Annotated in this window: 107 protein-coding genes and 1 pseudogene (2 of these 108 only partly in view); 53 read left to right on the forward strand and 55 right to left on the reverse strand. The window is 61.5% G+C overall.

Features of this window, described 5'->3' with window-relative positions; all coding sequences use genetic code 11:
• Together cydB and I5961_RS24420 are read right to left on the reverse strand one after the other, a co-directional pair.
• A protein-coding gene (cydB, locus tag I5961_RS24415; protein WP_085697554.1) for a cytochrome d ubiquinol oxidase subunit II crosses the window boundary here: on the reverse strand, positions 1-259 show its beginning. Its footprint begins 749 nt before the window's first position; the window shows 259 of its 1,008 coding nt (coding positions 1-259); the start codon lies at positions 257-259; the stop codon falls past the left edge of the window.
• Between the two features lie 3 nt (positions 260-262).
• Positions 263-1,699: a cytochrome ubiquinol oxidase subunit I gene (locus I5961_RS24420; protein WP_085697555.1), complete on the reverse strand. Its 1,437-nt coding sequence runs from the start codon at positions 1,697-1,699 to the stop codon at positions 263-265.
• Positions 1,700-2,088: 389 nt separating this feature from the next.
• On the opposite strand from I5961_RS24420, the gene I5961_RS24425 reads away from it, so the two are divergent.
• From I5961_RS24425 to I5961_RS24435, 3 genes are all read left to right on the forward strand, one after another.
• Positions 2,089-3,327 carry an MFS transporter gene (locus I5961_RS24425; RefSeq protein ID WP_085697556.1) on the forward strand — a complete coding sequence of 413 codons (1,239 nt, stop codon included), beginning with the start codon at positions 2,089-2,091 and terminating at the stop codon, positions 3,325-3,327.
• A 107-nt stretch (positions 3,328-3,434) separates the two neighbouring features.
• The gene (locus tag I5961_RS24430; RefSeq protein ID WP_085697557.1) at positions 3,435-3,713 is read left to right on the forward strand and encodes a type II toxin-antitoxin system RelE/ParE family toxin; all 279 of its coding nucleotides are present in this window, start codon (positions 3,435-3,437) and stop codon (positions 3,711-3,713) included.
• Between the two features lie 14 nt (positions 3,714-3,727).
• On the forward strand, positions 3,728-4,015 hold the full coding sequence (locus tag I5961_RS24435) for a HigA family addiction module antitoxin (protein WP_045121630.1): 288 nt from the start codon (positions 3,728-3,730) through the stop codon (positions 4,013-4,015).
• A gap of 5 nt (positions 4,016-4,020) precedes the next feature.
• Here the strand turns inward: I5961_RS24435 and I5961_RS24440 are convergent, their stop codons facing one another.
• Positions 4,021-4,572, reverse strand: a complete 552-nt coding sequence (locus tag I5961_RS24440; protein ID WP_227233597.1) for a DJ-1 family glyoxalase III — start codon at positions 4,570-4,572, stop codon at positions 4,021-4,023.
• A gap of 67 nt (positions 4,573-4,639) precedes the next feature.
• Positions 4,640-5,089: a DUF4879 domain-containing protein gene (locus I5961_RS24445; RefSeq protein ID WP_085732881.1), complete on the reverse strand. Its 450-nt coding sequence runs from the start codon at positions 5,087-5,089 to the stop codon at positions 4,640-4,642.
• A 220-nt stretch (positions 5,090-5,309) separates the two neighbouring features.
• Here I5961_RS24445 and I5961_RS24450 point away from each other — a divergent pair, with 220 nt between their 5' ends.
• Together I5961_RS24450 and trmA are read left to right on the forward strand one after the other, a co-directional pair.
• Positions 5,310-6,605 carry an NCS2 family permease gene (locus tag I5961_RS24450; RefSeq protein WP_085697559.1) on the forward strand — a complete coding sequence of 432 codons (1,296 nt, stop codon included), beginning with the start codon at positions 5,310-5,312 and terminating at the stop codon, positions 6,603-6,605.
• Positions 6,602-7,681, forward strand: a complete 1,080-nt coding sequence (gene trmA, locus I5961_RS24455) for a tRNA (uridine(54)-C5)-methyltransferase TrmA (RefSeq protein WP_227233599.1) — start codon at positions 6,602-6,604, stop codon at positions 7,679-7,681. The genes I5961_RS24450 and trmA overlap by 4 nt, the downstream gene beginning before the upstream one ends.
• Before the next feature lie 55 nt (positions 7,682-7,736).
• Here the strand turns inward: trmA and I5961_RS24460 are convergent, their stop codons facing one another.
• Together I5961_RS24460 and I5961_RS24465 are read right to left on the reverse strand one after the other, a co-directional pair.
• Entirely contained in the window at positions 7,737-8,183 is a 447-nt protein-coding gene (locus I5961_RS24460) for a hypothetical protein (protein WP_085697561.1), read from the reverse strand.
• On the reverse strand, positions 8,180-8,608 hold the full coding sequence (locus tag I5961_RS24465; RefSeq protein ID WP_227233601.1) for a DUF4160 domain-containing protein: 429 nt from the start codon (positions 8,606-8,608) through the stop codon (positions 8,180-8,182). The genes I5961_RS24460 and I5961_RS24465 overlap by 4 nt, the downstream gene beginning before the upstream one ends.
• Before the next feature lie 202 nt (positions 8,609-8,810).
• Here I5961_RS24465 and I5961_RS24470 point away from each other — a divergent pair, with 202 nt between their 5' ends.
• The 3 genes from I5961_RS24470 to I5961_RS24480 all read left to right on the forward strand — a co-directional run bounded on the left by I5961_RS24470 (position 8,811) and on the right by I5961_RS24480 (position 11,162).
• The gene (locus I5961_RS24470; protein WP_085703142.1) at positions 8,811-9,722 is read left to right on the forward strand and encodes a LysR family transcriptional regulator; all 912 of its coding nucleotides are present in this window, start codon (positions 8,811-8,813) and stop codon (positions 9,720-9,722) included.
• 139 nt (positions 9,723-9,861) lie between these two features.
• Positions 9,862-10,311 (forward strand): type II 3-dehydroquinate dehydratase, encoded by a 450-nt coding sequence (gene aroQ, locus I5961_RS24475; protein ID WP_064382130.1) that lies wholly within the window; start codon positions 9,862-9,864, stop codon positions 10,309-10,311.
• A complete protein-coding gene (locus I5961_RS24480; RefSeq protein WP_227233602.1) occupies positions 10,308-11,162 on the forward strand; it encodes a shikimate dehydrogenase in 855 nt (284 codons plus the stop codon). Before aroQ ends, I5961_RS24480 begins: the two co-directional genes overlap by 4 nt.
• Before the next feature lie 117 nt (positions 11,163-11,279).
• Here the strand turns inward: I5961_RS24480 and I5961_RS24485 are convergent, their stop codons facing one another.
• Together I5961_RS24485 and quiC are read right to left on the reverse strand one after the other, a co-directional pair.
• Positions 11,280-11,957, reverse strand: a complete 678-nt coding sequence (locus I5961_RS24485) for a TetR family transcriptional regulator (RefSeq protein WP_085703140.1) — start codon at positions 11,955-11,957, stop codon at positions 11,280-11,282.
• A 102-nt stretch (positions 11,958-12,059) separates the two neighbouring features.
• Positions 12,060-13,961 (reverse strand): 3-dehydroshikimate dehydratase QuiC, encoded by a 1,902-nt coding sequence (quiC, locus tag I5961_RS24490; RefSeq protein ID WP_227233603.1) that lies wholly within the window; start codon positions 13,959-13,961, stop codon positions 12,060-12,062.
• A gap of 273 nt (positions 13,962-14,234) precedes the next feature.
• On the opposite strand from quiC, the gene I5961_RS24495 reads away from it, so the two are divergent.
• Positions 14,235-15,572 (forward strand): MFS transporter, encoded by a 1,338-nt coding sequence (locus I5961_RS24495; protein ID WP_227233604.1) that lies wholly within the window; start codon positions 14,235-14,237, stop codon positions 15,570-15,572.
• 109 nt (positions 15,573-15,681) lie between these two features.
• Here the strand turns inward: I5961_RS24495 and I5961_RS24500 are convergent, their stop codons facing one another.
• The 3 genes from I5961_RS24500 to I5961_RS24510 form a co-directional block, all read right to left on the reverse strand.
• Complete coding sequence (locus tag I5961_RS24500; RefSeq protein ID WP_085703138.1) at positions 15,682-16,560, reverse strand: DMT family transporter; 879 nt, start codon at positions 16,558-16,560, stop codon at positions 15,682-15,684.
• Positions 16,561-16,626: 66 nt separating this feature from the next.
• Positions 16,627-17,442, reverse strand: a complete 816-nt coding sequence (locus I5961_RS24505; RefSeq protein WP_085703137.1) for a sugar phosphate isomerase/epimerase family protein — start codon at positions 17,440-17,442, stop codon at positions 16,627-16,629.
• Positions 17,443-17,623: 181 nt separating this feature from the next.
• The gene (locus I5961_RS24510; RefSeq protein ID WP_085697569.1) at positions 17,624-18,400 is read right to left on the reverse strand and encodes an IclR family transcriptional regulator; all 777 of its coding nucleotides are present in this window, start codon (positions 18,398-18,400) and stop codon (positions 17,624-17,626) included.
• 177 nt (positions 18,401-18,577) lie between these two features.
• On the opposite strand from I5961_RS24510, the gene I5961_RS24515 reads away from it, so the two are divergent.
• From I5961_RS24515 to I5961_RS24525, 3 genes are all read left to right on the forward strand, one after another.
• Complete coding sequence (locus tag I5961_RS24515) at positions 18,578-20,275, forward strand: FAD-dependent oxidoreductase (RefSeq protein WP_227233605.1); 1,698 nt, start codon at positions 18,578-18,580, stop codon at positions 20,273-20,275.
• Positions 20,276-20,458: 183 nt separating this feature from the next.
• Positions 20,459-21,346: a neutral zinc metallopeptidase gene (locus tag I5961_RS24520; RefSeq protein WP_085697571.1), complete on the forward strand. Its 888-nt coding sequence runs from the start codon at positions 20,459-20,461 to the stop codon at positions 21,344-21,346.
• A complete protein-coding gene (locus tag I5961_RS24525; protein ID WP_227233606.1) occupies positions 21,347-22,300 on the forward strand; it encodes an alpha/beta hydrolase in 954 nt (317 codons plus the stop codon). It abuts the gene before it with no gap.
• 70 nt (positions 22,301-22,370) lie between these two features.
• Here the strand turns inward: I5961_RS24525 and I5961_RS24530 are convergent, their stop codons facing one another.
• The 3 genes from I5961_RS24530 to I5961_RS24540 all read right to left on the reverse strand — a co-directional run bounded on the left by I5961_RS24530 (position 22,371) and on the right by I5961_RS24540 (position 24,509).
• Positions 22,371-22,964: an HAD family hydrolase gene (locus I5961_RS24530; RefSeq protein ID WP_085697573.1), complete on the reverse strand. Its 594-nt coding sequence runs from the start codon at positions 22,962-22,964 to the stop codon at positions 22,371-22,373.
• Positions 22,961-23,830 (reverse strand): acyl-CoA thioesterase II, encoded by an 870-nt coding sequence (gene tesB, locus I5961_RS24535; RefSeq protein ID WP_039771793.1) that lies wholly within the window; start codon positions 23,828-23,830, stop codon positions 22,961-22,963. The genes I5961_RS24530 and tesB overlap by 4 nt, the downstream gene beginning before the upstream one ends.
• Before the next feature lie 109 nt (positions 23,831-23,939).
• Positions 23,940-24,509 (reverse strand): GNAT family N-acetyltransferase, encoded by a 570-nt coding sequence (locus I5961_RS24540; protein WP_227233607.1) that lies wholly within the window; start codon positions 24,507-24,509, stop codon positions 23,940-23,942.
• Between the two features lie 82 nt (positions 24,510-24,591).
• Between I5961_RS24540 and I5961_RS24545 the strand changes: the two genes are divergently transcribed.
• Both I5961_RS24545 and I5961_RS24550 read left to right on the forward strand, forming a co-directional pair.
• Positions 24,592-25,512, forward strand: coding sequence for a histone deacetylase (locus I5961_RS24545; protein WP_227233608.1), 921 nt, complete (start codon positions 24,592-24,594; stop codon positions 25,510-25,512).
• 280 nt (positions 25,513-25,792) lie between these two features.
• The gene (locus tag I5961_RS24550; protein WP_227233609.1) at positions 25,793-27,034 is read left to right on the forward strand and encodes a TIGR03862 family flavoprotein; all 1,242 of its coding nucleotides are present in this window, start codon (positions 25,793-25,795) and stop codon (positions 27,032-27,034) included.
• A 38-nt stretch (positions 27,035-27,072) separates the two neighbouring features.
• Here the strand turns inward: I5961_RS24550 and I5961_RS24555 are convergent, their stop codons facing one another.
• Positions 27,073-28,413: a DEAD/DEAH box helicase gene (locus I5961_RS24555; RefSeq protein ID WP_227233610.1), complete on the reverse strand. Its 1,341-nt coding sequence runs from the start codon at positions 28,411-28,413 to the stop codon at positions 27,073-27,075.
• A 65-nt stretch (positions 28,414-28,478) separates the two neighbouring features.
• Positions 28,479-29,429 carry a drug/metabolite exporter YedA gene (gene yedA, locus I5961_RS24560; protein WP_227233612.1) on the reverse strand — a complete coding sequence of 317 codons (951 nt, stop codon included), beginning with the start codon at positions 29,427-29,429 and terminating at the stop codon, positions 28,479-28,481.
• A 163-nt stretch (positions 29,430-29,592) separates the two neighbouring features.
• Between yedA and I5961_RS24565 the strand changes: the two genes are divergently transcribed.
• Positions 29,593-30,045, forward strand: a complete 453-nt coding sequence (locus I5961_RS24565; protein WP_085697579.1) for an Lrp/AsnC family transcriptional regulator — start codon at positions 29,593-29,595, stop codon at positions 30,043-30,045.
• 178 nt (positions 30,046-30,223) lie between these two features.
• On the opposite strand, the gene I5961_RS24570 is transcribed toward I5961_RS24565, so the two are convergent.
• The 3 genes from I5961_RS24570 to I5961_RS24580 all read right to left on the reverse strand — a co-directional run bounded on the left by I5961_RS24570 (position 30,224) and on the right by I5961_RS24580 (position 32,245).
• Positions 30,224-30,829: a PolC-type DNA polymerase III gene (locus I5961_RS24570; protein WP_227233614.1), complete on the reverse strand. Its 606-nt coding sequence runs from the start codon at positions 30,827-30,829 to the stop codon at positions 30,224-30,226.
• Positions 30,830-30,869: 40 nt separating this feature from the next.
• A complete protein-coding gene (locus I5961_RS24575) occupies positions 30,870-31,349 on the reverse strand; it encodes an NYN domain-containing protein (protein WP_007958730.1) in 480 nt (159 codons plus the stop codon).
• 137 nt (positions 31,350-31,486) lie between these two features.
• Complete coding sequence (locus tag I5961_RS24580; RefSeq protein WP_129972479.1) at positions 31,487-32,245, reverse strand: DUF2076 domain-containing protein; 759 nt, start codon at positions 32,243-32,245, stop codon at positions 31,487-31,489.
• A gap of 178 nt (positions 32,246-32,423) precedes the next feature.
• Here I5961_RS24580 and I5961_RS24585 point away from each other — a divergent pair, with 178 nt between their 5' ends.
• A complete protein-coding gene (locus I5961_RS24585; RefSeq protein ID WP_085697582.1) occupies positions 32,424-33,098 on the forward strand; it encodes a YciC family protein in 675 nt (224 codons plus the stop codon).
• Positions 33,099-33,172: 74 nt separating this feature from the next.
• On the forward strand, positions 33,173-34,249 hold the full coding sequence (locus I5961_RS24590) for an endonuclease/exonuclease/phosphatase family protein (RefSeq protein WP_227233616.1): 1,077 nt from the start codon (positions 33,173-33,175) through the stop codon (positions 34,247-34,249).
• Between the two features lie 2 nt (positions 34,250-34,251).
• Here the strand turns inward: I5961_RS24590 and I5961_RS24595 are convergent, their stop codons facing one another.
• From I5961_RS24595 to I5961_RS24615, 5 genes are all read right to left on the reverse strand, one after another.
• A complete protein-coding gene (locus I5961_RS24595; RefSeq protein ID WP_085697584.1) occupies positions 34,252-35,088 on the reverse strand; it encodes an ABC transporter ATP-binding protein in 837 nt (278 codons plus the stop codon).
• Positions 35,076-35,879, reverse strand: a complete 804-nt coding sequence (locus tag I5961_RS24600) for an ABC transporter permease (RefSeq protein WP_227233617.1) — start codon at positions 35,877-35,879, stop codon at positions 35,076-35,078. The genes I5961_RS24595 and I5961_RS24600 overlap by 13 nt, the downstream gene beginning before the upstream one ends.
• Before the next feature lie 10 nt (positions 35,880-35,889).
• Positions 35,890-36,867: an ABC transporter substrate-binding protein gene (locus tag I5961_RS24605; RefSeq protein WP_085703124.1), complete on the reverse strand. Its 978-nt coding sequence runs from the start codon at positions 36,865-36,867 to the stop codon at positions 35,890-35,892.
• 401 nt (positions 36,868-37,268) lie between these two features.
• Entirely contained in the window at positions 37,269-38,639 is a 1,371-nt protein-coding gene (locus tag I5961_RS24610; protein WP_085703122.1) for an aspartate aminotransferase family protein, read from the reverse strand.
• A gap of 32 nt (positions 38,640-38,671) precedes the next feature.
• Positions 38,672-40,165: an aldehyde dehydrogenase gene (locus I5961_RS24615; RefSeq protein ID WP_227233619.1), complete on the reverse strand. Its 1,494-nt coding sequence runs from the start codon at positions 40,163-40,165 to the stop codon at positions 38,672-38,674.
• 240 nt (positions 40,166-40,405) lie between these two features.
• Here I5961_RS24615 and I5961_RS24620 point away from each other — a divergent pair, with 240 nt between their 5' ends.
• Entirely contained in the window at positions 40,406-41,320 is a 915-nt protein-coding gene (locus tag I5961_RS24620) for a LysR family transcriptional regulator (protein ID WP_085697589.1), read from the forward strand.
• 3 nt (positions 41,321-41,323) lie between these two features.
• On the opposite strand, the gene hrpB is transcribed toward I5961_RS24620, so the two are convergent.
• Entirely contained in the window at positions 41,324-43,843 is a 2,520-nt protein-coding gene (hrpB, locus tag I5961_RS24625) for an ATP-dependent helicase HrpB (protein ID WP_227233620.1), read from the reverse strand.
• A 108-nt stretch (positions 43,844-43,951) separates the two neighbouring features.
• Here hrpB and I5961_RS24630 point away from each other — a divergent pair, with 108 nt between their 5' ends.
• Together I5961_RS24630 and I5961_RS24635 are read left to right on the forward strand one after the other, a co-directional pair.
• A complete protein-coding gene (locus tag I5961_RS24630; protein ID WP_227233622.1) occupies positions 43,952-44,371 on the forward strand; it encodes a polyribonucleotide nucleotidyltransferase in 420 nt (139 codons plus the stop codon).
• Positions 44,372-44,386: 15 nt separating this feature from the next.
• Positions 44,387-45,283, forward strand: coding sequence for a cation diffusion facilitator family transporter (locus tag I5961_RS24635; RefSeq protein WP_085697592.1), 897 nt, complete (start codon positions 44,387-44,389; stop codon positions 45,281-45,283).
• Here I5961_RS24635 and I5961_RS24640 read toward each other — a convergent pair.
• A complete protein-coding gene (locus tag I5961_RS24640; RefSeq protein ID WP_227233624.1) occupies positions 45,277-46,323 on the reverse strand; it encodes a DUF6515 family protein in 1,047 nt (348 codons plus the stop codon). The two genes, I5961_RS24635 and I5961_RS24640, sit on opposite strands and share 7 nt — an antisense overlap.
• Before the next feature lie 454 nt (positions 46,324-46,777).
• On the opposite strand from I5961_RS24640, the gene I5961_RS24645 reads away from it, so the two are divergent.
• Together I5961_RS24645 and I5961_RS24650 are read left to right on the forward strand one after the other, a co-directional pair.
• Positions 46,778-47,257, forward strand: coding sequence for an Lrp/AsnC family transcriptional regulator (locus tag I5961_RS24645; protein WP_007909658.1), 480 nt, complete (start codon positions 46,778-46,780; stop codon positions 47,255-47,257).
• 190 nt (positions 47,258-47,447) lie between these two features.
• On the forward strand, positions 47,448-47,657 hold the full coding sequence (locus I5961_RS24650; RefSeq protein WP_003228500.1) for a DUF2788 domain-containing protein: 210 nt from the start codon (positions 47,448-47,450) through the stop codon (positions 47,655-47,657).
• Here the strand turns inward: I5961_RS24650 and I5961_RS24655 are convergent.
• The 4 genes from I5961_RS24655 to I5961_RS24670 form a co-directional block, all read right to left on the reverse strand.
• Complete coding sequence (locus I5961_RS24655; RefSeq protein ID WP_170929720.1) at positions 47,652-48,218, reverse strand: pseudouridine synthase; 567 nt, start codon at positions 48,216-48,218, stop codon at positions 47,652-47,654. The genes I5961_RS24650 and I5961_RS24655 overlap by 6 nt on opposite strands.
• 141 nt (positions 48,219-48,359) lie before the next feature.
• Positions 48,360-49,859, reverse strand: coding sequence for an AMP nucleosidase (amn, locus tag I5961_RS24660; RefSeq protein ID WP_162130486.1), 1,500 nt, complete (start codon positions 49,857-49,859; stop codon positions 48,360-48,362).
• A gap of 189 nt (positions 49,860-50,048) precedes the next feature.
• On the reverse strand, positions 50,049-51,698 hold the full coding sequence (locus tag I5961_RS24665; protein ID WP_085697595.1) for an acyl-CoA dehydrogenase family protein: 1,650 nt from the start codon (positions 51,696-51,698) through the stop codon (positions 50,049-50,051).
• A 95-nt stretch (positions 51,699-51,793) separates the two neighbouring features.
• On the reverse strand, positions 51,794-54,142 hold the full coding sequence (locus I5961_RS24670) for a hybrid sensor histidine kinase/response regulator (RefSeq protein ID WP_085697596.1): 2,349 nt from the start codon (positions 54,140-54,142) through the stop codon (positions 51,794-51,796).
• 304 nt (positions 54,143-54,446) lie between these two features.
• Here I5961_RS24670 and I5961_RS24675 point away from each other — a divergent pair, with 304 nt between their 5' ends.
• The 4 genes from I5961_RS24675 to I5961_RS24690 all read left to right on the forward strand — a co-directional run bounded on the left by I5961_RS24675 (position 54,447) and on the right by I5961_RS24690 (position 57,967).
• Positions 54,447-55,244 carry a hydroxymethylpyrimidine/phosphomethylpyrimidine kinase gene (locus tag I5961_RS24675; protein ID WP_085697597.1) on the forward strand — a complete coding sequence of 266 codons (798 nt, stop codon included), beginning with the start codon at positions 54,447-54,449 and terminating at the stop codon, positions 55,242-55,244.
• A gap of 24 nt (positions 55,245-55,268) precedes the next feature.
• Complete coding sequence (gene thiE / locus I5961_RS24680) at positions 55,269-55,892, forward strand: thiamine phosphate synthase (RefSeq protein WP_085697598.1); 624 nt, start codon at positions 55,269-55,271, stop codon at positions 55,890-55,892.
• Between the two features lie 10 nt (positions 55,893-55,902).
• Positions 55,903-57,186: a glutamate-1-semialdehyde 2,1-aminomutase gene (gene hemL, locus I5961_RS24685; protein WP_085697599.1), complete on the forward strand. Its 1,284-nt coding sequence runs from the start codon at positions 55,903-55,905 to the stop codon at positions 57,184-57,186.
• Between the two features lie 226 nt (positions 57,187-57,412).
• Complete coding sequence (locus I5961_RS24690) at positions 57,413-57,967, forward strand: tetratricopeptide repeat protein (protein WP_085703115.1); 555 nt, start codon at positions 57,413-57,415, stop codon at positions 57,965-57,967.
• A gap of 111 nt (positions 57,968-58,078) precedes the next feature.
• On the opposite strand, the gene I5961_RS24695 is transcribed toward I5961_RS24690, so the two are convergent.
• Positions 58,079-58,408, reverse strand: a complete 330-nt coding sequence (locus tag I5961_RS24695) for a DUF1820 family protein (RefSeq protein ID WP_085697601.1) — start codon at positions 58,406-58,408, stop codon at positions 58,079-58,081.
• A gap of 132 nt (positions 58,409-58,540) precedes the next feature.
• Between I5961_RS24695 and miaB the strand changes: the two genes are divergently transcribed.
• The 5 genes from miaB to lnt all read left to right on the forward strand — a co-directional run bounded on the left by miaB (position 58,541) and on the right by lnt (position 63,867).
• The gene (gene miaB, locus I5961_RS24700) at positions 58,541-59,869 is read left to right on the forward strand and encodes a tRNA (N6-isopentenyl adenosine(37)-C2)-methylthiotransferase MiaB (protein WP_085697602.1); all 1,329 of its coding nucleotides are present in this window, start codon (positions 58,541-58,543) and stop codon (positions 59,867-59,869) included.
• Positions 59,870-59,992: 123 nt separating this feature from the next.
• Positions 59,993-60,997, forward strand: a complete 1,005-nt coding sequence (locus I5961_RS24705; protein WP_085703114.1) for a PhoH family protein — start codon at positions 59,993-59,995, stop codon at positions 60,995-60,997.
• Positions 60,990-61,484: an rRNA maturation RNase YbeY gene (gene ybeY / locus I5961_RS24710; protein ID WP_085697604.1), complete on the forward strand. Its 495-nt coding sequence runs from the start codon at positions 60,990-60,992 to the stop codon at positions 61,482-61,484. The genes I5961_RS24705 and ybeY overlap by 8 nt, the downstream gene beginning before the upstream one ends.
• 5 nt (positions 61,485-61,489) lie before the next feature.
• Positions 61,490-62,329, forward strand: coding sequence for an HlyC/CorC family transporter (locus I5961_RS24715; RefSeq protein ID WP_007909641.1), 840 nt, complete (start codon positions 61,490-61,492; stop codon positions 62,327-62,329).
• A 14-nt stretch (positions 62,330-62,343) separates the two neighbouring features.
• On the forward strand, positions 62,344-63,867 hold the full coding sequence (lnt, locus tag I5961_RS24720) for an apolipoprotein N-acyltransferase (RefSeq protein WP_227233625.1): 1,524 nt from the start codon (positions 62,344-62,346) through the stop codon (positions 63,865-63,867).
• Between the two features lie 74 nt (positions 63,868-63,941).
• On the opposite strand, the gene I5961_RS24725 is transcribed toward lnt, so the two are convergent.
• Together I5961_RS24725 and I5961_RS24730 are read right to left on the reverse strand one after the other, a co-directional pair.
• Positions 63,942-64,721, reverse strand: coding sequence for a YdcF family protein (locus I5961_RS24725; RefSeq protein WP_085697606.1), 780 nt, complete (start codon positions 64,719-64,721; stop codon positions 63,942-63,944).
• Between the two features lie 105 nt (positions 64,722-64,826).
• Complete coding sequence (locus I5961_RS24730) at positions 64,827-65,150, reverse strand: hypothetical protein (RefSeq protein ID WP_011336088.1); 324 nt, start codon at positions 65,148-65,150, stop codon at positions 64,827-64,829.
• Positions 65,151-65,404: 254 nt separating this feature from the next.
• On the opposite strand from I5961_RS24730, the gene leuS reads away from it, so the two are divergent.
• From leuS to I5961_RS24755, 5 genes are all read left to right on the forward strand, one after another.
• Positions 65,405-68,011, forward strand: coding sequence for a leucine--tRNA ligase (leuS, locus tag I5961_RS24735; protein WP_085697607.1), 2,607 nt, complete (start codon positions 65,405-65,407; stop codon positions 68,009-68,011).
• Between the two features lie 87 nt (positions 68,012-68,098).
• A complete protein-coding gene (gene lptE / locus I5961_RS24740) occupies positions 68,099-68,704 on the forward strand; it encodes an LPS assembly lipoprotein LptE (RefSeq protein WP_085697608.1) in 606 nt (201 codons plus the stop codon).
• A 39-nt stretch (positions 68,705-68,743) separates the two neighbouring features.
• Complete coding sequence (gene holA / locus I5961_RS24745) at positions 68,744-69,781, forward strand: DNA polymerase III subunit delta (protein WP_227233627.1); 1,038 nt, start codon at positions 68,744-68,746, stop codon at positions 69,779-69,781.
• 138 nt (positions 69,782-69,919) lie between these two features.
• The gene (arfA, locus tag I5961_RS24750; RefSeq protein ID WP_007958672.1) at positions 69,920-70,084 is read left to right on the forward strand and encodes an alternative ribosome rescue factor ArfA; all 165 of its coding nucleotides are present in this window, start codon (positions 69,920-69,922) and stop codon (positions 70,082-70,084) included.
• 61 nt (positions 70,085-70,145) lie between these two features.
• The gene (locus I5961_RS24755) at positions 70,146-71,468 is read left to right on the forward strand and encodes a lytic murein transglycosylase (protein WP_085697609.1); all 1,323 of its coding nucleotides are present in this window, start codon (positions 70,146-70,148) and stop codon (positions 71,466-71,468) included.
• 117 nt (positions 71,469-71,585) lie between these two features.
• Here the strand turns inward: I5961_RS24755 and I5961_RS24760 are convergent, their stop codons facing one another.
• The 13 genes from I5961_RS24760 to I5961_RS24820 all read right to left on the reverse strand — a co-directional run bounded on the left by I5961_RS24760 (position 71,586) and on the right by I5961_RS24820 (position 84,304).
• Positions 71,586-72,536: a S66 peptidase family protein gene (locus tag I5961_RS24760; RefSeq protein WP_227233628.1), complete on the reverse strand. Its 951-nt coding sequence runs from the start codon at positions 72,534-72,536 to the stop codon at positions 71,586-71,588.
• Positions 72,537-72,710: 174 nt separating this feature from the next.
• Complete coding sequence (lipA, locus tag I5961_RS24765) at positions 72,711-73,709, reverse strand: lipoyl synthase (protein ID WP_162130488.1); 999 nt, start codon at positions 73,707-73,709, stop codon at positions 72,711-72,713.
• Positions 73,710-73,734: 25 nt separating this feature from the next.
• Positions 73,735-74,382, reverse strand: a complete 648-nt coding sequence (gene lipB / locus I5961_RS24770) for a lipoyl(octanoyl) transferase LipB (RefSeq protein WP_227233630.1) — start codon at positions 74,380-74,382, stop codon at positions 73,735-73,737.
• Positions 74,382-74,657, reverse strand: coding sequence for a DUF493 domain-containing protein (locus tag I5961_RS24775; RefSeq protein WP_064382178.1), 276 nt, complete (start codon positions 74,655-74,657; stop codon positions 74,382-74,384). The genes lipB and I5961_RS24775 overlap by 1 nt, the downstream gene beginning before the upstream one ends.
• 84 nt (positions 74,658-74,741) lie before the next feature.
• Positions 74,742-75,899 carry a D-alanyl-D-alanine carboxypeptidase family protein gene (locus I5961_RS24780; protein WP_085697611.1) on the reverse strand — a complete coding sequence of 386 codons (1,158 nt, stop codon included), beginning with the start codon at positions 75,897-75,899 and terminating at the stop codon, positions 74,742-74,744.
• Positions 75,900-76,222: 323 nt separating this feature from the next.
• Complete coding sequence (locus tag I5961_RS24785; RefSeq protein WP_064382179.1) at positions 76,223-77,230, reverse strand: septal ring lytic transglycosylase RlpA family protein; 1,008 nt, start codon at positions 77,228-77,230, stop codon at positions 76,223-76,225.
• Positions 77,230-78,240, reverse strand: a complete 1,011-nt coding sequence (mltB, locus tag I5961_RS24790) for a lytic murein transglycosylase B (protein WP_085687944.1) — start codon at positions 78,238-78,240, stop codon at positions 77,230-77,232. The genes I5961_RS24785 and mltB overlap by 1 nt, the downstream gene beginning before the upstream one ends.
• Before the next feature lie 17 nt (positions 78,241-78,257).
• On the reverse strand, positions 78,258-79,361 hold the full coding sequence (gene rodA / locus I5961_RS24795) for a rod shape-determining protein RodA (protein WP_085688090.1): 1,104 nt from the start codon (positions 79,359-79,361) through the stop codon (positions 78,258-78,260).
• 31 nt (positions 79,362-79,392) lie between these two features.
• Positions 79,393-81,288 carry a penicillin-binding protein 2 gene (gene mrdA, locus I5961_RS24800; RefSeq protein ID WP_085687946.1) on the reverse strand — a complete coding sequence of 632 codons (1,896 nt, stop codon included), beginning with the start codon at positions 81,286-81,288 and terminating at the stop codon, positions 79,393-79,395.
• A 9-nt stretch (positions 81,289-81,297) separates the two neighbouring features.
• Positions 81,298-81,765 carry a 23S rRNA (pseudouridine(1915)-N(3))-methyltransferase RlmH gene (rlmH, locus tag I5961_RS24805; RefSeq protein WP_003185785.1) on the reverse strand — a complete coding sequence of 156 codons (468 nt, stop codon included), beginning with the start codon at positions 81,763-81,765 and terminating at the stop codon, positions 81,298-81,300.
• Positions 81,766-81,774: 9 nt separating this feature from the next.
• Positions 81,775-82,269 (reverse strand): ribosome silencing factor, encoded by a 495-nt coding sequence (gene rsfS / locus I5961_RS24810; protein WP_064382180.1) that lies wholly within the window; start codon positions 82,267-82,269, stop codon positions 81,775-81,777.
• Positions 82,270-82,341: 72 nt separating this feature from the next.
• On the reverse strand, positions 82,342-83,064 hold the full coding sequence (gene nadD, locus I5961_RS24815) for a nicotinate-nucleotide adenylyltransferase (protein WP_227233632.1): 723 nt from the start codon (positions 83,062-83,064) through the stop codon (positions 82,342-82,344).
• Positions 83,033-84,304 carry a glutamate-5-semialdehyde dehydrogenase gene (locus I5961_RS24820; RefSeq protein WP_227233634.1) on the reverse strand — a complete coding sequence of 424 codons (1,272 nt, stop codon included), beginning with the start codon at positions 84,302-84,304 and terminating at the stop codon, positions 83,033-83,035. Before I5961_RS24820 ends, nadD begins: the two co-directional genes overlap by 32 nt.
• A 177-nt stretch (positions 84,305-84,481) precedes the next feature.
• Between I5961_RS24820 and I5961_RS24825 the strand changes: the two are divergent.
• Both I5961_RS24825 and I5961_RS24830 read left to right on the forward strand, forming a co-directional pair.
• A pseudogene (locus I5961_RS24825) lies at positions 84,482-85,176 on the forward strand (DNA-3-methyladenine glycosylase).
• Positions 85,177-85,231: 55 nt separating this feature from the next.
• Positions 85,232-86,548: a bifunctional DedA family/phosphatase PAP2 family protein gene (locus I5961_RS24830; RefSeq protein WP_085703107.1), complete on the forward strand. Its 1,317-nt coding sequence runs from the start codon at positions 85,232-85,234 to the stop codon at positions 86,546-86,548.
• Here I5961_RS24830 and I5961_RS24835 read toward each other — a convergent pair.
• Both I5961_RS24835 and I5961_RS24840 read right to left on the reverse strand, forming a co-directional pair.
• Entirely contained in the window at positions 86,545-87,123 is a 579-nt protein-coding gene (locus I5961_RS24835; RefSeq protein WP_139834844.1) for a hypothetical protein, read from the reverse strand. The two genes, I5961_RS24830 and I5961_RS24835, sit on opposite strands and share 4 nt — an antisense overlap.
• A gap of 47 nt (positions 87,124-87,170) precedes the next feature.
• Positions 87,171-87,371 carry a hypothetical protein gene (locus I5961_RS24840; protein WP_085697617.1) on the reverse strand — a complete coding sequence of 67 codons (201 nt, stop codon included), beginning with the start codon at positions 87,369-87,371 and terminating at the stop codon, positions 87,171-87,173.
• Positions 87,372-87,563: 192 nt separating this feature from the next.
• Here I5961_RS24840 and I5961_RS24845 point away from each other — a divergent pair, with 192 nt between their 5' ends.
• Together I5961_RS24845 and I5961_RS24850 are read left to right on the forward strand one after the other, a co-directional pair.
• The gene (locus tag I5961_RS24845) at positions 87,564-91,013 is read left to right on the forward strand and encodes a calcium-binding protein (RefSeq protein WP_227233636.1); all 3,450 of its coding nucleotides are present in this window, start codon (positions 87,564-87,566) and stop codon (positions 91,011-91,013) included.
• Positions 91,014-91,287: 274 nt separating this feature from the next.
• Entirely contained in the window at positions 91,288-92,691 is a 1,404-nt protein-coding gene (locus I5961_RS24850) for a hypothetical protein (protein WP_227233638.1), read from the forward strand.
• Positions 92,692-92,703: 12 nt separating this feature from the next.
• Here the strand turns inward: I5961_RS24850 and I5961_RS24855 are convergent, their stop codons facing one another.
• From I5961_RS24855 to I5961_RS24865, 3 genes are read right to left on the reverse strand one after another with little or no spacing between them, the layout of a single operon-like run.
• Positions 92,704-93,294, reverse strand: a complete 591-nt coding sequence (locus tag I5961_RS24855) for an LON peptidase substrate-binding domain-containing protein (protein WP_227233640.1) — start codon at positions 93,292-93,294, stop codon at positions 92,704-92,706.
• A 10-nt stretch (positions 93,295-93,304) separates the two neighbouring features.
• The gene (locus I5961_RS24860; protein WP_007958637.1) at positions 93,305-94,021 is read right to left on the reverse strand and encodes an LrgB family protein; all 717 of its coding nucleotides are present in this window, start codon (positions 94,019-94,021) and stop codon (positions 93,305-93,307) included.
• On the reverse strand, positions 94,021-94,383 hold the full coding sequence (locus tag I5961_RS24865) for a CidA/LrgA family protein (protein ID WP_085697620.1): 363 nt from the start codon (positions 94,381-94,383) through the stop codon (positions 94,021-94,023). The genes I5961_RS24860 and I5961_RS24865 overlap by 1 nt, the downstream gene beginning before the upstream one ends.
• A gap of 193 nt (positions 94,384-94,576) precedes the next feature.
• Here I5961_RS24865 and I5961_RS24870 point away from each other — a divergent pair, with 193 nt between their 5' ends.
• From I5961_RS24870 to I5961_RS24885, 4 genes are all read left to right on the forward strand, one after another.
• Entirely contained in the window at positions 94,577-95,032 is a 456-nt protein-coding gene (locus I5961_RS24870) for a MaoC family dehydratase (RefSeq protein ID WP_034153755.1), read from the forward strand.
• A 110-nt stretch (positions 95,033-95,142) separates the two neighbouring features.
• On the forward strand, positions 95,143-96,870 hold the full coding sequence (locus I5961_RS24875; RefSeq protein WP_085703104.1) for a C13 family peptidase: 1,728 nt from the start codon (positions 95,143-95,145) through the stop codon (positions 96,868-96,870).
• A 27-nt stretch (positions 96,871-96,897) separates the two neighbouring features.
• Entirely contained in the window at positions 96,898-97,539 is a 642-nt protein-coding gene (locus I5961_RS24880) for an oxidoreductase (protein ID WP_085697622.1), read from the forward strand.
• 218 nt (positions 97,540-97,757) lie between these two features.
• Positions 97,758-100,355 (forward strand): hypothetical protein, encoded by a 2,598-nt coding sequence (locus tag I5961_RS24885; protein ID WP_227233642.1) that lies wholly within the window; start codon positions 97,758-97,760, stop codon positions 100,353-100,355.
• A gap of 43 nt (positions 100,356-100,398) precedes the next feature.
• On the opposite strand, the gene I5961_RS24890 is transcribed toward I5961_RS24885, so the two are convergent.
• The 4 genes from I5961_RS24890 to I5961_RS24905 all read right to left on the reverse strand — a co-directional run bounded on the left by I5961_RS24890 (position 100,399) and on the right by I5961_RS24905 (position 104,779).
• Positions 100,399-100,683, reverse strand: coding sequence for a YceK/YidQ family lipoprotein (locus I5961_RS24890; protein ID WP_085703102.1), 285 nt, complete (start codon positions 100,681-100,683; stop codon positions 100,399-100,401).
• On the reverse strand, positions 100,676-101,323 hold the full coding sequence (ubiX, locus tag I5961_RS24895; protein ID WP_227233643.1) for a flavin prenyltransferase UbiX: 648 nt from the start codon (positions 101,321-101,323) through the stop codon (positions 100,676-100,678). Before ubiX ends, I5961_RS24890 begins: the two co-directional genes overlap by 8 nt.
• On the reverse strand, positions 101,320-102,669 hold the full coding sequence (gene mpl, locus I5961_RS24900) for a UDP-N-acetylmuramate:L-alanyl-gamma-D-glutamyl-meso-diaminopimelate ligase (RefSeq protein ID WP_227233645.1): 1,350 nt from the start codon (positions 102,667-102,669) through the stop codon (positions 101,320-101,322). Before mpl ends, ubiX begins: the two co-directional genes overlap by 4 nt.
• Before the next feature lie 193 nt (positions 102,670-102,862).
• Positions 102,863-104,779 carry a sigma-54-dependent Fis family transcriptional regulator gene (locus I5961_RS24905; protein WP_227233647.1) on the reverse strand — a complete coding sequence of 639 codons (1,917 nt, stop codon included), beginning with the start codon at positions 104,777-104,779 and terminating at the stop codon, positions 102,863-102,865.
• Between the two features lie 299 nt (positions 104,780-105,078).
• Between I5961_RS24905 and I5961_RS24910 the strand changes: the two genes are divergently transcribed.
• From I5961_RS24910 to I5961_RS24950, 9 genes are all read left to right on the forward strand, one after another.
• On the forward strand, positions 105,079-106,599 hold the full coding sequence (locus tag I5961_RS24910; protein WP_085703098.1) for an aldehyde dehydrogenase family protein: 1,521 nt from the start codon (positions 105,079-105,081) through the stop codon (positions 106,597-106,599).
• Between the two features lie 297 nt (positions 106,600-106,896).
• On the forward strand, positions 106,897-108,267 hold the full coding sequence (eat, locus tag I5961_RS24915) for an ethanolamine permease (protein ID WP_227233648.1): 1,371 nt from the start codon (positions 106,897-106,899) through the stop codon (positions 108,265-108,267).
• A gap of 80 nt (positions 108,268-108,347) precedes the next feature.
• The gene (locus I5961_RS24920) at positions 108,348-109,742 is read left to right on the forward strand and encodes an ethanolamine ammonia-lyase subunit EutB (RefSeq protein WP_227233650.1); all 1,395 of its coding nucleotides are present in this window, start codon (positions 108,348-108,350) and stop codon (positions 109,740-109,742) included.
• Entirely contained in the window at positions 109,739-110,572 is an 834-nt protein-coding gene (eutC, locus tag I5961_RS24925; protein WP_413541584.1) for an ethanolamine ammonia-lyase subunit EutC, read from the forward strand. Before I5961_RS24920 ends, eutC begins: the two co-directional genes overlap by 4 nt.
• Positions 110,573-110,688: 116 nt before the next feature.
• The gene (locus I5961_RS24930) at positions 110,689-111,150 is read left to right on the forward strand and encodes a GNAT family N-acetyltransferase (RefSeq protein ID WP_007958617.1); all 462 of its coding nucleotides are present in this window, start codon (positions 110,689-110,691) and stop codon (positions 111,148-111,150) included.
• Positions 111,151-111,377: 227 nt separating this feature from the next.
• Positions 111,378-112,028, forward strand: a complete 651-nt coding sequence (locus I5961_RS24935) for a DedA family protein (RefSeq protein WP_085697631.1) — start codon at positions 111,378-111,380, stop codon at positions 112,026-112,028.
• A 4-nt stretch (positions 112,029-112,032) separates the two neighbouring features.
• Complete coding sequence (locus I5961_RS24940; RefSeq protein WP_227233654.1) at positions 112,033-112,845, forward strand: zinc-dependent peptidase; 813 nt, start codon at positions 112,033-112,035, stop codon at positions 112,843-112,845.
• 114 nt (positions 112,846-112,959) lie between these two features.
• Positions 112,960-113,487 (forward strand): inorganic diphosphatase, encoded by a 528-nt coding sequence (ppa, locus tag I5961_RS24945; protein ID WP_007933577.1) that lies wholly within the window; start codon positions 112,960-112,962, stop codon positions 113,485-113,487.
• Between the two features lie 221 nt (positions 113,488-113,708).
• Positions 113,709-114,212, forward strand: the 5' portion of a protein-coding gene (locus I5961_RS24950; protein ID WP_085697633.1) for a helix-turn-helix transcriptional regulator. Its footprint extends 237 nt past the window's final position; 504 of the gene's 741 nt are visible here — the first part of the coding sequence; it begins with the start codon at positions 113,709-113,711; the stop codon falls past the right edge of the window.

A 114,212-nucleotide genomic window follows, 5' to 3' on the forward strand; every position in this document is an offset into this window, starting at 1 on the left:
GCGGCAGGTACAGCGCCGACAGCACCACCGAATAGGCCAGCGGGAACGCGCCGAACAACGCCGCGCCGCCCAGTACCAGCCAGGTTTCATTGCCGTCCCATACCGGGGCGACGGTGTTCATCATTACGTCCCGGTCGGTCTTGCCGGGGATGAACGGGAAGAGAATCCCGATCCCCAGGTCGAAACCGTCCATCACCACGTACATCATGATCCCGAAGATGATGATCACGGCCCAGATCAGCGGAAGATCAATACCCATGACTCAAATCTCCTTGGTCAGGCTGCGGTCGTGTTCGGCGCCATCGTCGTCGGCAGCGGACAACGGACGGGCCGGCGTGCGTTTCTGGCCAGGGCCACCTTCGTTGGTTTCCTTGCCTTCGTCGGTTTTCGGTCCTTTGCGCACGAGGCGCATCATGTAGCCCAGCCCCGCACCGAACAGCGCGAAATACACCACCACGAACATGATCAGCGTGATGCTCATCTGCATGAAGCTGTGGTTGGAGGACGCATCCGCCGTGCGCATCAGCCCGTAGACCACCCACGGCTGACGACCGATTTCAGTGGTGAACCAGCCCGCCAGGATCGCGATCAGGCCGGACGGCCCCATCCACAACGCCAGGTACAGGAACGGCCGCGACGTGTAGAGCGTGTCGCGCTTGCGCAGCCACAGGCTCCAGAGGCCGGTGAAGATCATCAGGAAACCGAGGCCGACCATGATCCGGAACGACCAGAACACGATGGTCGAATTCGGCCGGTCTTCAGGCGGGAATTCCTTGAGCGCCGGCACCTGCTTGTCCAGCGAGTGGGTCAGAATCAGGCTGCCGAGGTACGGGATCTCGACCGCGTATTTGGTTTTCTCTTCCTTCATGTCCGGCCAGCCGAACAGGATCAGCGGCGTCGCCTCGTTGCCGACGTTTTCCCAGTGGCCTTCGATCGCAGCGATTTTCGCCGGCTGGTGCTTAAGGGTGTTGAGGCCGTGGAAGTCACCGATGACCGCCTGGATCGGCGCAACGATCAACGCCATCCACATCGCCATCGACAACATGGTGCGAATCGCCGGGTTGTCCTTGCCGCGCAACAGGTGCCAGGCCGCCGAGGAACCGACGAAGAACGCCGTGGCGACGAACGCGGCAGTCGCCATGTGCATCAGGCGATACGGGAACGAAGGGTTGAAAACGATTGCCAGCCAGTCGGTTGGAATGACCTGCCCGTTGACGATCTCGAAGCCCTGCGGGGTCTGCATCCAGCTGTTGGAAGCGAGAATCCAGAAGGTCGAAATCAACGTGCCGATGGCCACCATCACCGTGGAGAAAAAGTGCAGGCCGCGCCCGACCTTGTTCCAGCCGAACAGCATCACGCCGAGGAAACCGGCCTCGAGGAAGAACGCCGTGAGCACTTCATACGTCAGCAACGGCCCGGTAACGGAACCTGCGAAGTCCGAGAAGCGGCTCCAGTTGGTGCCGAACTGGTAGGCCATGACCAGGCCCGAGACCACGCCCATGCCGAAGTTGACGGCAAAGATCTTCGACCAGAAATGGTAGAGGTCACGGTAGGTGTCGTTGCGGGTTTTCAGCCACAGGCCTTCCAGCACCGCGAGATAGCTCGCAAGACCGATGGTGATCGCCGGGAACAGGATGTGGAACGAGATGGTGAACGCGAACTGAATTCGGGCGAGATCCAGGGCCTCTAAACCGAACATAAGCTTTCCTCTATCAGATAACGGTTCCAGGACTGGCGGCCTTGAACCACTGCCCCCACGGGTATGGAGTGCGGCGAACTCGGATTCGTTCTTCTTTTTACAGGCATCGCGACGCAGGGAGTCTGCCGACGGGTCCGTGATCATCTCCACGAAGGGTCTTGATCTGGATCAATCAACGTTGAAAGAGTAGTCCCATTTCCGACGGAGAACCGCGTGGTCTTTTGCCGCGTGACAAGTTGCCTCACAGCCCTGGCAACGCCGCGAAACATCCTTGGCCACGTACTCTCGGAAAAATCGATGTCTGGCTAACTAAATTTTCTGTCATAGCAACTTCCTGTTACAGACTGGTGATAATCTCGCGATTCCCCTCGATCAAGACCGGCCCGCAAATGCCCAGCCAAGAGCCCTTGCTGTTACGTCACCACCGTCCCTTTCTTGCTTTCTGGTTTGCCCGGATCTTCACCGCCAGCGGTTTTCAAATGCTCACCGTGGCGATCGGCTGGAACCTCTATCAACTGACCGGCAACGTGCTCGACCTTGGCTTGGTCGGTTTGGTGGAGTTCGCCCCACGGGTGTTGTTCATGCTGCACACCGGCCACGTTGCCGATCGCTACGACCGACGCAAGGTCGCGGCGATCTGTCAGTCGTTGCAAGCCTTGATCGCTCTGGCACTGGCCATCGGCAGCGCCACCGACCATGTCACCCGGGAAATGATCTTTATCCTGGCGTTCCTGCTGGGCGCCGCGCGCTCCTTCGAAATGCCGACCACCCAGGCGCTGCTGCCGAGCATCGTGCCCGGCACGCTGTTCCCACGGGCCGTCGCTGCCGCGCAGTCGGCGCAGCAATCGGCCACCATCGTCGCCCCGGCGCTTGGCGGTCTGCTTTATGCCTTCGGCAGCGTTTGGGTCTATGGCCCCACCGTCGTTCTGTACGTCATCGCGTGTACCTTGATGCTCAACCTGCCCGCGCGGCAAACACCGCTGAACAAAGGCAAGGCGACACTGGATTCGTTGCTGGCGGGGATTCGCTTCATTCGCAGCCGCCCGGACATTCTCGGGGCGATTTCCCTGGACCTGTTCGCGGTGCTGCTCGGCGGTGCAACGGCCCTGTTGCCAGTGTTCGCCAAGGACATTCTGCTGACCGGGCCGTGGGGATTGGGATTGCTGCGCTCGGCGCCGGCGGTCGGGGCGTTGATGATGTCGTTGTTTCTGGCGCGGTTTGCCGTTGAACGCAACGTCGGTCGGGTGATGTTCACTGCCGTCGGCGTATTCGGTGTCGCCACCATCGCGTTCGGTCTGTCGACTTCGTTCTGGTTCTCATTGGCGGTGCTGGTGGTGCTCGGCGCGGCGGACATGATCAGCATGGTGATCCGCGCCTCGTTCGTGCAACTGGAAACCCCGGATGAAATGCGCGGCCGGGTCAGCGCCGTGAACGGCCTGTTCATCGGTGCCTCGAACCAACTGGGCGAATTCGAATCCGGCCTCACCGCCCACTGGTTCGGCACCGTACCGGCAGTGGTGATGGGCGGGATCGGTACGCTGGTGGTAACCGGGACCTGGATCAAACTGTTCCCGACCCTGGCCAACCGCGACCGGATGCATGTGCCGGTGGAAGAGGTGAAGGCTTAGCTGCACCGCTGCCACCTGCGGAATAAACCCGCCAAGCATAATCAGCTCGAAAAGATGCGGTACATAGATACCGCATTGAGTGTAATGTATCGCCTTACACTCGCTTCATGATCAAATCCTTTCAGCACAAAGGCCTTCGCGGCTTCTATGAAACCGGTTCGACTCGCGGGATTCGTGCCGATCACGCTAAACGGCTGTCGCGCATGCTGCAGTTCATGGATCGGGCCGCCGTTCCGGGGGATCTGGATCTTCCCGGTTGGCGTCTGCATCCACTGAAAGGGGAGCTTTGCGAATACTGGTCACTCAGTGTGTCCGGGAACTGGCGGGTTATCTTTCGATTTGCAGGGTCGGATATCGAACTGGTTGATTATCTGGATTACCACTGACAGGAGGCAGGCTCATGCCCATGCACAACCCGCCACACCCCGGTGAAACGCTGCTGATGGATGTATTGCCGGAGCTTGGTATCAGCGTCACCGAATTGGCTCGGCATCTTGGATTCGCTCGTCCCCACCTTTCTCGTGTCCTGCACGGGCATGCGCCGATCAGCCCGGATCTGGCCGTCCGTCTGGAACGCGCGGGGATTGGCAAGGCTCGTATGTGGCTAGGCGTTCAAACCGATTACGACCTTTGGCAAGCCGAGCACCGTGAGCAGCCAGCCATTCAACCAATCGCTGCTCACGCCTGACGCTCTCAGGCCAATAACTCCCCCGCCACCTTCGCTCTGACGGCCTTGCCCGCCAGTTGCTCGACCAGTGTCAGGGCGAACGCCAGTGCTGCGCCGGAACCCTGGGCGGTGATGCAATTGCCGTCGACCACCACCGGTTGATCGACAAACGTGCAACCGGAGAGGTTATGGCTGGTGGCGGGCAGGCAGGTCATGCGGCGTTGACGCAATACACCGAAGCTTTGCAGCGCGATCGCCGGAGCTTCGGCGATCGCGGCGAACAGGCGTCCGGCGCTGGCCTGATCCTTGAGCAATTGTTGCAAGGGCTGGTGGGCGGCAAGGTGTTGTGCGCCGACCGCGCCACCGGGCAGGACGATCAGGTCGAAGGTCTGGGCCAGCACATCAATGAGCATGCCGTCGGCAGTCAGGCGCGTGCCTCGGGCACAGGTCAGCATGCGCCGGCCCTCGATGCTGGCCGCCATCACTTCGATATCGGCCCGGCGCAGCACGTCGATCAGGGTTACGCATTGCAGATCATCGATGCCCTCGGCGAGGGTAATCAGGGCTCTAAAGGTCATGGGCGCCATCCGCTGGGAGATCTTTAAAGCGTAGTCAGCTTTGCCCTGCCTTGGTCGGCGACAGCCGTTACTTGATGTAAAGCTGGGTCGACATCGTGTTGCGCGGGGCGTTGATCGACGTGTTGCTGAAGGTAAAGGTGCCTTCCTGACGGGCTGCCAGATCGAAGGTGTACAGCGAACCGACGGTTTTCGCACCTGGCGTACATTCGGTCAGGTTGCCGTTATCAAAAGCACAGACCGGGCTCCGGGTGCCGTTCACTTCGAAACCGTCCAGCGCTGCCTGAGGCTGGCTCTGGCCGTAGCCGATTTCCAGCACATAGACCTTGATGCCCGGCGCGCTGTGATCGCAACGGGTCTGCACCTGGCCATCGGTAATGTCTTCGAGCCCGCAGGACGACGACTGAACCTTGATGACTTTCACCTCGCTCAATGGCGGCGCCGATGCCGCAAGTGCCGCCGATGCACCGGCCAGCAGCAAGGCCATCAATCCAGCGCTCTTCATCCAACCCTTGGTCATGCGATCCATCCCCGAAAAAACAGCGCGCAGTATGGCGTACTTGGCCGTGGTGCAAAACTTCGCCGACGATCGACACCAACATCCGCCATCTTCCTCACGCTGCTGGTATGATGCGCGGCTTTTTCCGGCCCACCACAATTTTCCAGGCGCTTGCGACGGTCTGTGCTTTGCTGTTGAGGTCGATACATTCACGGCGCCACGCGCGCCACGGGGAGCAGACATGCTGGAAAGGCTGTTTCAACTCAAGGCACACAACACCAACGTGCGGACCGAGATTCTGGCGGGCGTCACGACCTTCCTGGCCATGGCCTACATTCTGTTCGTCAACCCGAGCATCCTCGGCGAGACCGGCATGGACAAAGGCGCGGTGTTCGTCGCCACGTGTCTGGCAGCCGCCATCGGCTCCACGGTCATGGGCCTGATCGCCAACTACCCGATCGCCCTTGCGCCAGGCATGGGTCTGAACGCCTTCTTTACCTACACCGTCGTGCTGCACATGGGCCATACCTGGCAAGTGGCGCTGGGCGCGGTGTTCATTTCGGCCGTGTGCTTCTTCCTGCTGTCGATCTTCCGCATCCGTGAATGGATCATCAACAGCATTCCGCTGCCGCTACGTTCGGCGATTGCCGCCGGTATCGGCCTGTTCCTGGCGCTGATCGCCCTGCACAACGCCGGCATCGTGGTCGGCAACCCGGCGACCATGGTCGGCCTCGGTGACCTGAAACAACCGGCCCCGATCCTCGCCACCCTCGGTTTTGCCCTGATCGTTGCCCTTGAAGCGCTGAAAGTGCGCGGCGCGGTGCTGATCGGCATTCTGGTGGTGACCATCGTCTCGATCGTAATGGGCTTCACCCCGTTCGGCGGCGTGACTTCGATGCCACCTTCGCTGGCCCCGACGTTCCTGCAACTGGACATCAAGGGTGCGCTGGACATCGGTCTGGTCAGCGTGATTTTCGCCTTCCTGTTTGTCGACCTGTTCGACAACTCCGGCACCCTGATCGGTGTCGCCAAGCGTGCCGGCCTGATGGGCAAGGACGGCCACATGCCGAAAATGGGCCGTGCGCTGATCGCCGACAGTACCGCTGCGATGGCCGGCTCGCTGCTGGGCACCTCGACCACCACCAGCTACATCGAATCCGCTGCGGGCGTGAGTGCCGGCGGCCGCACCGGCCTGACCGCCATCGTCGTCGCGATACTGTTCCTGCTGGCGCTGTTCTTCTCGCCACTGGCCGCCAGCGTACCGGCGTTTGCCACCGCGCCGGCGCTGCTGTTCGTCGCCGTGCTGATGACTTCGGGCCTGGCGGAAATAGACTGGGAAGACATCACCGTCGCCGCGCCAGTCGTGGTCACCGCCCTGGCGATGCCTTTCACCTATTCCATCGCCAACGGCATCGCCTTCGGCTTCATCGCCTGGACTGCGATCAAACTGCTGTCCGGCCGCGCCCGTGAGCTGAACCCGGCGCTGGTGATCCTGTCGATTCTGTTCGTGATCAAGCTGGGTTGGTTCAACGCATGACTTTTGATTCCCAGGCCTACGCCGCACAACTCGAAGACAAGGTCACGCGCCTGCGTGACCTGCTGGCCCCGTTCGATGCGCCGGAGCCAACGGTGTTCGATTCGCCGCTGCAGAACTTCCGCCTGCGCGCCGAATTCCGCCTGTGGCGCGAGGGCGGTGAGCGGCATTACGCGATGTTTTCCCAGGACGACAAACGCACGCCGATCCTCATCGAAGAGTTCCCGATCGCCAGCCTGCGCATCAACCAGTTGATGCCGCAATTGAAAGCGGCCTGGCAGGCCAGTGCAGCGCTGAGCCACAAGCTGTTTCAGGTGGAGTTTCTGACCACCCTGGCCGGCGACGCGATGATCACCCTGTGCTACCACCGTCCACTGGACGAACACTGGCACGCGGCGGCCACCAAGCTCTCGGCGGACCTGGGCGTCAGCATCATCGGTCGCTCCAAGGGCAAGCGCGAAGTGCTCGGCCTCGATTACGTGGTCGAGAAACTCGACGTCGGCGGTCGCACCTTCAGCTATCGCCAGCCGGAAGGTGCGTTCACCCAGCCCAACGGCACCGTGAATCAGAAAATGCTCAACTGGGCATATGAAGCACTGGGCGATCGCAGCGACGATCTGCTGGAGCTGTATTGCGGCAACGGCAACTTCACACTGCCGCTGGCAACACGCGTGCGCAAAGTGCTGGCCACCGAAATCAGCAAGACCTCGGTCAACGCTGCGTTGAGCAACCTGGCTGAAAACGCTGTGGACAACGTTACGCTGGTGCGCCTGTCCGCCGAAGAGCTGACCGAAGCCCTGAACGAAGTTCGTCCGTTCCGTCGCCTGCACGGCATCGACCTGAAAAGCTACGAGTTCGGCAGCGTGTTCGTCGACCCGCCACGGGCCGGCATGGATCCGGACACCTGCGAGCTGACCCGTCGCTTCGACAACATCCTGTACATTTCCTGCAACCCGGAGACCCTGGCGGCCAACATCGCCCAGTTGCACGACACGCACCGCATCACTCGCTGCGCGCTGTTCGACCAGTTCCCGTGGACTCACCACATGGAATCCGGTGTGCTGCTGACCCGGCGTTGATCGCAGGTGCCAGATACGAGAAAGCCGTCCTCATCGACGGCTTTTTTGTACCTGCTCACGGCACCGGATCGATCTTGCGCGGGCGCCCGCCCTTCCTGCCGTTGGCCCGTGCGGCTTCAGCTTTCGCGGTGCTGCTCTGGCGGCCATTACGGGAGGCGATCACCGAAGCGGCCATGGCCATCAATGGCTGACTGGCGGAGATCATGCCGGCGATGGAAACCTGCAGGTCCTTGCCGTCGTGGCAAAGGGCGGTGCCGGCGAAGCCTACGTTCAACCCGCTGAAGTCTTCGGGTTCGAAATCATCGAACTCACGGTAGAGATTCACTGGCAGCAGCACGCCACTGTCGTCCTCGAAGCGAATCACCAGACACGGTTTCTCAAAGGCCACCGACACGGCTTGCAGGCTGCTGCGTCGGCGCACGCCACCACGGTCGACCGCTTCGTCCAGACGTTTTTCGGTGACGGGCCGATCCGCGTGCAGCGTGGCTTTGACTGTTTTCATAATTCTATTTCCACTCCTTCGTTGGCGCCGACCAGGGCCAACAGGGTTTTGTTGACCTCAGCCTCGTAATGCGCCGATCCGATCCTGAAACTCGTGCTGGTGACCTCCCGCAGCACCGCCACCTGATTCGACTGCCCGTCCCACCACTGATTGTCGAGGCAGGCGGTGCGCAATCGAGTCCACCAGATCCAGCGCGCCCGCCGCAGATGATCGGTTTCACGCAGCGACTGGCGCAGCCCTTCAAGCAGGCTGACCGGCGGTCGATGCGACAACGGCACCACATCCCACAGTTCAACGCCGTTGTGCCAGAAACTGAATTTGAAGCGGGCGCTCCAGGCGCCCGCATCCACATGTGCGTGGGGCGGACAATGTTCGTCATGCAACATGATCACCACTGACAGTCCTTTGTAACTGCATACCTTCATGCTACCCATCCGTTAGGTTTAAAAGTTTCAACACTTGCCATTCCCTGGCAAATCCGACCACCGGCGCCCAGGCCTGCGGCAGCCGCTACCTTTCGAGCCTAGTGCGGGAGCCGCAAAAGCCCCGCGCAAAATGGTAAGCAGTTCTTTCGCAGCGACCGCGTATTTGCTACATACGAAGACTCATTCCCCGGTGTAATCAATCATGCAGCGACACTTCGACGATCTTCAGCTGGGCAGCATCGAGTTGTTTTGCCTGGCCGCCGAGTGCGGCAGTTTCACCGGTGCGGCGCAGGCGGCTTCGGTGACGCCGGCAGCGGTGAGCCGCTCGGTATCACGCATGGAAGAACGCCTGGGCGTGCGGTTGTTCGCGCGCACCACCCGCAGCGTAAAACTGACCGACAGCGGCCGGCGCTATTACGAAGAATGCCGTCAGGCGCTGGCGCAACTGGTGGAGGCGCAACGGGAAGTCATGGGCCGACAGCAGGAACCGTCCGGCACCCTGCGTATCAGTATTCCTACGACCTACGCCCATCACCGGATCCTGCCGCTGCTGCCTGCCTTTCGTGCGCGATTCCCGCAGGTGAAAGTCGACATGCACATCAGCAATCGCAACATCGACTTCGTCGGCGAGGGTTACGACATGGCGATCCGTGTGCGAGCGATTCCGGACTCAGGCCTGATCGCCCGCCATCTGGAAGACGCGGCGCTGGTGATGGTCGCCAGCCCCGACTACCTGAAACGTGCCGGCACGCCGCAGACCCTCGAAGACCTTGAACAGCACGAATGCATCCAGTACGAACTGCCCAGTAGCGGGCGGCGGATCACCTGGCTGTTTTACGACGAAGACGCGCCACGGGAAATCCTCGCCGAGGGCAATTTCTGCTGCTCGGACGATGTGCTCGGTGGCGTGACCCTGGCCAGGCACGGTGCCGGGTTGTTCCAGACCTATCGCTTTATCGTCGAAAAGGAACTGGCCGACGGCTCGCTGATTGAAGTGCTCAAACCCTACAGCGGACGCTCGCGACCATTCACCTTGCTGTACCCGCAGAATCGCCACATGCCGCTGCGTGTCAGGGCTTTCATCGATTTTCTGGTCGAGCAGTTGCCGAACTGAATCTCGCCTGTGTGCGATCACCGCACACAAAACCGGGCTGTCGATGCAGAGCAATTGATTAAAGTAACCATCTAGTACAATTTAACTCCACAGGTCGAAAACTCGGCCCAAGCCAAAAACAATAAGTGGAGTTTGCCTCATGCCCCCTATCGTTCTGGTGCTCAACGGCCCGAACCTGAACCTGCTCGGCACCCGTGAACCGGCGACCTACGGTCACGAAACCCTGGCCGATATCTCAGCCCTGTGCGGGCGCGCCGCTGAAGAGTTCGGCCTGGCCGTGGAGTTTCGCCAGACCAACCACGAAGGCGAACTGCTCGACTGGATTCACGGCGCCCGCCAGCGCTGCGCCGGCATCGTCATCAACCCGGCCGCCTGGACACACACTTCGGTCGCGATCCGCGACGCCCTGGTTGCCAGCGAATTGCCGGTGATCGAAGTGCACCTGTCCAACGTCCACGCCCGCGAGCCGTTCCGTCATCACTCGTTCGTCTCGGCCATCGCCACGGCGGTGATGTGCGGCTTCGGCAGCCACGGCTATCGCCTGGCCCTGGAACATTTCAGCCAGCGGCTGAAGGGGCGATCCGCATGAATCGCAACAACGTGATACTCGCCGGACTGATCGGCGCCGGCATCCAGGCCTCCCGCACCCCGGCCCTGCATGAGCATGAGGGCGACGAACAGGGCCTGCGTTACCTGTACCGGCTGATCGATCTCGATCAACTGCAACTGGACAGCAACGCCCTGCCCGACCTGCTGCTGGCCGCCGAGCGGATGAACTACACCGGGCTGAACATCACCTTCCCTTGCAAGCAGGCAATCATCCCGCTGCTCGATGAATTGTCCCCGGAAGCCCGAGGCATCGGTGCCGTGAACACGGTGGTGCTGAAGGACGGCAAGCGCGTCGGCCACAACACCGATTGCCTGGGTTTCGCCGAAGGTTTTCGTCGCGGCCTGCCAGACGTCGCCCGCGAACGTGTAGTCCAGATGGGCGCTGGTGGCGCAGGCGCGGCAGTGGCCCACGCCTTGTTGAGCGAAGGCGTACAGCAACTGAGCATTTTTGATGTGGACATGGAGCGCGCCGAATGTCTGGCCGACAACCTCAACCAGCATTTGGGTGCCGGTCGAGCCGTGGCCGGACATGATCTGGCGAGCACGTTGAGTCGGGCCGACGGCCTGGTAAACACCACGCCGATGGGCATGGCCAAATTACCCGGCATGCCCGTGCCGGCGGCATTGTTGCGACCCGAGTTGTGGGTAGCGGAGATCGTGTATTTCCCGCTGGAAACCGAACTGCTGCGCAACGCCCGCGCCCTGGGTTGCCGAACCCTGGATGGCGGCAACATGGCGGTGTTTCAGGCAGTGAAGGCGTTTGAGTTGTTCAGCGGCAGGGTGCCGGATGCGCAACGGATGCTCGCGCATTTTCAAAGCATGAAAGGTTGAATCGCACCTCTGCTCCCTGTGGGAGCGAGCTTGCTCGCGAACGCTTACCGTCAGCCAATAAATGTGCTGTCTGACACACCGCTTTCGCGAGCAAGCTCGCTCCCACAAAGGGCGCCGTCACGCCTGCAAGTAGCGCAGTACCGATTCGCAAATCATCTCGCGATGACGCTGCTTGATGCTTTCGTCCGGCAGGTCGATCTGAAAGATCTCACCGAACGTGTGACGGTTCGACACGCGATAGAAGCAGAACGAACTGATCAACAGATGCACGTCCAGCGCGTCGAGCCCGGCGCGGAAAACCCCTTCTTCAGCACCACGGCGCAGAATCTCGCCCAGGGAATCGAGGATGGTGTTGTTCATCGCCTTGATTGCGTCGGAACGCTTCACGTACTCGGCGTTGTGGATGTTTTCGATGCTGACGATCCGCACGAAATCGACGTTGCGATCGTGGTGATCGAAGGTGAATTCCACCAGGCGCCGGATCGCCTCCACCGGCTGCAGCTCGGCCAGGTGCAGGCGGTTTTCGGTGTTGCGGATATCGCCGTAGAGCTTCTCCAGCACCTCGACATACAACTGCTCCTTGCTGCCGAAGTAGTAATAGATCATGCGTTTGGAGGTGTGGATGCGCTCGGCGATCGCGTCCACGCGAGCACCGGACAGCCCCTGCTGGACGAACTCGACGATCGCCTCCTGGAGGATGTTCTCGCGGGTTTTTTCCGGGTTGTTCTTGCGACTCTTGCGCGGCTCTACCGCTGATGAAACGGGGGCTGCGGAAAGTTCTGAAGTCATTGTCATTGCGGGCTCACGGCCATCACTGCACAGGCTGGCGATTATGGGCCGCGCGGCACAGTGAAGGAAGCCGCGCGACCCGGGTTTAATCCCGCGTTTACGAATTTCCTACAACTTCGCCTGGCGAACTGCGCCACTGCGTGATTTGGCCATCGCCGCCAACCGCACCGCAACGTTGGCCGCGCCGTAACCGGCATAACCGTTCTTGCGCTGGATGATCTCGAAGAAGAAGCGCCCTTCGAACGGCTCGGTATAGACGTGAAACAACTCGCCACCCTGAGCGTCGCGGTCATACAGCACGTTGTAGTACGCCAGCTCGCTGAGGAATTCGTCATCGAAATCGAAACGCGCCGCGAGGTCGTCGTAATAGTTCAGCGGGATGTCCAGCAGCGGCACCCCCGCCTCTTTCGCCCGGCTGACTTCGGCGAAGATATCGTCGCAATCGAAGGCGATGTGATGCACCCCGGAGCCGCGATAACTCGACAGCGCGTGTGAGATCGCCGTGTTGCGGTTCTCGGAAATGTTCAGCGGCAGACGGATCGAACTGTCGCGGCTGCGCAGCGCGCGACTCTTCACCAGCCCGTACGGATCCGGCAGCACCACTTCGTCATCGGCCTCGAAATCCAGCAGGCTCTTGTAGAACAGCACCCAACTGTCGAGGCTGTCTGCAGGCAGCGCCATGGCCATGTGATCGATGCGCTTGAGGCCGCCACGCGCCACTGCATCCGGCAGCAGATTGAAGTCGGTGCCATAGACATCCGCCTCCTGATCCACCAGATAAATCAGGCTGCCGTCCGGCGCACGCACCGCCGCCAGTTCCAGCTCGTTGGGGCCGACCAGTCCGCGATATGGCTGACCTTTATAGGCGACAGCGCGGGCCAGCGCGCTGGCGCTGTCCTTGACCCGCACGGCAGTGGCGCACAGCGACGGGCCGTGAGCCTCGAAAAAACTGTGGCCGAACGAATAGGGTTCGGAGTTGAGGATCAGGTTGATATCGCCCTGACGCAACAGGCTGACGCTCTTGGAGCGATGCTGGCCGGCCTTGACGAAACCCAGCCGTTCCAGCCAGTTCGACAGCTTGGCGCCGAGGGCTTCGTCGACGGCGAACTCCAGAAACTCGATGCCGTTGTATTCGCTGGCCTTCGGCGTTTCGAAGAGGATGTCGCGGTTATCCACAGGACGGATTTCCTGCTCCAGACGCTGGCGGGTTTTCTCCTCCAGGTACAGCAGCGAACGCAGACCGTCGGCCGCGTTGGCCCGAGGCGGCGCGGCACGGAAGCCGTCGTTGAAGATTTCCAGCGACAGCGGCCCGGTGTAGCCGCTCTGGATGATGGGTGCGAGGAAGCCCGGCAGATCAAACTCGCCCTGCCCCGGAAAGCAGCGGAAATGCCGGCTCCACTCCAGTACGTCCATCGCCAGGATCGGCGCGTCGGCCATTTGCACGAAGAAAATCTTGTTGCCGGGAATCTCGGCAATCGCCCGTGGATCGCCCTTGAGCGACAGTGTGTGGAAGCTGTCGAGCAACACGCCGAGGGCCGGATGATCAGCCTGACGCACGATGTCCCAGACCTGTTGATAAGTGTTCACATGACGGCCCCAGGCCAGCGCTTCATAACCGATGCGCAGACCACGAGCGCCGGCGCGCTCGGCCAGCAGACGCAGGTCGTCGATGAGGATCTGTTGATCGCCGATACTGTCGGGGGAGGCATTGCTGCAGACCAGCACCAGGTCGGTGCCCAGTTCCTGCATCAGGTCGAACTTGCGCTCGGCCCGCTCCAGATTGCGCTCCAGACGATCGCGGCGGCAGCCTTCGAAATCGCGGAACGGCTGGAACAGGGTGATGGCGATTCCAAGGTCGGCGCACATCTGCCGGATTTCCCGGGGACTGCCGTCGTAATACAGAAGATCGTTCTCGAAAATCTCCACCCCGTCGAACCCGGCGGCGGCAATGGCTTCGAGCTTTTCCGGCAGGGTTCCGCTCAAGGAGACGGTGGCAATGGATCGCTGCATGTTTCAACTCCCGGTGGAGACGTCGGCTACGGAAATTGCGCCGCTTTTATAGAGTGAGCGAATTATTGGTCCCGGTTTTTCATTGAGCAATTTAAACTGTACTACCCGGTTAGTTTTGCGTGCGATTATCGAACACAATGCCGGTTTGGCGAATTGACGATTTTTCGTCCACTGCCCAACATCCGTCTCACCTTGAGTCCGGAACTGAACCACCGGTCGCAGCGTGCACAACAAAAGCACACCAAATAACAAATCCAAAAACGGGTGGAACACATGATTCCTTCACAGACTTCCCGCATGGCTCCGGCCATGAGCACTGCCACGGGTGGCATCGGCGACAAGATCCGCGGCGCCATGGCCGTCGGCAAGACCCGTTGGGGCATGCTGGCGCTGGTGTTTTTCGCCACCACCCTGAACTACATCGACCGCGCCGCCCTCGGCGTCATGCAGCCGATCCTCGCCAAGGAAATGAGCTGGACGGCGATGGACTACGCCAACATCAACTTCTGGTTTCAGGTCGGCTACGCGATCGGCTTCGTGCTGCAGGGACGGCTGATCGACCGGGTCGGCGTCAAACGCGTGTTCTTCTGCGCGGTGCTGCTCTGGAGCCTGGCCACCGGCGCCCATGGTCTGGCGACCTCGGCGGTGGGCTTCATGGTCTGCCGGTTCATCCTCGGCCTGACCGAAGCGGCCAACTACCCGGCCTGTGTGAAGACCACGCGCCTGTGGTTCCCGGCCGGCGAGCGCGCCGTGGCCACCGGCATCTTCAACGCCGGCACCAACGTCGGCGCGATGTTTACCCCGATGCTGCTGCCACTGATCCTTCGCGTGTGGGGCTGGCAGGCCGCATTCCTGTGCATGTCGGCACTGGGCGGGATCTGGCTGCTGTTCTGGGGCCTGAAGTATTTCAATCCGGAAGATCACCCGAGCGTGAAGCAGTCGGAGCTGGACTACATTCAGAAAGAAGTCGAACCGGAACAGGCCCGCGTACCGTTCTCGCGAATCCTGCGCATGCGCGGCACCTGGGCCTTCGCCCTCGCCTACGCGCTGACCGCGCCGGTGTTCTGGTTCTACCTGTACTGGCTGCCGCCGTTTCTCAATCAGCAATACAACCTGGGCATCAACGTCACCCAGATGGGCATTCCGCTGATCATCATCTACGTGACAGCCGACTTCGGCAGCGTGGGCGGCGGGATTCTGTCTTCGTTCCTGATCGGTCGCGGCATGAACTCGATCAAGGCGCGGCTGCTGTCGATGTTCCTGTTCGCCTGCTGCATCATCGGCGTGGTGATGGCTGCCGGATCCGCCAACCTGTGGATCGCCGTCGCCGCCATCTCCCTGGCCATCGGCGCGCATCAGGCCTGGACTGCCAACATCTGGAGCCTGGTGATGGACTACACGCCCAAGCACATGATGAGCACGGTCTTCGGTTTCGGCGGCATGTGCGCGGCGATCGGCGGGATGTTCATGACCCAGATCGTCGGCCACATCCTGACCGTCACCAACAACAACTACACCGTGTTGTTCACCCTGATCCCGGCGATGTACTTCATTGCCCTGACCTGGATGTACTTCGTGGCACCGCGCAAGATTCCTACCGTTACCGAGTAACCTGCCCTTCCTTGTGGGAGCGAGCTTGCTCGCGAATGCGGACTGACATTCAGCACTGACGTTGAATGACACACCGCCTTCGTGAGCAAGCTCACTCCCACAGTGTTTTTCAGCGCCGGCTCTGCTGCCACGCTGCCGCCAGTCCGCTGCAACAGATCACCGCAATCCCGATCACCGTCATCAGGGTCGGCGTGTGCGCAAACAGCAACCAGCCCAACAACCCCGCGAACACGATCTGGCAATAACCGAACGGTGCCAGCAGCGCCGGCGCGGCATGGCGGAACGCCTGGGTCAGAAACAGGTGTGCGGTCATCCCGCAACTGCCCAGCGCCAGCATCAACAATCCGTGCCCCAGGCTTGGCACCTGCCAGAAGAACGGCACCAGCGCACTCATCACCAGCGTGTTGCACAACCCGGCGAAAAAATTACTGGTGGTCGGGCTGTCGACTTCCGAGAGTTTGCGGGTGAGCAACTGATAGAAGCAGAAAAACAGCGCCGAACAGAACGGCAAGAGAATCGCCGGAGTAAACAAGTCACCGCCCGGATGGACGATGATCAGCACACCGATGAACCCGCACACCACCGCGATCCACTGACCGCCCGTCACCCTTTCCTTGAGCAGCGGTACCGACAGCGCCGTCACCAGCACCGGCGCAAGAAAGTTGACTGCCGTAGCCTCGGCCAGCGGGATGTACAGCAACGCCGTGGTGAAAAACAGGCTGGTGCCCAACAGGCACAACGCCCGCGCCAACTGCCATAACGGGCGTTTGGTGCGCAGCACACGCAGCCCGGACTGCGGCAGGAAAATTCCCGCCATCAGCAGCGTGTGCACCAGATACCGCGCCCACACCACCATGACGATCGGATAAAAACCCGAAAGGTATTTCGACAGCGCGTCGTGGCTGGAGAACAGGAAGGTTGCCACGACAATCAGCAAGATCCCCTTGAAGGGTTGGTTGACACCGGAAAGCGGAGTGCTGACGGTCATTGGCTCTCTCTGAATAAAAAATAAACGGTGACGAGGACGCAGTTGCCCTCGCCCCTTGAAGCAGACTTAAAGCCGGGCCAACAATTCCCGCGTCCGGTCGATTGCCATTTGCGCCCGCTGCAAACCACTCACGCCTTGCTCCAGCAATTTGACCGTGGGAATTTCCAGGCTCAGGGGAAGGTTAGCCGCAAGACTGTGCAACAAGCCGATCAAGTCACAATCGCCCTCGCCGGGAAACCGTCGTTCATGGCGGGCCTGACGCAAGATCTCGGCCATGTCCGTCGGCCTCGGCCCGGCCACATCGCACAACTGTGCATAGCGCAGCCGCGAGACCGGCACACCGGCCAGATCTTCCAGCCGCGATCCGGAACGGTCGAAGTGAAACGCATCGATCAGCACCGCCCCATTTTCGCGCCCGGCATTGTCGACGATGCGCAACGCCTGTTCGAGATTGCGCGTATCGGTCCAGGGCATGAACTCCAGATGCGGATGCAAACCGTACGGCGCCGCCAGATCGCAGAGTGCCGCAAAATGATCGGTGAGCCGTTGTTCGTCGGGATCGTTGCCGGCGACCAGCAACTCGCTGGCACCGAACTCCGCGCCGACGCTGAGCAGCTTCTCGAAATCCGCGACCACTGTCTGCGGTTTCAAACGCAGGATTTCCACGTCGAGCACGCCAATTCCGGTGTCACGCAAACGCGCCAGCGTCTGACGCCGCAAATCGCCGTCGGCTACCAGCGCAAAGTGATATTCCTCTGGCGTCGCCGGCTCCAGACGCAGACCGACATGGCTGTACCCGGCACGGGCGGCGACCTCGACCATCTCGGGTGGCGAGAGCTCCAGCACGGTCAGGCTGGCCAGGGACAGAATTCGCTCGCTCATGGCCGCGCCTCGGCCAATCCGGGTGACGTAGCGGAGCGAATGCCGATTCGAAGGGGCGGGTTCAAGGGGAGATCCTCTTGTGATTATTGTGGGAAAAGTCACTCCCGCAACAATTTAGAACCCGGTTCCAGATTCTCCCACCCGCCCGACTGAAAAGTGGGCGAACAGCGCACAACTTTGTTTAAACGAACAACTCCGACGCCAGGCTGGCCGCCGACAGCTCCTCGGTAAACGTCAGCAACAGCGGCGCCAGTTCATGCAGCCGCGCCCCCGGCATCCGTGCGCTCGGCCCGGCGATACTGAGCACGCCAATCACCCGGCCATCGGCGGGGTGTTTCACCACGGCGGCAATCGCCGAAGTGCCCACCGCCGAACTTTCCTCTACACACGCATAGCCCTGTTCCCGGGCGACGCGCAGGCGTTCGAGCAGTTCAATATTGGAGCGCGGCGCATTGGGCCCGATATCCGCCGGCACCTCCGCACCCTGGCGCTCGACCAGCGACAACGCTTCGGCGTCGCTCATGCACGCCAGCCATGCATGGCCCGACGCGGTGTAAAACAGCGGCGCATCGCGGCCCATGTCCGGGTCGTAACGCAGGCCGATACGGGCGCCCTGGGCCTTGGCGATCCAGGTCTGGCGCTCGCCGTCGATCACCCCCAGGCGCACCAGTTCACCGGTTTCCTGAGCCAGGCGATCGAGCACTGGCTGCACAATGTCGGCCCCACTGCTGGACAGGTACTGAAAGCCCATCGCAACCAGTTTGGTCGACAGGTGATAACGCAACGTCTCCGGGTTCTGCCGCACGTAACCCAGACGGATCAGCTCGGCGAGCAGGCGGTGCGTCGCGCTCTTCGGAATATCCAGTTGATCGGCCAGTGCCTGCATCGGCAACCCGCGCGGATCACTGGTAAGGCTTTCCAGCACGCTGAAAACCCGTTCGATTTGACTGCCGGCCATGGTGCGCTCTCGGTGAAATTTCGCCGATTCTAGAAGACATCCCGAGGAATGCGAAATCTGGAGCCCGGAGTCCGATAACCGCCCACTTTGCGCGTCAGTCGGTTGATCTGCTTCGCCCGCGCTGGTTATTTTCTGGAACCTGATTCTAAAAATAATTGATTACTGGAGCCTTTCCTGATGCCTGCCCTTCCCGATATCGACTGCGACGTTCTGGTGGTTGGCTCCGGCGCCGCCGGTTTGTCAGCTGCCGTGACCGCCGCCTGGCATGGCTTGAAGGTCATCGTGGTGGAAAAGGATCCGGTGTTCGGCGGCGCCACCGCATGGTCTGGCGGCTGGGCGTGGGTGCCGTGCAATCCGCTGGCCCGGCGCGCCGGGATCGTGGAAGACGTGGAATTGCCGCGCACTTACCTACGCCACGAACTCGGCGAGCACTACGACCCGGCCATGATCGACGCCTTCCTTGAAGCCGGCCCACGCATGGTGGCGTTCTTCGAACAGCACACCGCGCTGCAATTCGCCGACGGCAACGCCATCGCCGACATCCACGGCGAAACTCCGGGCGCCGGTACCGGTGGACGTTCGGTAATTGCGGCACCCTATGACGGACGAAAGGCCGGACGCCTGCTCAAGCGTCTTCGTACAACGATGCGCGAAACTTCGTTCATGGGCATGCCGATCATGGCGGGGGCGGATCTGTCGGCGTTTCTCAATCTGACTCGCTCGTTGTCGGCGGCCTGGCACGTGACCCGACGCTTCACCCGCCATCTGCTGGACCTGGCGCTGCACGGCCGGGCGATGCAACTGGTCAACGGCGTGGCGCTGGTGGCGCGGCTGGCGAAATCCGCCGAAGACCTCGGCGTACTGCTGTGGGAATCGGCGCCGGTAACCGAACTGCTGCGCGACGAATCACGCATCACCGGCGCTCGTGTGAACACCGCAAAAGGCCCGGTCAATGTCCATACCCGCAAAGCCGTGGTGCTCGCCGCGGGCGGATTTGCCAATGACGTCGAGCGGCGCAAAGCGCTGTTTCCCCGCACGCCCACCGGCCATGAACATTGGGCGTTGCCTCCGCTGGCAGTCAATGGCGATGGCCTGCGACTGGGTGAAACCGTCGGAGGCCGGGTCAACACCGATGTGGCCTCACCAGTGGCCTGGGCGCCCGTCTCGCAAGTGCCGCATTCCGACGGCAGCATCGGCCATTTCCCACACATCATCGAACGCGGCAAACCGGGGATCATCGGCGTACTGCGCAACGGCCAGCGCTTCGTCAACGAAGCCAACGGCTATTACGACTATGTCAGCGCCATGGTCGCCGCCGCCCCCGAAGGTGAAGAGGTTGCGTCCTGGTTGATCTGCACCCGCGCCTTCCAGCGTCGCTACGGGCTCGGCATGTCTCGGCCGTTTCCGGTTCCGGTGTCAGGCTTTATCCGCAGCGGCTATCTGAAAACCGGAAATACCCTTGAGGAATTGGCTGGTGCATGCGGCATTGATCCGAACGGTTTACGCGCCACTCTCCATGACTACAACCACCATGCCCGTCACGGCGAAGATCCGCTGTTCGGTCGCGGTTCGACCCCGTACAACCGCAAACAGGGCGACCCGGCGCAAAAACCCAACCCGTGCGTGGCGCCTATCGAACAAGGCCCGTTCTACGCGGTGAAGGTGCAGCCGGGCTGCTTCGGCACCTTCGCCGGGCTCAAGGTCAATCCGCACGCGCAAGTGCTCGACGCCAATGACCTGCCTATCGCGGGGCTTTACGCGGCGGGTGGCGACATGGCCAGCATCATGGGCGGGCACTACCCGGCGGGCGGGATCAACCTCGGCCCGGCCCTGACTTTCGGTTACGTCGCAGCCCGGCACATGGCGGGCACCTGACCCGGCGAAAGAAAACCGCCGGCGAATTGAATTCCCGGCGCCCGCGCTCGTCAATAACAGGCCCGACCTCGTCACCTCGAGGCCGGGCCTTTGTGCGTGTGTGCGAATAGACGGACGACCGGACTGGCGCCACACTCACACACCAGCAACACTCATCACCACGATCAGACAGAGGATTCCCACATGCTATGGAAAAAAGGCCGACGCAGTGACAACGTCGTCGATGCCCGTGGCGATGACATGGGCGGTGGCGGCGGCATGCGCTTCGGCGGTGGCAAGGGGCTGAGCCTCGGGGCGATTCTGCTGATCGTCGGTATCGGCTGGATCACCGGGCAAGACCCGCTGCAGATCCTCGGCCAGCTCACCGGGCAGATGACCGAACAATCGGCCCCCACTTCGCAAACCCGTCAGGCACCGCCGGCCAACGATGAACAGGCCGAATTCGTGCGCTCGATCCTCGGCGACACCGAAGACACCTGGGGCGCGATCTTCCAGCAGGCTGGCCGGCAATATAAGGACCCGACTCTGGTGCTGTTCAGCAACCGGGTCAATTCCGCCTGTGGTCTGGCGACCTCGGCCACTGGCCCGTTCTATTGCCCGGCGGACCAGAAGGTCTATCTGGACATGACGTTCTTCCAGGAGATGGCCCAGCGCTTCAAGGCCGCCGGCGACTTCGCCCAGGCCTACGTGATCGCTCACGAAGTCGGACACCATGTGCAGACGCTTCTCGGCGTCTCGGCAAAAATTCAGACAGCCCGCCAGCAAGGTCGGCAGATGGAAGGTGACGGCGGTCTGCTGGTCCGTCAGGAATTGCAGGCCGATTGCCTGGCCGGAGTCTGGGCCTACAACGCTCAAAAGCGTTTGAACTGGCTGGAACCGGGCGACATCGAAGAGGCCTTGAACGCGGCGAACGCCATCGGTGATGATCGCCTGCAACAACAGGGTCAGGGCCGTGTGGTGCCGGACTCGTTTACTCACGGTACGTCGGCGCAAAGGGTGCGCTGGTTCAAAACCGGATTCGCCCAGGGCCAGGTCGGCCAGTGCGATACCTTTGCGGCGAAAAACCTGTAAATGCATAAATGGCTGTTGGCTTTACTGTTCATCGGCGGCACCGCCCAGGCGGCCGGCGTCGACGCAATCAGTCCCGGGCGCCTGCAATTGCAGGCCGGCGAAATGGCGGTGAGCATCGGCCCGGCGCCGGCCAAAATCGAGCGCGTGCTGATCGTCATTCATGGCCGTCTGCGCAACGCCGAGACCTATCGCAAAAGCGGTGAAATCGCGGCGGAACTGGCCGGGCAAACCGCCAACACCCTGGTAATCGCCCCGCAGTTTCTCAACGAAAGCGATGTGTCGCTCTACTCGTTACCCGCCAGCGTGCTGCGCTGGCAAGGCAACGACTGGATGGGCGGCGGATTATCCACAGCGCCGAAACCGCTGAGCTCCTACGCTGCACTGGACGAAATCGTCGGGCGGCTGAGCGATCGCAAGCAGTTTCCGGACGTGAAGCAGATCGTGATCTTCGGTCATTCCGGTGGCGCGCAGGTGGTGCAGCGTTATGCACTGCTGGCCCAGGAACAACCGGCGCTGAAGACCGAAGGCATTCGCTTGCGTTACGTGGTGGCCAACCCGTCGTCGTACGCCTACTTCAATGAGCAGCGCCCGGTGGCCTTCGATCATGCGAAGTGTCCGGGTTTCAACCGCTGGAAGTACGGTCTGATGGATCCGCCGATCTATTCGGGTGGGCAAACGCCCGCGCAGCTTGAAGGCCGTTACGTCAAACGCGAGGTGATTTATCTGCTGGGCCAGCAGGACACCGACCCGCAACACCCGGCGCTGGACAAGAGCTGCGCCGCCAAAGCCCAGGGGGCTTATCGACTGGAGCGCGGCAAGCTGTTTTTCGGTTACTTGCTGCGTCGTCACCCTGAAGGGGTCAATCAGCGCCTGATCGAAGTGCCCGGCGTCGGGCATGACGGCAACGGCATGCTGACCTCGCCGGAAGGCCAGAAAGCCCTATTCGAGCAATAAGTCTGGTGTGGCTTGATCTGGCCCCATCGCCGGCAAGCCAGCGATGGGGCCCGCTCCGACAATCCATGAATCAAGCGAACAACATCCGCCGCAACTCGACACAATCCTTCGCATGCCAGTCCGTCAACTCCGGCCACGGATTGTCCGGCAGGTTCACCAGCACCGTGTGGGTGCCCGCCGCCCGGCCGCAATCAAGATCAAACCGGTAATCACCGACCATCACCATCTCGCTCGCCGACACTTGCCAGGCATCGGCCAGTTTCAGCAGGCCCTCGGGATGCGGTTTTGGCTGTGCTTCATCGCGGCCGAGCACATCCTCCACCGCGAAGCAGTCGGCCAGGCCGATGGCCTCCAGCGTCACATGGGCCAGCTCCCGCGCATTGCGGGTCAGGACGCCGAGACGATAACCGCGCGCGTGCAGGTCGCGCACCAGTTCCACCGCACCGTCTGCCGGGGTCGAGCCGAGCGCCAGATCGCGCTCATGCTCGAGCAGCCAAGCATGTTTCGCCGCCGCTTCCTCGGCGGGCAGCGCCGCGAGGTGGGTGAGGATGTCGTCCTCCGGCGGGATCGAAAGCGCCACGCGGATCGCCGCGAAGTCGTGCACGGCGACGGTCAGGGTGCCGTCCATGTCGAACACCCAGTGCCGCACATCCGCCAGATTCATGCCCAGTCCTTGCGATGACGGATCAGGCCTTCCTGGGTCACCGACGCTACGAGTTGCCCGGCGCGGTTGAACACGCTGCCACGGGAGAACCCGCGAGAGTTGCCGGCCCACGGGCTGTCCATGGCGTAGAGCAACCAGTCATCGGCACGCAGGTCATTGTGGAACCACAGCGCGTGGTCGAGGCTGGCGACCTGCATGTCTTTCTGCCAGACCGATTTGCCGTGGGGCAACATCGAGGTGGTCAGCAGACCGAAGTCCGAGGCATAAGCCAGCAAATATTTGTGCAGCGCCGGGATGTCGGCCAATGCGCCGTCGGCACGGAACCACACGTATTTGATCGGATCCGCCGGTTGCGGGTTGTACGGATCTTTTTCGGTGACCGGGCGCACTTCGATCGGTTTCGGGCACAGCAGCTTTTCGCGCATGTGCTCCGGGATCAGGTGCGCGCGTTGCTGGGTCAGTTCCAGCTCCGACGGCAGGTTTTCCGGGCCGACCACTTGCGGCATCTGGCTCTGGTGTTCAAAGCCTTCTTCGTCGTACTGGAACGACGCGCTGCAGGTGAAAATCGGGTGGCCCTTCTGGATCGCGGTCACCCGGCGGGTGCTGAAACTGCCGCCGTCACGCACGCGGTCAACCGAGTAGACCACCGGCAACTTGGCATCGCCCGGACGCAGGAAATAACCGTGCATCGAATGCACATGACGCGCTTCTTCAACGGTCTGACTGGCCGCCGACAGCGACTGGCCGAGCACCTGGCCGCCGAACAACTGGCGAAAGCCCAGATCCTGGCTGCGACCACGGAACAGATTTTCCTCGATCGGTTCGAGGGTCAGCAGATCCACCAGATCTTCCAACACTTGGCTCATTCAGACTCTCCTCACACAAAGCAATGCCGCGCAGTCTTGGCTGCGGCGGGGGATTCAGGTTCTGGCCCGGCCCCTCAGGGTGCCGGCCATTGTAAACGTCCGCGCCTGCTTATCCATGCAAGGTTTCCAGCCACTGCTCCCTCGTGATGCGGTACAACACATGCCGCCGTAACGGGTGACCGTCCGCGAGACGCGGGTGGTCGAAATCATCCTGCGGGGCGTGGTGCATGCCGATCGCCTGCATGACTTTCTGCGACGGCAGATTGGTCTCGCTGGTGAACGACACCACTTCATCCAGCGCCACCCGGTCAAAGCCGCAACGCAGAGCGGTCCAGGCCGCTTCGCTGGCATAACCCAGGCCCCAGTGTTCCTTGGCCAGGCGCCAGCCGATTTCCACCGCCGGGGTGAACGGCGCATCGAAGCCGACCACGCCGAGCCCGGTAAAACCGATGAACTCGCCGCTGTCCTTGCGCTGCAGCGCCCACAGGCCATAACCGTGCTCGGCAAAATGCCCGCGCACCCGACCGATCAGCGCGGCGCTTTCCAGCCGGCTCAAGGGCGCGGGGAAGTAGCGCATCACCTGCGGGTCGGCGCACATCGCCGCAAACGCCGGCAAATCCTCGTCCTGCCATTGGCGCATCAACAGCCTTGCGCTTTCCAGCTCCAGTATCGGTTCCATCCTGCCCCTCCGCTTGATGCCGCCAGTCTACATCGCTGTTAGGCTTTGCACTCTTTCCTGCAGCCTCTATGAATAGTCCACCATGCCGTTGCCGCTGATCTACCACGAAGACTACAGCCCGGAATTTCCGGCGGATCACCGCTTCCCCATGGACAAGTTCCGCCTGCTGCGCGATCACCTGGTGGCCAGCGGCCTCACCCGCGATGAAGACCTGCTGCGCCCTGAACTGTGCCCGGTCGACATTCTCGCCCTGGCTCATGACCGCGGTTATATCGAACGCTACATGAGCGGCGAGTTGTCTCGCGAGGACCAGCGGCGCCTCGGCCTGCCATGGAACGAAGCCCTGGCCCGACGCACGGTGCGGGCCGTCGGCGGTTCGATTCTGGCGGCTGAGAAAGCGCTGGAACATGGTCTGGCCTGTCATCTGGCCGGCGGCACCCATCACGCCCATTACGACTACCCCGCCGGCTTCTGCATCTTCAATGACCTGGCGATCATCAGCCACTACCTGCTGCAAAGCGGCCGGGTGAACCGGGTGCTGATCTTCGACTGCGACGTGCATCAGGGCGACGGCACTGCGCGGATTCTGCACGACACCCCGGAAGCGATCACCGTTTCCCTGCATTGCGAAAAGAACTTTCCTGCACGCAAGGCCGAAAGCGACTGGGACATTCCGCTGCCCAACGGCATGGGCGACGCCGATTACCTGAAAGTGGTCGACGATGCGCTCAACTACCTGCTGCCGCTGTATCAACCGGATCTGGTGCTGTATGACGCCGGCGTCGACGTGCACAAGGACGACGCCCTCGGTTACCTGCAACTGACCGACGAAGGCGTTGCCGCCCGCGATGAAAGCGTGATGCGCCATTGCCTGGGCCGCGACATCCCGGTGGTCGGAGTGATCGGCGGCGGTTACAGCAAGGATCGCCACGCCCTGGCCCGCCGCCACGGCATCCTGCATCACAGTGCGCAGCGCGTCTGGCAGTCATCGGGTTGTCATTGAGTTGTGCTGCGTTACCCACAATGGCTGTGGAACGGCCTGTGGATAACCTGAGCGAAAGGGACTACAGCCCAAGCTGAACATGGCCTGCAGCGCGCTGGTTGTTTTTTGATCAGGCCTTTCGATCATCACAAATCCCTGTGGGAGCGAGCTTGCTCGCGATGGCGTCAGTACATTCAACATTTAACTGAATGACTCACCGCTTTCGCGAGCAAGCTCGCTCCCACCCGGTTTCTGCGCTGTTAGAATGCGCGCCATATTTCGTCAGACCGCAGCGCACGCCATGACCCAGATTCACGCCACCTATCCCGCTCACGTCGCCATCATCGGCGGTGGTCCCGCCGGCCTGATGGCCGCCGAAGTGCTGAGCCAGGCCGGAGTCCGCGTCGATCTGTACGACGGCATGCCCTCGGTGGGCCGCAAGTTCCTGCTGGCCGGGGTTGGCGGCATGAACATCACCCATTCCGAAACCTACCCGGCGTTCCTCTCGCGCTACGCCGAACGTGCCCCGAACATCGCCCCGCTGCTGCGCGCCTTCGACGCCGACGCACTGTGCCGGTGGATTCAGGAGCTGGGCATCGAAACCTTCATCGGCAGCTCCGGCCGGGTGTTCCCCACCGACATGAAAGCCGCGCCGCTGCTGCGCGCCTGGCTCAAGCGCCTGCGCGACAGCGGCGTGGTTATCCACACCCGCCACCGCTGGCTCGGCTGGGATGAAAACGGCGCGTTACGCATCGACAGCCCGGAAGGCGAGAAAACCCTCACCCCCGACGCCACCCTGCTCGCTCTCGGCGGCGGCAGTTGGTCGCGACTGGGCTCCGACGGCGCGTGGATGCTGGCGCTGGAGCAACGCGGCGTAGGACTGGCGCCATTGCAGCCAAGCAATTGTGGCTTCGAGGTGCAGGCCTGGAGCGAATTGATGGTCAGCAAATTCGCCGGCGCACCGCTGAAAAATATCGCCATTGGTTTGAACGATGATGTTCCTCGCCTTGGCGAATGCGTGATTACCGCGACCGGCATCGAAGGCAGTCTGATCTATGCGCTGTCGGCACCGATTCGTGAAGCGATCAATGTGCACGGAGCAGCGACTGTTCACATCGACCTGCTGCCCGGCCGGCCTGTGGATAAATTGCAGGCGGCGTTGAGCAAACCGCGGGGTTCGCGCTCGATGGCCAAGCATCTGCATAGTCAGGTCGGAATTGATGGGGTGAAAGCGGCGTTGTTGCGCGAGCTCACTGATGCTGCGACGTTTGCCGATCCGGCGCTGTTAGCCAGGGCGATCAAGGCGTTGCCGCTGATGCTGGTGAAAACCCGACCGCTGGACGAGGCGATCAGCAGTGCCGGTGGCGTGACATTCGAGGCAATGGATGAGCGCTTGATGCTCAAGGCGTTGCCGGGGGTGTTTTGTGCGGGGGAAATGCTGGATTGGGAAGCGCCGACTGGGGGGTATCTGCTGACGGCGTGTTTTGCCAGTGGCCGGGCGGCCGGAGCTGGAATGCTGGACTGGTTGAAACAGCGTAACTGATCGTTCCCGCATGGCGCGGGAACGATCCGATCTGACGCTTAAGGCTTACGCTTGCGCGGCCCGGTGTTGAACACCGGCACCTTGCGCACAGGCTTGATCGAAGGCTCCGGCGCCTGAGTCTCGCCGCTGTCCACCCACTTGCCCAGATTGCGCTTGCCACCGCCACCACCGGAAGCTTTCGGCTTTTTCGGTTTCTTCGGCTTCTTGATCACCTGACCACTGGCATCGGTGTCCGGCACACGGTGCTCGGGCACGAAATCCGGCTCGACCTCACGCTTCAATGTACTGCGGGTCAGCATCTCGATCGCCGACAACATGTTCACTTCATCGGCACACACCAGCGAGATCGCCTGACCAGTCGAACCCGCGCGGCCAGTGCGGCCGATACGGTGAATGTAATCCTCGGCAACGATCGGCAGATCGAAGTTGACCACCAATGGCAGGTCTTCGATATCCAGACCACGGGCCGCCACGTCGGTGGCCACCAGAATCTGCACTTCGCTCAGTTTGAAACGGTCCAGCGCCCGCTGCCGGGTCGCCTGCGGCTTGTCACCGTGGATGCCGTCGGCGTTAACGCCCAGACCTTGAAGTTTTTCGACCAACGCATCCACACCGTTGCGAGTCTTGGCGAACACCAGCACCTGCTTCCACTTGTTCTTGCGCATCAGGTGCACGAACAGTTCCGGCTTGCGCTTCTTGTCCACCGTGACAATCCACTGCTTGACGGTATTGGCGGCCACGTTGCGCGGGCTGACTTCGATGCTCAGCGGATCGTTGAGCATCTGCCCGGCCAGCAGGCGGATGTCATCGGAGAAGGTCGCGGAGAACAGCAGCGTCTGACGTTTTTTCGGCAACGCGCGGTAAATGTTCGCCAGCTCTTCGGAAAAGCCCAGGTCGAGCATGCGGTCGGCTTCGTCCAGCACCAGGGTTTGCAGCTGATTGAACTTCAGCGCGTTCTGGCGGAACAGGTCGAGCAGACGGCCCGGGGTCGCGACCAGCAGATCGACGCCGCCGCGCAGCTTCATCATCTGCGGGTTGATGCTGACGCCGCCGTACACCGCGTACGTGCGCAGCGGCAGGTTTTCAGCGTACTGGCGCACGGCTTCGTGGACTTGTTCGGCCAGCTCGCGGGTCGGCACCAGAATCAGCGCACGCACCGAATTGGCGGTGACTTTCGGCCCTTCCATCGCCAGCAGTTGCAGCAGCGGCAAGGCAAAACCGGCGGTCTTGCCGGTGCCGGTCTGGGCCGCGGCCATCAGGTCACGACCCGCCAGCACGGCCGGTATGGCCTGCGCCTGCACCGGCGTCGGGGTCTGGTAGCCGAGCTTCTCGAGGGAGCGCAGCAAGGGTTCGATCAGGCCAAGGGTGGCGAAAGTCATGGGAGTACCGTAGGAAAAATCAGAGCGGTTGTGCAAAACAAGTATGCGATGACGCGCAGTTTACCCTAATTCCCACGCTGCTCCGTCGCTATGGCCGTCGTTGGGGCAGCCGGCTCGCTGACCACCGGCAACTGCCGAGGACGCCGCCACTGCGGCAGACCGATCAGCACCACCGCGCCGATGATCACCAGCATCGCCAGCGCCTCTTCGATGCCGATGGTCTCGCCGACAAACACAATCCCCAGCAACACCGCCACCGCCGGGTTCACATAGGCATAACTGGTGGCCGCCGCCGGGCGAACGTTTTTCAACAGATACATGTAGGCGTTGAAGGCGATGATCGAGCCGAAGAAGATCAGGTACGCCAGCGCCAGCCAGCCTTCCAGCGGCGGCATGGCTTGCAGGTGTTCGCCACTGGCCGCGCTGCCGATCAGCAGCACCGCACCGCCCACCAGCATTTCCACGGCACTGGCCATCGCGCCCTGGGGCAATGGCAGGTGTTTGCTCCACACCGAGCCGAACGCCCAGCTCGCCGCGGCAAAAATCAGCAGCGCCGCGCCCAGCGGGCTCGATTGCAGGTTGGAGCCCATGTTGAGCATCGCGATGCCGATAATCCCCATCACCACCCCGGCCCACTCCAGACGGGTGTTGCGCGCCCCCCAGAAATAACCGCAGAGCAAAGTGAACAGCGGCACCGTCGCCACCGCCAGCGCAGCAACGCCCGATGCCACGCCGCTGTGTTCGGCCAGCGTCACCGCGCCGTTACCGAAACTCAGCAACAGAATCCCGATGATCCCCGCCGCTTTCCACTGCGCCCAGGTCGGCGCCGGTGCCCCGCGCCAGCGCAGGAAGGCGTACATCAGAGTGCCGGCAATCACGAAGCGCACGCCGCCGAGCATCAGCGGCGGCCAGTATTGGACACCGATGCGGATCACCAGATAGGTCGATCCCCAAATCACGTACAACGCAAAAAACGCAGCGATCAACGGCAAGGAAAAACGGCGCAGGGCAGACATGGGCAACTCGAAAGTCAGATTCAGGGGATTGGTTATTCTAGAAAGGCCAACCGCAAAAAATAAGTTACAAAACCTGTTTATAGCGCCGGTACACTTTTGAAAACACGGAGATCGACGGCCGAAACCGCGATTTCGAAAGTCTGCCATTTTCAGGAGTCCGACCTTGGACAAATACGACCGCATGCTGCTCAGCGCCCTGCTCGAAAACGGTCGCGCGTCCTACGCCGACCTCGCCCGCAAAGTGAACCTCTCCGCCCCCGCCGTCGCCGAGCGCGTGGCCAAACTCGAGGCCAGCGGCGTCATCACCGGCTACTCGGCCAAAGTCGACATGGCCAGGCTCGGCCTGCCGATCCAGTGCGTCATCGAACTGCGCCTGAACCAGCACGGCAATCCGAAGGTGTACGAGGAGCTGATCAGTATCCCGCAACTGACCGAATGCCACCGCGTCACCGGCGACCCGTGCGTGATCATGCAGGCCGCCGTGGGCTCGATGACCGAGCTGGAAGAGCTGATCAACCGGCTGGCGAAATTCGGGTTCAGCAAGACGTCGATCGTGTTGTCGAGTGCGATAGAGAAGCGGGTGCCGCTGGGGCATATCGAGGGCAACGGAAAGTAACCTTCCCGTCCCGCTCGTTCCCACGCTCTGCGTGGGAATGCCTCAACGGACGCTCTGCGTTCGGCTTTGGAAGGGACGCGGAGCGTCCCGGGCTGCATTCCCACGCGGAGCGTGGGAACGATCAACACACAATTCAATACCGCAAGATAATCCTTGAACCGGTCGATCCCGTCGGCTGTCAGCGATATCGACTCAAGGTTTCGCCAACCTTCGCGGCGGGGACTTTCTGCAATTTGCACAACAAATCATGGCTCAACTCCCGCACCCCATGCTTCTGCCGCAACTCATCCGCCAGATGCGCAAGCAAATTCGCCGCCATCTCCGCATCCGCCATCGCCCTGTGCGCCTGGCCGGTATGCGGCAGTTGGGCGAAGGTAGTGAGCGTACCGAGCTTGTGGTTCGGCGCCGCCGGCATCAAACGACGAGCCAGTAGCAGCGAACAGGCAAAGTTCTGCAAACGGGTGCGTTTGATCCGGCCCAGTTCGAAGTCCCAGAACTTCTGGTCAAACGCGGCGTTGTGCGCCAACAGGGGCGTGCAGCCGACGAATTCGTTGACTTCGTTCATCACCTGTTCGGCCGAAGGCGCGGTGCGCAGCATGGCGTTGCTGATGCCGGTGAGTTGTTCGATGAAGGCCGGGACGCGGACGCCGGCGTTCATCAGGCTCTGGTAACGCTCGACGATGCGGCCGTTTTCCAGCATGACCACGGCGATTTCCGTGGCCCGGCAGCTGCTGCTCGGCGAGATGCCGGTGGTTTCAAAGTCGATGACTGCAATGCGTTCCAAACCGGGTGGTACTCCGTTTAAATCAATTCTTGAGCAGGGCTCAATTTTTCAACAGCAGTGCGCCTTCGATCGGCACGTAACGGCTGGCGGCGCGGATCAGCGAGTTGGCGGTCAGGCCGGGAACGCCATAGGCCACCGCTTGTACGCCGTGTTTGTTGATGATGCGTTCGAGCAGCATGTCGAAATCGCCATCACCTGAGGCCAGGACGATTTCGTCGACGTGGTCGGCGGCGTCCATGATGTCGAGGGTGATGCCCACGTCCCAGTCGCCCTTGGCCGAGCCGTCGCTGCGCTGGATGTAGGGTTTGAGTTTCACGGTGAAACCGAGGTTGCGCAGGATCTGCTGGAACTGCTGCTGTTTGCTGTCGCCCCGGTCGATCGCATAGGCGTAGGCCTCGACGATCTGCCCGTGCTGGCTGACATCCGCCCACAGCGCCGCGTAGTTGAAGTGGCAACCATAGGCCTGACGCACGGTGTAGTAGAGGTTCTGCACATCGGCGAACACTGCGATTTTTTTCACCGGAGTTCCTGTGAGCGCTGACGCGCATGAGCCGGATCAGGCACCAGGCCCGAAAAAGGCGCTCAGTATGCCAGCCCGAAGGAAGGTTCCGCGAATAATCGGCCCGGGGCGATCAGGCGCCCCGGACGAATGGTGAATCAGACGAAGGAATCGTCGTCATCGAAGAACGATGAGTTGTCATCGCTGTAGTCGGTGTCGGTGAAGCCGCCCTGATCATTACCGTAGGAGTCGTTGTTGGCCATACGCTGGTCATCGCCCCAACCGTTGTTGCTCTGGTCGTTGACCTGGGCCGGCTCTTCCTTGATGACTTCGACGATTTCTTCCGGCTGCTGATTGTGATGGAACAGGCTGCTGATGCCTTGTGCCAGCATCACGCCACCCGCCACGCCGGCAGCGGTTTTCAGGGCGCCGCCGAGAAAGCTGCTGCCGGCCGCCGGGGCTGCTTGCTGCTGACCATAACCCGGTGGTGGCGCGCCGAAGTTCTGTTGCGGCGCGGGCGCACCGAAGTTCTGCTGCGGTGCCGGCTCACGCCAGCCGCCGGTGGACGTCGGGGCGCTCTGGGTCGGCGCCGGGCGCGAGCTGCTGCCACCGAAGATGCTCGACAGGAAGCCACCGCCGCTGGAGGCCGGCGGCGCGCTCTGCGCCTTGGCCGATTGCAGTTCGGCCTGCAATTGCTTGACCTGTTGAGTCAGTTGCTTGTTTTGTTCGTCGAGGCTCTTGAGGGCAGCCTCCTGCACCAGAATCGCCTGGGTCATGAAATAACCTGCGGCCGGCTGGCGCGTCAGGTGTTCCTTGATCCGCGCCTCAGCCTGGGCGTCGCGCGGGGCTGCCTCCGTTTCGGCCTGCTGCAGCCGGGAAAACAGTCCATCGATCAGGGTTTGTTCTTCGCTGTTCATGGCGACCTCGTAGATTGCCGGGGATAACGTTGCCCTCGTCCACGTCGGAGGAGGCGCTCCTCTGTAATGGAGGCAGCAACAGAATGTTTCAATAACCTTTACCGAACGTTTACGTTTGCGCAGCGAAACGGATCATCGGTTAAAGTGAGCCACTGTTTTTGACCTGCGATACCGACTGATGAATGCCTTCGATGTGCTGCGCGACTCCCTGTATTTCTTCAAACGCAATCTGGGCCGGATCGTCCAGTTGTGTCTGCCGCTGGTGATTTTCGAAGCCGCGCTGCAACAGGTGGTCGACCATGCCAGCGACCCGGACGGTTACTCGGCCATCAGCGTGATCGTCGGCCTGCTGGTGTATCCGTTGTACACCGCCGCGCTGATCCTGTTTCTCGATGCCCGCACCCGCGGCGAATCCCCGCAAACCCGCGATTTGCTGGCGATGGCCGCTCGCCTGTGGCCGCGCTTTGCCGTTCTTACTGCGCTGAACACGTTGCTGATCCTGCTCGGACTGTCGCTGTATTTCCTGCCGGGGCTGTGGCTGATGGTCACTCTGGCTTTCGGTGAATACCTGCTGGTGCTGCGCGGTTATGGTCCGTTGCAGGCGATGAAGGAAAGCCTGCGTCTGAGCCGTGGGCATTTTCTGCGAATTCTGGTGTGCATCCTGTGTGTGATGGGGCCGCTGTGGTTGCTCAAGGGCCTGACTTTGCAGGTCTATCCCGATCCGCAGAATCCGTTGATCGCAGTGCTGATCGACAGTGGCCACAGCTTCCTGCAACTGTTCACCAGCGTGGTGCTGTTCCGCCTGTTCATGCTGATCAGCGAATTGCCCGACAAACGTGACGGAATGGTCTGACCGCTCGGCGCTTGGGTGACGCGGCAGGTCTCGGGTATGCTCGGGACCACTTCCGTATCGCTACAAGCCGAGCCATGACCCGTCTACTGCGCTACATCCTGTTGCCCCTATTGCTCGCCTCCGCCCTGATCGGCACGCTGATCTACAGCCTGACCTGGCGCCCGGACGCCCGGGAAACCCTGCCGGTCAGCTGCACCGGGCAACCGCCGACGCTGGTGCCCGGCCAGGCTTTGAAGGTCATGACCTGGAACGTGCAATACCTGGCCGGCAAGCGCTACGTGTTCTGGAATGATCTGGCGCAAGGCGACGACGAAGCCCCGACCCCGGAAGACATGGCGTTCAGCCTCGATGAAGTGGCGCGGGTTATCCGCGACGAACAGCCCGACGTGGTGCTGTTGCAGGAACTCGATGACGGCGCCAAGGCCAGCGACTATCAGAACCAGCTCAAGCTGCTGCAGGAGCGCCTGACCGACCTCTACCCGTGCAGCGCTCACGCCTTTGACTGGAAGGCCGATTTCGTCCCGGATCCGCACATTTTCGGCAGCGTCGGCCGGCAACTCGCCACCCTCAGCCGCTACCGCATCGAACACGCCGAACGCCTGCAATTGCCGGTGCAGCCGGCGAACATCATCAGCCGTCAGTTCCAGCCGAAAGACGCCTTGCTCGCCACCACTCTGCCGCTCAGCGATGGCGGGCAACTGGTGGTGTTCAACACCCATCTGGATCGCGCCACGCAGCCGGACGACACCTTGCAGGCACAGGTGACAGCGGTGGCCAAGGTCCTCGACAAACACGAAAGCCAAGGCACGCCGTGGCTGATCGGTGGCGACTTCAACCTGTTGCCGCTCGGCCAGTACCGGCGTCTGCCGGTCGAACAGCGCACGCCCTACTCCGTGGACAGTGCGCTGCACCTGTTGTGGGACAGATACCCGATGATCCCGACCAACAATGAAGCCGGCGGCATCGACCGCGCCAAATGGTTGACCCACTACCCCAACGATCCCGGCTTGAATGGTCCGGATCGCACGGTCGATTACCTGTTCTACAGCCCGAAGATCAAACGGGTCGAAGCCACGGTGCGGCAAGACGATACCTTGCGCATTTCCGATCATTTGCCGGTGATTGCGAAGTTCCTCCTGCCACCCAACTGACCTCAATGAGCCTCTTCGAGATCGTCGTGCAACAACCCGAAGATCTGCCGTTTCATGTCGATGAACGAGCGCTCCATCACCATGTCCAGCGTGCGCGGACGTTCGATCGGCACATCGAGAATCTGCTTGATCCGCCCAGGCCTGGCGCCCATCACATACACCCGGTCGCCCAGCAGGATCGCTTCGTCGATGTCGTGGGTGACGAACAGCACGGTCTTCTTGCTGTTGCCCCACACCCGCAATAACAGTTGCTGCATTTGCAGACGGGTCTGGCTGTCGAGGGCACCGAAGGGTTCGTCCATCAGCAGGATCTGCGGGTCGTTGGCCAGGGCCCGGGCAATCGCCACCCGCTGCATCATGCCGCCGGACAACTGCTTGGCGTAGTTGTCGGCAAATCCCGACAGGCCGACTTCGTGCACATAGTGATCGACGATCTCCTTGCGTTTCGCTGCCGGCATGCCCCGGCGCTTGAGGCCGAACTCGACGTTCTGCCGCACGGTCAGCCACGGGAACAGCGTGTAGCTCTGGAACACCATCCCGCGATCCGCGCCGGGGCCCTGCACTTGCTGGCCGCCGACATAAATCTCGCCAGAGGTTGGCTCGGCCAGGCCGGCGGTGAGGTACAGCAGGCTCGACTTGCCGCAGCCCGATGGCCCGACCAGCACCGCGAACTGCTGATCCGGCACTTCGAACGACACTTCTTCAAGCGCGGTGAAGGTTCCGCCGCCGGGCTTGGTGTAGCGCAGGCTGACCTTGTCCACCTGCAACCTTGGCGCAGCGTGTGCCGGTACAGCGACCGGCTCGATGAAACGACGGTTGGCAGCGGTTACTGAGCCCATGCGGCAATCCTCAAACGCAAGAAGCGAAACAGTTGATCGGTGACCAGGCCGAGCAGGCCGATGATCGCGATGGCGAGAAAAATCACATCCACCTGAAAGCCGCGCATGGCCTTGAGACTCAAGTAGCCGAGGCCGCTGGACGCGGCGACCAGTTCGGCGACCACCAGATAGGTCCAGGCCCAGCCCATGGTCACCCGCAAGGTGTCGAGCACGCCGGGTAACGACGCCGGGGCGATCACATGCAGCACCGCGTCACGCCGGTTGGAGCCGAGGGTGTAGGAGGCGTTGATCAAGTCCTTGGAGATGCCTTTGGACACGTCGGCGATCATCACCAGTTGCTGGAAGAACACGCCGAAGATGATCACCGACACCCGTTGCTCCAGACCGATGCCGATCCACAGGATGAACAGCGGCACGAACGAGGTCACCGGCAGGTAGCGGATGAAGTTGACCAGCGGTTCGAGGAACGCCTGGACGATGCGGAAGCTGCCCATCAGCAAGCCCAGCGGCACAGCCACCAGCGACGACACGATGAAACCGACCATCACCACTTCGACACTGGCCCAGACATGCTGGCCAAGAGTGCCGTCGCGGCTGAGGCGCACGGCGGCCTCAACCACCCCGCCGGGCGTGGGCAGGAACATCCCCGGCACGATGCCGCCGTAGGACAACCCGGCCCACAGGCCGACCAGCAACACCCAGGCCAGACCGCTGGCGCTCCACACCACCGGCACCGGCAATCCGGTCTTCGGCGTGATGCAGCGGCTCAGCCATGAATTGCGCTTGAACATGACCAGTCTCCTAGAGCGGGCTGACGAAACGGTTATCCACCAGATCGTCGTTGCTGACGTTGTAGGGCTTGCCCTGCAATTCGCTGGCGGTTTCGTTGGCCAGTTTGATCAGCGGTGCGCTGTCACCCGGCGCGCCCGGTTTGCCCAGCAACTTCTCGCTCATGGCCTGATCGTAGAAGCGCACGCCTTGCGCGGCGGCGGCCAGTTCCTTCGGATCGGACAGGTAACCACCGACGCCCTTGGCCATGATTTCGTAGGCTTTCTGTGGATGATCCTTGGTGTACTGCACGGCTTTGTAGAGACCGGCGACCAGCGCCTTGACGTCCTCCGGCTGCTTCTCGATCACCGTGCAGTTGAGCGCCACCACATCGACGATCACGCCCGGCGTACTGCTGCTGTCGATCAGCACCTTGCCCTGCTGCTTGTCGCGCACCATCGACAGATGCGGCTCCCAGGTCACGGCGGCCGGCACGCGACCGGCGATGAACGCGGTGGCGGCATCGTCGGCGGTCATGTTCTGTACGGTGATGTCGCTCATGCTCATGCCGTTCTTTTTCAGCAGGTACGAGAGCCAGAACTGCGAGGTCGACCCTTCGTTGACGGCCACGGCCTGGCCCTTGAGCTCTTGCAGGCTCTTCACGTTTTTACCCACCAGCACGCCATCGCCGCCATGACTGTCATCCAGCGCCGCCACGGCCTTGAAGCAGAACTGCGGACGGTACTTGAGCACTTCATCAATGGTCGAAGCCGAGCCGGACAATTGCCCGGACGCCTGGGCGGCCATGTACATCGACGCCTCTTCGACCACCGGCAATTCGACGGTCAGGCCGTTTTCCTTGAAGTAGCCCAGATCCTGAGCCAGGTACAGAGTGCCGTAACCGACCCACGTGGTATGGCCGATCGACAAGGTGCCGGCCTGAGCGGCGGTGACACAGAGGGCGGAAATCGCCAGAGGACATGCAAGACGGGTAAACAAGGACTTGTTCATGGAGCACTCCCAACGCTGTTGATTTAGTTGTCATGGGCAGTACGGCCAGCCGGGGTGTCGCGATTGCACGCTGCGGTCTCTGTCGGACTCTGGCGGGCAATGCCCTGGCTGGCGAAATCGATGTTGACCCAGGCTTGGCGTCAGGAAAACGAGGAAATAGTTAGACGCGAACGATGAAAAAACTGGGTAGTGCGCACCGCGAAAGGGCGCGGCAGGCGGGGGTGCCCGAGGTGGGTGCAGATTGGGAAAAAGTCTGGCGGAGATCGTTCCCACGCTCTGCGTGGGAATGCAGCCCAGGACGCTCTGCGTCCCATTCGAGAGCTGGAACGCGGAGCGTCCCTTGAGGCATTCCCACGCAGAGCGTGGGAACGATCAGGACACGGAACGAGCGATCCGGGGGGTTAGAGGCGACCGTATTCCTGCGCCGTACGATCCAGCGCTTTCAAGGTCTTGCCCACCAGCTCGTCAATCTCTTCACGGCTGGCAATCAACGCCGGCGCCATGATCATCCGCCCCAGGGTCGAGCGAATGATCACTCCTTCTTCAAACCCGATCGTGCGGCAGCGCCAGGCGATGTCGTTTTCATTGGCAAAGCGTTTGCGCGTGGCCTTGTCTTCCGCCAGTTGCAGCGCCGCGACCATGCCCGTGCCCTGAATGTCACCTACCAGCGGATGATTGCCGAACACCTCGCGCAGGCACTGTTGCAGGTACGGGCCGATGTCATCCTTGACCCGCGTCACCACGCCTTCATCGCGCAAGGCCTTGAGGTTGGCAATCGCCACCGCTGCCGCCACCGGGTGCCCGGAATAGGTCAGGCCGTGGGCGAACACGCCGCCCTGCTCCACCAGCACGTCGGCCATTTTCTTCGACAGGATCAGGCCACCCATCGGGATGTAACCGGAGGTCAAACCCTTGGCGATGGACAGGGTGTCCGGCTCGAAACCGAAGTATTCGTGAGCGAACCATTCGCCGGTACGACCGAAGCCGCCGATCACTTCATCGGCGCACAACAGCACGTCGTACTTGCGGCAGATGCGCTGGATTTCCGGCCAGTAGCTTTCCGGCGGGAAGATCATCCCGCCCGCGCCCTGGAACGGTTCGGCGATGAAGCCGGCGACCTTGTCGGCGCCCAGTTCGAGGATCTTCGCTTCCAGCTGCTGCGCCGCCCGCAGGCCGAATTCCGCCGGGGTCAGGTTGCCTTCGTGGGCGAAGAAGTACGGCTCGTCGATGTGCGCGATGTCGGGAATCATCCCGCCCATTTCGTGCATGAACTTCATGCCGCCGAGGGCCGTCGCCGCGAGGGTCGAACCGTGGTAGCCGTTCCAGCGGCCGATCATGATTTTCTTCTCGGGCTTGCCCAGCACCTGCCAGTAACGGCGCACGGTACGGATCAGCACCTCGTTGGCCTCGGAGCCGGAGTTGGTGTAGATCGCGTGGCTGTAGTGCCCCGGCAGCAGGCTGAACAACAGCTCGGAGAGCTCGATCACCTGCGGGTGGGTGGTGTGGAAAAACATGTTGTAGTACGGCAACTGCTCCAGCTGCCGGCTCGCCGCCGCGTTCAGGTCTTTTCGCCCGTAACCGAGGTTGGTGCACCACAGCCCGGACATGCCGTCGAGGTAGCGCCGACCGTCGTTGTCCCACAGGTGCAGGCGATCACCGCGCACCATCACCCGTGGGCCTTCGTCGTTGAGGGCCTTCTGGTCGACGAACGCATGAATGTGGTGCGCTGCATCGGCGGCCTGGTAGTCGCGGGTTTCACGTGAGGTGGTCATCGCCGGATCTCCTTTTTTGTTGTGAGCGGCTGTCATGAGCGCAGTTGAAACCAGGTGGTTTTCAACTGGGTGTATTTGTCGAACGAGTGCAGCGACAGATCGCGGCCGAAACCGGATTGTTTGCCGCCGCCGAACGGCACGGTCACGTCCAGCGCATCGACGCTGTTGACCGACACCGTACCGGCTCGCAATTGCCGCGCCACTCGATGGGCGCGGTGCAGATCGTCAGTCCACAGCGACGCCGCCAGACCGTAGACGCTGTCGTTGGCCAGTTGCAAGGCGTGGGCCTCGTCATCGAACGCAGTCACCGCCAGCACCGGGCCGAACACTTCTTCGCGAAACAGGCTCATGTGCGGCTGCACGTCGGTGAAAATCGTCGGCTGAACGAAGTTGTCCGAGCCGTTGAAACTCAGCTGCCGCCCGCCGCAGACGCGGGTCGCGCCTTCACGCTCGGCCTGATGAATGAAGCGCAGAATGCTTTCGGTCTGACGGGTATCGACGATCGCCCCGGCTGCACTCGCCGGGTCCAGCGGATCGCCCGGCTGCCAGCGCTCGGCCTGAGCTTTCAGTCGCTCGACGAACTCATCGTGAATCGAGCGCTCCACCAGCAACCGCGAGTTGGCCGAGCAGACTTCGCCCTGATTGAAGAAGATCCCGAACGCGGCTTTCTGCGCCGCCAGATCCAGATCCTTGCAATCGGCAAACACCAGGTTGGCACTCTTGCCGCCGCACTCCAGCCAGACCTGCTTGAGATTCGACTGCGCGGAGTACTGCATGAAATATTTGCCGACCTGAGTCGAGCCGGTGAACACCAGACAATCCACATCCGGGTGCAGGCCCAACGCTTTGCCGGCCTGTTCGCCGAGACCCGGCAGCACGTTCAATACGCCGGCCGGTAGCCCGGCTTCCAGCGCCAGCTCGGCCAGACGCAAGGCGGAGAGCGGCGATTGCTCGGCAGGTTTGAGGATCACCGAGTTGCCCGCCGCCAGCGCCGGTGCAAGTTTCCACGCGGCCATGTCCAGCGGGAAATTCCAAGGCACCACCGCAGCGACCACGCCCAGCGCCTCGCGGGTGATGGTCGCCAGCACGTTCGACGCACTGGGAGCGACCTGATCGTAGAGTTTGTCGAGGCTTTCGGCGTACCAGCGGAACACCCCGGCGGCGCCCGGCACGTCGATGTTGTAAGCGTCCGTCACCGGTTTGCCCATGTTCAGCGAATCGAGCAGGGCCAGCTCTTCGCGATGGGCCAGAATCAGATCCGCCAGCCGCAGCAGCACCTGCTTGCGCTCGGTCGGTGAACGCCCGGCCCACGTGCCAGCTTCGAACACCTGTCGCGCATTCTGCACCGCCGAGTCGACATCCTTTTCACCGCACGCGGCGACGTCTGCCAGAAACTGGCCGGTGGCCGGGTTGATCGCGGCAAAGGTCTGCCCCGACTGCGCCGCACGCAGTTTGCCGTCGATCACGGCCTGGTACGGATAGCTCAACGCAGCGGCCTTGCGCTGCCAGTCTGCAAGCTCGAACACGGTGGTTGCTCCTTGGACTTTTGTTCTTTTGTAAACAGTGCGGGATCGATAGTCGCTCAGGCCCGCGCGCGCTAAAACCAGTAAAAATGTCTTCGCAGACAATAAAAAAGGTAACCAGCCGACAGCCCCTTCGCGCGCGTATGGGGCTATTGTTCAGGGACAAAAAAAACCGCTGACAGAACGGAGGCCGGCGGCTTACAAATTGCTTGGATGTGAAATCCGTTCGCTTTGAGGTTCACCGTGGCCGCTTACAACCTGCGTCAGTTGAAATACTTCATCACTACCGTCGAATGCGGCAGCGTCGCCGAAGCGTCGCGCAAGCTGTACATCGCGCAACCGGCGATTTCCACGGCAATCAAGGGGCTGGAAGACAGCTTCGGCGTGCAACTGCTGATCCGCCATCACGCTCAGGGCGTGTCTCTGACACCGAGCGGCGCGCGTTTTTTCCGCAAGGCCCAGGAACTGCTGCGCATGGCCAAGGAGTTCGAACAGAACGCCCTCGCCGACAACGATGTGGTGGCCGGGCAGATCGATATCGGCTGTTTTGAAACGGTGGCGCCGCTGTATTTGCCGCAACTGATTGCCGGCTTCTCGGCGCTCTATCCGGGGGTGAAAATCCGCATCCGCGACGGCGAACAACAGGAACTGGTGCAGGGCCTGACCTCGGGCACCTTCGACCTGGCAATCCTGTACAAGCACGACCTCGACGCCACCATCGAAACCGAGCCCTTGATGCCGGCCCAGCGGCCTTACGCGCTGCTTCCGGCAGATCACCGCTTCGCCCAGCTCAAGCAGGTTTCGCTGCGGGACTTGTGCCTGGAACCGATGATCCTGCTCGACGTACAACCGAGCCGCACCTACTTCGTCAGCCTGTTCGAAGAACTAGGCCTGTCGCCACGCATCGAGTTCAGCTCGCCCTCGATCGAAATGGTGCGCGGCATGGTCGGCCAGGGCTTCGGCTTCTCGATCCTGGTCACCCGCCCACATTCGGAATGCACCTACGACGGCAAGAAAGTCGTGTGCGTCGACATCGTCGAAGACGTCACCGGTTCAGGCCTCGTGGCCGCGTGGCTCAAGCGCGGACAACTGACCAAACCGGCGCAGTTGTTTGCCGATTATTGTCGGGAGCAGCTGACGGCGAAGGCTGGTCGCTGACCCTCACGTACCGCGCGGTTTGGCTCGTGCAGTGGCTTCGGCCACCAATGGGTCATCCGGCCAATAGTGTTTTGGATACCGCCCCTTCAGATCCTTCTTCACCTCGGCATAGGTGCTGCGCCAGAAGTTGGCCAGATCCTGCGTCACCTGAACCGGGCGCCGAGCCGGGGATAGCAGGTGCAGCTTGACCACTTGCCGGCCGCCAGCAATGCGCGGTGTGTCGGCGAGGCCGAACAACTCCTGCAAGCGCACGGCGAGAATCGGTGGTTGCTCGCTGTAGTCGAGGCGAATCGACGAGCCCGACGGCACGCTCAGGTGATGCGGTGCCTGTTCGTCGAGCTGTTGCGGCAGTGGCCATGGCAGCAGATTACGCACGATGCTCGACAGGTCGAGGTTGGCGAAATGGCTGAGGCGCGAGACTTTGCCCAGATAAGGCATCAGCCAGTCTTCGAGGGTTTTCAGCAGCGTCGCGTCGCTGACATCCGGCCATTGGCTGTCGCCCCTGGCGTCCAGATCGAGCTGGCGCAACAGCGCGACTCGCGCCTGCCATTGGCGCAGTTCCGGGGTCCACGGCAGCAGTTCCAGACCTTTGCGTCGCACCAGATTGACCAGCGCCTGGCTGCGGGCGTTTTCGTCGAGACCGGTCAGCGGTTCACGGCTGAGGATCAGTTCGCCGACCTTGCGCTGACGCTCGGCGCGCAACACGCCTTCACGTTCATCCCAGTCCAGTTGATCGACGGTGTGCACCTGTTCGGCCAGCACCGAATCGAACAGCACCGGATCGAAATCCGCCGCCAGATAAATCCGTTCTTCACGTTGACCTTGGCGACTGCCGAGGTCGGCGATGACGATCCACGGCTCCTTCATAAGGCTGTCGGCTTCGGCGAACAACGCCGCGCGGCCGTTGGCCAGACGATATTCGGCACCTCCGGCACGCCGCTGCTGGGCGACGCGATCCGGGTAGGCCAGTGCCAGCAAGGCGCCGAGCCAGCGTGGATGATCGGGATCGCTGACCGGTTCGCTCGGTTGCCCGCGCAGGTAGCCACGATATTGCCGCGCCAGTTGTCGGGCGCGCTGCACACCTCCCTGGGCACCGCGCGCCGCACGTTCTTCGCCGGACAGCAGCGCCAGACGACTGTGCAGATCCGCTCCGGCGCCGCGCAAAATGTCGCGCTCACCGAGCAACGCGGCAACGTCGCACGCCATGTCCGCCAGCCCCAGCGCCTGACCGCGCAACAGCAAATGGGCGATGCGCGGATGGGCCGGCAATTCAGCCATGGCCTGACCATGACGGTTGAGACTTTCACCGTCCAGCGCACCGAGGCGCTGCAACAAATCCTGAGCCTGTGCATACGCGGCGGCTGGCGGTACGTCGAGCCAGATCAGATCACTCGGCGCCACGCCCCAGCGTCCGAGTTGCAAGGCCAGCCCGGCCAGATCCGCCGAGAGGATTTCCGCACTGCCATAAGCCGCCAGTTGTTCATGCTGATCCTGCGACCACAGGCGATAACACACGCCCGGTTCCAGACGCCCGGCCCGGCCCGCGCGCTGGGTGGCACTGGCTTTGGAGATACGTTGAGTGTCGAGGCGAGTCATGCCGCTGCCCGGATCGAAACGCGGCACCCGCGCCAGCCCGGCGTCGATTACCACGCGCACGCCGTTGATGGTCAGGCTGGTCTCGGCGATGTTGGTGGCCAGCACCACTTTGCGCTGGCCAGCGGGCGCCGGGTCGATGGCGGCGCGTTGCGCATTCAGGTCGAGTTCGCCGTGCAACGGACAGAGCAGGATGTCGCTGCGCTCACCGATGGCGTCCGACAGTTGCTGATGAACACGCCGGATTTCCGCCTGCCCCGGCAGGAACACCAACAGGCTGCCGGCTTCATCGTGCAGGGCTTCGAGTACCGTTTGCGTGACGCGTTGATCGATGTATTCGCCCGGCTGGAACGGCCGGCCCCAGCGCATCGTCACCGGGAACATCCGGCCTTCGCTGCGCAGGATCGGCGCGTCGTCGAGCAAGCCGGCAAGACGTTCGCCCTCAAGGGTGGCGGACATCAGCAGAATCTTCAGCGGCTGTTCAGCTCGAAACAGCTCGCGACCGTTCAGACTGAGGGCCAGCGCCAGATCGGCGTCGAGGCTGCGCTCGTGGAATTCGTCGAAGATCAGCAGACCCACGCCCTCCAGCGCCGGGTCGTCCTGCAAGCGCCGGGTGAGGATGCCTTCGGTGACCACTTCGATGCGCGTGTCGGGGCCGACCTTGCTGTCGAGGCGGATGCGATAACCGACGGTTTCACCGACCTTCTCGCCCAGCTCGCTGGCCAGCCGTTCCGCCGCTGCGCGGGCGGCCAGCCGACGCGGTTCGAGCATCAGAATGGTCTGCCCGTTCAACCACGCTTCATTGAGCAGGGCCAAAGGCACGCGGGTGGTTTTACCGGCGCCGGGCGGTGCTTCGAGCACGGCTTCATGGCGTGTCGCCAACGCTTCACGCAGGGCGGGTAAAACTTCATCGATTGGCAACGAATTCATACTGGCTCCAAAGCAGAGCCGCGAGTATAACGGCGAACTGCCAGGCGTTCGTCAGGGTCTTAACTTCACACGATGACGCTTCGTTAACAGATGACTCAGGAGATTCCCATGCGCTTACCTTTTCGCCTGATCGGCGGTGTACTGGTTGCCACCCTGCTCACCCAGATCACTGCGTGCGGTTCGATTTTCTATCCCGACCGGCGCGGCCAGATCGACGGCAAGATCGACCCGGCGATTGCCGTGCTCGATGCCGTGGGCCTGTTGTTCTATATCCTTCCCGGCGTAATCGCGTTCGCCGTGGACTTCGCCACCGGCGCGATCTATTTCGAACCGGGCCACACGGCGCAGGTCGATCCGGCCAAACTCAAGCAAGCCATCGGCCCGGACGGCCAGGTCGATAACCTCAAGTTGCAGGCTATTCTCGAAACAGAACTGGGCCGCAACCTGCCGCTGGACGACCCGCGCCTGATCCGGCACAAGGGCAGCACCCAGCAACTGGCGATGTTCGGCCTGCAACCTGCCGCATAAGGAATCGACGCCCCCATGACCACAAGCACCGAACACGCCCGCCTGCTGCGGCTGGCGACCCGCGCCTCGGTGGCGGTGGCCTGTACGCTGATCATCGCCAAAGCCATCGCCTGGTGGCTGAGCGGTTCGGTGAGCATGCTCGCCGGCCTCACCGACTCGGCCCTCGATGGCATCACTTCGTTGCTCAATCTGCTGGCAGTGCATTACGCGCTGCGCCCGGCGGATGACGATCATCGTTATGGCCACGGCAAGGCCGAATCCTTGGCGGGCATGGCGCAAGCGCTGTTCATCGGCGGCAGTGCGGTGCTGATCGCGTTCCAGGCTTATGAGCGCTTGAACAATCCTGAACCGCTCGGCGCGCCGTGGTTAAGCATCGGCGTGATCCTGTTTTCCCTGCTTCTGACGGCGGCGCTGTTGATGTTGCAGCATCGGGTAATCAAGCAGACCGGCTCCAACGCGGTGCGGGCGGACTCGCTGCATTATCGTTCGGACCTGTTACTCAACGGCAGCATTCTGATTGCGCTGGTGATGGCCGGATTGGGGTTCGAGCAACTGGATGCGTGGTTCGGTCTGGGAATCGCGGGGTACATTTTGTGGAGCGCGATCCAGATCGCCCGGGAAAGTTTTTCGGTGCTGATGGATGAAGAGCTGCCGACGGATGTCAGTCAGCACATGCTCGAACTGGCGTGCGGCGTGCCGGGCGTGTTGGGTGCGCATGATTTGCGCACGCGGATTTCCGGCAATCACTGGTTCGTGCAGTTGCACCTGGAATTGCCGGGGGAGCTGACGCTGTCAGTCGCCCATGGCATCAGCGATCAGGCCGCAGATGCCATTCACAAAGCCTACCCAAAGGCCGAAGTGCTGGTGCACGCCGACCCGCAGGAAGTGGTCAAGGCCGCCCGGGCTCAGTAGTTGACCTGATAACCACGACTGCTCAGGCAATTGCCCTGGGCCTGGCGGTAGGCCTGCACCACTTCGGGCGCCGGTTGATAAGTCGCGGTGCGCGGGTTGAAGCCGCTCTGCTGCACCGCGTATTGATAACACTCGTAGCCATCGCGCTGAACCTGCTCCGGTGACTGACCGTTGGCCGGATACGCCTCCACGTCATAACCATTGCCGGTCGGCTGCGGTGGCTGCTGTACCGGCGGCTCGACCACCACGTAATCCTGGGTCGCTTCCTGATAGGCATAGTACGAGCCGGCAGCGAGGAACAGCAGCGAACCGCCGATCCATACCTCACGGGCGTAATCCGGCAGGTACTGAATGCGAATCCCGCGCGGCGGCTGAACCACGATGTAGCGCGGACCTTGCGGGCGATACCAGTAGCCGCCGGAGTAGAAATAGTCCTGGCCGCGATACGGCACGCGGTATTCACGATCCGGGAAACGGTCGATCACATGGCCCGGCCGGTATTGCGGGCCCGGCCCCCAGCCATTGCCATGCCCGTCGGGGCGACCCGGCCAGCGATTGTCATTGGGGCGGCCGGTCTGCCAGCTCTGGTGATAGCCGTTCTGCGGGCGCTCGTCGCGGTAGTAGCCCTGACGGGGTTCCTGGGTCTGGCGCACGGTGTCGGGACGCGGCTGGATCGGCAGGTCATTGGCCGGCAGTTGCGGCGGCGGTGGCGGCTGGCGTACCGGGTTGGGATTGTAGGCCGGACGTGGCTGATTCTGATTCTGCCACTGGCCATTGTTCGGTTGGCCGTGGTTCTGCTGGCCGTTGTGCTCGAACTGGCGGCTGTTGTCGCCACGAATAATGTCGTTGTTCTGCCGCTGCGGATTGTTCTGACCGTGCGGCTGATTGCCGCCGCCATGTCCCTGATTATTGCCCTGATGCTCCGGCCCGCGTCCGCCGCCGTCAGGACCGCGATTCTGCGGCTCATCCGCCAGCGCTTGCGCACCGACACTCACACACAGCAAACCAACACTGGCCAGACGCCAGATGCGCGACTTCATGAAATTCCTCACTGCGGGCCAGAGCCTGTAATAGAAGGTCTTGTAGCTAAGACCGGGGACGAGCACACCGGGTTCTGCTACAGGTTATCAGTCACGTCATTTATTTATTGAGCGAGACGGGCCAAATCGCGGGCAAGAAAAAAGGGAGACCCGTCGGCCTCCCTTTCAGAGAACTTCGTCCTGGCTCGACGCTTTTGACGTCGGCTCACCTCACGCCGTCTTCTGGACAGCGTGCAGCTCGGGGGCCGGCACAACCCCGGTGGGGGTGGCGGCCGCGGCGGGCCGGATTGGGCGGGCCGCAGTGGACTGTGTTACCGAGCAGTGATTCTGGTGATAAGGATAGGCGCGGAGCCGCGACAGATGATTGCGAAGATTGCTCAAATAAACACCACTTGCGCAATTTTTAACCCTGGATAGATAATCCGCCGCAATAGTTAAGACAAAGGACCGTTTGATGAGCAAACTCGACCGTTACGACCTCAGTATTTTGGCGGAATTGCAGCGCGACGCCCGCATCTCCAACCAGGAACTGGCCGAGCGCATCGGTCTGTCGCCCTCCCCGTGCTCGCGCCGGGTCAAGCAACTGGAGGACGACGGCTACATCTCCCGTCAGGTCGCTCTGCTCGATCGCAAGATGCTCGGCTTGAGCCTGACCGCCTACGTGCTGATCGGCATGGACCGGCACACGCCGGAGCGTTTCGAGAACTTCGAAGCGGCGATCCGCACCTTGCCGCAAGTGCTGGAATGCAGCCTGGTGACTGGCGTGGATGCCGACTATCAGCTGAAAGTGGTGGTGCCGGACATGGATCACTATCAGAAACTGCTGCTGGGGCACCTGACACGGATTGAGGGCGTGACCAGTGTTCGGTCGAGTTTTGTGCTGAATCAGGTGCTCAACAGTACCGAATTGCCGCTGACTCATCTGCGCAGCTGAAATCGCCTTCGCGAGCAAGCTCGCTCCCACATTTAAAATGCATTTCCCTGTGGGAGCGAGCTTGCTCGCGAAGAAGCCGGTGCAGGCGACGAATGACTGCGGCACACCGACGCAGGTCAATGCTGCGTCGTTCGCCGCTGGCGTATACTCCCGGCCGCCCTTTTAGCCGCATGCGTGCCGGAGATGCCCGATGGATCCAGCAGTATTTGAAGAGTGGATGATGACCGGACTGGTCAGCATCCTGATCATTTTCATGGGTTTCATCGTCTGGGATCTGGCGAAGAAGTCCAAGGCCGGGCGTTTCGGCTCGTTCATTCTGTTCTTCGTGCTGGGCCTGGGCGTGGCCGCGTTCATCATCAAGAGCGTGGTGATCGGCCTGATCGAATCCGGCGCCTTATAAGCGCGCCGGCACTTCTTTCCACTGGCCCTGATCGAGCCCTTCGATCGTCCAGTCACCAATCCTGACCCGCACCAGCCGCAACGTCGGCAACCCGACCGCCGCCGTCATCCGCCGCACCTGGCGGTTGCGCCCTTCGCGAATCACCAGTTCCAGCCACGTTGTGGGGATGGTCGCGCGAAAGCGTACCGGTGGGTTGCGCGGCCACAGCTCAGGCTCATCCAGTTGCCGCGCTTCGGCGGGCAAGGTCATGCCGTCATTCAATTCGACGCCGTCACGCAGGCGCTGCAACTGCTCGGCCGTCGGCACGCCTTCGACTTGCACCCAATAGGTTTTCGCCAGTTTGTGCCTGGGGTCGGCGATCCGCGCCTGCAACTGGCCGTCGTTGGTCAACAGCAGTAAACCTTCGCTGTCACGATCCAGCCGTCCTGCCGGGTAAATGCCCGGAATGTCGATGTAATCCTTGAGCGTCGCCCGCCCATCTGCGTCGCTGAATTGCGTCAGCACATCGAACGGTTTGTTGAACAGGATCAGCTTCGGCTCGGCGGGCGGTGCCTTGGCCACACGGCGCGGGGCTGAATAGGACGGCTTCGCGCCGGGACGGCGGGAAGGTGGACGCGGGGGACGGGACATAAGTGAGAAGACATTTAGCGATCAGGGCTGACAATGCTAGTGCCCCGACCGCCAAATGACCACGACAAACCGTTAGCGGAACGGCGGCTCGTCGAAGCTGCGCAGTTTGCGCGAGTGCAGCGAGTTGAGTTCGGTGCGTAGCAGGTCCACCGCTTCGATGCCGATCTTCAAGTGCTGGCTGACCGCACGCTCGTAGAACGCGTTGGCCGAACCCGGCAGCTTGATTTCACTGTGCAGCGGTTTGTCCGAAACGCACAGCAACGTGCCGTACGGCACCCGCAGACGATAACCCTGGGCGGCAATGGTGCCGCTTTCCATGTCCACCGCCACGGCGCGGGACAGGTTGATCAGCGGTCGCTCCTGGGCCCAGCGCAATTCCCAGTTACGGTCGTCGTAAGTCAGCACGGTGCCGGTGCGCAGACGCTTTTTCAGCTCCTCGCCTTTTTCGCCGGTGATGTTGGCCGCCGCTTGCTGCAACGCCAGCTGCACCTCGGCCAGGGCCGGGATCGGAATGTTCGGCGGCACCACCCGGTCGAGAATCCCGTCGCGACGCATGTAGGCGTGAGCCAGCACATAGTCGCCGATGGTCTGCGACTGACGCAGGCCGCCGCAATGCCCGATCATCAGCCAGCAATGCGGGCGCAGCACGGCCAGATGGTCGGTGATGTTCTTGGCGTTGGACGGACCGACGCCGATGTTGACCAGGGTCACGCCGTGGCCATCGCTGGCGATCAGGTGATAGGCCGGCATCTGGTAGCGGTGCCAGACCACACCGGCGGCAATGGCCGAGGCTTCGCCATGATCCATGCCTTTTTCGATGATCACGTTGCCCGGCAACACCATGCGTACAAAACGCGGGTCACGGCGCAGTTGCTCCAGACCGTGGACGATGAACTGGTCGACATAACGGTGGTAGTTGGTCAGCAGGATCCACGGCTGCACATGGCGCCAGTCGCTGCCGGTGTAGTGCACCAGACGACGCAGCGAGAAGTCGACGCGGGCCGCATCGAACAGCGCCAATGGCAACGGATCGGTGTTTTCCCAGTCGTAGAGCCCGTCGGCGATGCCATCGGTGGCGGCAGACAGGTCGGTACTCGGGAACACTCGCGCCAGCACGGCAGCGGTGACACCGGAGCCGGCCAGCTCATCGCCCTGCTCGACCACGTACGGATAGGGAATGTTCTGCTCGCTGACCCCGACTTCCACCGTCACGGTGAAGTCGTGCATCAGAGGCGTGAGCTGTTCCAGCAGGTATTTGCGAAACGCCGCCGGGTGGGTGACGGTCACGCTGTAGGTGCCCGGCAACTGCACCTTGGCGTAGGCGCGGGTGGTCTGCGGGACTTCGCCCTGGCAGTGGTAGGTCAGACGCAGTTCGGGATAACGGAACAGGGCACGTTGCTCGGCGTCGGGCTCGACGCGATCCTTGAGGTAACGCTTGAGCGCCGAGTTCAGCGCCGTGGTGGCCCGCTCATGCAGCTCGGCGAGACGATCCACGGCCTGTTCGGCGGTTTGAACGACAATAAACGCTTCGGTCACGATCAGCTTCCTGTGTTCTGACTTGCAGAGCTTCATCTTGCCTGCATCGTGGCGTCACGGAAACAGTGGCGTTGTGGCAATTCATCAATCTGACAGGTACAGGCGGGCCTGTGGGAGCGGGCTTGCTCGCGATGAGGCCATCCCATTCACATCGATGTTGACCGACAGGCCGTCATCACTGGCAAGCCAGTTCCCAGAAGGCCTTTCGGTGCCTGGAAATTGCCGTCAGAAACCTTGCGGCGTCGAGCGGGCAACAATGGCTTCGACATCCAGCCCGCGCGGCAACGCGCCGTAGACCCGTCCGCCTCCGCTCAGACGACTGGCAATGAACGCATCGCTGACCGCCGAATTCCCGGCCTCCAGCAGCAGCTTCGCTTGCAGCCCGAGGGCGATGTCTTCGGTCAGTTGCCGCGCGCGGTACTGAATGTCGCTGGTGTCCTTGAACTGCGCCTGCAATTGCTGAATGTGCGCAGCCAGTCGCTTGTCGCCATGGCCGTCGCCCAACTCGCTGAACAACACATCAAGCACGCCCGGCTCTTTCGACAACGCCCGCAGCACATCGAGGCATTGCACGTTGCCAGAGCCTTCCCACGTCGAGTTCACCGGCGCCTCGCGGTACAGCCGTGGCAGGATGCTCTCCTCGACATACCCGGCGCCACCCATGCATTCGGCGGCTTCGTTGATCATTCCCGGCGCACGTTTGCAGATCCAGTATTTGCCCACCGCCGTCACCAGCCGGGCGAACTGCGCTTCATGGCGATCATTCAGATGATCCAGCGCCTTGCCCATGCGCAGGCTCAACGCCAGCGCGGCTTCGCTTTCCAGCGCCAGATCGGCCAGCACGTTCTGCATCAGCGGTTGCTCGCTGAGCAGCTTGCCGCCGACTTTGCGGTGGGCGCAGTGATGGCTGGCCTGGGTCAGCGCCTGCCGCATCAGCGAGCTGGAGCCGACCATGCAGTCAAAACGGGTCATCGCCACCATCTCGATGATCGTCGGCACGCCGCGCCCTTCCTCACCGACCATCCACGCCAGTGCGCCTCGGAATTCCACTTCGCTGGAGGCGTTGGACTGGTTGCCGAGCTTGTTTTTCAGGCGCTGGATATAGAACTGATTGCGCGTGTCATCCGGGCGATGGCGCGGCAGCAGGAAGCAGGTCAGGCCCTTGTCGGTCTGCGCCAGCGTGAGGAATGCATCGCACATCGGCGCCGAACAGAACCACTTGTGGCCCACCAGTTCATAAGCCTGACCGGGGCCGCTGGCGCCAACTGGATAAGCCTTGGTGGTGTTGGCCCGCACATCGGTGCCACCCTGTTTCTCGGTCATCGCCATGCCGATGGTGACACCGGCCTTATGGGCCATGCCGACATTGCGCGGATCGTATTCGGTGGCGAGGATTTTCGGCAGCCATTGCTCGGCCAGATTCGGTTGTAAACGCATCGCCGGCACGCTGGCGAAAGTCATGGTCAACGGACAGCCACTGCCGGCTTCGGCCTGGCTGTGCAGGTAGGTCATGGAAGCGCGGGCAACATGGGCACCGTCCTGTGGATGAGCCCAGGGCAACGACGTCAGGCCATGTTCGATGGCGGTGCGCATCAGCTCGTGATACGCCGGATGAAATTCCACCAGATCGATGCGATGACCGTAGCGGTCATGGCTGGCGAACACCGGTTTGTTCTGATTGGCGAGGAACCCGGCCTCCATCAGCGGCCCGCCGGCCAGCGCGCCGTAGGCGTCGATCCGCGACTCGGCCCAGCCGGCGCCGAACCGCCGCGACCACTCCTGCAACGGCAGGTCGATGCGGTACAGGTTGGTGCCGTCCAGCGACGGTGGCTGGTTGGTGACTTCGTGGGTTTCGGCGAACTGATGCAGGTTCATGACGGGGCTCCTTGATCGGCCAGAGCTTCAGTTAAGCACCGCCCCCGAATCGATCAAAGTGTCATATCGGCCTAAATGCCGGCGCTTTCACCCTATCAGCAACTCAATACCCGTCGCTGCATTGCGACCTGCAGATCCTCGAATTTCACCGGTTTGTTCAGATAATCGATCGTGCCACCCGACGCGCAATGCTCTCGATCCGCCCCCAGCGCGATCATGAACACCGGCAGATGGGCGCATCCCGGCAGGTCACGAATCTGGCAGCACAGCGATGCTCCGTCGAGCGGCGGTAGCTGGCAATCGATCAACACTGCATCGAAGCGCTCGCGCTGCAAACAGTCTAGTGCCGCCACGCCGTGGTCGGCAGTGCGCACCCGGAAACCGAGCTTGAGCAACATGCCGCGCATCACCAATTGGTTGACACTGTTGTCGTCCACCAGCAGCACGGTGCAATCCTGCGGCGCGCGCTCGGTGTCACGACTGAACGCAGGCACGGCTTCCACTTCCGGCAACTCAAACTCGACATCCAGCTGAAAACGGCTGCCGCGCCCCGGTTCGGAGCGGTGTGTGAGCTTGCCACCGAGCAGTTCCACCAATTGACGGCAAATCGCCAGACCGACGCCCAGCCCGCCGTATTCGCGGGTCATCGAACCATCGAGCTGGAAGAATCGCTGATACAGCGTGGCCTCGCCCAGATCGGTAAAACCGATACCGGTGTCGATCACCGCGAAGGACAGCGCCAGGCGATTGTCCGTCGACGGTTTGCCGGTGACCCGCAAGGCCAGCCCGCCGACGCGGGTGAACTTGATCGCGTTGTCCAGCAGGCACTCCAGGCATTGCGCGAGTTTGGCACTGTCGCCGTGCAGGCGGTCCGGCAGTGTCGGCAGCACGTCGACCTTGAAGTCCAGCGATTTGCTCGCCGCGTTGCCATCGAACTGAATCCGCAACGCCTCGACCACCCCGCGCAGGCTGAAACTGCCCGGCGTCGCCTTGAGCTTGCCGGCCTGCAATTCGGTCAGGGTGAGGATGCCGTTGACCATGCGCATCATGTCCCGCGCGGAACCGGCGGCAGTCTGCTGGTATTGCTCCAGTTCCGGATCGAGCTCGACGGTCTGCATCAGCTCCAGCGAACCGATCACCCCGTTCATCGGTGTGCGCAGTTCGTGGGTCAGGGTCGCGAGAAATTCGTCCTTGAGCTTGTTGCTGTGGGCCAGTTGCTGGTTCAGCACTTCGAGCTTCTGGCCGGCGTCGAACAGGGTCTGCGCCTGTTGTTCGCGCATCGCGTTGATGCGGTCGGCCAGGGCCAGCGACAGCAGCGCCACTTCAATGGCCGAACCGATCTGACTGGCGTACATGGTCAGGAACACATTCGGCAGCAGGCCCAGGACCATCATGGTGTTGACGATGCCGCCGATCAGGAACGCCGACCAGGCAATGATGAAATAACGCGCCACCCGCAGGCCGCGCCACCAGGCGAGGATCCCGGCGGCGAAGATCACCACGGTAAAGGTCAGGGCCAGGGTCGTCGCCAGACGCAGGGCCAGGCCATAACTGGTCATCAACGACAGACCGATCACTACGGCACCGAACGCGATCAGGGCGATCAGCAGGCGATCGAGCCAGCGGCTGTGGTTCTTCGTCTGCAGGAAACTGCGGGCGAATTGGCTGCCGAACAGCCCCGCGCAACCAATGAAGAACGGCGTGGCGGCGTTGGCCCACCAAGGGTTGTCCGGCCAGAAATACTCGACCGCCGCACCGTTGACCGACAGCTGATAGAGGCCGAACGAGGCGATATAGAAGATGTAATAGAGGTAACTGGTGTCGCGCACGCTGAGATAGATGAACAGGTTGTAGACCAGCATCCCCAGCAGCACGCCATAAATGATCCCCAACACGTACAGGCGCACTGGCTGATCTTCGAGGTACGCGGTGCTCGACCACAATGTCACCGGCGCCTGGATCGAGCCTTCGCTGGACAACCGCAGATAAACGGTGCGTTGCTGATCCGGCTTGAATGCCAGGTCGAACAGGTAATTGTTCTGGCGGATCTCGCGACTGGCGAACGGCAAGGCGTCGCCGGTCTGCCGCACCAGACGATAGTCACCGGCCGCATCGGGCAAATACAGATCAAGATGATCGAGCGGCGGATACGCCAGCTCCAGCAACCAGCTGCGCTGCGCCGACGCATTGGTCGGGCGGTAATGCAGGTCGATCTTCAGCCAGAACGCCGAGCGCGAATAACCGGCATTGAGCGTGGCTTTGTCATGGGGTTTGAAGTTTCCGGCGGCGGCTTGCGCGCGGACGTCGGCAATGCTCGCCTGACCGCTCGGGTCTTCGAACACTTGCAGGGATCGACCCAGCGGGAGGCTCTGGGTGAACTCATCGAACTCGACGGCGCTTGCCAGGAGGGGCAAGCAGAACAGCAACATCAACAAATAGCGCATTGAAGCCCCAGCGTGGCTTGTCCGGTTGTGTCAGGAAGCCCCCCATTCCCTTTGAGATGACGTAAAACCGGTATTACCTGTTATTGGTTTGGATCCACTCTAGCATAGCCGTTGATGGCCATTGAGCACCATGGAAATTTTTCCTACAAAGGCTCTAGAACGGGCGTTCCAGAGCAGAGCGCCGGGCTAGAGCTGTTTGCTCGGTCAGATTGCGCCAAACGGTACCGATCCCGCTACCCGCGTTATCGGCCGGGCGCTGCGCCACAACACCCGAAAAACAGGTTTGGTGGTAAGCTCGCGCACCATGAATATCTACAGCTCACGCCCCGTTGTCCTCTGTCTCTCCGGCCACGACCCCAGTGGTGGCGCCGGCTTGCAGGCAGATATCGAAGCCCTGCTCGCTCAGGGTTGCCATGCGGCTCCGGCCGTCACCGCCCTGACCGTGCAAGACACCGTCAACGTCACTGACTTTCGCGTCCTCGACCGTGAGTGGGTACTGGCCCAGGCCAATGCCGTGCTCAACGATTCCGAAGTCGCGGCAGTGAAACTGGGCATGCTCGGTTCCCTGGAAATGGTCGACACCGTCGTCGAACTGCTCCAGGCGCACCCGCACTTGCCGGTGGTCTGCGACCCGGTGCTGCGCGCCGGCGGCGGTGGACGCCTGGGCAAGGACGAAGTCGGCTACGCCATGCGCGAACGCCTGCTGCCGCTGTCGATCATCGCCACCCCCAACCTTCCCGAAGCCCGGATCCTCGCCGAACTGCCAGAAGGCACCGCGGACGAGTGCGCTGAAAAACTGTTGCCATACATCAAGAACCTGCTGATCACCGGCGGTCACGGCGACGAAACCGAAATCCACAATCGCCTGTACAGCCGCGACGGCCTGCGCGAAACCTTCAAGTGCCAGCGTCTGCCGGGCAGCTATCACGGCTCCGGCTGCACCTTGGCCAGCACCCTCGCCGGCCGACTGGCTCAGGGCGAAAACCTTGCCAGCGCCGTGCGTACTGCGCTGGATTACACCTGGCGCACCCTGCGCGATGCCGAACAGCTGGGCAAAGGCCAGTTCGTGCCGCGTCGCCTGCCGCTGGATTTCTGTTCCTGATGTTTCGAGCCTGAGGTCTGCGCGATGAAACTACGTGGCCTGTATGCCATCACCGACAGCCAGTTGCTGGCCGGCAAGTTTCTGTCCTACGTGGAGGCGGCGCTGGAAGGCGGCGTCACCCTGCTGCAATACCGCGACAAAAGCAGCGACGAGGCCCGCCGCCTGCGTGAGGCCGAAGCCCTGCGCGATCTGTGTGAACGCTACAAGACGCAACTGATCATCAACGATGACGCCGAACTGGCCGCACGCCTGAACGTCGGCGTGCACCTGGGCCAGACCGACGGCCCGCTGTCGCCGACCCGCGCCCTGCTCGGTTCCAGGGCGATCATCGGTTCGACCTGCCACGCGCAACTTGAACTCGCCGAACAAGCCGCCAAAGAGGGTGCGAGTTACGTCGCCTTCGGTCGCTTCTTCAATTCCAGTACCAAACCCGGTGCACCGAGTTGCAGCCTCGATCTGCTCGACGAGGCCAAACGCACCCTGCACCTGCCGATCTGCGCGATCGGCGGCATCACCCTCGACAACGCTGCGCCGCTGGTGGCCCACGGCGTCGATCTGCTGGCCGTGGTCCATGGCCTGTTCGGCGCCGACAGCACCGCCGAAGTGACCCGCCGCGCCCGCGCCTTCAATGAATTATTAAAAGTCTGAGAGCCCGATCATGTCTCGTTCCGAAACCCTGTTTGCCAACGCCCAGAAACACATTCCCGGTGGCGTGAACTCGCCGGTGCGCGCGTTCAAGAGCGTTGGTGGCACGCCGCTGTTCTTCAAGCACGCCGAAGGCGCCTACGTCACTGACGAAGACAACAAGCGTTATGTGGATTACGTGGGTTCCTGGGGCCCGATGATCCTTGGCCACAGCCACCCGGACGTACTGGACGCGGTGCGCAACCAGTTGCAGCACGGCCTGTCCTACGGCGCGCCGACCGCGATGGAAACCGAGATGGCCGATCTGGTCTGCTCGCTGGTGCCATCGATGGAGATGGTGCGCATGGTCAGCTCCGGCACCGAAGCGACCATGAGCGCGATCCGTCTGGCCCGTGGTTTCACCGGCCGCGACAGCATCATCAAGTTCGAAGGCTGCTACCACGGTCACTCCGACAGCCTGCTGGTCAAGGCCGGTTCCGGTGCACTGACCCAGGGCGTACCGAGCTCGGCCGGCGTGCCGGCAGCATTCGCCAAACACACTTTGACCCTGCCGTTCAACGACATCGACGCGGTTGAAAAAATGCTCGCTGAAGTCGGTCAGGACGTCGCGTGCATCATCGTCGAGCCAGTGGCCGGCAACATGAACTGCGTACCGCCGGCGCCGGGTTTCCTCGAAGGCCTGCGCAACCTGTGCGACAAGCACGGCGTGGTGCTGATTTTCGACGAAGTGATGACCGGTTTCCGCGTCGCCCTCGGCGGTGCCCAGGCTTACTACGGCGTGACCCCGGATCTGACCACCTTCGGCAAGATCATCGGTGGCGGCATGCCGGTCGGCTGCTTCGGCGGCAAGCGCTCGATCATGGAGCGCATCGCACCGCTGGGCCCGGTCTATCAGGCGGGCACCTTGTCCGGTAACCCGCTGGCGATGGCTGCCGGCCTGACCACCCTGCGCCTGATCAGCCGTCCGGGTTTCCACGCCGAGCTGACCGACTACACCACGCGCCTGCTCGACGGCCTGCAACAGCGCGCCGATGCCGCCGGCATTCCGTTCGTGACCACCCAGGCGGGCGGCATGTTCGGTCTGTACTTCAGTGGTGCCGACGACATTGTTACTTTTGAAGACGTGATGGCCAGCGATGCAGCGCTGTTCGGCCGCTTCTTCCACTTGATGCTGGAAGGTGGCGTGTACCTGGCGCCGAGCGCCTTCGAAGCCGGCTTCACCTCGATCGCCCATGGCGAGGCCGAGCTGAAAATCACCCTCGACGCCGCCGAACGCGCCTTCGCCAAGTTGAAGTAAAACGCTTCGCCGCTGACGTTGGCCATTGCCAGCGTCAGCGTTCTCCTACATCCGCGCGCCTTTTCCGACACTCCTGCCAAAAATCTCCCATAAAGTGGGCGATATATTTCCCGCGCAGCAGAAAATCGAGTAAAGACTTTGTAAGGATGGCCCTGCTTATTTCATAATGCGCGCTTATTGGATCCCTAGACGGGTCCGCGCGCCCTTCAGAGGTAAGTCGATTCCCATGAACCGCACCGGCCGCACCCTTGCCTTGGGCTGCCTGTTGCTCCTTCAGCCGCTGCTCGCACATGCACAAGCAGGCGGCAACTCGTTGTTGATCCCGGCGATGGGTCGCTGCACCCTCAATACTCAGCCGCAAGATGTCACGCAGGCCCTCGCCGCCTGCCAAAAGGCAGCGGATGAAGGGGATGCGCAAGCGCAATACGAGTTGGGTGAGTTCTACTACGACGGCAAGAACGCGCCGCGCGACCTCAATCAAGCCCTGAGCTATTTCGAAAAGGCCTCGCTGCAAGGCCACGCCCAGGCGCAATTCAAGCTCGGCACCATGTTCTTCCGCGGCGAAGGCGTGCAGGCCAACAACATTCAGGCGTACATCGTGCTGAAGATGGCGGCGGTCAATGGCGCTGAAGACGCGCTCGACACCGCCGACGAAGTGTCCGAAAAAATGTCCCGCGAAGAACTGGAAACCGCAACCCAGGTGCTCGGGCAAATTTTCCGTAAATACCTGATGGAACTGCAGAGCGCCGACGGGCGTACGCCGTTCTCGCCCCTTCCCTGATTTCTCTATAGATTTTTCTGGCCTCTTCGCGAGCAAGTTCGCTCCCACATTGGAATGCATTCCCCTGTGGGAGCGAGCTTGCTCGCGAATGAGGCGACTCGATCTTACGGTTTACTTCTCGGGCATCGGCACCGGGAACGGCATCACGTTGCCGACGCCGCCACGGGCTTCGGTGATCTTCGGTGTCCCCAGCCGCTCCACTTCATCGATGCGCACGATCGAATGCATCGGCACAAAGCTGCGCACCACGCCTTCGAACTGCGCCTTGAGCTTTTCTTCGCTCGGGTCGACGACCACTTGCGTGCGCTCGCCAAAGACGAACTCTTCCACTTCCAGGAAACCCCACAGATCACTTTGATAGATCTGCTTGGCGTACATTTCGAACACCTGGCCCTGGTTGAGGAAAATCACCTTGTAGATTGGAGCTTCGCGTTTGGTCATGGCGGGCGGACAACATCGGGGTAAAAATGAGGGCGCGAACTATAGCATAGCCACCGGACGCACAGCGGTAGGAACCTGGGGACATGTTCCCTATAATGCGCGGTTCTTTGAACCACGTGACGACCCTATTCCATGGCCAAGAAGCTTTACATCGAAACCCACGGTTGCCAGATGAACGAGTACGACAGCTCGCGCATGGTCGATCTGCTGGGCGAACACCAGGCCCTGGAAGTCACGGCGCGCGCCGAAGATGCCGACGTGATTCTGCTCAACACCTGCTCGATCCGCGAACGTGCCCAGGACCGGGTGTATTCTCAGCTCGGCCGCTGGCGCGAACTGAAACTGGCCAACCCGGACATGGTGATTGCCGTCGGCGGTTGCGTGGCCAGCCAGGAAGGCGCGGCGATCCGTGATCGCGCCCCGTACGTCGACGTGGTTTTCGGTCCGCAGACCCTGCACCGTCTGCCGGAAATGATCGACGCCGCGCGTATCAGCAAGCTGCCGCAAGTCGACGTCTCGTTCCCGGAAATCGAAAAGTTCGACCACCTGCCCGAGCCGCGCATCGACGGTCCGAGCGCCTACGTGTCGGTGATGGAAGGCTGCAGCAAGTACTGCACGTTCTGCGTAGTGCCTTACACCCGCGGCGAAGAAGTCAGCCGGCCGTTCGACGACGTGATCGCCGAGATCATTCATTTGGCCGAAAACGGCGTGCGTGAAGTGACCCTGCTGGGCCAAAACGTCAACGGTTATCGCGGGCTGACCCACGACGGTCGCCTGGCCGACCTGGCCGAACTGATCCGCGTGGTCGCGGCAGTCGACGGTATCGACCGCATCCGCTACACCACCTCGCACCCGCTGGAATTCTCCGACAGCCTGATCCAGGCACACGCCGAAGTGCCGGAACTGGTGAAGCACCTGCACTTGCCGGTGCAGTCGGGCTCGGACCGGATCCTGGCCGCGATGAAACGCAATCACACCGCGCTTGAGTACAAATCCAAGCTGCGCAAACTGCGCGCCGCCGTGCCGGGCATCTGCATCAGCTCGGACTTCATCGTCGGCTTCCCGGGGGAAACCGAGAAAGATTTCGAACAGACCATGAAGCTGATTGCCGACGTCGGTTTCGATTTTTCCTACTCGTTCGTCTACAGCCAGCGCCCAGGCACCCCGGCCGCCGATCTGCCCGACGACACCCCGGAAGAACTGAAGAAAGAACGCCTGAACGCCTTGCAGCACCGTTTAAATCAGCAAGGCTTCGAGATCAGCCGACAAATGGTCGGTTCGGTCCAGCGGATTCTGGTAACCGACTATTCGAAGAAAGACCCCGGCGAGCTGCAAGGGCGCACCGAGAATAACCGTATCGTCAACTTCCGCTGCGATAATCCGACCCTGATCGGCCAGTTCGCCGACGTCCACATCGACGCGGCGCAACCGCACTCGCTGCGCGGCTCGCTGATCCAGTAACAGCGCAAGGAGACCGCGCCAGAGGGCTGAATCGGTGCCAGGCTTTTTAAGAGCTTTCGCACCCACGCCGCTGGCGTTATCCTTGATTTCATCCCAATTGCCCCAGGGCGGCTAAATACGACCTTGAACGCACCCATAGAACCTCATCGTTTCATCCTCGAGCCCTTTGAGGCTCGCCGCTTCGCCAATCTGTGCGGGCAGTTCGACGAGCACCTGCGGCTGATCGAACAGCGCCTGGCCATCGAGATCCGCAACCGCGGCAATCAGTTCGAGCTGATCGGCGAACCCAAGCACACCACTTCCGCGGAAAACCTGATTCGCCGCCTGTACCGTGAAACCAAGGGTTCAGAGCTGTCGCCGGATATGGTTCACCTGTTCCTCCAGGAATCGGCCGTCGAGCAACTGGACAACCCCGCCCCCGCCGAAGCCTCCGTCGCCCTGCGCACCAAGAAAGGCATGATTCGCCCACGCGGCTTGAATCAATTGCGCTACGTGAAGGAAATCCTCGGCAACGACATCAACTTCGGCATCGGCCCGGCCGGTACCGGCAAGACCTATCTTGCCGTCGCCTGCGCCGTTGATGCGCTGGAGCGCGAGCAGATCCGCCGCATCCTGCTGGTACGTCCGGCGGTCGAAGCGGGTGAAAAACTCGGCTTCCTGCCCGGCGACCTGTCGCAGAAGATCGACCCGTACCTGCGCCCGCTCTACGACGCACTCTACGAAATGCTCGGCTTCGAATACGTGGCCAAGCTGATCGAACGTCAGGTGATCGAAGTCGCACCGCTGGCCTACATGCGCGGTCGCACGCTGAACAACAGCTTCATCATCCTCGACGAAAGTCAGAACACCACCGTCGAACAGATGAAGATGTTCCTGACCCGGATCGGTTTCGGCTCCACGGCCGTGATCACCGGCGACATTACCCAGGTCGACCTGCCACGCGGCACCAAGTCCGGACTTCATCACGTCATCGAAGTCCTGAAAGATGTGCCGGGCATCAGCTTCACCCACTTCCAGCCCAAAGACGTGGTGCGCCATCCGTTGGTGCAACGCATCGTCGAAGCCTACGAGCGATTCGAGACGCGACTGGCCGATGAAGCGCCAAAGGACACTCGCCACGATGCTTGAGCTTGATCTGCAAATCGCGACCCAAGCGTCTGCGCCGACCGAAGAAGAATTCCGCCAATGGTGCGAACTGGCCCTGCGCCAGCGCACTGCCGACTCGGAAATGACCATTCGTCTGGTCGACGAAGAAGAAGGTCGCGAGCTGAATCACACCTGGCGCCACAAGGATTACGCGACCAACGTCCTGTCCTTCCCCGCCGAAGTGCCCGACGAGTTTCTCGACATCCCGCTGCTGGGCGATCTGGTGATCTGCGTGGCGGTGGTCGAACGCGAAGCCGCCGAGCAAGGCAAGGAACTGAAGGCCCACTGGGCACATCTGGTCATTCACGGCTGCTTGCATCTGCTGGGTTACGACCATATAGATGACGAGGAAGCCGAGGAAATGGAAGCACTGGAACGCGAGTTGCTTGCCGAACTGGGTTATCCCGATCCGTACGCGGACGACGAAACCGAAACATCCCCTACTGTTACAACAAAGGATTCAGAGTAATCGCTATGAGCGAAGATCGATCGAGCAACGGGCAAAAGTCATGGCTGGGTAAACTGACTCAGGCTTTTGCTCACGAGCCGAAGAACCGCCAGGAGCTGCTTGAGCTGCTGCGCGATGCACATCAGAACAAACTGCTGGACAGCGAAGCGCTGGCCATCGTCGAAGGGGCCATCCAGGTGGCTGACCTGCAGGTACGCGACATCATGGTGCCGCGCTCGCAGATGATCAGCATCAAGGCGACCCAGACACCCCGCGAATTTCTCCCTGCCGTGGTCGACTCGGCCCACTCGCGCTACCCGGTCATCGGCGAAAGCCATGACGACGTGATGGGCGTGCTGCTGGCCAAGGATCTGCTGCCGCTGATCCTCAAGGAGAATGGCGACAGCTTCAACATCAAGGACCTGCTGCGCCCGGCCACGTTCGTGCCGGAGTCCAAGCGTCTGAACGTGTTGCTGCGTGAGTTCCGCGCCAACCACAACCACATGGCCATCGTCATCGACGAGTACGGCGGCGTGGCCGGTCTGGTGACCATCGAAGACGTGCTGGAGCAAATCGTCGGCGACATCGAAGACGAGCACGACGTCGAAGAAGACAGCTACATCAAGCCGCTGCCCAGCGGTGATTTCCTGATCAAGGCCCTGACGCCGATCGAGAACTTCAACGAGTTCTTCGATAGCGAATTCTCCGACGACGAGTTCGACACCGTCGGCGGGCTGGTGATGAGCGCGTTCGGGCACTTGCCAAAACGCAACGAAATCACTGAAATCGGCGCCTATCGTTTCCGCATCCTGAACGCCGACAGTCGTCGGATTCATTTGCTGCGACTGACGCCAATCGCTCGTTAATTCTAAGGACTGAAATGCGCTGGACAACCCGCCCCGGCTGGCCCGGTAACCTGCTGGCCGTGGCGGCCGGTGCAATCACCACCTTCGCGCTGGCCCCGTTCGATCTCTGGCCGCTGGCCCTGCTGGCGGTCGGCCTGTTCTATGCAGGGCTGCGAGAGCTGAGCCCGCGCCAGGCCTTGGGTCGCGGCTGGTGCTTCGGTTTCGGCCTGTTCGGCGCCGGCACCAGCTGGATCTACTACAGCATCCACCACTTCGGCGGCGCTTCGGTGCTGCTGGCCGGGTTCCTGATGCTGATCTTCACGGCGGCCATTGCCTGGTTCTTCGCCCTGCCCGCCTGGCTCTGGGCGCGCTGGTTGCGGCGTAACGAAGCGCCGGTGGCCGATGCCCTGGCCTTTGCGGCGCTGTGGGTGGGTCAGGAAGCGTTTCGTGGCTGGTTCCTCACCGGTTTCCCGTGGCTGTACTCCGGTTACAGCCAGCTCAATGGTCCGCTGGCCGGGCTCGCGCCGGTGGGCGGCATATGGCTGGTATCGTTTGTCCTGGCGCTGACCGCTGCACTGATCTACAACGCACCGCGCCTGCTGCAAACCCGCCGCAAAGCCTTCATTGCTGCCGGCGTGGTATTGCTGATCGGGCCATGGGCGGTGGGCATTGCCTTGAAAGGCCACGCCTGGACCAGTCCGTCAGGCGCACCGCTGAGCGTTGCCGCCATTCAGGGCAACGTCGCGCAAAGCATGAAATGGGATCCGGCCGAGCTCAACGCGCAACTGGCGCTGTACCGCGACCTGAGTTTCCGCTCCAAACCGGTGGACCTGCTGATCTGGCCGGAAACCGCCGTGCCAGTGCTCAAGGAGTCCGCCGAGGGCTACCTGAACATGATGGGCACCTTCGCCGCCGAGCGTAAATCGGCGCTGATCACCGGCGTACCGATCCGCGAGATGGTCCGTCACGAAAAACGCTTCTTCAACGGCATCACCGTGGTCGGCGAAGGCGATGGCACTTATCTGAAACAGAAACTGGTGCCGTTCGGCGAATACGTACCGTTGCAGGACATCCTGCGCGGGCTGATCGCGTTCTTCGACCTGCCGATGTCCGACTTTGCCCGCGGCCCTGCCGATCAGGCCCTGTTGCAGGCCAAGGGATATCAGGTCGCACCGTTCATCTGTTACGAAGTGGTGTATCCGGAATTCGCCGCTGGCCTGGCGGCACGCAGCGATTTGCTGCTGACGATCAGCAACGACACCTGGTTCGGTACGTCGATCGGCCCGTTGCAGCATCTGCAAATGGCGCAGATGCGCGCGCTTGAAGCCGGACGCTGGATGATCCGCGCGACCAACAACGGCGTGACCGGGCTGATCAACCCGTTCGGGCAGATCACCGAACGCATTCCGCAATTCGAACAGGGCGTGCTCTACGGCGAAGTGGTGCCGATGCACAACCTGACGCCGTATCTGCAATGGCGCTCGTGGCCGCTGATCGTCCTGTGCGTGGTGCTGTTCGGCTGGGCGCTGATGACCAACCGGATGTCCAAGACTCTCTGAGAGATCCCCCCGCTCCCACAGGTGAACGCTGTGGGGGCGGGCTTGCTCGCGAAGGCGCCGTCAAGGACACCCCATCAATCGGCGGCGCCACGCCCTCGGTAGAACAGCGAGTAACCGATCTGCCCCACCGCCTCGTTCATCAACTGCCCGCTCTGCCAGATCGACTTGAATTCCGGCAGCCAGCCGCCAAACGGTCGCGCATTGTCAGTGCCAAGGAAACCGACCGGCGCCGGCACCACTTCAAATCCAGCCTGTTGATAACTCCACACCGCTCGCGGCATGTGCCAGGCCTGGGTCACCAGCACGATACGTTTGACGCCTTCCGGCAACAGCATCCTGGCGCTGAATTCGGCGTTTTCCCACGTAGTGCGGCTCTCCCCTTCCTGCCAGCGCACTGTCACACCGAAATCATCGCGCAACGAATCGGCCATCAATTTCGCTTCGGTCGGCGGCGTGCCGTAATGCAGGCCACCGCTGGTCAGAATCGGAAGTCCGGACGCCTTGGCCAGTCGCGCCGCGTAACGCTGCCGTTCAAGCCCGACACCGGTCGGCTGATCTTCGCCCCAGGCCACATCGCCGCGCTCGCGACCGGAACCCAGCACCACAATCGCATCGGCGCGCTGTGCCAGATCTGCCCATGCTTCGCGGGCCAGCGGCGGCTCGCGCTCCAGAGCCTTGGCGCCCCATTGCACGACCACCGGCAGACTCATCAGCAAAAACCCGCCAAAACCCAGGGCAAAACACAGCCCGGCCAGTCGCGGCCGCGAACGTCGCAGCCACCAGGCCGCCAGCAACAGCAGCAAAAGAAGGCCGGGCGGCAACAGCAGTTGTTTAATGAAATAACGAAAAGGCATCGAGCATCTCCAAAGATGCCCGAAGCCTAAGTGGGTTGATACAGCGCGACAACCAGTAGGGTCGGATCCTGTTGAAAAAGATCCGCTTTTTGACCTGCCATGCGTTTACTTGGCCTGCAGAGTCCGAACCTTGACGGCGTCTCTGCCGGGCGCCTTGTCCTTGAGCCAGATGACTTTGGCCGTATGGGCTGCATCGAGTTGTTTCACTGCTTGTGACAGGTATCCGTGGGTTTCACGCTCACTGCGATCCAGATAGGCCTTGACCAGTTTGAACTCGGCGGGACTCAAGCCACGCAATTCCAGCTCCAGGGGGCGCTCGTCGCGCAGCCTTCCTGCGGTTTTTGCTGCGTCCAGGGCCATCCCCAGACGATCGATCAACCGCTCGTACAACTCGGGTTTGGTAACGTTTTTTTGCTGTGACTCCACCATCCCTCACCTCATTGAAGATAAGACTCACTCCCCAGTTAGAGCTTAGCTTCGCTGCACAAACCGGCTGCACGCCGCGACCAACGGCCCTCGCCGCGATTTGAGCCGGTCAAACGGCTGCAATCAGGGTTTCCCTAGGCCAAGCGCGGTCATGTATGCTACGGCGCTTCCTGTAACTCCACTTCCAGCTCGTCCGGCACGCCCCGAACGTCGCATTGAAGAGGATTAGGCCACCCCTATCCAGTACAAAAGTAGCCATGCACGAACAATATCAACCCCGTGAAATCGAAGCCGCCGCCCAGTCGTTCTGGGACGAGCAAAAGTCCTTTGAAGTCAGTGAACAGCCAGGCAAGGAGACTTACTACTGCCTGTCGATGTTCCCTTACCCCAGCGGCAAGCTACACATGGGGCACGTGCGCAACTACACCATCGGCGACGTGATCTCCCGCTACCAGCGCATGCTCGGCAAGAACGTTCTGCAACCGATGGGTTGGGACGCCTTCGGCATGCCGGCGGAAAACGCCGCGATGAAGAACAACGTGGCCCCGGCCAAGTGGACCTACGAAAACATCGCCTACATGAAATCCCAGCTGCGCAGCCTGGGCCTGGCGGTGGACTGGTCGCGCGAAGTCACCACCTGCAAACCGGATTACTACCGCTGGGAACAATGGCTGTTCACTCGCCTGTTCGAAAAAGGCGTGATCTACCGCAAGAACGGCACCGTGAACTGGGACCCGATCGACCAGACCGTTCTGGCCAACGAGCAGGTGATCGACGGTCGCGGCTGGCGTTCCGGCGCGCTGATCGAAAAGCGCGAAATCCCGATGTACTACTTCAAGATCACCGCCTACGCGGATGAGCTGCTGGAGAGTCTCGACGAGCTGACTGGCTGGCCCGAGCAGGTCAAGACCATGCAGCGCAACTGGATCGGCAAGTCGCGCGGCATGGAAGTGCAGTTCCCGTACAACGTCGAATCGATCGGCGAAAGCGGCACCCTGAAAGTCTTCACCACCCGTCCGGACACCCTGATGGGCGCAACCTATGTTGCCGTGGCAGCCGAACACCACCTGGCGGCTCTCGCCGCGAAGAACAACCCTGAGCTGCAAGCGTTCATCGCCGAATGCAAGGGCGGCAGCGTCGCTGAAGCCGACGTCGCCACTCAAGAGAAGAAAGGCCTGCCGACCGGTCTGTTCGTCGAGCACCCGCTGACGGGCGAAAAACTGCCGGTGTGGGTCGCCAACTACGTGCTGATGCACTACGGCGATGGCGCGGTCATGGCTGTGCCGGCGCACGACGAGCGCGATTTCGAATTCGCCCACAAGTACAACCTGCCGGTCAAATCCGTGGTCCGCACCAGCTCCGGTGAAACCAACCCGGCGCCATGGCAAGACGCCTACGGCGAGCACGGCACGCTGATCAACTCCGGCGAATTCGACGGTCTGGACTTCGCTGGCGCGTTCGACGCCATGGAAGTCGCCCTGATCAAGAAAAACCTCGGCGCCTCGCGCACCCAGTTCCGCCTGCGCGACTGGGGCATCAGCCGTCAACGCTACTGGGGCTGCCCGATCCCGATCATCCACTGCGATGCCTGCGGTGACGTGCCGGTGCCGGAAGATCAACTGCCGGTCGTCCTGCCGGAGGACGTGGTGCCGGACGGCGCCGGTTCGCCGCTGGCGCGCATGCCCGAATTCTACGAGTGCACCTGCCCGAAATGCGGCCAGCCTGCCAAGCGTGAAACCGACACCATGGACACCTTCGTCGAGTCGTCCTGGTATTACGCCCGTTACGCCTCGCCGCACTTCGAAGGCGGTCTGGTGGAAAAATCCGCGGCCGACCACTGGCTGCCGGTGGATCAGTACATCGGCGGTATCGAGCACGCCATTCTTCACCTGCTCTACGCGCGTTTCTTCCACAAGCTGATGCGCGACGAAGGCCTGGTGAGCTCCAACGAGCCGTTCAAGAACCTGCTGACCCAGGGCATGGTGGTCGCCGAGACTTACTATCGTCGCGAAGCCAACGGCGCCTACACCTGGTTCAACCCGGCTGACGTGGAACTCGAGCGCGACAGCAAGGCCAAGGTCATCAGCGCCAGGCTGATTGCCGACGGCCTGCCGGTGGAAATCGGCGGCACCGAGAAGATGGCCAAGTCGAAGAACAACGGCGTCGACCCTCAGTCGATGATCGATCAGTTCGGTGCCGATACCTGCCGTCTGTTCATGATGTTCGCCTCGCCACCTGACATGAGCGCTGAATGGTCCGACTCCGGCGTGGAAGGTTCGCACCGTTTCCTCAAGCGCGTATGGCGTCTGGCTCAGGCCCACGTCACTCAGGGCCTGCCGGGCAAACTGGATATCGCCAGCCTGAATGACGAGCAGAAAGTCATTCGTCGCGCGATCCACCAGGCGATCAAGCAGGCCAGCCATGACGTCGGCCAGAACCACAAATTCAACACCGCCATCGCTCAGGTGATGACGCTGATGAACGTGCTGGAAAAAGCCGCGCAAGCGACCGAGCAGGATCGCGCACTGGTTCAGGAAGGTCTGGAAACCGTGACGCTGCTGCTGGCTCCGATCACACCGCATATCAGCCACGAGTTGTGGAACCGCCTGGGCCACGCCGATCCGGTGATCGACGCCGCCTGGCCGGTGCTGGACGAAAGTGCGCTGGTGCAGGACAGCCTGACTCTGGTGATCCAGGTCAACGGCAAGCTGCGTGGCCAGATCGAAATGCCGGCCGCCGCCACCCGTGAAGAAGTCGAAGCGGCAGCCCGCGCCAACGAAAACGTGCTGCGTTTCGTTGACGGCCTGACGATTCGCAAAGTGATCGTAGTGCCCGGGAAACTGGTCAATATCGTCGCCAGCTAATTGGATCGGGCGTCAGGTGAGCCTGACGCCCAGTAAAACCTTTCGGGCCACAGAGTCGGCCCACATGGTTTCAAGGGGAGCAACACAATGATCAAACGCAATCTGCTGGTGATGGGCCTCGCCGTCCTGTTGAGCGCCTGCGGTTTCCAGCTGCGTGGTACCGGCACCAACGAACTGTCGATCAAGGAGCTCGATCTGAGCGCCCGCAACGCCTACGGCGAAACCGTGACGCAACTGCGTCAGGTGCTGGAGGCCAGCGGCGTCAAGATCGTTTCCGGCGCACCGTACAAGCTGTTCCTGGCCGATGAGCAGGAAAACCAGCGCATCCTCAGCTACGCCGGTGCCGGTCGTACTGGTGAGTACCAGGTGAGTACCGTGCTCTCATACGACATCCGTGGCGAAAACAACCTGCTGCTCAAAAGCGACAAGCTTGAAGTGCAGAAAGTGTTCATTCACGACGGCAACAACCTCGTGGGTTCCGACCAGGAAGCCAACGATGCCCGCCGTGAAACCCGTCGCGAGCTGGTACAGCGCATGATGCTGCGTCTGCAACAACTGACGCCGGCTCAGCTCGACGCTCTGCAGCAAACCGCCAACGCGCGGGCCAAGGCCGAAGCCGACGCCCTCGAAGCGGCGCAGAAGGCTGAAGCGGAAACCCCGCGTCAGTCGCCGCTCGAACTGCCGCAGCAGTAAGACGTTCGGGGCGCTCAGGCGCCCCGTTCGCCCTCTCTTATGAAACTCGCTCCCGCCCAACTCGGCAAACACCTGCAAGGCGCCCTTGCGCCGGTCTACATCATCAGCGGCGATGACCCGCTGCTGTGCCAGGAAGCCGCCGACGCCATTCGTTCCGCTGCCCGCCAGCAAGGATTCGACGAACGTCAGGTCTTCGCCGCCGACGCCAATTTTGATTGGGGGACGCTGCTGCAGGCCGGCGCCAGCATGTCGCTGTTCGCCGAAAAACGCCTGCTGGAACTGCGCTTGCCTTCCGGCAAGCCTGGTGACAAGGGCGCCGCCGCACTGATCGAATACTGCTCGCGCCCCGCAGAGGACACGGTGCTGTTGATCAGCTTGCCCAAGCTGGACGGCAGCGCGCAGAAGACCAAGTGGGGCAAGGCGCTGGTGGAAGGTCAGCAGACCCAGTTCGTGCAGATCTGGCCGGTGGACGCCAACCAGCTGCCGAGCTGGATTCGTCAGCGTCTGTCTCAGGCCGGCTTGTCTGCCAGCCAGGATGCGGTGGAACTGATTGCCGCGCGGGTCGAAGGCAACCTGCTGGCCGCTGCGCAAGAGATCGAAAAGCTCAAGCTGATGGCCGAGGGCGGGCAAATCACCGTCGAAACCGTGCAGGCGGCCGTCGCCGACAGTGCGCGCTTCGACGTGTTCGGCCTGACCGACGCAGTGCTCAACGGCGAACCGGCTCACGCCCTGCGCATGCTCGAAGGGCTGCGCGGTGAAGGGGTCGAGCCGCCGGTGATCCTTTGGGCTCTGGCCCGGGAATTGCGCCTGCTGGCCAACATCTCGTTGCAATACAGCCAGGGAACGCCGCTGGACAAGTGCTTCAGCCACGCCAAGCCGCCCGTCTGGGACAAGCGCAAACCGCTGATGAGCAAGGCCCTGCAACGCTATTCGGCGCAACGCTGGGCGCAATTGCTGCTCGAAGCACAGCGCATCGATGCGCAGATCAAGGGGCAGGCAGCCGGTTCGCCGTGGATGAGCCTGAGCCGGTTGGCACTGCTGATGGCCGGTCAGCGCCTGACATTGCCTGCCGAATGAAATCCGGGATCGCGCTGCGATCCCGTTTTTTATCAAGTCCGTTTCCTACAGAACATTGCGCCCTCGGTCCTATAGACAGACGCCCGAGATCGGCAGATTATCTGCCGCGCATAACCTCACTCAATCGAGAGCATCCTCATGAGCAAAAAGCCATCGAAACATGGCCACAACAAGGCCAAATCCATCGTCGCCCAACCCCTGTTCCGCAGCCGCCAGGAACGACCCACCAAGGGTAAAGGCAGCTACCGCCGCGAAGCCTTCCAGTCTGACAGCTGGGAGGCTTCTTACTTTCTGGCCGCTTGAAGCGCAGCACCCCTTCCTCATGTTAAGGTCTGCACCTGATTCGTATTCCCTGGACCTGTGCATGCCCCTCAGTCTTTCCCGTCGTTGGCCCTTGCGCCAACTGATCGCTGCCTCCAGCTTCGTACTGCTTGTCGCCTGCGCGGAAAAACCTACCGCCGCCGACGCTCAACCGCTTCAGACCGCTCCCGTTGCCACAGCCCCAGCGGTCATCCCGCCGGTAGTGCCGTCCGGTGACAACCTCGACCTGCAACCGACCCAGACCTTTGCCGAATGGCAAGCGGGTTTCCGCAAGGACGCGCTGGCCGCCGGCATCCGTCCAGACCTGTTCGACCGCGCCTTCGCCAATGTCAGCTTCGACGCCAGCGTGATTCGTGCCGACCGCAGCCAGCCGGAATTCGCCCGGCCGGTCTGGGAGTACCTGGATGGCGCGCTTTCGCCCTTGCGCGTACGCAAAGGCCAGGCGCTGATCAGCCAGTACGCCGACATCCTGCAAAGCATCGAACAGCGTTATGGCGTCGATCGTCAGGCGCTGGTGTCGGTGTGGGGGATGGAAAGTAATTTCGGCCAGTTCCAGGGCAGCAAATCGGTGATCAACTCGCTGGCCACCCTGGCCTATGAAGGTCGCCGTCCGGGCTTTGCCCATGCGCAGCTGATCGCGGCACTGCAGATCCTGCAGCAGGGCGACATCACCCCGGAGAAAATGCTCGGTTCCTGGGCTGGTGCCATGGGCCAGACCCAGTTCATCCCGACCACCTACAACACCCACGCCGTGGATTTCGACGGTGACGGTCGCCGCGATATCTGGGGCAGCCCGGCCGACGCCCTGGCCTCCACCGCGCATTACCTGCAAAGCTCCGGCTGGCAGCGTGGCCAGCCGTGGGGCTTCGAAGTGCAACTGCCGAGTGGTTTCAACTACACCCTGGCCGACGGCGCGATTCGTAAAAGCGTCGCCGAATGGCGGCAACTGGGCGTGATCCTGCCGAACGGCGGCCAGGTGCCGGCCGGCGCCGAGCAACTGTCCGCTGCCCTGCTGCTGCCGGCCGGCTATCGTGGCCCGGCGTTCCTGATCCTCGATAACTTCCGGGCGATCCTCAAGTACAACAATTCGTCGTCCTATGCCTTGGCCGTCAGTCTGTTGTCCGAGCGCTTCAACGGCGCCGGCCTGATCAATGGCACCTGGCCAAAAGATGACCTGCCGTTGAGCCGCACCGAGCGGATCGAACTGCAAAACCTGCTGACCGCGCGCAACTACGATGCCGGTGCGGCGGACGGGATCATCGGCGCCAATACGCGCAAGGCTATCCGCAGTGCGCAGCAGTCATTCGGCTGGCCGGCGGATGGTTATCCGACGCACAAGCTGCTGGAAAGCCTGCGCAACCAGTAAAAGCATCGCGGGCAAGCCCGCTCCCACAGGTTTAGAGGGGTTCGCAATATCTGCGTACGACCTGAAAACTGTGGGAACGGGTTTGCCCGCGATGACTGACTATCAGGCGATTAATCCCTACGCCTTGATCACCACATCCTGCTCCAGCATCAACTCCTTCTTCCCGGCATCCAGTCGAACCAGCGCCCCCAGTGGCAACGTCAGGTTCGGATCGCAGTGCCCGCTACGCCAGCCGGACAGCACCGGAATCCGCAGTGGTTCAAAGGTCTGCTTGAGCAAGCGGTTCAAGGCCTCGACATCCACGCCCGCCACGTCCCCGACCAGCACGCCACGCAATCTGGCCAACTTGCCTGCCAGACGCATTTGCGTCAGCAAACGGTCGATCCGGTACAACGGCTCGTTGATGTCCTCGATGAGCAGAATCACCCCTTCGCCGTCGATTTCGTAAGGCGTGCCCAGGGTCGCGGCGATCATCGCCAGATTGCCGCCCTGCAAACGTCCGTGGGCAATGCCCGGCTCCACGGTGGTCAATGGATAAGCCGCCGGGTGACTCAGTACACTGCCGGCCTTCAACTGACCGCGCAGCATGGCGAAGAACGACGTCACCGTCGGCGGTTCCTTGTCCCCCAGCAGATCGGCATTCAACAACGGCCCGTGAAAGGTCACGAACCCGGCGTAGCGACTGATGGCCAGGTGCAGCGCGGTGATGTCGCTGTAACCGACGAAGGGCTTGGCATGACGGCTCAACAGATCGTAGTCGATCCGGTCCAGCAACCTTGGCGTGCCATACCCACCTCGCAGGCAAATGATTGCATCGACCTCTTCGTCAGCAAACGCCGCATGCAGATCATTGAGCCGCACCTCGTCGCTGCCGGCCAGATAACCGTCCTTCTCGTAGACGCCGGGGAACACCCGCAAACCGTAACCCCGGGCGCGCATCCACTGAACGGCCTTTTCGGTATCGAGCGTGCCGGGGCCGGCAGGCGCAATTACGCCTATCAGCCCTTCCGACGGCAGCGCGGGCACAGGCTTGTGCGGAAAAAGGGTGTGGGTCGGTCGAACGGTCATCCATGGATCTCCCTGTGTGAAGTCATGCTCACACAGTAGTCAGGAACGGCGACAAACAGAAGAGGCCCGGCCGCGCCGCAGATTGCAGGAAAAGTCAGTAACGAGTGTAAGCCAGACAAAAAAATGCCCGCCGGGCGATAAACCCCGGCGGGCATTTTCTCATTCAGCGCTGAATCAGGAACCGAGCAGCTCGGCCTTGACCAGTTTCGCCTGTTCGTCGGCATGGTACGAAGAACGCACCAATGGGCCGGACGCGACGTTTTTGAAGCCCATCTTGTAACCTTCCTCGGCGAACCAGGCGAAGGTGTCCGGGTGTACGAAACGCTGCACCGGCAAGTGGCTGCGGGACGGTTGCAGGTACTGGCCCAGGGTCAGCATGTCGATGTCGTGTTCGCGCATGCGCTTCATGACTTCGATGACTTCGTCGTCGGTCTCGCCCAGACCCAGCATCAGGCCGGACTTGGTCGGGATGTGCGGCATCATCTGCTTGAAGCGTTGCAGCAGGGTCAGCGACCACTGGTAGTCCGAACCCGGGCGCGCAGCCTTGTACAGGCGCGGCACGGTTTCCAGGTTGTGGTTGAACACATCCGGCGGCTCGGCGGCGGTGATTTCCAGGGCGATGTCCATGCGGCCACGGTAGTCCGGGACCAGGGTCTCGAGCTGCACGTTCGGCGACAGTTTGCGGATTTCGCGGATGCAGTCGGCAAAGTGCTGGGCACCGCCGTCACGCAGGTCGTCGCGGTCAACCGAGGTGATCACCACGTACTTGAGTTTCAGGTCGGCGATGGCGATGGCCAGGCTTTCCGGCTCGTTGACGTCCAGTGGCTTCGGACGACCGTGGCCAACGTCGCAGAACGGGCAGCGACGGGTGCAGATGTCACCCATGATCATGAAGGTCGCGGTGCCGCCGGAGAAGCATTCGCCCAGGTTCGGGCAGGACGCCTCTTCGCAGACGCTGTGCAGCTTGTGTTTGCGCAGCAGGCTCTTGATGCGGTCGACTTCCGGCGAAACCGGGATGCGCACGCGGATCCAGTCGGGTTTCTTCGGCAGTTCGGTGGTCGGAATGATCTTCACCGGGATGCGTGCAACCTTCTCGGCGCCGCGCAGCTTGACGCCGGCTTCAACCTTGGGACGCGGGGCCGGGCGCTCGGTCACGTCGAGCGTCGGGATCATGGTTTGCACTGCATCAGTAGTCATATCAGTCGATTCCGCCCGTCAGGGTCGTCTGCTCAGCATAGTCGAGGTGTTTGACGAGCTGCGCGCGCAGCCGGGCACTTACCTCGGCAAATTCAATCGATCCTGCGTGCTCGCTCAGCTGGGTCATCGCCAGCCCGGCATAGCCGCAGGGATTAATCCGTCGAAACGGCTCCAGGTTCATGTCCACGTTCAGGGCCAGGCCATGAAAGGAACAACCGTGGCGAATCCGCAAACCCAGAGAAGCGATCTTCGCTCCGTCGACGTAGACGCCGGGAGCATCCGGCTTGGCCACGGCGGTCACACCGTAACTGGCCAGCAGTTCGATCAGGCAGCGTTCCATGCGGCTGACCAGATCGCGCACGCCGAAACCGAGTCGGCGCACATCCAGCAGCAGGTACGCCACCAGTTGACCGGGGCCATGGTAGGTCACCTGACCGCCGCGGTCGACCTGCACCACCGGAATATCTCCCGGCAGCAACAGGTGCTCGGCCTTGCCGGCCTGACCCTGGGTGAACACCGGCAGGTGTTCAACCAGCCAGATTTCGTCCGGGGCCGTGGTGCCACGCTCGTTGGTAAAACGTTGCATGGCCTGCCAGACCGGCTCGTAAGCCATCTGGCCGAGTTCGCGAAAGCCCAGCGTGCCCGGCATCACAGCACCATGTGCACGAAACCGGTCGCCCGCAGTTCGCTGTTGATGTTGTACAGCTGATCCTGGTCGGTCGCGACGATGTGCAACTGGATGGTGGTGTACTTGCCGTTGCTGCTTTGACGCTCGTCGACACGCTCATCATTGATGCTGGCGTGTTTCTTGACGATGTCGATGATCTTGTCTTTGTTGCCGACGCCCGTATCGCTGATCACCTTAACCGGATAATCAACCTGGGGAAATTCGATCTTTGGCGCCTTTACTTCGGTATCGGTCATGGCGTAACGGCCTCGTAAGCGTAAGCCCGGTAACGAACAAGGCCCCGCTCCGGACAGGAACGGGGCCATGCAGGTCAACTCAAATCAGTTGAACAAGCCGTAGAAGAATAGACGGATGCTATCCCACATGCGGCGGAAGATACCACCCTCCTCGACAGCGTCCAGAGCGATCAGGTCGGCGCTGTGCACCACCTTGTCGTCCAGTTTCACTTCGACTTTACCGATCACGTCGCCCTTGGCGATTGGCGCGGTCAGTTGCGGGTTCATGGTCATGCTGGCAGCAAGCTTCTTCAGCTGGCCTTTCGGCAGGGTCATGGTCAGGTCTTCAGCCAGGCCGGCCTTGACTTGGCTGGTGGTGCCTTTCCACACCGGAGCCTGAGCCAGTTCGGTGCCCTTCTGGTAGAAGGTCTGGGTTTCGAAGAAGCGGAAACCGTAGGTCAGCAGCTTCTGGGTCTCGGCGGCACGGGCCGCTTCGCTGTTGGTGCCGAACACTACGGCGATCAGGCGCATGCCGTCGCGTACGGCCGAGGACACCATGCAGTAGCCGGCTTCTTCGGTGTGGCCGGTTTTCAGACCGTCGACGGTCTTGTCGCGCCACAGCAGCAGGTTGCGGTTAGGCTGTTTGATGCCGTTCCAGAAGAACTCTTTCTGCGAGTAGATCGCGTAGTGAGCCGGGTCTTCGTGGATGATCGCGCGAGCCAGGATCGCCATGTCGTGAGCCGACGAATAGTGCTCAGGGTTCGGCAGACCGGTCGGGTTCATGAAGTGGGTATTGGTCATGCCCAGATCGGCGACGGTCTTGTTCATCAGGTCGGCGAAGGCGTCTTCGCTGCCGGCGATGTGTTCAGCCACCGCGACGCTGGCGTCGTTGCCGGACTGAATGATGATGCCGTGCAGCAGGTCGCTGACCGTGACCTGCGAGCCGACCTTGATGAACATCCGCGAACCGCCGGTGCGCCAGGCGTTTTCGCTGACGGTCACCGGGTCGTTTTCACCGATCTGGCCGCGACGGATTTCCAGCGTGGCAATGTACGCGGTCATCAGTTTGGTCAGGCTGGCCGGTGGCAGACGCTGGTCACCGTTGTTCTCCACCAGCACGTTGCCGCTGTTGGCATCCATGAGCACGTAGGATTTGGCGGCCAGTTGTGGTGGCGACGGCATCATCTCGGCCGCGAACGCGGCAGGCGAGAGGAGCAGCGGGACTAGCAGACACAGGCGTTTGGCAAAGGTGGTGATGTTCATCCGTCTCTCGAAATCGCTAATGGAAACTGCCCAAGGGCAGAATTTAATCAGATGTCTTTCAGGCTTTGCCCGAAACCTGCCTGCGCGACGATCATGCTGCGTTAAAAACAGATTCGGAATGCTCATGTAGGTCCCCTACACTCCGCCTCCTCACCTGTTTTTGCCTTGCCTGATCGCCGCTCGGCGAGCTTTCGAGCAAACCCTGCGAGCATCGCGTGTTCAGTTGCTCACTCCAGTCACCCTTGCCGGGCTTTTGTTCTTCGACGAGCCAACAACCTGGTTCACCCCCCAATCGCTGGTGAACCGTCAATCAAGTCCTACGTTTACTCGGTGACCACACTTGGCGAACCCAGGTTGGCCAGGCGCACGCTGTTCTGTACCTGGGCAATTTCACCCGGCGAACCGATCGGTCCCAGGCGAACCCGGTGCAGGGTCTGCTGATTGCGCACGATCGAGCTGATGAACACCGGAGCGCTCACCATCCCGCTGAGCTTCGACCTCAGGAGTTCTGCAGCGTCCGGGTTGGCGAACGCGCCCACCTGCAGATACTGGCCAGACGCTGGTGCAGAAGCGTTTTTTTTTGCATCGAGCTGAACTGGCACGACGGCCGCGGCGTGCTGCTGCGGCGGCGGGGTCCATTGTTCGACGGTGCCCGCCGAAGCCGTGATCACCGGGGCGCTATTCTGCGCGACTTGCGGCTCGTTGAGCATCAAGGGCGCCGGACGGCCCTTCGCGGCCCACCACTGCTGCGGGTCGATGCCTTCGACCTTGACCCGCGCGGTGCCGATTTCGGCATAACCGAGCTTCTTGGCGGCGGCGTAGGACAGGTCGATGATCCGGTCCGAATAGAACGGCCCACGGTCATTGACCCGCAGGATCACGCTCCTGTTGTTGTCCAGGTTGGTCACCCGAACGTAACTCGGCAGCGGTAGTGTCTTGTGGGCGGCGCTCATGCCGTACAGATCGTAGACCTCGCCGTTGGCGGTGTTCTGACCATGGAACTTGGTCCCGTACCAGGACGCGGTGCCGGAGGCCACGTAAGTCTTGGATTCCTGCAACGGGAAGTAGGTTTTGCCCAGCACGGTGTAAGGGTTGGCCTTGTACGGTCCGGTGTGCAGGGTCGGCGTGGCGTCCGGGATGCGCGACACATCGACGTCCCACCACGGCGCGCCGTCCTTGTGGGCCCGGTTGATGTCCAGGCCCGGCTGCGAACGCACGGCGGTGGTCGGCTTCTGGCTCGGCGAACGGCTGGTCGAACAACTGGCGACCAACACCGCCAACGCAGCGAAGGCCACCAGTTTCAGGGGTTTATTGATAGGCAATGCCCGCATTACTTGACGCCCCGTGCTTGTACCAGCTGTTCAGACAGTTGATGTACGGCCATGGCGTACATCACGCTGCGGTTATAACGCGTGATCGCGTAGAAATTCTTCAGGCCCATCCAGTATTCCGGACCGTTGTCGCCTTCCAGGCGGAACGCGGTGACCGGCATGTCATCGCGCAGCGCATCATGACTCGACCAGCCCAGCGCTCGCAACTCCCCGACGGTTTTCGTCGGCTCGATGCCGGTGGTCAGGCCTTCATCCACCTGCTCGCCGCGCACATCCGCGCGACTGACCACCGGCTCGCCGGCGACCCAGCCGTGACGCTTGAAATAGCTGGCGACGCTGCCGATCGCGTCATCCGGGTTGTTCCAGATATTGATGTGGCCGTCGCCGTCGAAATCCACCGCGTAGGCGCGGAAACTGCTCGGCATGAACTGCGGCAAACCCATCGCCCCGGCGTAGGACCCCTTGAGGGTCAGCGGGTCGACCTGCTCTTCGCGTGCCAGCAGCAGGAACTCACGCAGCTCCTTGCGGAAAAATTCGGCACGGGGAGGATAGTCGAAACCCAGCGTGGACAAGGCATCGATCACCCGGTAATTGCCGGTATTACGTCCGAAAAAGGTCTCAACGCCGATGATCGACACAATTACCTGGGCCGGAACGCCGTATTCCTGCTCGGCGCGGGCCAGGGCGGCCTCGTGCTGACGCCAGAAGTCCACACCGCGGGCAATGCGCGCGTCGGTGATGAACATCGGCCGGTATTCTTTCCACTGTTTGACCCGCTCTGCGGGTTTGGAAATGGCGTCGAGAATCGCCTGCTTGCGTTGGGCTTCGCGGAACACGGCCATCAGCTGTTCGCCGGCGAAACCGTAGTCGCGGGTCATTTCACCGACGAATTCGGCCACCTGGGGCGAGCCTTCGTAATCGCCGGCCAACGCTTCCTGCGCGCTGCCAAGGATGCCTACCAGGCCGAGCCACGGTGCGTATCGTGTCGCCCAGTCACGCATTACTTGCATTGAACTCTTCACCTTATTCAAACCTGTGCGATCCACTTGCGATGGGTATGGATCGACATCAAAACCCCAAACGCTGACAGCAGCGTCACCAGCGAAGTTCCGCCGTAGCTAATGAACGGCAACGGCACCCCCACCACCGGCAACAGGCCACTGACCATACCGATGTTGACGAAAACGTAAACAAAAAACGTCATGGTCAAAGCGCCGGCCAGCAATTTGCCGAACAGCGTCTGCGCCTGGGCGGTAATCACCAGGCCACGACCGATCAGCAACAGATAGATCAGCAACAGTGCGCAGATACCCACCAGCCCGAACTCTTCACCGAGCACGGCGATGATGAAGTCGGTGTGGCTTTCCGGCAGGAAGTCCAGGTGCGACTGGGTGCCCAACAGCCAGCCCTTGCCGAATACACCGCCGGAACCGATGGCGGCTTTCGACTGGATGATGTTCCAGCCGGTGCCCAGCGGATCGCTTTCCGGGTCGAGGAACGTCAGGATCCGTTGCTTCTGGTAGTCGTGCATGATGAAGAACCACATCGCGACCGACACCGGAATCGCCGCCGCCAATACACTGAGAATCCAGCGCCAGCGCAACCCGCCCATGAAAAGTACGAAGGCGCCGCCGGCCAGAATCAGCAGCGAAGTGCCGAGGTCCGGCTGACGCACGATCAGGGCGAACGGCACACCGATCAGCAACAGGCTGATGCCGACATGCTTGAGCTGCGGCGGCAGCGTGCGCTTGGACAGGTACCAGGCGATCGTTGCCGGCATCAGGATCTTCATGAATTCCGAGGGCTGGAAGCGGATCACCCCGGGGATGTTGATCCATCGGGTCGCGCCCATGGCGTTGTGACCCATGATGTCCACCACCAGCAACAGCACCACCCCGATCACATAGCCGAGCGGCACCCAGCGTGCCATGAACCGCGGCTCGAACTGGGCAATGATGATCATCGACACCAGACCGATGCCGAACGACGTGGCCTGTTTGGCCAGCAGATCCCAGCTCTTGCCACTGGCCGAATACAGCACGAACAGGCTCCCGGCCGCCAGGATCAACAACAGCACCAGCAACGGGCCGTCGATATGCAAACGTTGCAACAGCGTCGCCCGGCGACGCATCACATCCTCGCTGGAGAGCATGCGATCGAAATTATTCATCACGGGCCGTAGCCTCCGCACTGATAGGGCTGGCGTATTCGGCTTTCAACCGGCCGTCCTGATCCAGCAGCCAGGCATCCATGACCTGCCGCACCACCGGTGCCGCGACGCCGGAACCGGACTCACCGTTCTCGACCATCACCGACACCACGATTTTCGGGTCATCCGCCGGCGCGAAACCGACGAACAGGGCGTGGTCGCGGTGGCGCTCCTGGACCTTGGAGCGGTCGTATTTCTCACCCTGCTTGATCGCCACGACCTGGGCCGTACCCGACTTGCCGGCGATCCGGTATTGCGCGCCGATCGAGGCCTTGCGCGCGGTGCCTCGGGCACCGTGCATTACCTGCTGCATGCCGTGGTTGACCTTGTTCCAGTCCGACGGGTCGCGCAGGATGATGTCCGGCATCGGATTTTCATCCTTCGGCTTCTCGCCTTCGATGGTCTTGGCCAGATGCGGGCGATTCCATACGCCCTTGTTGGCCACCAGCGCCGTGGCCTGGGCCAGTTGCAGCGGGGTCGATTGCATGTAGCCCTGGCCGATCCCGAGAATCAGGGTTTCGCCGGGGAACCACGCCTGACGCCGGGTCGCGCGCTTCCACTCGCGGGACGGCATCAGGCCGGGGGATTCTTCGAACATGTCCAGCGAGACCTTCTGGCCGATCCCGAACTTGTTCATGTAGGCCGACAACCGGTCGATGCCCAGCTTGTGCGCCAGATCATAGAAGTAGGTGTCGTTGGACCGCATGATCGCCGTGTCGAGGTCGACGAAGCCGTCCCCGGTACGGTTCCAGTTGCGGTACTTGTGGTCGTAGTTGGGCAGCATGTAATAACCGGGGTCGAACACCCGGCTCGACGCCGTCACCACGCCCGCGTCGAGACCGGCAATCGCCACTGCCGGTTTGATCGTCGAGCCCGGCGGGTAAAGACCGCGCAGCACGCGGTTGAACAGCGGCCGGTCAATCGAATCGCGCAGCTCGGCGTAAGCCTTGAAACTGATGCCGGTGACGAACAGGTTCGGGTCGAAACTCGGTTGACTGACCATCGCCAGCACTTCGCCGGTTTTCGGATCGAGTGCCACCACCGCACCACGTCGACCGCCCAGCGCGGCCTCGGCGGCTTCCTGCAATTTGATGTCGAGGCTCAGGACAATGTCCTTGCCCGGCACCGGATCGGTACGCTTGAGCACACGCAGGACCCGGCCACGGGCGTTGGTCTCGACCTCTTCGTAGCCCACCTGACCGTGCAGCTCGGCTTCGTAGAAGCGCTCGATGCCGGTCTTGCCGATGTGGTGGGTGCCGCTGTAATTGACCGGATCGAGGGTCTTCAGCTCTTTCTCGTTGATCCGCCCCATATAACCCACCGAGTGCGCAAAATGCGCGCCCTGCGGGTAGTGACGCACCAGTTGCGCGACCACTTCGACGCCCGGCAGGCGGAACTGATTCACTGCGATCCGGGCGATCTGCTCTTCGGTCAGCTCGAACAGGATCGGCACCGGCTCGAACGGCCGGCGGCCCTGGCGCATGCGCTTTTCGAAAATCACCCGGTCTTCCGGCGTCAGCTCCAGTACCTCGACGATCACGTCGAGCACCTGCTGCCAGTCGCCGGAACGCTCGCGGGTCATGCTCAGGCTGAAGCTCGGACGGTTGTCCGCCACCACCACGCCGTTGCGGTCGAAAATCAGGCCACGGGTCGGCGGGATCGGCTGAACGTGAACCCGATTGTTTTCCGACAGCGTCGAGTGATAGTCGTACTGAATCACCTGCAGGTAATACAGCCGCGCAATCAGCACGCAGATCAGCGCCACCACCGCAATTGCGCCGAACACGACGCGACCACGCACCAGACGGGCGTCTTTTTCGTGGTCCTTGATGCGGATCGGCTGAGACATGAGGGCGGATTACTTGTGGTAAGGGTGGCCGGACAGCACGGTCCAGGCACGATACAACTGCTCGCCGATGAGGATGCGCACCAGCGGGTGCGGCAGCGTCAGCGGCGACAACGACCAGCGCTGATCCGCGCGGGCACAGACTTCCGGCGCCAGCCCTTCCGGGCCACCGACCATGAAGTTGACCGTGCGCGAGTCCAGGCGCCAGCGATCGAGTTCGACCGCCAATTGCTCGGTGCTCCACGGCTTGCCATGAACTTCGAGGGTGACAATCCGCTCGTTCGGCCCGACCTTGGCCAGCATGGCTTCGCCTTCCTGACGGATGAAGCGGGCCACGTCGGCGTTCTTGCCACGGGTATTGAGCGGAATTTCCACCAGTTCCAGCGCCAGCTCGGACGGAAGACGCTTGGCATATTCATGCCAGCCTTCTTCCACCCACTTGGGCATGCGTGAACCGACGGCGATCAGGCGCAGTCGCACAGCAATCCCTTACAGCTGGTCTTTGTTGAGCTTGGTGAAATGCTCGTGGGTGTTTTCCGGGCTGTGGTGCTTGGCGTCCGCCGCACGGCTTTGCTCGGCACCGGCCCACAGGCGCTCCAGGTCGTAGAACTGACGAGCCGAGGCGGTCATCATGTGCACGATCACCAGGTCCAGGTCCAGCAGCACCCAGTCGCTGTCGCCCTTGCCTTCTTCGCCCAGCGGCCTGGCACCCTGCTTTTTGACCTCTTCGCGAACCTTGTCCAGCATCGCGTTGATCTGACGGTTGGAAGTACCGGTGGCGATGATCATGTAGTCAGTGATGCTCTGCTTGTCGCGCACATCGATGATCTGGATGTCCTGGGCCTTGACGTCTTCCAGGGCTGCAACGGCCACCTTGACCAGCTCGTCGCCCTTAAGTGGTTCGTTGGTGTTGACCGGCTCTGGCAGCGGGGCGCTCTTGAATGTGCCTTTGCGCTTTACTTTGGTTTGGTCTTTGTCAGTCATATAAAACTCGTTTTGCTCATATATTCGGCGGCTTGGCGACACGTGGATTCGTATCAGTGAAGCACGCCTTGTTCAGTTCGACGCACGGTACAGACCGTGCGCATCGATGTAGGCCAGGACCGCGTCGGGCACCAGGAAACGTACCGACTTACCGCTGGCCAGCAGTTGACGGATCTGGGTGGCGGAAACCGCGAGCGGTGTCTGCCAGACGAATGCAATCTGTCCGCTCGGCCCCTTCAGGGCCAGCGGGTCGCTCACCGAACGCGCTGCCAGCAGGTTGCGCAAGGCATCCGGCGGTTCGCTGTCGGCGTCCGGGCGCTGTAGCACCAGGATGTGGCAATGCTGGAGCAACTCTTCCCAGCGGTGCCAAGTGGGCAGGCCGCAAAATGCGTCCCAGCCCAGAAGCAGAAAAACCTGGGTCTCGTCGGCCATTTCGGCGCGCAGCGACTCCAGGGTATCGATGGTCCAGGACGGTTTGTCCCGCTGCAATTCGCGGGCGTCCACCACCAGCGGCGGCACACCGGCTACCGCACATTCAACCATTGCCAGCCGGTCCTGCGCCGACACTTGCGGCGTATCGCGGTGCGGCGGCCGGGCGCTGGGCATCATGCGCAGCTCATCGAGCCCCAGCGCTTCGGCGACTTCCAGCGCGCCACGCAAATGGCCGACGTGCACCGGATCGAACGTCCCGCCCAGTACGCCAATGCGCCGGGGACGGGATTTCTTGCCGGTTTTCGGCGCTTTCAGATCGAGGTCGGACAAGTCAGACCGTCGCCTGGCCGCGCAACTGACCATCACCGACCACGATGTACTTCTCGCAGGTCAGTCCTTCCAGGCCCACCGGGCCACGGGCGTGCAGCTTATCAGTAGAAATGCCGATCTCGGCACCCAATCCGTATTCGAATCCGTCGGCGAAGCAGGTCGGGGTGTTGATCATCACCGATGCCGAGTCGACTTCAGCCACGAACTGCCGGGTGTCGGCGAGGTTTTCGCTGACGATCGAGTCGGTATGGTGGGAGCCGAAATGGTTGATGTGTTCGATGGCCTGATCCAGGCCGTCCACCACACGGATCGACAGAATTGGCGCCAGGTACTCGGTGCTCCAGTCTTCTTCGGTCGCCGCCACGGCTTCGATGATCGCCCGGGTACGCTCGCAACCGCGCAGTTCGACGCCCTTTTCGCGGAACTGCTTCGCCATCGGCGGCAAGAAATCCTTCGCAACACTTTGATCGACCAGCAAGGTCTCCATCGCACCGCAGATGCCATAGCGGTAGGTCTTGGCATTGAAGGCGATGCGCTGGGCTTTCGGCAGGTCGGCGTGTTCGCTGACATAGACGTGGCAGATACCGTCCAGGTGCTTGATCACCGGCACCCGGGCGTCGCGGCTGATGCGTTCGATCAGGCCACGGCCACCGCGCGGTACGATCACATCGACGTACTCCGGCATGGTGATCAGCGCGCCAACGGCAGCGCGGTCGGTGGTTTCCACCACTTGCACCACGGCGGCCGGCAGCTCGGCTTCGGCCAGACCGCGCTGGATGCAGGCGGCAATCGCGCGGTTGGAATGAATCGCCTCGGAACCGCCGCGCAGGATGGTCGCGTTGCCGGACTTCAGGCACAGGCTCGCAGCATCGATGGTCACGTTGGGACGGGATTCGTAGATGATCCCGATCACGCCCAGCGGCACGCGCATCTTGCCGACCTGAATGCCCGACGGACGGAAGCTCATGTCACGGATCGCCCCGACCGGATCCGGCAGCGCTGCAACCTGACGCAGGCCGACGATCATGCCGTCGATGCGCGCCGGGGTGAGCTCCAGACGCTCCAGCAGTGCCGGCTCCAGACCGTTGGCGCGACCGGCGGCCAGGTCCTGCTCATTGGCTGCCGCAAGCTCGGCGCGGGCGGCGTCCAGGGCATTGGCGGCAGCCAGCAAAGCGCGGTTTTTCTGCGCGGTGCTGGCACGGCCGATGACGCGGGAAGCTTCGCGGGCGGCGCGACCCAATCGGGTCATGTAGTCAAGAACGGACTCAGTCATGGTCTGCTGGGGTCTTGGCAAAGAGGAAAGCGGCAGATTATAGCTGTCGCGTCCCGGGACTAACAGCGGTGACGGGCGGATGGTCGAAATGGACGGCGATTTGCCAACGTTCAGCAGAGATTAAGCCGCGAATTGTTATCATCACGGCCTCCTCCGCCTGGATAAACCCTGTTTGCCATGTCCAACCTGACCGTTCGCGCCACCTCCGCGCGCCAGCCTGTCGGCCTTGCGGATGCCTTTTTCGACCGTGACGCCCAGACGCTGGCCCGTGATCTGCTCGGCAAAGTCATCCGCCACCGCGTTGGCGATTTGTGGCTGAGCGCCCGAATCATCGAAACCGAAGCGTATTACTGCGAGGAAAAAGGCAGCCATGCGTCCCTCGGCTACACGGAAAAGCGTAAGGCTTTGTTTCTGGATGGCGGCCACATCTATATGTACTACGCCCGTGGCGGCGACTCACTGAACTTCAGTGCGCAGGGTCCGGGCAATGCGGTGCTGATCAAATCGGCCTATCCGTGGGTCGACGAGATCAGCGGCCCGGCCAGTCTGGCGCAGATGCTGCTGAACAACCCCGATGCTCAGGGTCGCCCGCGCCCCTCGCAGAAACTGTGTGCCGGGCAGACGCTGCTGTGCAAGGCGCTGGGGCTGAAAGTGCCGGTGTGGGATGCCAAGCGCTTCGACCACGAAATCCTGCTGGTGGAAAACACCGGCCCTGCGCCCACTCATGTGATTCAGACCACCCGCCTGGGCATTCCCCATGGCCGTGACGAGCACTTGATGTATCGCTTCGTCGATGCTGCCTATGCCCAGTGGTGCACGCGGAACCCGCTGCGTCGGGTCAGGTCGAAGGTCGCGATTATTTTCTGCTGTGATTGCACACCCCTGCGGCACGCCGGCCAGGGACATCAATGAAATGGAGTGGTTTGTATGGGCCCATGGCTCGATAGCGTGACCGGATGGCTGGCCGCCAACCCACAATGGCTGGCGGCCGCGGTGCTCATTGTGGCGTTTGTGGAATGTCTGGCGATTGCCGGACTGATCGTGCCCGGCACAGTGCTGCTGTTCGCCGTGGCAGTGCTGGCCGGCAGCGGTGCACTGTCGTTGAGCGAGACCCTGTTGCTGGGCTTTCTCGGCGGGATTCTCGGCGACGTGATTTCGTATTTCCTCGGCCGTCACTTCCACCAGAACATCCGGCGTCTGCCGGGCCTGCGCCATCACCCGGAATGGATGGCCGGCGCGGAAACCTATTTCCAGCGCTACGGCATCGCCAGCCTGTTGGTCGGGCGCTTCATCGGCCCGTTACGCCCGATGTTGCCGATGGTCGCCGGCATGTGCGACATGCCCTTCCCACGCTTCGCCGCCGTCAGTCTGCTGGCAGCAGCAGGCTGGAGCCTCGCGTACCTGTTGCCGGGCTGGGCCACCGGGGCGGCGATTCGCCTGCCCTTGCCGGAAGGTTTCTGGCTACAGGCCGGGATCGTCGCCGGCAGCATCGCCGTCATGGTCGGCCTGAGCGCCAACAGCAGCCTGCGCCGTCATCGCCGGGCGACGATCTGGATCAGCAGCATGAGCCTGCTGATCCTGATCGGCCTGTTCATCGGCTACCCGTATCTGAGCGCCCTCGATCAGGGCGTCATGACCCTGGTGCAGGAACATCGCCGCCCGGCGCTGGATGAAGTGGCGGTGGTGTTCACCCTGATCGGTGAATTCCGCAACATGTTGCTGTTCAGCGCCCTGCTGACTGCGCTGCTGTTGCTGTGCCGTCAGTGGCGCCATGCCATTTTCGTGGGCGGCACCCTGCTCGTCACGGCCCTGGCCAACACCGGAACCAAACTGTTTTTCGCCCGGGTACGCCCGGAAGTACTGACCGATCCGCTTACCAGCTACAGCATGCCCAGCGGCCATGCGTCCGGCTCGTTCGCGCTGTTCCTGGCCCTGGCCGTACTCGCCGGACGCGGGCAACCGCCAAGGCTGCGACTGACCTGGCTGCTGATCGGCTGCATTCCGGCACTGGCGATTGCCCTGTCGCGGGTGTATCTGGGCGCCCACTGGCCGACGGATGTGCTGGCCGGCGCCATGCTCGCAGCCTGCGTATGCGCCGCCGGGCTCTGGCTCAGTCAACGGCAAACGCCGCTCGGCGCCATGCCACAAAAAGTCTGGTGGCTGGTGCTGCCGGCGCTGGTCGCCCTGTTCGGTTTCTTCGTGCTGCGACACTTGCCGCATACATTGCTGCGCTATTCGTACTAGGCAGCAGAAGAAACCGGCGAAGGGTTGATCCTCAGGATGAACGACACGTTTTCGGCGTCATACGCATTGTGGCCGGTGTCGTTCGGATTCTGATCGAGGAAGTACCGCAGACCTTGCTTCGTTGCATGTTGAAAAAGTCTTTTCTGTTTCTCGACACTGAACAACGCCACAGAAACAGGATTGGAAGGAAAGTCACCAAGGTCTTTCAACTTTCCCGCATAGGTCTCCACTTCGAAGTAACTGCCGACATCCTTGTCCAGAACAAGATGCCGGTTTTTCTGGTCCAGGCGTACCCGCCAATCGAAATAACGACCGGCCGTCTTGACGTTGAGGGAGTAGCGCCCCCGAGATTCCGGTACAAACTCGAACAATAGCGGTTCGGCATCATCATGGTCCGCGAGTGTCACAATGCGTGATGCAACTTCATCACCCAGAGAAATTTCTGCTTCCAGTCGCTGCCCCGTGGTAATTCGCGAATACTTCAAACGACTTTCCATCACCTGATAATTAATAACCAGAGGAAGACCACCCGAAAAAAGATGCCCCGTAAACTTGATACTTTCCGAATCAGACATATAGCAACTCTCTCACCATAAAAAGTAAATCAAATAACGTCAGCAAGTCATTTGACTGCGGTAGACATAGTGGCACTCAACACACTTTTGACACGCTTGCGCTTGCGCCGCTCAAGGATCATCGAATCCGCGTAATAACCTGCATTCCTGATGATGGTATCGGTGTTCTGATCAACACCAGCGTGCTTGAAAATATACTTTCCGGCGATATCGTCCCAGAAGGCCCACTCATCTTCGTAAATTGTCATTTCGCTCTCCTTTGCGATCTACCCGCCCTGGCGGAAAAATCAAAAACTAGATGAATAGCGACTGACAAACAACCTGCAGCCACTTTCAACACAATACAAAAAACAACAACACAATCCGCAAAACATTAACAACTGAACAACACTGCACTTCATGTCAGATTCTTTCTGACATTTCACTGAAGAGCATTGATCTTGGCCAAACCTTTCATATCCAGCACGGAAACTATTCTTACAGCCCAACTTACAATTTCCGACATTACTGATACTTCTCTTTCATCTCCCGAAGCCTCACTCAAAACATCGGGAAAATCCCCCACCCTGCGAGACGTGGACCAGCTGTTCGGACCACTGCGTTTTGGTGAAATAACGGCCAGTCGCCAGACACTGGCGTCCTTGGGAGCGCAGATCAACGGCCACGCCATCAGCGCGGCCAACACCTACTTCCCCGCGCCTGACCAGTCCTTTACCGACGGACTGGCTTTTGACCCGTTACGGGTTGAGCAGCGAATCAGATCGGTCGACAGCCAGGAGCGCCAGCACGTACCGGAGCTGCTCTATGAAATCGTCACGCAGCGCTCACCCGATGCCCCACCGCTGATGCGCGAAATGCCAGCGGGCGATGCAGCAGATCCGATGAACCGGATCAATCGATTGCTGACCGCCACCCAGCGCCTGGACATCCGCCGAAGCCCGTTGACGGAAAACCTGCCGACCTGGATCGACAAAGGCAAAAGTCGCGGAATGACCGGCATGGGCGTCGGAATGCAGGCTTACGGACTGTACAGCGCTTACATGGGTGCCCTTGAGGCAGTCAAAAAAGGAGAGATGGGTGAGTTTTGGCTCAATGTCGGCGGCGGCGTGTCAGAAATTCTCTCCCTTGGAGTCGAATACGCACTTGGCAAAAGCGGCGAAAAAATGATCCGCCTTGGCTATGAGACATTCGAGAAATTCGCCAAGACCTCCACAGGCAAGTGGCTCAGCCGCGGGGCGGGGCTGATCGCCAGCGCGATCACACTGCCCTTCGATATCTATACCGCCATCAAGTCGTTCAACGATGCCGCCAAGGCCAAAGGCAAGGAGGCACAGGATCTTTACGTCGCCGGCGGGTTGAGCGTGTTCAGTGGCGCGTTGTCGCTCGCTCTTGGCTGCGCAGCACTGATGGGCTTCCAGGCTGCCGGCCCGGTGGGAATCGCCGCAGCCGCATTGATGATTGTCGGCGCCAGAGTCTATGGCGCCGCCAGGATGGTCGACGACATCGACGACTACATCGAACTGACCGTGAACGAGCGCTGGCGCGCCGGCTGGTTCGCATTCACCGGCCAGCAGCAGGATCAGGCGATGATGGATCGCTACCTGATCGCCAAGACCACCAGCGACTACGCCAAAGCCCTGAAAACACGCAGTCTCAGCTGGCTCGACAATGAGTTGAAGGAGAGTGTCGATGCCATCGTCGATGGCCGCTACGAAGTCAAGCTGCAACCCACCCGCGTCTATCGCTACCAGTGGGACACCAGCAAGGGCGAAGCGCCCTACAAGATCGAGAACCTGCCGGTTACTCAGGAAATCGACGACACCTACGACGCAAGGAAAGGACTGCCGGTCGCTGACAATCTCATCACCAAGGGCGTCATCCATCCTGACAAAGGTGTTTTCTGGAGTTTGGGCGGTGGTCACGACACGGTGCAGGGCGTGAAGGACAAGCCGAACTTTTTCAGTTACTCCACCGGCAGAAAAGCCCTGAGCGGCGGCGACAAGAATGACTCGTTTCTTTTTCAGTCGGCATCGGAAAATCTTTCAAGCGATCCGATCAGAGCCAGCGAATTGTCGGGTGGTGAGGGCATCGACCTGCTGTGGCTTCAAGGCAAGCACCGACACGAAGACCATGTAGCAGAGCCACCACGGCACAAGGGCTATGACGTCGACCTGAAAAACGGCACGCTGTCCCTGCTGCCCATGAACCCGGCGCAAGAACCCGTACTGCACTCGACACTCAGCTCCATCGAAAAAGTCGAGACCCTTGCCGGCGCGATCAATCGCGTGACGGGCTCCGATCAGGCCGACACCATCGCTGCCAACGGCAATGATCACATCGAAGCCGGCGCCGGGGACGACCTTGTTTCCGTGCGCGGTCTGCGTGCGGTCGTCGATGGAGGCAGCGGCAACGACGTCTACTATCTGGACCCGAGCAGTCTCAAGGTATCCATACGCGAAGACGGCAAGGAACCGAGCAACGTTTATCTGGGCGTGACTCTTGAAGCCATCCAGCGCTGGTTCATCCGCGATGAAAGCATGGTCATCGAATCACTGCGCGCCGATGATTTCCGAACGCCCCTGCGTGAGCTGACATGCGAGGCGGTCTACCGGAACCTCGACGGCAAACGCGCGTTGCAAAATGACAAATGGGTGTTCATCACTCAGGACGGCTACCACCTGCAGCCGATCTGGCCAGAGATGATAGAGGAGTCGGGCGATCTGCCCCTGAGCGTCGTCATCCTCAGCGCCGGCACCGCCAAAGCCTCGCCGGTACAGGTCAACGATCGCCCTTATCGCCTTTCGGACAAACCGCTCTCGAACTACTTCGTCAGCCGCCAGAGCCGACACACCATTCTGATGGCGCCACAGAATGACAAACCCGCCCACAGTACGTTGTATGTCGACTACGACAGCACTGAAATCAACGAAGTCCGCGCCATCTATACGGTTACAAAAACGACGCACGGAGCCTTCACGTTTCTTTCCTATACAAACATGCACTTCGACCTCACGTTCAAACAGGGCGGCGGCATGCTTTCACTGCACGGAGCCGTCAGAGAAAGTCCCGGCCGCAAAACCGACAGAGGCGCCGGGATCATGGCCTCCGGCTGGCAACTGAACCATTCTCTGACGCTGGTCATGCGTGACAGCACGTCCTATCGGCTCGACTACCCCTACAACTCATACTTCAATGACGCCCGCCATCCTGGCTATACCAGCGTGCAAAGCCCGACCTCCTTGCGTGAACGAGCGGGCCGCTACATTTTCGTCAGGCCCTCGGTCGAAAAGCGCCAGCTGAAGACAACCGCGCAACGGGTCGAATTCAGGAATGCCGAGCACAACGCAACGTACTGGCTGGAGGGACGCTCCTCCACCTACGAGTTGTTGCCTGCCAGCCATACCTCCATTCGCCTGTCGACAGCGCAAGCGGATGCCCGCGTCACGGGGTCTTCCACCTGGCACATTCACACGCAACATCTTCAGGAACAGATCAACCGACGCGACCTTGTCATCAAGGACAATCTGCTGAAGATCGGCAGCATTCAGTTTCATCTGCCGGACAGCAACGATCCGACACTGCCAATTGAAACCATCGAGGTCATGATTTCTTCCGGCAACTGTTATCGCGTCAATGCCTTGTTCGAGCTGATTGGTCTGTATGCCGTCGACGCCCGGAGCTATCCGTCGATTGAAGCGATTGCCCGGGATATTCAGGATCATCACCAACGTGACGAACTTGAAACCATTCAGGTAAAGGTCCGCAACATTCGCCTGCTCGACACGTCTCCCGGCAAGATTATCTACAACCCCGAAACCCGCATCTGGAGTACAGAAGAAGCTCCATCGCGCTCGATTCCGATCGGGCATCTGATTATTGTCAAGGAATGACACCATGCGACCAAAATCACCCTCCTCGTCCACTCCGCCACGCGTCAACACGTCCTCGGACCCGGACACTCAAGCGCCCCGATTGCGAACGCCGGCACCAGAATTGCACCCGCCACATTCATCGTCCAACCCGGCCGTTTCACGAAACATCAACCCGGCAAACACGCCTTCAGGTCCGGCAATACCCGAACCACCCCGGATCGACATCTCGGATTTATCGGACCTTTCGCGAGCAACGGCGAGCGGACTGAGCAGTTACCTGTTGAAACCGGCAATGCTGCGTAACATGCAGCCTGCCAACGAAGAAGGCCTGCGCTACATCGTCGGCCGTAAATTCGTCGATGTGAAAGACAGCGGAACGGTGTATGTGGAGTTCGACACGGACCTGAACACTTACCGGGCCATGGATCTGTACAAAAAGCTTGCGCCCGGTCCGGCCCTCTACAGAAACGCCGGGGAATCGACCTGGAGCCCGTCCAGTCCGCTGGCGCGACCGCATGCGGCAGACACTGCCGGCGATCCGGGAGCAACGCGTAAACAATCTTCTCCCGAACCTCTGCCGGCACAGTGGAGGGCAGCCACCGCTGAATTGCTGAATGGACATTTCATGCGGCTGCATCCACAGATGACTCACGGAGAAAGAGTCATGCTGCTACGTACCTATAATCTTTCACCGCTGCAGCACGTAAGGTTGCGCGACGACCTGAATGCCAATCCGCTAAAGGTTCCCGCCTGGGCGGAAAGTCACAAGCTGCGATCTCTGGATAGCAATGACCCGACCCGCTTCGACGAACTCCATCGGGAAATCGAACCGCTGCTCCTGCCCTTGAGAAACGGCAAGCTCGCACTTTACGATCTGTACGATTTCGATGAAAGTGTCAGCCGCCAGTTTCTCGACGCATTCCTTGGCAAGCTGGGCTATTTACGCAACATCAATGACAGTCTGTATCGCACGGATATCCCTGCGCTGTTCCGGGCTGACGAGCGTACGCCCTTCGAGTTCTACAACGATGGCCGGATGCTGCCCCGTCTGAAGCACCCTCGTGGCGCAACGACGGAAAAACCGATCAGCGCCACGGTCAGCCTCAAGCTGGTCAAGGGATACGCCGGCCGGGGAACCGAATCTCCCGATCCGGAGTACCTGCGCTACAACAGTCAGAGAAACAAATACCCCGGCAAAAAACCTGGCGAGCCGGATGTGGAATCGGGTGAGTCGGACAACGAATGGTCCGACGTCTCGGATATGGATCTGGATGACGAGCGGAACTACGCAACAATCCGGCACAACCAGCAATTCGTCTTTGCCTATATCCTCGACACTCGGAGGATGGAAGTCGTACTGCGAGAAGAAAATCACTTCCTCAATGACGCAGCAACGAGGAAAGGCACCTGGTTTCCCGATGACGAACTTGAAGCACTGATATCGACTTCGAAGCGGGGTATCGATTCGCAGCGCCTGTGGCTGCTCGATTCAACGTTCACTCGGGCAGCGAAGGTCGATGACATTGGCGAGCAGGCAGAATTCGGCAACTCCATTGAAGAGCGCACCCACAGTGGGGCATTCAACCGGCATGAGTATGACGCCCTGATCGACAAGGTTGCCCGTGCAGGCAAACCGATATTGATACTGGATCAGGGCAAGGAGTGGTTCGCCAACGACATCGTCTGGCCCGAATAACCGGGCCGAGTCTCAAGCGAACAACTCGCCCTGCAACTCGTCGAGCAGCGCCTGGATCGCATCCAGTCGCTGCTGCGGGTTGTCGAGTTGCAGCAGGTCGATCTTGTCTTCCTCGGCGAAGGGCAGCAGATAGGCCAACTGATTGGCCAGCGACTGCTGCCCCGCCGCTTCGATGCCCATGTTCAGCGCCTCGACCATCGGGTGTTCGGCCAGGGCCTTGAGCAGCGCCACCAGATCGGCGTCTTCATCCTGCAACGGTTGCTCGGGCTCTTCGTCAAGCCACTCGACCTCGGCGACGATCAACTGATCGCGCTGGACTTCGGTGCGCTGCACGCTGAAGCGCCGTCCGCCCTGCACCCGGATGCCCAGCAGTCCGTTGTCCTGCTGCTGGAAATCGGTAATTCGCGCTTCGCAGCCGACCATGGCGAAACCTTCCGGCGCGACGCCGACTTCGCTACCTTCAAGGATGCACACCACACCGAACCCGCCGCCCTGTTTCATGCAGCGGCCGATCATGTCCAGATAGCGTGCCTCGAAGATCTGCAAATCCAGATTGCAGCCGGGAAACAGCACCGTGTTCAGCGGAAAAAGCGGCAGACTCATAGACATTTCCTTACACCACCATCGACACCGCCAACGGCAGAAACACCGCCGTGGCCACGCCCATCAGACTCATCGCCAGCGCCGCGAAGGCGCCGCACTCATCGCTTTCCTGCAACGCCACCGAGGTGCCGACCGCATGTGCCGTCATGCCCAGCGCCATGCCGCGTGCCTCGGGGCTGTGCACGCCCAGGCGAGTCAGCAGCGCCGGACCGAAGATCGCGCCGATGACCCCGGTGATCAACACAAATACCGCCGCCAGTGCCGCGACACCGCCGATCTGCTCAGCCACCAGCATGGCGATCGGCGAGGTCACCGATTTGGGTGCCATGGTCATCAGGATCATGTGATCGGCACCGAACCACCAGCCCAGCGCCACGCCCATGCCCGTGGCGACCACGCCGCCTATCACCAGCGTAGTAAAAATCGGCCAGAACAATTGGCGGATGCGCCGCAGATTCAGATACAGCGGCACCGCCAGCGCGACGGTTGCCGGGCCCAGCAGAATACTGAGGATTTCCGTGCTCTTGCGGTACTCGGCGTAAGTCAGACCGCAACCAACCAGTACGCCAATCACCAACAGCATCGAGACCAGCACCGGTTGCAGAAAGATCCAGCGGGTTTTCTCGAACGCCGCCAGCACCAGTTGATAAGCGCCCAGGGTGATGCCGATGCCGAACAGCGGGTGGTGAATCACCGACGCCCAGGCCCCTTGCCAGTCGAACAGCATCAGGATTCCTCCGAATGCGGCGCATGACGCTTGACCAGGCGCTGCATCAGCACGCCAGCAAAGGCCATCGACAGAATCAGCGAGACCACCAGCGCCCCGACGATGGCCCAGAAATCCGCGGCAATCGCCGTGGCATACACCATCACGCCCACCGCTGGCGGCACCAGCAGCAATGGCAGATAACGCAACAGACTGCCGGCGGCAAGATTCAGCGGTTCGCCGACCTCACCGCGCACGATCAGGAATACCAGCAACAGCAAAAGGCCGATGATCGGCCCCGGCAGCACCGGCAACAGCAAATGATTGAGAGCCGTGCCGAGCAATTGAAACAGCACCAGCCACGTCAGGCCGCGTAGCAACATCCGTCATCTCCGTCTTACTTTCCAACCTGCAAGTCGTCGGCATTATAAGCACGCCTGCGCTATGGATCGGCATTCGCCAAAAGCATGGTCGGTTGACCTGAGCAAATTGCCATGATGATCTACAGTGGTTCGCAGGGCGGTCAAATCCCCCACCTGAAAAACTATAAAACCGATGAACCCAAGGAGAGTCTCAATGCCCTATGTTCCAGTTGCAGAGCTCAAAGATTATGTCGGCAAGGAACTCGGACGTTCCGAATGGCTCACCATCGATCAGGAGCGCATCAACCTGTTCGCCGAAGCCACCGGGGATTACCAGTTCATCCATGTCGATCCGGTCAAAGCCGCGCAAACGCCATTTGGCAGCACCATTGCACACGGTTTTCTGTCGTTGTCGCTGATCCCCAAACTGATGGAAGACATACTGGTCCTGCCGCAAGGCGTGAAGATGGTGGTCAACTACGGTCTGGACAGCGTACGTTTCATCCAGCCGGTCAAGGTCAACTCGAAGGTCCGGCTCAAGGTCGACCTCGGTGAAGTGACCGAGAAAAAACCTGGCCAGTGGCTGCTCAAGGCCACCGCCACCCTGGAGATCGAAGGCTCGGACAAACCGGCCTACATCGCCGAACCGCTGTCGCTCTGCTTCGTTTAAGCGCCTGGATGCGAAGCGGCTCACGCTGTTTCGCATCCGCTCCTCCCCGCCGGCTGTATAAGGTCACATAGCTGCGGCATACTCGGTCGCCTAATTGCCCGGATCCCGCTATGCGCTCATTCGCTCCTCTTGCTCCCCTTGCCTTGACCCTGTTGCTGGCCGCGTGTGGCGACGGCGAATCACTCTTGCCGCCGGATGCGCGTCTGCCCGACGGCGGCCGCTATCGCGGTGAACTGGTCGATGGCTTGCTGCAAGGTCAGGGCCGGGTCGACTACCCCAACGGCAGCTGGTACGCCGGGGCGTTCGACAAGGGGCAATGGCACGGCCAGGGCGAATGGCACGGCAGCAATGGCGAGGTCTATCGCGGCAACTTCCAGCAAGGGCTGTTCGACGGCCAGGGCACGCTGACCACCACGGCCGGCAGCTACACCGGTGGTTTCAAGCTGGGCCGGCGCGACGGCGAAGGCACCCTCAAAGAAAATGCGATGACCTATCGCGGCGAATTCAAGGCCGACCAGTATTCCGGGCTCGGCCGTCTCGAGCTGGATGACGGCAGCTCCTATCAGGGCCAGTTCGCCCACGGCAAACCCAATGGCGAAGGCCAGCGCGGCGATGCCAGCGGCAATCAGTTCACCGGCCACTTCGTCAACGGCCAGCTCGAAGGCAACGGTACATTCAACAGTGCCGACGGCGACATCTATGTCGGCGGCTTCAAAAACAATCAACTGCACGGCAAGGGCCGCTACGAAAACGCCGATGGCGATGTCTGGCTCGGGCAGTTCAAGGAAGGCGCGCTGACCGGCAAGGGCGAACTGATCGGCGCCGACGGCAGCCACTACATCGGCTATTTCAATGACTGGCGCTTCAGCGGTCAGGGCCGGCTGAACCTGGCCGATGGCAGTTTCTACGTCGGCGGGTTCGACAGCGACAGCTATTCGGGACGCGGCACCCTGGTGCTCACCGATGGCAGCGTGCTCAGCGGCACCTGGATCAACGGCCAGCGCGTGCGCGATGCCGACGGCAAGTTGCTGCCCGACACCCTCGAACTCGGCCTGCTGGCCCAGGGTCGCCTGCTCGACGAGGCGCTGGCCAATGTGCCGGCCTCGACCCCGGCAGTGGAGCTGTACACCCTGACCCTCGGCGGCGACGGCAAACAAAGCGTGTTCCTGCGCGAATCCGATTACGTGGCCAACATGCTCACCAGCCGTTTCGGCGCGTTTGGCCAGATTCGCCTGGTCAATCATCGCGACCACCTCGGCGACCGGCCCATGGCCACCCGCGAAAACCTGCGCCGCGCAGCCCAGACCCTGGCCGAACGCAGCGGCCCGGAAGATCTGGTTTTCATCTACCTGAGCAGCCACGGCACCGCCGAGCACGAACTGGTGCTCGATCAGCCGCGCATGGAACTGGCCGACCTGCCCGCCGATGAACTTGCCGCCGTGCTGGCGCCGCTGAAGAACCGCGACAAGATCATCGTCATTTCCTCGTGCTATTCCGGGGGTTTCATTCCGGCGCTGAAGGATGAGCGCACGCTGATCATGACCGCCGCGCGCGCCGACCGCGTGTCGTTCGGTTGCTCCGAGGAGGCCAACTTCACCTACTTCGGCGACGCCCTGTTCGCCCAGGCCCTGAACCAGACCGACGACCTGGAGCAAGCCTTCAAACTGGCCAAGGCCACCGTCGCCGAGCGCGAACTGGCGGACAACTTCGAGGCCTCTGAACCGCAGATCTGGGCACCGAAAACCGTGCTGGCACACTGGCAACTGCTGCGCAAACAGCAAGCGAGAAAAGCCTTGCAAAGTGCTGCGTTGAACGACGGAGCAACAAAGAGCAACTAAGCTGAACAGTATCAAGGGAGAGACACTATGTACTTGACGCCTCAGCATGTCCTGCTTGCCGGAGCCACCGGACTGACCGGTGAACATCTGCTCGACCGTCTGCTCAACGAACCGACGATCAGCCGCGTCCTTGCCCCCTCACGCCGGCCGCTGGCTGAACATCCGCATCTGGAAAATCCGGTCGGCGATCCACAGACCTTCCTGCCGCAACTGTCCGGTCGGGTCGATATCGCCTATTGCTGCCTCGGCACCACCATCAAACAGGCCGGCTCCGAAGAGGCGTTCCGCGCCGTGGATCTGGACATGGTGGTGGCATTCGCCAAGCGCGCCCGGGAAATGGGTGCACGCCACCTGATCGTGATCAGTGCCCTGGGGGCCGATCGCCGGTCCTCGGTGTTCTACAACCGGGTCAAAGGCGAGATGGAATACGCATTGCGCGCGCAGGACTGGCCGCAATTGACCATTTGCCGACCTTCCCTGCTGCTCGGCGAACGCAGCGAGCCGCGCCTGGGCGAGCAGCTTGCCGCGCCGTTCTCCAAATTGATTCCCGGCAAATACCGCGGCATCGAAGCCTGCCAACTGGCCCGTGCCATGTGGCGCCTTGCACTGGAAGAGCAGGACGGAGTACGTATCGTCGAATCGGATGAGCTGCGCAAGCTCGGCAAGTGAGTTCGCGCATGAAGCAGTTCAACGCAGATCCAGACCATCATCTTTCAATGAAGTCAGAGGATCCGGTGTTGAACTGCTCTCTGAAATGAGCCGAATCGATTCGACAACCGCGCCCTATCTATCTACCACACGCCCCTCCCCCTTCATGGATAACGTGCCCTCTGGCACACCTGCATCCGTCATGTCGTCATCGGACGGCCCCCGACAGCAGGTAATCAATGAAAGGACGCCTGATGGCACCCAAAAAGACCACACCGAAAGGCACCCGCGCCCCCGGCACTCCAGCCGATACATCGATCCCCCTGTCGACTCCGCGACTTGAGCGTCCAGGCCAGATCCGGCCTGCGGGGCCGGACGCCAATCCCTCCGGGCAACAGCATTCGACACAGCTGACCTCAAGCGAATCATTGCCCGGGTTACTGATCCAGGACCTGGCTCCCGCAGTCCGGGAGAGTACGTCCTCCGATAGCCTTCGCCCGGCCGAAAACATTCTTGAGTACGCGCTGCCACCACAGGAGCGAACGCTTTTGCCTGCCGTCATGACACAAGGATTGCGTATCTACCGGGGGCGAATTTACGCCGAGGTTCAATACACCTCGACCGGTACCGTGATGGTGGGCTGGGACGACGGCGCCGGAACCTATCGAGCCATGCGACCAAAGGAAGCACACCCCTCCGGCCCGGCGCTGCATTTCGACTCACAAAGCAATACCTGGCGAGTTGGTGAGCCACCCGAAACCGGCGTTCTGATCGAATCTGCGGCCCATCGACCGGCAGTCAGCTCGCAGGACACGTCACAACAGACTCTTGCGCCCCTCACACAATCAAACACGCCACCGGTTTACATCGACACCCGGCATTACGTGTGGGACAGCGCCACGACTCACCACCACGGCTACGTGGTCATGCACCGGAAAATGCGGCTGGACGATTCCGTCGGACCTCGGTCGCACCACGCCTTCCGGGACGATAACGGATCGTTTGTCAGTGTTGAGCGGCCTGCTTATCCCATCGATCAGCCAGCCCGATTGCTGTCCGCCTGGACGGACCGCGACATCTGGAATCTCTACGGACTGCAAGGCACCGATATCACCCGCTTTCGCACCGAAGCCCACAGCACCGGCAAGAAGCCTCAGTGGGCCAGAGTCCGGCCAGACCGGATGGAAAACGTTTATCTGTTTGACGAGCTTCGTCGCTGGCTGGGCCCGGACATGGATCGCGATATGTTCAACCGGCTTCTGGAGCATCAGAAACGCACACCCGCCGAGTGGGTGAAACACCTTGAATCGGTCTCCCTGCACCGCGCTCCAGCTGACCAGCAATCCCCGTTGCCGCAACGGTCGACAACCCAAACACACGTCCAGGAATCGCCGTTGCCACGCCAGCCAGACCCTGACATTTCCGAGACGAGGGACACCCCTGCGACGACGTACGGTGACCAGCGCCACTACACCTGGGATCTCGACAAGTCGAACTTTCACGGTTATGTCGAGATGCAGCGCAAACCTGGCCTGGATGACAGTCACGGACCGCTCACTCAACTGGCGTTTCGTGAAGGTGCCGGACTGATCGTCGTCAAAGCCACCGATTATTCGATCCATCAAGAGACCGTCCTGCGCCCCTTCTGGCGGGACGTCGACATCTGGAATCTTTACAGGATCGAAGGGCCCGACATCGTGCGCTTTCGTCGGGACGTTGCGCTTCATCAGAAACCGCCTGACTGGGTCAAACAACGCAAATACCCTTCCCGGCGCGAGAAACTGATCGACTACCTGAGGCTGTGGACCAATCCTGACTCACCGCTCAAATCACGAGAGCAGGTTCTCGCCCGGTTCCAGCCCTACAACCTCTCCGTCCAGCAACTGGCGAAATTGTGCAAGGAGTTGTCGCCAACCGGGCAGTTCAAGAATCTGATCAATGATGAGCTGCCCGGGTGGGTCAGGACTCATCAAGAACGCACCCGCCGGGTGACCAACGAAAAACTCTTCGATCCGTTTCTGCCGGAAATCCATGCAGAAATCATCCGACTGAGAAATCAGGGAGAAGGCACCAGCCTCTTGAAGGCCAGCCTGACCGATCCCTTCTTTCAAGGGCTGTTGCGCATCAGCGGCTTTAAACGCAACAAGCACAACTACCTGTACAGGACCGATACGCCCGCCATGTTCAAAGTGGATAACCGGACACCTTTCGAAATAGCCCGGCCCGCGGCCATGGTCCCACAGGCAATATCGGCAAGGGGTGCCACAAGCGAGATACCTGTCAGTGCAATGTTCAGCCTGAAGACCGCCATGGGCTTTGCGAATGAAACCATGGGAATAGCAGGCAAGGGAGCGCACCAGCCAGTCAGCGGTACCTCGACGCCCCCTGCTCAGCGCATCCAGTTTTGCTACCTGCTCGATACCCGCAATGTCGAGGTCGTAGCGGGGCAAGACAATCGCGTCTACAACCCGACGCGACTCGAACGAAGCCCTGCGGACGGCACAACGTGGTTCCCGAGCATGAAGATGGAGGGTCATGTTTCGATGTCGTCGATCGGCTTCACGTCGAGGCGCGTCTGGCTGGTCAACTCAAGCATGACTCGCGCGGCGACAGTGGAAGACATCCATCTGCAGGCGCTGACACGCGCCACTGGATCGGATCAGAACGCCGTTGACGCCATCGAGGCACGCACACGGGCAGGGGAATTGAACCGGAATGAATATGACGAGTTGATCGATGACGTGGCGACAGCCGGAAAACGCATTATCGAGTTGCCGGCAGGACAGGACGTTTTCTCCAACCACATCGTCTTTCCGCCCGAAACGATCACGCTGTAGGGCGTTTCAAAGGCTCGACCCTGCGGGGTCGAGCCTTTGATTTTTACAGTCCGCCAGTCGCCTGAAACCCTACACCGATCACCGTCAGCAGCGACAACGGCAACAGCAGCGTATCGAGCAGTGCGCTGGCCGGCAGATCCACTCCGGGATAGCTCGGGGCCTCGGCGCCGAACCGGTCCATCGCACAACAGCCACCGTTCATGGCGTACAAGTCCAGCCGCGTGCCGGAATACACCACCGGCGCGCCGGGCTTGGCGGCATCCAGCGTGCGCACCGTGGCGCAGCCGGTGAGTTGCAGCGCCAGCGCGATCGCCAGCAGCTTATTCATCGCTGCTCAGGTGGTGTTCGCCCCAGCGCGGCAGCATGTCCTGGGGAATACCCAGCAGATTGAGAATCCGCGCCACCACGAAATCGATCAGGTCAACGATGGTCTGCGGCTGATGATAGAAACCCGGCGAGGCCGGCAGGATGGTCACGCCCATGTTCGACAGCTTGAGCATGTGCTCCAGGTGAATGCTCGAGTACGGCGCTTCGCGCGGCACCAGAATCAACTGGCGACGCTCCTTCAAGGTGACGTCCGCCGCCCGTTCGATCAAGTTGTTGCAGGCGCCGGTGGCGATGGCCGACAAGGTGCCGGTCGAACACGGCACCACCACCATCGCCGCCGGAGCGCCGGAGCCCGAGGCCACCGGCGACATCCAGTCTTCCTTGCCGTAGACCCGAATCTGTCCGGCGGCCGCGCCGGTGTATTCAGTGAGAAACGCCTGCATCATTTGCGGCTTGGCCGGCAGCGACACATCCGTCTCGGTGGCCATCACCAGTTGCGCGGCCTTGGAGATCAGGAAGTGCACCTCGCGATCCTCGCGCACCAGACAGTCCAGCAGGCGCAAACCGTACTGGGCGCCGGACGCGCCGGTCATCGCCAGCGTGATGCGTTCCGTGCCGCCGTCACGGGAAAAAGTGTTCATTTCAGCGCCTCGGCGAGTTTGCCATGCAGGCCGCCGAAGCCGCCGTTGCTCATGATCACCACATGGGTGCCGGGCTGGGCCTGGCTCTTCACGCGCTCGATGATGCCTTCCAGCGAGTCGCTGACAATCGACGGCACCGTGCACAGCGCGGCGGTGCCGGCCAGATCCCAGCCGAGGTTGGCCGGGGCGTACCAGATCACCTGATCGGCATCGACCACGCTGTCCGGCAGACCGTCACGGTGGGCGCCGAGCTTCATCGAGTTGGAGCGCGGTTCGATGATCGCGATCAGCGGTGCATCGCCGATGCGCTTTCGCAGGCCGTCAAGGGTGGTGGCAATCGCGGTCGGGTGGTGGGCGAAGTCGTCGTAGATGGTGATGCCGCGTACTTCCGCGACTTTTTCCATCCGGCGTTTGACGCTCTTGAAAGCGCTCAACCCTGCAATGCCCATGGACGGCACAACGCCGACGTGACGCGCCGCCGCCAGAGTGGCCAATGCGTTGGCGACGTTGTGCTGGCCGGTCAATTCCCACTCGACCACGCCTTGGGGCACGCCTTCGAACATCACTTCGAACGCCGAGCCGTCGTCTTTCAGCAACTTGACCTGCCACTGACCGCCAGCACCGGTGGTTTGCACCGGGGTCCAGCAGCCCATCTCGATCACACGCTGCAGGGCCGGTTCGGTGGTCGGGTGAATCACCAGGCCTTCGCTGGGGATGGTTCGCACCAAATGGTGGAACTGCCGCTCGATGGCTGGCAAGTCAGGGAAAATGTCGGCGTGATCGAACTCAAGGTTGTTGAGGATCGCCGTGCGCGGACGGTAGTGGACGAACTTCGAACGCTTGTCGAAGAACGCGCTGTCGTATTCGTCGGCCTCGATCACGAAGAACGGCGTGCCGCCCAGACGCGCCGACACCGAGAAATTCTGCGGCACGCCGCCGATCAGGAAGCCCGGGCTCATGCCGGCATGTTCCAGCACCCAGGCGAGCATGCTGCTGGTGGTGGTCTTGCCGTGTGTACCGGCAACCGCCAGCACCCAGCGCCCTTGCAGCACATGGTCGGCCAGCCATTGCGGGCCGGAGACGTACGGCAGGCCTTTGTTCAGCACATATTCCACTGCCGGGTTGCCGCGGGACATGGCGTTACCGATCACCACCAGATCCGGTGCCGGATCGAGCTGCGCCGGGTCGTAACCCTGGGTCAGCTCAATGCCCTGGGCTTCGAGCTGAGTGCTCATCGGCGGATAGACGTTGGCATCGGAGCCGGTCACGTGATGGCCCAGCTCTTTGGCCAGAACCGCCATCGAGCCCATGAAAGTCCCGCAGATACCCAGAATATGAATGTGCATAGTCGACCTCGTAAAACATGGCCGCAGGTTAGCGCAGGGAGGGGGAAATGGCACTCTTTAGCTGATCACCCGACATGATCGTTCCCACGCTCTGCGTGGGAATGCAGCGCAGGACGCTCTGCGTCCAAAAGCGGACGCTCTGCGTCCGGGGAGGCATTCCCACGCAGAGCGTGGGAACGATCAGCACGAAGATTCAGGCGGTTCGGGCAATCCCGTGCTTGCGCAGCTTTCTATAAAGCGTATTGCGACTGACGCCCAACTGCTGCGCCGTGTGGGTCATGTGCCAGCGGGTGTGCTCCAGGGCATTGAGCAAGGCCATCCGCTCGGCATCTTCCAGCGGATGCTCGGACGACGACTCATCGACCTTGACCAGGAGCGGCTGCACCTGCCGGAACATCGCGGGCAGATCATCGAGCCCGATCCGACCTTCATCGCACAACGCCGCCAGCGTGCGCAGCACATTGCGCATCTGCCGCACATTGCCCGGCCAGTTGAACCCGAGTAATGCCTGGCGCGCCGGCGCTTCGATCAGGATCGTTTCCCCGCCTGCCTCTTCGGCCAGCAGGAAATCCAGCAACTGCGACTTGTCACTGCGCTTGCGCAACGGCGGCAACGCGACTTCCAGCCCGTTGAGCCGGTAGTAAAGGTCTTCACGGAAACTGCCGTCGCCAACCCGCTCCAGCAGATTGCGGTGAGTGGCGCTGATGATCCGCACGTTGACCGCTTCCGGCTCGCCGCCGATCGGCACCACTTGCCGGTCTTCGAGCACTCGCAGCAGTCGGGTCTGCAAGGCCAGCGGCATGTCGCCGATTTCATCAAGGAACAGCGTGCCGCCATCGGCCTGCTGCAGCTTGCCGCGCATGCCGTCCTTGCGCGCGCCGGTGAAACTGCCGCCGCGATAGCCGAACAGTTCACTCTCGATCAGGCTTTCGGGAATCGCCGCGCAGTTGAGGGCGACGAACGCCTTGCCGGCGCGCTGACTGGCGTTGTGCACAGCCTTGGCGAATGCCTCTTTGCCGGAGCCGGTTTCGCCGTTGATCAGCAGTGGCACGTCACGTTCGAATACCCGCAGCGACTTGCGAAAATCCGCCTGCAACGCCGCATCACCGAGGCAAATACCTGCAAGACGCGGCGCTTCGACAAGCGCAGGAGCCGGCGCGGCCGGCAACGGCCGACGGGTTTCGCCGCGCAGCACCGCAAACAGATGCCGACCGTCACGGGTGCGCAACGGCCAACTGGCGCTGGCATTGGCACTGGCGCGCCCGAGCAATTCATCCAGCGAACAATCGAAAAACGCCTCCACCGGTTTGCCGAGCAAGCCGCCGCGAATATGCCCGAGCAGGTTCAATGCACTCTGATTGACCGCGCTGATCCGCCCTTCCCCGTCAAACGCCAGCAGCCCTTCGCTGAACAGCCCGACGGATTCGGCCTGGAGATGGAAACGCAGCAACAATTGGTTATCGAAGCAGCGCAGGAAATAGCAGCTCTCGATCATCTTCGCCGACAGATTGACCAGTGCCATGGTGTGGAACTGGCTCTGGCGCGAGACGTCGTGTCGCGCCGAGGAAACGTCGAGCACCGCCAGCAGTTCGCCATGGGGGTCAAACACCGGGCTCGCCGAGCAGGTCAGGCCGGTGTGGCGGCCGCGAAAGTGTTCGTCTTGATGAATGGTCAGGGCCTGGCGCTCCACCAGGCAGGTGCCGATGCCGTTGGTGCCTTCGCAGGCCTCGCTCCAGTCGGAACCCAGCCACAGGCCGGCGCGTTCAAAGATCTTGCGTTCGGCGGGGGCGGTGACGCAGTTGAGGATCACCCCGCGCGCGTCGGTCAGCAGTACCGCGTGGCCGGCGCCGGAGAGCTGTTGATGCAGGCTGCTCATTTCATTGCCGGCGATCTGCAACACCTGTTGCAACCGTTCGCGGCTTTCAAGGACACGACCGTGTTCGAGCACGGTCGGCGCCATGGTCAGGGCCGGGTCGAGGTGATAGTCCTCAAGACAACGCAGCCACGAGCGGGCAATCGACGGGTCGGCACCGGGACCATGCAGGTGCGGTTTGCCCTGGGTGACGGTGAGAACCTGTTGGGCATGGCGACTCAAATGGTTGTCGTGCATTTCTTATTATTCTCCCCGAGGCTCATCGGCCCATGCGTGAAGTGGTGCCCAGCATCCTCCAGCCAACCGGTCTTTGCAATGCTGGCAAGACTGCCCGGTCACGGGTTGTGCCAGAAGCGGTACAAACTGTCACCCAAGCTGTACCGATAGCGTCACAGACGCTTGCCACTTGTCCGACGGAAATCGCGCAAGGCGTTGATTTGCCTGACCTGCACGGCAGTGGCCCGACCTTTGCTCTACGCTTATAGCAAGCGCTCATGCGCGTCTCTCTGATAAATACAACAGCCAAGGAGAACATCATGCGTTACGCTCACCCCGGTACTGACGGCGCCAAAGTCTCGTTCAAGAGCAAGTACGGTAACTACATCGGCGGCGAGTTCGTCGCGCCTGTCAAAGGTCAGTACTTCACCAACACCTCGCCTGTTAATGGCCAACCGATTGCCGAATTCCCGCGTTCCACGGCCGAAGACATCGAAAAAGCCCTGGACGCCGCCCACGCTGCCGCCGATGCCTGGGGTTCCACTTCCGCCCAGGCACGTTCGCTGATCCTGCTGAAAATCGCCGACCGCATCGAGCAGAACCTCGAAACCCTGGCGATCACCGAAACCTGGGACAACGGCAAAGCCATCCGCGAAACCCTCAACGCCGACATCCCGCTGGCGGCCGACCATTTCCGCTATTTCGCCGGGTGCCTGCGCGCCCAGGAAGGCAGCGCCGCCGAGATCGATGGCAACACCGTGGCCTATCACATCCATGAACCACTGGGCGTGGTCGGCCAGATCATCCCGTGGAACTTCCCGATTCTGATGGCCGCGTGGAAACTCGCCCCGGCCCTCGCCGCCGGCAACTGCGTGGTACTCAAGCCTGCCGAGCAAACCCCGCTGGGCATCAGCGTGCTGCTGGAGCTGATCGGCGACCTGCTGCCGCCGGGCGTGCTGAACGTGGTGCAAGGGTTCGGCAAAGAAGCCGGCGAAGCCCTGGCCACCAGCAAGCGCATCGCCAAGATCGCCTTCACCGGCTCGACGCCGGTCGGCTCGCACATCATGAAATGCGCTGCCGAGAACATCATTCCGTCGACCGTTGAGCTGGGCGGCAAATCGCCGAACATCTTCTTCGAAGACATCATGCAGGCCGAGCCAAGCTTCATCGAAAAAGCCGCTGAAGGTCTGGTACTGGCGTTCTTCAACCAGGGCGAAGTCTGCACCTGCCCGTCCCGCGCACTGGTTCAGGAGTCGATCTATCCGCAGTTCATGGAAGCGGTGATGAAAAAGGTCAGCCAGATCAAACGGGGTGACCCACTCGACACCGACACCATGGTCGGCGCCCAGGCGTCCGAGCAGCAATTCGACAAGATCCTTTCGTACCTGGAAATCGCCAAGGGCGAAGGGGCCGAACTGCTGACCGGCGGCAAGGTGGAAAAACTCGAAGGCAACCTGGCCTCCGGTTATTACATCCAGCCAACCCTGCTCAAGGGCACCAACAAAATGCGTGTGTTCCAGGAAGAAATCTTCGGCCCGGTGGTGAGCATCACCACCTTCAAGGACGAAGCCGAAGCCCTGGCAATTGCCAACGACACCGAGTTCGGCCTGGGTGCCGGCCTCTGGACCCGCGACATCAACCGCGCTTATCGCGTGGGCCGCGCCATCAAGGCCGGTCGCGTGTGGACCAACTGCTACCACCTGTACCCGGCGCATGCCGCGTTCGGCGGGTACAAGAAGTCCGGCGTCGGCCGTGAAACCCACAAGATGATGCTCGACCATTACCAACAGACCAAAAACCTGCTGGTGAGCTACGACATCAACCCGCTGGGCTTCTTCTAAAACCTCGGGGCAATACAGGGAGTCCTGTGTTGCCCTTTAACTGGCCATCGCTGGCAAGCCAGCTCCCACAGGTTTTGGTGCTGCTGGGGCTTGCGCAGATCCTGGTGGGAACCGGCTTGCCGGCGATAGCGTCCTGACTGACACACCCCAAATGGCCTGGCCGCTCTGGCACGGGCCTTGCGTACCTGTCATTCAGGATTTGCATGAACACTGCCGCTGCGTGAACAGCATCCACCCACTCAACCGCTGCACCTGAAAGTCCAACAGATCGAACAATAAAAAAGACAGAGAGGACTTATGACTTCCACCACACAGCTCAAACCCACACTCGGCACCCTGCACCTCTGGGGCATTGCCGTCGGCCTGGTGATTTCCGGCGAATACTTCGGCTGGAGTTATGGCTGGGGCACGGCGGGAACCCTGGGTTTTCTGGTCACGGCCCTGATGGTCGCGACCATGTATACCTGCTTCATCTTCAGTTTCACCGAACTGACCACCGCGATTCCCCATGCAGGCGGGCCGTTTGCCTACAGCCGCCGGGCGTTCGGCGAGAAAGGCGGATTGATCGCCGGGATCGCCACCCTGATCGAATTCGTGTTCGCCCCGCCGGCCATCGCCATGGCCATCGGCGCGTATCTGAATGTGCAATATCCGGGGCTCGACCCCAAACTCGCGGCAGTCGGTGCGTATTTCGTGTTCATGACGTTGAACATCCTTGGCGTCAGCATCGCTGCGACTTTCGAGCTGGTGGTTACCGTGCTCGCCGTCGCCGAACTGCTGGTGTTCATGGGCGTGGTGGCACCGGGCTTCAGCTTCAGCAACTTCGTGCTGAATGGCTGGTCGGGTGCCAATGAGTTCACAATGGGCTCGATTCCGGGCATTTTCGCGGCGATTCCCTTCGCGATCTGGTTCTTCCTTGCCATCGAAGGCGCGGCCATGGCGGCCGAGGAAGCCAAGGACCCGAAACGCACGATTCCACGGGCCTACGTCAGCGGCATCCTGACCCTGGTGTTCCTGGCAATCGGCGTGATGGTGATGGCCGGCGGCGTCGGCGACTGGCGCCAGTTGTCGAACATCAACGACCCGCTGCCGCAGGCGATGAAAGCGGTAGTCGGCAACAATTCGACCTGGATGCACATGCTGGTGTGGATCGGTCTGTTCGGGCTGGTGGCGAGTTTCCACGGGATCATCCTCGGCTACTCGCGGCAGTTCTTCGCCCTGGCCCGGGCCGGTTACCTGCCGAAAGGCCTGGCGAAACTCTCGCGTTTCCAGACCCCGCACCGGGCGATCCTGGCCGGCGGCGTGGTCGGCATCGCGGCGATCTACAGCGACGGACTGGTCAATCTGCAAGGCATGACCCTGACGGCGGCGATGATCACCATGTCGGTGTTCGGCGCCATCATGATGTACATCATCAGCATGCTCAGCCTGTTCAAACTGCGCAAAACCGAGCCGAATCTGGAGCGCACCTTCCGCGCGCCGGGCTATCCGGTGGTGCCGGCCATCGCGCTGTTCCTGGCGCTGGTGTGCCTGGTGGCCATGGCCTGGTTCAACACGCTGATCGGCTGTGTATTCCTCGGTTTCATGGCCGCCGGTTACCTGTATTTCCAGCTGACCGCCAAACAACGCTCCGAAGCACCGGCAGACGCTATGCTCGAAAGTGTCTGAACGTTATCCGGATTGCACCGGCACCGGGCCTCAGGCTCGGTGCCTGCACTAAAAGCATTCATTCAGGAGGAACGCGCCCAATGGCCGCATTTGCCCATACCGTCGGCGCCCAGACCTACCGCTTCGACAGCCTCAAGGACGTGATGGCCAAGGCCAGTCCGGCACGTTCCGGGGATTTCCTGGCCGGCGTCGCCGCGCTCAACGATGGCGAGCGAGTGGCCGCGCAAATGGCGCTGGCCGACATCCCGCTCACGCATTTCCTGCAGGAAGCGCTGATTCCCTACGAAGCCGATGAAGTCACCCGGCTGATCATCGACGGCCATGACAAACAGGCCTTCGCGGTTGTCAGCCATCTAACGGTTGGCGGCTTTCGCGACTGGCTGTTGAGCGAGGCGGCCGACGAGTCCGGCCTGCGTGCTCTGGCCCCCGGCCTGACACCGGAAATGGTCGCCGCCGTGTCGAAGATCATGCGCGTGCAGGATCTGGTACTGGTGGCGCAGAAGATCCGCGTCGTCACCAAATTTCGCGGAACCCTCGGCCTGCGTGGAAGGTTATCCACAAGGCTGCAACCCAATCACCCGACCGATGAACCGTCCGGCATCGCGGCGAGCATTCTCGACGGGCTGCTGTACGGCAACGGCGACGCCATGATCGGCATCAACCCGGCCACCGACAGCATCGCCTCGATCTGCGCGATGCTGGAAATGCTCGACGCGATCATCCAGCGCTACGACATTCCGACCCAGGCCTGTGTGCTGACCCACGTCACCACTTCTATAGAAGCGATCAACCGTGGCGTGCCGCTGGATCTGGTGTTTCAGTCGATTGCCGGCACCGAAGCGGCCAACGCCAGTTTCGGCATCAACCTGAACATTTTGCGAGAAGGTTATGAAGCGGGCCTGAGCCTCAATCGAGGCACCCTCGGGCAGAACCTGATGTATTTCGAGACCGGTCAGGGCAGCGCGCTGTCGGCCAACGCCCACCACGGCGTCGATCAGCAGACCTGCGAGACAAGGGCCTACGCCGTGGCGCGCCATTTCAAGCCGTTCCTGGTGAACACCGTTGTAGGATTTATCGGCCCGGAATACCTCTACAACGGCAAACAGATCATCCGCGCCGGCCTCGAAGACCATTTCTGCGGCAAGTTGCTCGGTGTGCCGATGGGCTGCGATATCTGCTACACCAACCACGCCGAAGCCGACCAGGACGACATGGACACCCTGCTGACCCTGCTGGGCGTGGCCGGGATCAACTTCATCATGGGCATTCCCGGCTCCGACGACATTATGCTCAACTACCAGACCACTTCGTTCCACGACGCGCTCTACGCGCGTCAGACCCTGGGCCTGAAGCCGGCACCGGAGTTCGAGCAGTGGCTGGCGAACATGGGCATCTTCACCCAGGCGGACGGCAAGGTCCGCTTCGGCAACAACCTGCCGCCGGCTTTCCGCCAGGCCTTGGCGCAACTGGGATGAGTCAGATGGAAAAACCGCCCGTCGATCCGCAAAACCCGTGGCTGGAGCTGCGTCGTCTGACCCCGGCGCGCATCGCCCTCGGTCGCACCGGCACCAGCATGCCGACCCGCGCACAACTGGATTTCCAATATGCCCACGCGCAGGCCCGGGACGCAGTGCATTTGCCGTTCGATCATGCCGGGCTCAGCGCCCAACTGGCTGAACGCCGGCGCGAAAGTCTGCTGCTGCACAGCGCGGCGGTGGATCGCAACAGCTACCTGCAACGCCCGGATCTGGGGCGCAAATTGAGCGATCAATCCGCCCAGACCCTGCGCGACTACGCCCAGACGCATCCGGGCGGTGTAGATCTGGTAATCGTTGTGGCGGACGGTCTCTCGGCGCTGGCGGTGCATCGGCATACCCTGCCGTTCCTGACCCGACTGGAGGAACAAATGAGCGCCGATCAATGGTCGACCGCGCCGGTGGTGCTGGTGGAACAAGGGCGGGTGGCGATTGGCGATGAAATCGGCCAATTGCTGGGCGCCAAAATGGTCGTGATGCTGATCGGAGAGCGTCCGGGCCTCAGTTCGCCGGACAGCCTGGGTTTATATTTCACCTACAATCCAAAGGTCGGTCTCACGGATGCTTACCGCAATTGCATCTCCAACGTGCGGCTGGAAGGGCTCAGCTACGGCATGGCGGCGCATCGCCTGCTGTACCTGATGCGCGAAGCCTGTCGGCGACAGCTGTCGGGCGTCAATCTGAAGGACGAGGCGCAGGTTCAGACGCTGGAATCGGAAGCCGGTGCAGACATGAAGAGTAATTTCCTGCTCGATCCGCCCCCAGCCTGAACCGTTTCCGCATTGCCTTTCTGCGCAGGTTTGAGGCAGGATCGATGCACGGCCGCCCGGGTTTCCCATCGCCGTCAGAGCACGTGAAGACAGCCACTTGAAGGACGAGACCTACCATGCGGATTATCCAAGCGACCCTCGAACACCTGGATTTGCTGACCCCGTTGTTCGTTAAGTACCGCGAGTTTTACGGCTCCCTGCCCTATCCGGACTCGTCCCGGGCGTTTCTCGAAAAGCGCCTGCGACGCAAGGAATCGGTGATCTACCTGGCGCTGGCCGATGACGACGACAAGAAACTCATGGGTTTCTGCCAGCTCTATCCGAGCTTTTCCTCCCTGTCGCTCAAGCGCGTGTGGATCCTCAACGACATCTACGTCGCCGAAGACGCCCGCCGCCAACTGGTGGCCGACAACCTGATCCGCACCGCAAAGAAAATGGCCAAGGAAACCCAGGCTGTGCGCATGCGCGTCTCCACCAGTGCCGACAACGAAGTCGCGCAGAAAACCTACGAATCCATCGGGTTCAAGGAAGACACCGAGTTCAAGAACTACGTGCTGCCGATCAGCGACGAGCTCTGATCGCCGGGCGTACGGCGGGGAGGAAGCGAACGCCCTCCCCGGAATAAATTCCAACCCGACATTTGTTCACACCGACATTCCCCGCTACAAAACCAACACGCTTTTCACCCCTCAGCCCGTATAATCCCGATCTTTCCGGCTTGTAAGAAAAACTACACCCGCTTGTAGGCTTACACGAAGTCATCCGCACAGGCTTGCCGAGTCAGGCCATCACCACAGGTGCCTCCATGGATTTCAACCCGCTCGACCTTATCCTGCATCTCGACGTTTACCTCGACCTGCTGGTGAATAATTACGGGCCATGGATCTACGCCATCCTGTTTCTGGTGATCTTCTGCGAGACCGGTCTGGTGGTGATGCCATTCCTGCCGGGTGATTCCCTGTTGTTCATCGCCGGTGCCGTGGCTGCGGGTGGTGGCATGGACCCGGTGTTGCTGGCGGGGCTGCTGATGCTCGCGGCGATCCTGGGCGACAGCACCAACTACGTGATCGGACGAACGGCGGGCGAAAAGCTGTTCAGCAATCCGAACTCGAAGATCTTCCGCCGCGATTACCTGCAACAGACCCACGATTTCTACGACAAGCACGGCGGCAAAACCGTGACCCTGGCGCGCTTCCTGCCGATCATCCGCACCTTTGCACCGTTCGTTGCCGGTGTCGCGAAAATGCCTTACCCGCGTTTCTTCGGTTTCAGCGTATTCGGCACCGTCCTGTGGGTCGGCGGTCTGGTCACGCTCGGTTACTTCTTCGGCAACGTGCCGTTCATCAAGAAGAACCTGTCGCTGCTGGTGGTCGGCATCATCCTGCTGTCGCTGGTACCGATGATCATCGGCGTGATTCGCAGCCGTTTCGGCGGCGCCAAAGCCCAATCGCACTAAGCCGATGTGGTCGCTGAGCGCCTGGCGCCGCCGGCGCATTCTGGCCAAGCACCCGATTGCCGACGATATGTGGCAGCGGGTGCGTCATCACCTGAGCTTTCTCGATGGCATCACTGCCGCGCAAGACCAGTGGCTGCGCGAAGCCAGCGTGCTGTTCCTCGAAGACAAACACCTGACCGCCCTGCCCGGCGTCGAACTGCATCAGGAACAGCGCCTGCTGCTCGCCGCCCAGGCCCAATTGCCGCTTTTGCATCTCGGCGACCTGAACTGGTATCGGGGTTTCCACGAGATCGTCCTCTACCCCGACGACTTCCTCAGCCCCCAACGCCATCGCGATGCCAGCGGCGTCGAGCATGAATGGGACGGCGAACACAGCGGCGAGGCGTGGCAACAAGGGCCAATCATCCTCGCCTGGCCCGGCGTGATGGCCAGTGGTGGCTGGGAAGGCTACAACCTGGTGATCCACGAACTCGCACACAAACTCGACATGCTCAACGGCGACGCCAACGGCCTGCCACCGCTGCACGCCGATATGCGGGTCAGCGACTGGGCCGAGGTGATGCAGACGGCATACGACGACCTCAATCGCCAGCTCGACCGCAACCCCGATGCCGAAACCGCCATCGACCCGTATGCCGCCGAGAACCCGGCCGAATTCTTCGCCGTCACCAGCGAGTACTTCTTCAGCGCTCCGGATCTGCTGCACGAGGCTTATCCACGGGTGTATGCGCAGTTGCGCCTTTTCTACCGCCAGGATCCGTTGGCCCGCCTGAAGCAACTTCAGGCCACCGACCCGGTCTATCAGGCTCACGAGTAAAGGTCTGCACGACTTCCGGTACGTGGCGTCCACGGCAGAATATGCCTATAATCGCCGCCACTTTTTGGTCAATCCGGCCAAGTGTTTTTGGTCAACTAACGGGGGCAACGCCCAATGAGCTACAGCAAGATTCCGGCTGGCAAAGACCTGCCGAACGACATCTACGTCGCGATCGAGATCCCGGCCAACCACGCGCCGATCAAATACGAAATCGACAAAGACAGCGATTGCCTGTTCGTTGACCGTTTCATGGCCACCCCGATGTTCTACCCGGCCAACTACGGTTACATCCCGAACACCCTGGCTGACGACGGTGATCCCCTCGACGTACTGGTCGTAACCCCTTACCCGGTTGCTCCAGGTTCGGTGATCCGCGCCCGTCCGGTCGGCATCCTGAACATGACCGACGACGGCGGCGGCGATGCCAAAGTCATCGCAGTTCCGCATGACAAGCTGTCCCAGCTGTACGTGGACGTGAAGGAATACACCGACCTGCCAGCCCTGCTGATCCAGCAGATCGAGCACTTCTTCGCGAACTACAAAGATCTCGAAAAAGGCAAATGGGTGAAAATCGAAGGCTGGGACGGTGCAGACGCCGCCCGCGCCGCGATCACCAAGTCGGTTGCTGCCTACAAAGGCTAAGCCTCGCGACCTGCGACACGCTTGAAGAAAACCCCGGTTGATCCGGGGTTTTTTGTGCCTGGCCGCCCAGGGCTTAAACAGCTTGTTTATAGCAGCCTACAGAAAAGTTTTAGTGTGTGTAATTTCCCACAAGGACGCCTTACATCCCGTCGCAAAATTTGCCCTGATTTTGAACGCAAGGTTTATTCAAACCGCTCTAGGCCGGTCGTAGACTCGCGTTTATGAGAAAGAACACTAGCGGTCCAAGATTCAAGGCACTCCTGGAAGCTGCGAACATCACCACCACGGGATTCGCAAAGTTCTGGGGCACGGAAGCCCAAAACGTTCATAACTGGTACACCCGGGGCGTACCCGCGTACCGCCTGGAAGAGGTCGCACGCCTGCTGTCCGTCAACAGCCAATGGCTGAAGACCGGCGAAGGCCCGAAAGAGGCCCCGCACCTGCATACGGACTCGGGCGACATCCTCGATGCCCATGCCATTCGCGGCGTCTACACGGTGCTCGAAACCAACGACATCGAATTGCCGCTCTACAAGGAAGCCCCCACTGCCCCTGGCTCCGACAAGACCCACGTCATCAAAGACCCGGACCAAACCATCCGCCTGCCCCGCAGCCACCTCGAAGCCCTGGAAATCCGCCACTCCGACGCCATCTGCACCCACATGATCGGCAACAGCATGGCCGAGAAAATCGAAGACGGCTCCACCCTCGCCATCGACCGCGGC

This window comes from Pseudomonas sp. IAC-BECa141 (genome assembly GCF_020544405.1).
Classification (GTDB): Bacteria; Pseudomonadota; Gammaproteobacteria; order Pseudomonadales; family Pseudomonadaceae; genus Aquipseudomonas.

Coding starts and splice junctions, on each gene's coding strand:
- I5961_RS24510 (WP_085697569.1), bottom strand. CDS start 18,400: ATGGCCGGCAGTCAAATCGAACGGGTTTTCAGCGTGCTGGAAAGCCTT.
- I5961_RS24585 (WP_085697582.1), top strand. CDS start 32,424: ATGAATGCCTTCGATGTGCTGCGCGACTCCCTGTATTTCTTCAAACGC.
- I5961_RS24540 (WP_227233607.1), bottom strand. CDS start 24,509: ATGGAACCGATACTGGAGCTGGAAAGCGCAAGGCTGTTGATGCGCCAA.
- rsfS (WP_064382180.1), bottom strand. CDS start 82,269: ATGACTGACAAAGACCAAACCAAAGTAAAGCGCAAAGGCACATTCAAG.
- I5961_RS24450 (WP_085697559.1), top strand. CDS start 5,310: ATGCTGGAAAGGCTGTTTCAACTCAAGGCACACAACACCAACGTGCGG.
- quiC (WP_227233603.1), bottom strand. CDS start 13,961: ATGCAGCGATCCATTGCCACCGTCTCCTTGAGCGGAACCCTGCCGGAA.
- I5961_RS24675 (WP_085697597.1), top strand. CDS start 54,447: ATGAATATCTACAGCTCACGCCCCGTTGTCCTCTGTCTCTCCGGCCAC.
- I5961_RS24850 (WP_227233638.1), top strand. CDS start 91,288: ATGCTGCGTAACATGCAGCCTGCCAACGAAGAAGGCCTGCGCTACATC.
- I5961_RS24840 (WP_085697617.1), bottom strand. CDS start 87,371: ATGACAATTTACGAAGATGAGTGGGCCTTCTGGGACGATATCGCCGGA.
- trmA (WP_227233599.1), top strand. CDS start 6,602: ATGACTTTTGATTCCCAGGCCTACGCCGCACAACTCGAAGACAAGGTC.
- aroQ (WP_064382130.1), top strand. CDS start 9,862: ATGCCCCCTATCGTTCTGGTGCTCAACGGCCCGAACCTGAACCTGCTC.
- I5961_RS24780 (WP_085697611.1), bottom strand. CDS start 75,899: ATGAACATCACCACCTTTGCCAAACGCCTGTGTCTGCTAGTCCCGCTG.
- I5961_RS24485 (WP_085703140.1), bottom strand. CDS start 11,957: ATGACAATGACTTCAGAACTTTCCGCAGCCCCCGTTTCATCAGCGGTA.
- I5961_RS24935 (WP_085697631.1), top strand. CDS start 111,378: ATGGATTTCAACCCGCTCGACCTTATCCTGCATCTCGACGTTTACCTC.
- I5961_RS24920 (WP_227233650.1), top strand. CDS start 108,348: ATGGCCGCATTTGCCCATACCGTCGGCGCCCAGACCTACCGCTTCGAC.
- I5961_RS24465 (WP_227233601.1), bottom strand. CDS start 8,608: ATGAAGGTATGCAGTTACAAAGGACTGTCAGTGGTGATCATGTTGCAT.
- rodA (WP_085688090.1), bottom strand. CDS start 79,361: ATGCGTCGCCGGGCGACGCTGTTGCAACGTTTGCATATCGACGGCCCG.
- I5961_RS24555 (WP_227233610.1), bottom strand. CDS start 28,413: ATGACTTTCGCCACCCTTGGCCTGATCGAACCCTTGCTGCGCTCCCTC.
- I5961_RS24910 (WP_085703098.1), top strand. CDS start 105,079: ATGCGTTACGCTCACCCCGGTACTGACGGCGCCAAAGTCTCGTTCAAG.
- mltB (WP_085687944.1), bottom strand. CDS start 78,240: ATGCAAGTAATGCGTGACTGGGCGACACGATACGCACCGTGGCTCGGC.
- I5961_RS24420 (WP_085697555.1), bottom strand. CDS start 1,699: ATGTTCGGTTTAGAGGCCCTGGATCTCGCCCGAATTCAGTTCGCGTTC.
- I5961_RS24580 (WP_129972479.1), bottom strand. CDS start 32,245: ATGAACAGCGAAGAACAAACCCTGATCGATGGACTGTTTTCCCGGCTG.
- I5961_RS24605 (WP_085703124.1), bottom strand. CDS start 36,867: ATGAACAAGTCCTTGTTTACCCGTCTTGCATGTCCTCTGGCGATTTCC.
- ubiX (WP_227233643.1), bottom strand. CDS start 101,323: ATGAACACTTTTTCCCGTGACGGCGGCACGGAACGCATCACGCTGGCG.
- I5961_RS24695 (WP_085697601.1), bottom strand. CDS start 58,408: ATGACCAAACGCGAAGCTCCAATCTACAAGGTGATTTTCCTCAACCAG.
- I5961_RS24760 (WP_227233628.1), bottom strand. CDS start 72,536: ATGACCGTTCGACCGACCCACACCCTTTTTCCGCACAAGCCTGTGCCC.
- I5961_RS24610 (WP_085703122.1), bottom strand. CDS start 38,639: ATGACCACCTCACGTGAAACCCGCGACTACCAGGCCGCCGATGCAGCG.
- yedA (WP_227233612.1), bottom strand. CDS start 29,429: ATGTCTGCCCTGCGCCGTTTTTCCTTGCCGTTGATCGCTGCGTTTTTT.
- I5961_RS24480 (WP_227233602.1), top strand. CDS start 10,308: ATGAATCGCAACAACGTGATACTCGCCGGACTGATCGGCGCCGGCATC.
- nadD (WP_227233632.1), bottom strand. CDS start 83,064: ATGGTCAGTTGCGCGGCCAGGCGACGGTCTGACTTGTCCGACCTCGAT.
- I5961_RS24635 (WP_085697592.1), top strand. CDS start 44,387: ATGACCACAAGCACCGAACACGCCCGCCTGCTGCGGCTGGCGACCCGC.
- I5961_RS24515 (WP_227233605.1), top strand. CDS start 18,578: ATGCCTGCCCTTCCCGATATCGACTGCGACGTTCTGGTGGTTGGCTCC.
- I5961_RS24715 (WP_007909641.1), top strand. CDS start 61,490: ATGAGCGAAGATCGATCGAGCAACGGGCAAAAGTCATGGCTGGGTAAA.
- I5961_RS24650 (WP_003228500.1), top strand. CDS start 47,448: ATGGATCCAGCAGTATTTGAAGAGTGGATGATGACCGGACTGGTCAGC.
- I5961_RS24630 (WP_227233622.1), top strand. CDS start 43,952: ATGCGCTTACCTTTTCGCCTGATCGGCGGTGTACTGGTTGCCACCCTG.
- I5961_RS24505 (WP_085703137.1), bottom strand. CDS start 17,442: ATGAGCGAGCGAATTCTGTCCCTGGCCAGCCTGACCGTGCTGGAGCTC.
- I5961_RS24440 (WP_227233597.1), bottom strand. CDS start 4,572: ATGACCTTTAGAGCCCTGATTACCCTCGCCGAGGGCATCGATGATCTG.
- I5961_RS24865 (WP_085697620.1), bottom strand. CDS start 94,383: ATGTTGCTACGCGGCCTGACGTGGCTGGTGCTGTTTCAATTGCTCGGC.
- I5961_RS24940 (WP_227233654.1), top strand. CDS start 112,033: ATGTGGTCGCTGAGCGCCTGGCGCCGCCGGCGCATTCTGGCCAAGCAC.
- I5961_RS24640 (WP_227233624.1), bottom strand. CDS start 46,323: ATGAAGTCGCGCATCTGGCGTCTGGCCAGTGTTGGTTTGCTGTGTGTG.
- I5961_RS24665 (WP_085697595.1), bottom strand. CDS start 51,698: ATGAACCTGCATCAGTTCGCCGAAACCCACGAAGTCACCAACCAGCCA.
- I5961_RS24890 (WP_085703102.1), bottom strand. CDS start 100,683: ATGAATAAGCTGCTGGCGATCGCGCTGGCGCTGCAACTCACCGGCTGC.
- eat (WP_227233648.1), top strand. CDS start 106,897: ATGACTTCCACCACACAGCTCAAACCCACACTCGGCACCCTGCACCTC.
- I5961_RS24595 (WP_085697584.1), bottom strand. CDS start 35,088: ATGGGCTCAGTAACCGCTGCCAACCGTCGTTTCATCGAGCCGGTCGCT.
- lipB (WP_227233630.1), bottom strand. CDS start 74,382: ATGCCGGGCACGCTGGGCTTTCGCGAACTCGGCCAGATGGCTTACGAG.
- I5961_RS24785 (WP_064382179.1), bottom strand. CDS start 77,230: ATGCGGGCATTGCCTATCAATAAACCCCTGAAACTGGTGGCCTTCGCT.
- I5961_RS24520 (WP_085697571.1), top strand. CDS start 20,459: ATGCTATGGAAAAAAGGCCGACGCAGTGACAACGTCGTCGATGCCCGT.
- I5961_RS24930 (WP_007958617.1), top strand. CDS start 110,689: ATGCGGATTATCCAAGCGACCCTCGAACACCTGGATTTGCTGACCCCG.
- lptE (WP_085697608.1), top strand. CDS start 68,099: ATGATCAAACGCAATCTGCTGGTGATGGGCCTCGCCGTCCTGTTGAGC.
- I5961_RS24425 (WP_085697556.1), top strand. CDS start 2,089: ATGCCCAGCCAAGAGCCCTTGCTGTTACGTCACCACCGTCCCTTTCTT.
- I5961_RS24690 (WP_085703115.1), top strand. CDS start 57,413: ATGAACCGCACCGGCCGCACCCTTGCCTTGGGCTGCCTGTTGCTCCTT.
- I5961_RS24855 (WP_227233640.1), bottom strand. CDS start 93,294: ATGAGTCTGCCGCTTTTTCCGCTGAACACGGTGCTGTTTCCCGGCTGC.
- I5961_RS24835 (WP_139834844.1), bottom strand. CDS start 87,123: ATGTCTGATTCGGAAAGTATCAAGTTTACGGGGCATCTTTTTTCGGGT.
- I5961_RS24460 (WP_085697561.1), bottom strand. CDS start 8,183: ATGAAAACAGTCAAAGCCACGCTGCACGCGGATCGGCCCGTCACCGAA.
- I5961_RS24875 (WP_085703104.1), top strand. CDS start 95,143: ATGCGCTCATTCGCTCCTCTTGCTCCCCTTGCCTTGACCCTGTTGCTG.
- mrdA (WP_085687946.1), bottom strand. CDS start 81,288: ATGTCTCAGCCGATCCGCATCAAGGACCACGAAAAAGACGCCCGTCTG.
- I5961_RS24550 (WP_227233609.1), top strand. CDS start 25,793: ATGACCCAGATTCACGCCACCTATCCCGCTCACGTCGCCATCATCGGC.
- I5961_RS24885 (WP_227233642.1), top strand. CDS start 97,758: ATGAAAGGACGCCTGATGGCACCCAAAAAGACCACACCGAAAGGCACC.
- I5961_RS24730 (WP_011336088.1), bottom strand. CDS start 65,150: ATGGTGGAGTCACAGCAAAAAAACGTTACCAAACCCGAGTTGTACGAG.
- I5961_RS24870 (WP_034153755.1), top strand. CDS start 94,577: ATGCCCTATGTTCCAGTTGCAGAGCTCAAAGATTATGTCGGCAAGGAA.
- I5961_RS24860 (WP_007958637.1), bottom strand. CDS start 94,021: ATGCTGTTCGACTGGCAAGGGGCCTGGGCGTCGGTGATTCACCACCCG.
- ppa (WP_007933577.1), top strand. CDS start 112,960: ATGAGCTACAGCAAGATTCCGGCTGGCAAAGACCTGCCGAACGACATC.
- I5961_RS24530 (WP_085697573.1), bottom strand. CDS start 22,964: ATGAATCTGGCGGATGTGCGGCACTGGGTGTTCGACATGGACGGCACC.
- I5961_RS24445 (WP_085732881.1), bottom strand. CDS start 5,089: ATGACCAAGGGTTGGATGAAGAGCGCTGGATTGATGGCCTTGCTGCTG.
- I5961_RS24670 (WP_085697596.1), bottom strand. CDS start 54,142: ATGCGCTATTTGTTGATGTTGCTGTTCTGCTTGCCCCTCCTGGCAAGC.
- holA (WP_227233627.1), top strand. CDS start 68,744: ATGAAACTCGCTCCCGCCCAACTCGGCAAACACCTGCAAGGCGCCCTT.
- thiE (WP_085697598.1), top strand. CDS start 55,269: ATGAAACTACGTGGCCTGTATGCCATCACCGACAGCCAGTTGCTGGCC.
- ybeY (WP_085697604.1), top strand. CDS start 60,990: ATGCTTGAGCTTGATCTGCAAATCGCGACCCAAGCGTCTGCGCCGACC.
- eutC (WP_413541584.1), top strand. CDS start 109,739: ATGAGTCAGATGGAAAAACCGCCCGTCGATCCGCAAAACCCGTGGCTG.
- I5961_RS24590 (WP_227233616.1), top strand. CDS start 33,173: ATGACCCGTCTACTGCGCTACATCCTGTTGCCCCTATTGCTCGCCTCC.
- I5961_RS24500 (WP_085703138.1), bottom strand. CDS start 16,560: ATGACCGTCAGCACTCCGCTTTCCGGTGTCAACCAACCCTTCAAGGGG.
- I5961_RS24905 (WP_227233647.1), bottom strand. CDS start 104,779: ATGCACGACAACCATTTGAGTCGCCATGCCCAACAGGTTCTCACCGTC.
- I5961_RS24775 (WP_064382178.1), bottom strand. CDS start 74,657: ATGACCGATACCGAAGTAAAGGCGCCAAAGATCGAATTTCCCCAGGTT.
- I5961_RS24880 (WP_085697622.1), top strand. CDS start 96,898: ATGTACTTGACGCCTCAGCATGTCCTGCTTGCCGGAGCCACCGGACTG.
- I5961_RS24725 (WP_085697606.1), bottom strand. CDS start 64,721: ATGCCTTTTCGTTATTTCATTAAACAACTGCTGTTGCCGCCCGGCCTT.
- I5961_RS24545 (WP_227233608.1), top strand. CDS start 24,592: ATGCCGTTGCCGCTGATCTACCACGAAGACTACAGCCCGGAATTTCCG.
- I5961_RS24435 (WP_045121630.1), top strand. CDS start 3,728: ATGCCCATGCACAACCCGCCACACCCCGGTGAAACGCTGCTGATGGAT.
- amn (WP_162130486.1), bottom strand. CDS start 49,859: ATGAAGCTCTGCAAGTCAGAACACAGGAAGCTGATCGTGACCGAAGCG.
- I5961_RS24830 (WP_085703107.1), top strand. CDS start 85,232: ATGGGCCCATGGCTCGATAGCGTGACCGGATGGCTGGCCGCCAACCCA.
- hemL (WP_085697599.1), top strand. CDS start 55,903: ATGTCTCGTTCCGAAACCCTGTTTGCCAACGCCCAGAAACACATTCCC.
- I5961_RS24470 (WP_085703142.1), top strand. CDS start 8,811: ATGCAGCGACACTTCGACGATCTTCAGCTGGGCAGCATCGAGTTGTTT.
- tesB (WP_039771793.1), bottom strand. CDS start 23,830: ATGAGCCAAGTGTTGGAAGATCTGGTGGATCTGCTGACCCTCGAACCG.
- I5961_RS24645 (WP_007909658.1), top strand. CDS start 46,778: ATGAGCAAACTCGACCGTTACGACCTCAGTATTTTGGCGGAATTGCAG.
- I5961_RS24495 (WP_227233604.1), top strand. CDS start 14,235: ATGATTCCTTCACAGACTTCCCGCATGGCTCCGGCCATGAGCACTGCC.
- I5961_RS24525 (WP_227233606.1), top strand. CDS start 21,347: ATGCATAAATGGCTGTTGGCTTTACTGTTCATCGGCGGCACCGCCCAG.
- hrpB (WP_227233620.1), bottom strand. CDS start 43,843: ATGAATTCGTTGCCAATCGATGAAGTTTTACCCGCCCTGCGTGAAGCG.
- lnt (WP_227233625.1), top strand. CDS start 62,344: ATGCGCTGGACAACCCGCCCCGGCTGGCCCGGTAACCTGCTGGCCGTG.
- leuS (WP_085697607.1), top strand. CDS start 65,405: ATGCACGAACAATATCAACCCCGTGAAATCGAAGCCGCCGCCCAGTCG.
- I5961_RS24600 (WP_227233617.1), bottom strand. CDS start 35,879: ATGTTCAAGCGCAATTCATGGCTGAGCCGCTGCATCACGCCGAAGACC.
- I5961_RS24430 (WP_085697557.1), top strand. CDS start 3,435: ATGATCAAATCCTTTCAGCACAAAGGCCTTCGCGGCTTCTATGAAACC.
- I5961_RS24755 (WP_085697609.1), top strand. CDS start 70,146: ATGCCCCTCAGTCTTTCCCGTCGTTGGCCCTTGCGCCAACTGATCGCT.
- mpl (WP_227233645.1), bottom strand. CDS start 102,669: ATGCACATTCATATTCTGGGTATCTGCGGGACTTTCATGGGCTCGATG.
- lipA (WP_162130488.1), bottom strand. CDS start 73,709: ATGATCCCGACGCTCGACGTGACCGAGCGCCCGGCCCCGCGTCCCAAG.
- miaB (WP_085697602.1), top strand. CDS start 58,541: ATGGCCAAGAAGCTTTACATCGAAACCCACGGTTGCCAGATGAACGAG.
- I5961_RS24820 (WP_227233634.1), bottom strand. CDS start 84,304: ATGACTGAGTCCGTTCTTGACTACATGACCCGATTGGGTCGCGCCGCC.
- arfA (WP_007958672.1), top strand. CDS start 69,920: ATGAGCAAAAAGCCATCGAAACATGGCCACAACAAGGCCAAATCCATC.